The sequence below is a fragment of the Streptomyces sp. NPDC040545 genome (genome assembly GCF_055595065.1).
In genome coordinates this window covers 299,088-397,293 of sequence record NZ_JBVIWA010000001.1, presented here as the reverse complement: position 1 = coordinate 397,293, position 98,206 = coordinate 299,088, and the positions used below count along the sequence as shown (strand labels likewise).

The following is a 98,206-nucleotide window of genomic DNA, read 5'->3' as shown; positions in this document are numbered from 1 at the left end:
CTTTTTTTCCTCCCCCCTCCTTTTTGGCCCCCCCCCCCCCCCCCCCCCCCCCCCCCCCCCCCCACCCCCCTCCCCCCCCCCCCCCCCCTCCTCCCCCCCCCGGGGGTCTGGGGGCGGCGCCCCCAGCGGCCAGCCCGCAGGGGCTACCGGCGGCGCATGTCGGCCACCCGCGCCCGCTCCGCCTGGGGCTCCGGCAGCATGCCCGCGGCCCGCAACTGCGGCGTCGGCCCGCCACGCCTCTGCACCGGCAGCGGCGACTCGCGGCGCGGCCGCCGCCCCTGCATCCCGTCCACACCGCCGGAGGCCACGGCCCCGCCGGCCACGGTGATCTGCACGCCCTGGTCCGCCAGCGCCTGCAGCTCCGTACCCGCCCGGTCGTCGTGCGGTGGCGGCTCGTCCGTCACCAGCCGCGTCATCACATCGGTGGGCACGGTCTGGAACATGGTGTCGGTACCGAGCTTCGTGTGGTCGGCCAGCACCACCACCTCCGCCGCCGCCTGCACCAGCGCCCGGTCCACACTGGCGGACAGCATGTTGGACGTGGACAGCCCGCGCTCGGCGGTCAGACCGCTGCCCGACAGGAAGGCCCGGGAGACCCGCAGCCCCTGGAGGGACTGCTCGGCCCCGCTGCCCACGAGGGCGTAGTTGGACCCGCGCAGGGTGCCGCCGGTCATGACCACCTCCACCCGGTTCGCGTGGGCCAGGGCCTGGGCGACGAGCAGCGAGTTGGTGACGACGGTCAGTCCGGGCACGCGGGCGAGCCGGCGGGCCAGCTCCTGCGTCGTGGTACCCGCGCCGACGACGACGGCCTCGCCCTCTTCCACGAGGGAGGCCGCGACATCGGCAATGGCGGTCTTCTCCGCCGTCGCGAGATGGGACTTTTGCGGAAAGCCGGACTCCCGCGTGAAACCGCCCGGCAAGACCGCACCGCCGTGCCGGCGGTCGAGGAGTCCTTCTGCCTCCAGTGCCCGCACGTCCCGCCGTACGGTCACTTCGGAGGTCTGGACGACGCGGGCGAGCTCCCGGAGCGATACCGCTCCGTTGGCCCGCACCATTTCGAGGATCAATTGGCGACGTTCTGCAGCGAACACGAAACTGACAGTAACCCCAACGACCGTCTGCTTTCAGCTCTTTACGCCGGAATACCGAAGTTGTCCATAAAGCGGGGCGACTAGTGGTATACGCAGCCCGAGAGTTGCGTGAACTTCTCACCACGAAACGACGCCCCGCCCCAAACCCCTTACGGCATGCGGCGGTTAGCCGGGATCAGGCCTCCCCGGCGGCCTTTCGCGTGTGCAGCTGGCGGGCCACCTCGGCGATCGAGCCGGAGAGCGAGGGGTACACGGTGAACGCGTTTGCGATCTGCTCGACCGTCAGGTTGTTGTCGACGGCGATCGAGATGGGGTGGATCAGCTCGCTCGCACGCGGGGAGACGACCACACCGCCGACGACGATGCCGGTGCCCGGGCGGCAGAACATCTTCACGAAGCCGTCGCGGATGCCCTGCATCTTGGCGCGGGGGTTGCGCAGCAGCGGGAGCTTCACCACGCGGGCGTCGATCTTGCCGGCGTCCACGTCCGCCTGGGTGTAGCCGACGGTGGCGATCTCCGGGTCGGTGAAGACGTTCGAGGAGACCGTCTTGAGGTTCAGCGGGGCCACCGCGTCACCGAGGAAGTGGTACATCGCGATGCGGCCCTGCATCGCCGCGACCGACGCGAGCGCGAAGACGCCCGTGACGTCACCGGCGGCGTACACGCCGGGCGCGGAGGTGCGCGAGACCTTGTCGGTCCAGATGTGCCCGGAGTCCTTGAGCCGGACCCCGGACTCCTCCAGGTTCATGTTCTTGGTGTTGGGGATCGCGCCGACCGCCATCAGGCAGTGCGTACCGGTCAGCACGCGGCCGTCGGAGAGGGTGACCTCGACCCGGTCGCCCACCCGCTTGGCGGATTCGGCACGCGAGCGCCCCACGACGTTCATGCCGCGGCGCCGGAAGACGTCCTCCAGCACGGCGGCGGCATCCGGGTCCTCGCCGGGCAGCACGCGGTCGCGGGAGGACACGAGGGTCACCCGGGAGCCGAGGGCCTGGTACGCGCCGGCGAACTCGGCGCCGGTCACACCGGAGCCGACCACGATGAGCTCCTCGGGGAGCTCGTCGAGGTCGTAGACCTGGGTCCAGTTCAGGATCCGCTCGCCGTCGGGCATGGCGTCGGGGATCTCGCGCGGGGTGCCGCCGGTCGCGATCAGGACGGCGTCCGCGGTCAGGATCGTCTCGGACCCGTCGGCGGCGGTGACGATGACGTCCCGGGTGCCGTCGATGCCCTGCGGCCCGCCGAGCTTGCCGCGGCCGCGCACCACGCGGGCGCCGGCCCGGGTGACGGAGGCGGTGATGTCGTGCGACTGGGCGAGCGCGAGGCGCTTGACACGCCGGTTCACCTTGCCGAGATCCACGCCGACGACGCGCGCGGCCTGCTCGATGTGCGGGGTGTCGTCCGCGACGACGATGCCGAGCTCCTCGTACGAGGAGTCGAAGGTCGTCATCACCTCGGCGGTCGCGATCAGAGTCTTGGAAGGTACGCAGTCGGTCAGGACCGAGGCCCCGCCCAGACCGTCGCAGTCGACGACGGTCACCTCCGCGCCGAGCTGGGCCCCCACCAGGGCTGCCTCATACCCGCCGGGTCCGCCGCCGATGATCACGATCCGGGTCACGAAAAGTCCGCCTCACGTCTACCCGGCCGGCTGCCGCCCCGGCCGGTGTTCCGGGGGGTCTCCCCGGGGGATGCATTCCGTGCCCCATTGTCCCGCACGCTTCACGGTGCTTCGCGCCCGGTCCCGCCATCCGGACACGCGTGCACCGGCACCCCTCCCGTACTCTCGACCACATGTCGCTCTACGCCGCGTACGCCGGCAACCTCGACCCGCGGCTGATGACGCGCCGCGCTCCGCATTCGCCGCTGCGCGGCACGGGCTGGATCAACGACTGGCGGCTGACCTTCGGCGGCGAGCAGATGGGCTGGGAGGGCGCTCTCGCCACGATCGTCGAAGCCCCGCGCCACCAGGTCTTCGTCGCGCTGTACGACATCGCGCCGCTGGACGAGGACTCGATGGACCGCTGGGAGGGTGTCGGGCTCGACATCTACCGCCGGATGCGGGTGCGCGTGCACACGCTGGACGGCGAGGAGGCGGCCTGGGTGTACGTCCTGAACGGCTACGAGGGCGGCCTGCCCTCGGCGCGCTACCTCGGCGAGATCGCGGACGCCGCCGAATCCGCGGGCGCCCCCCACGACTACGTGATGGAAATCCGCAAGCGCCCCTGCTGACCCCCTGCGGGGCTGCTCGACCAATTCAGCCCCGCCGGCGATGGAGGCACGGGGCCCGGGGCGGAGCCCCGATCTTTCGGCCCCGCCGGCGCTCGAGGCACGGGACCCGGGGCGGAGCCCCAACCCCAGCCCCGCCGGCCCTTGAGGCGCGGGGCCCGGGGCGGAGCCCCGATCTTTCGGCTCCGCCGACACCCACGGTGCGAGGCCCCCGGCAGGGACCCGCACCGCCCCCGCCACCCCTTCGGGGACGTTTCGGCGGAAACGACAAGGCAACGATCCGAACACCGTGAGCTGTGCCATCTACGCGCGTAGGCCCGAAGGAGTTACGCTCGTCCGCGTGAACGCATCTGTTACCGACCCCTTCGCCGCCGCCGACGCCGCAGCCGCCCGCCTGCGTGAGCTGACCGGCGTGGACACCCACGATGTCGCCCTCGTGATGGGCTCCGGATGGGCCCCCGCCGCAGAGGCGCTCGGCGCCCCCGAGGCCGAGTTCCTCGTCACCGAGCTGCCCGGCTTCCCGCCCGCCGCGGTCGAGGGCCACGGCGGCAAGATCCGCTCGTACAAGATCGGCGACAAGCGCGCCCTGGTCTTCCTCGGCCGGACCCACTACTACGAGGGCCGCGGCGTCGCCGCCGTCGCCCACGGCGTGCGCACCGCCGTCGCCGCCGGCTGCAAGACCGTCGTGCTGACCAACGGCTGCGGCGGTCTGCGCGAGGGCATGAAGCCCGGCCAGCCCGTCCTGATCAGCGACCACCTCAACCTGACGGCCACCTCGCCGATCGTCGGCGCGAACTTCGTCGACCTCACCAACCTGTACTCGCCGCGCCTGCGCGCGATGTGCAAGGAGATCGACGCGAGCCTCGAAGAGGGCGTCTACGTCCAGTTCCCCGGCCCGCACTACGAGACCCCGGCCGAGATCAACATGATCCGCGTCATGGGCGCCGACCTGGTCGGCATGTCCACCGTCCTGGAGGCCATCGCCGCCCGTGAGGCCGGCGCCGAGGTGCTCGGCATCTCCCTGGTCACCAACCTGGCGGCGGGCCTGTCGGGCGAGCCGCTGAACCACGAAGAGGTCCTCCAGGCCGGCCGCGACTCGGCCGCCCGCATGGGCACGCTGCTGACGCAGGTCCTCGCCCGCATCTGATCGACGTACGAGAGCTAAGGCGGAAGCAGTGCAGGAACAGGCACAGGCACAGGACGACCTGATCATCCGGGCGCAGGCCTGGCTGGCCGAGGACCCGGACCCGGAGACGGCCGCGGAACTGGCCGCGCTCATCGAGGCCGGCGACACCGCGGAGCTCGCGGACCGCTTCTCGGGCACCCTGCAGTTCGGCACCGCCGGACTGCGCGGTGAGATCGGCGCCGGCCCGATGCGGATGAACCGCGGTGTGGTCATCCGGGCCGCGGCGGGCCTCGCGGCCTACCTGTTGGCCCAGGGCCACGACGGCGGCCTGGTGGTCGTCGGCTACGACGCCCGCTACAAGTCGGCGGACTTCGCCCGCGACACCGCGGCCGTCATGACCGGCGCCGGGCTGCGCGCGGCCCTCCTGCCCCGCCCTCTGCCGACGCCCGTCCTCGCGTACGCGATAAGGCACCTCGGCGCCGTCGCCGGCGTCGAGGTGACCGCGAGCCACAACCCGCCCCGGGACAACGGCTACAAGGTCTACCTCGGCGACGGCTCGCAGATCGTCTCCCCGGCCGACACCGAGATCGCGGCGCAGATCGCGGCGGTCGGGAAGCTGGCCGGCGTACCGCGCCCCGAGGCGGGCTGGCAGGAACTCGGCGACGAGGTCCTGGAGGCCTACCTGGCGCGCACGGACGCCGTCCTGACCCCCGGCTCCCCCCGGGGCGTGCGGACCGTCTACACGGCCATGCACGGCGTCGGCAAGGACGTCGTCATGGCGGCCTTCGCCCGGCACGGCTTCCCGGAGCCGGTGCTCGTCACCGAGCAGGCCGAGCCCGACCCGGCCTTCCCGACCGTGGCGTTCCCCAACCCGGAGGAGCCGGGCGCGATGGACCTGGCCTTCGCGAAGGCCGCCGAGGTCCAGCCCGACATCGTGATCGCCAACGACCCGGACGCGGACCGCTGCGCCGTGGCCGTGCCCACCGTGGACGGCTGGCGGATGCTGCGCGGCGACGAGGTCGGCGCGCTGCTGGCGGCCCACCTGGTCCACAAGGGGGCCCGCGGCGTCTTCGCCGAGTCCATCGTCTCCTCCAGCCTCCTGGGCCGGATCGCGGAGGCGGCGGGCGTCGGCTACGAGGAGACGCTCACCGGCTTCAAGTGGATCGCCCGCGTCGAGGGCCTGCGCTACGGCTACGAGGAGGCGCTCGGCTACTGCGTGGACCCCGAGGGCGTCCGCGACAAGGACGGCGTCACCGCCGCCCTGCTGGTGGCGGAGCTGGCCTCGGTGCTCAAGGAGCAGGGCCGCACCCTGACCGACCTGCTGGACGACCTGGCGATGGCCCACGGCCTGCACGCCACGGACCAGCTGTCGGTGCGCGTGTCGGACCTGTCGATCATCGCCGACGCGATGGCGGCGCTGCGCGCGCGGCCGCCGGTGTCGCTGGCGGGTCTGCGGGTGGTCTCGGCGGAGGACCTGTCCAAGGGCACGGAGAGCCTCCCGCCCACGGACGGCCTGCGCTACTACCTGGACGGCGAGTACAAGGCCCGGGTCATCGCCCGCCCGTCGGGTACCGAGCCCAAGCTGAAGTGCTACCTGGAGGTCGTGGTCCCGGTGGCCGAGGCCTCCGACCTGGCGGCGGCCCGCGTCCGCGGCCAGGAGGTCCTGGACGCGATCAAGAAGGACCTCTCCGCCGCTATGGGCATCTAGTGCTGTGACCGGGAAGGTTCACCGGGTCACGACGCCCGGCACGGCGCCTCGCCGCGTTGTCGGACCGCGCAAGTACGTCCAGTACGAGCCGCGGTCCTCCGCCTTGCGATCCACCGCACCGGACGACGCGACCCGGCAAACCTTCCCGGCCACAGCACTAGTCCTTCCCGCGCCGCTCGCGCGCCTCGGCCCAGGGGGCCTCCCCGGCTTCGCGCCGCTGCGCCGGACTCCGTCCGTCGGGCACGAAGCCGGGGCTTCGGCCCCCTGCCCGGCCCGGTCCCGCCCCGTCCGGCAGGACCGGGCCATCAACTCCTCCCGGCCCCTTGAGCCCCGTCCGGCTCAGGGGGCCGGTGGCATTTTGCGGGGGCCGGACGCACGCCGGCCGGAGGGCGGCGCAGCGGCGCGAAGCCGGGGAGGCGCCCCGGCGCCGAGCCGCGCGAGCGGTGCGTGGAGAAGGAGTGCGGCGCGTCAGGAAGGAGTGGGGGTCGGGCGGACCAGTTCGCCCAGCGTCGGCACCGACTCCGGCCGCGAGCGGACCGCCTCCGTGCATTCCCACGTCCGCGGCGGATCCGCGTCCGGCCCGCCCAGGGTCACCGGGCCCGGGGTCGCCTTCAGGGCCTCGCTGCCCGCCAGCGTGCAGACGATCTGCGAGAGCGCCACCGGCGGCAGGTCCTCCGGCTTGCGGCTGAGCCGCACCGTGCCCGCCGGGTCGCCCGCCCTCGGCGCTCCCGCCGACAGCCCGACCGGGACCTCGCTCGTGAAGCCCGCGTCCCGCTCCTCCGTGGTCGGCGTCCGCTCCAGCGCTTCCAGCAGCGCCTGCGCGACCAGCGCCAGGGGGTCCCGTACGGGCTTCTTCTCAGGGACCGGAATCACTCGCTCCACGCCCACCAGCTGTGATCCGCAGACCAGTTCCACCGTGGCCCGGAAACCCTGCACCCCGCTCGGCTGCTCCTGCGTGTCGCACGACACCCGGGACGGTGCCGGGCCCACGTCCACCGGTACGGTCGTCGCCCGGATCCCGCAGGCGGACGTCGCGAGCAGCAAGGCCCCGACGAACGGGGCCAGCACCGCCGGTGCCACCGGCAGAGCCCTACGCATCCTCGTCACCCGCGATCACCTTTCCCACGTCCACCGGCAGCCGCAGCGTGAACAGCGCCCCGCCGCCCGCCACGTTGGCAGCCGTGATGTCGCCGCCGTGGATGTGCGCGTTCTCCATCGCGATCGACAGGCCGAGCCCGCTGCCGTCCGACTTCGGCCGCGACGCGCTCGCCTTGTAGAACCGGTCGAAGACGTGCGGCAGGACCTCCTCGGGGATGCCCGGACCGTTGTCCTGCACCGCGATCACCAGCCACTCCCCCTCCACCGTCACCGACACCCGTACCGGCGAGCCGCCGTGCTTGAGCGCGTTGCCGATCAGGTTGGCGAGGATGACGTCGAGGCGGCGCGGGTCGAGCCGGGCCACGATGCCCCGCTCGGCGTCGAGTTCGACCGCGTCGAGCCAGGCCCGGGCGTCGATGCAGGCCGTGACCTGGTCGGCGACGTTCACGTCGTCCAGCACCAGCTTGGCCGTACCCGCGTCGAAGCGGGTGACCTCCATCAGGTTCTCCACCAGGTCGTTGAGGCGGCGCGTCTCGCTGACGACGAGCGCCACGGCCGGTGCGATCATCGGATCGAGGTCGTCGACCTCCTCCTCCAGCACCTCGGCCACCGCCGTCAGCGCGGTCAGCGGCGTCCGCAGCTCGTGCGACATGTCCGCGACGAAGCGCCGGCTCGACTCCTCCCGCGCGCTCATGTCGGCGACCTTCTTCTCCAGCGCCTCGGCCGTCTTGTTGAAGGTGTGCGACAGGTCGGCGAGTTCGTCCGTGCCCGACACCTCGAGGCGGTGGTCGAGCTCGCCCTCGCCGAGCCGCCGCGCCGCGTCCCCGAGCCGCTGCACGGGCTTGAGCACGGTACGGGCCGCGGCCTGTGCCAGCAGGGCGGAGCCGAGCAGCGCGAGACCGGTGGCGATGGTCAGCGACCAGCCGAGCGCGTTCAGGTCGTCCCGCTCCTGCGCGAGGGACTTGGACATGTAGCCGGTGAGCCCGCCGCCCACGATCCGCGTCCCGCCGACCAGGTACGGATTGCCGTGCGGCTTCGTCCGCTGCCAGTACACGTGGTACTCGGAGTCGTTCGCGGCGGTGGTCTTCTGCCGGTCGTTCACCGCGTTCTGCAGGGACTTCGGTACGTTGGCCAGCCCGAAGGAGTCGGGCCCCGCCGCGCCGAAGATCTGCCGGTTGTCCTTGCCCACCTGCACCAGCAGGACGCTGTATCCGGGGCTGCTGCCCGCCATCAGTTCGGCGGTGCGCTGCAGCTCCTCGGCGGTGGGATCGGCGGGCAGCGCGGCGGCCCGGTTCTGCATCTCCTGCCGGAAGTCGCCGAGGGCCGCGTCCTGGACGCGGGTGAGGACGGCCTCGCGGTTGAGCCAGTAGGCGATCCCGGAGGCCGAGACCGCGGCCGTCAGCGCGACCAGGCAGAACACCATGAGGAGCCGCAGCCGCAGGCTGGTCCAGCGCCGGCCCGCGAGCAACGCGCGGATCACTGCGGTGAGTCCAGGCGGTAGCCGACGCCCCGGACGGTACGGATCAGGGTGGGCGAGGACGGCACGTCCTCGACCTTGGCGCGCAGCCGCTGCACGCAGGCGTCGACGAGGCGCGAGTCACCGAGGTAGTCGTGCTCCCAGACCAGCCGCAGCAGCTGCTGGCGGGAGAGCGCCTGGCCGGGCCGGCGGCTCAGTTCGAGCAGCAGCCGCAGCTCGGTCGGCGTGAGCTGCAGGTCCTCGCCGTTCTTCGTCACGGTCATGGCGGCCCGGTCGATGACCAGGGAGCCGAAGCTCGCCGAGTCGCTCGACTCGCGCTCGCCGCGGCGCAGTACGGCCCGGATCCGGGCGTCGAGGACCCGGCCCTGGACGGGCTTGACCACATAGTCGTCGGCTCCGGACTCGAGGCCGACGACCACGTCGATGTCATCGCTGCGCGCGGTGAGCAGGATGATCGGCAGCTGGTCGGTGCGGCGGATCCGCCGGCACACCTCGAAGCCGTCGATCCCGGGCAGCATCACGTCCAGCACGATCAGATCCGGCCGCTGCTCGCGCAGCAGTTTCAGGCCGTCCTCGCCCGTCGCCGCAGTGGCCACACGGTGGCCCTGGCGAGACAGGGAGAGTTCGAGGGCCGTGCGGATGGCGTCGTCGTCCTCGATCAGCAACAGGAAAGGCACGGGCTCATTCTGTCCCATCGGTAGTCGGGAGTTCGACCGTCGCGCGACGTGATCCTGTCGCGGTCCTGTCAGAAGTCGCTGTGACACGGCTGTGACAGTCGACGGACACCCCGGTTAAGTCGGAGGGGCAATCTTCTGTCAACGCACAACGGACCGAAGCAGACACACTCCACGACGGGGGGCGCGAGATGAACACGCTGCACAGCACCACGACCAGCGCGGTTGTCACGCGGCTGCACGATGTGAACCGCCGGGCGGGTGTCCGTACGGTGGCGGTCGCCCGTCCCCGGCCGGCCCACGTCGTAGCCATTGACGCAAACCAGTACCAGGCGGTTCCCGCCGCCGAGCAGGCTCCTTCCTCCACCTCGGAGGCGGAGTTCACGGCGTACGTCCAGGAGCGGCGTGCCGCCCTGTACGCGACGGCCTTCCACCTCACCGGCGACCGGTACGAGGCCGAGGACCTGCTGCAGAGCGCGCTGTTCTCCACGTACCGCGCCTGGGACCGGATCAGCGACAAGGCGGCCGTCGGCGGCTACCTGCGCCGCACGATGACGAACCTGCACATCAGCGCGTGGCGTCGGCGGAAGCTCAACGAGTACCCGACGGAGGAGCTGCCGGAGACGGCCTCCGACACGGACGCGATGCGCGGTACGGAGCTGCGCGCGGTGCTGTGGCAGGCGCTGACCCGTATCCCGGAGCCGCAGCGCACGATGCTGGTGCTCCGTTACTACGAGGGCCGCACGGACCCGGAGATCGCGGAGATCCTCGGCATCAGCGTCGGCACGGTGAAGTCGAGCATCTGGCGCTCGCTGCGCCGCCTGCGGGAGGACGAGGCGCTCAGCTTCGGCCGTGACGAGGCGGAGTCCTTCGAGGAGCTCGTCGCGTAACGCGGCACACACAGAAGCCATCGGGCCAGGGGGCCCGTCCTACGGGGGTGGGGCGGGGGCCGCGGGGGGAAAAGGCGGGATCGAGCGGACGGGGGTCCGCCTGATCCCGCCTTTTCATATGTCCGGTGCGCCGCCCGCGGGCCGCGCGGACGGGCGGGTCACAGGCGCTTGGCGCTGCGCAGGGCGGCGGCGTAGTAGCCGTTGCCGTCGAGCCGGGAGGCGCCGCCCTTGTCACCGATGGTGGGGCCGTTGGCCTCTTCCCGGCTCGATATGAAGATCTTGTGCCCTTCGGTGTCGTTGCCGAGGTACATGCCGGTGTGGTCCAGCCGGTCGCCGGTGCGCGCGTCGAGCTTGAAGAACACCAGGTCGCCCGGCTGGAGGACGTCGATGGAAGCCGGCCGGTCCTGCGGGCCGACGCCCTTGAGGGCCAGGATGTCCACGCCGGCCTTCGAGCGGGCCATTCCGTTGGCGGTGCGCGGGAGTCCGGTGCCGCCGGTGTCGGAGGCCATCAGGGGGAAGCGGCCGCGGTAGCCGAAGACCGTGCGGATGAAGCCGGAGCAGTCCAGGGCCCGGTGCTTGGCCTTCTCCGGCTGTTCCGTGGTGCCGTTGCGGAAGGTGTACGGGATGCCGAGGTAGTCGTAGAAGTCCGACTGCTCCAGGCGGAGGTCGTTGCCCTCGGAGCCCTTCGGGTTGAGCGGTCCGAAAGCCGCGTCGCCCGCGTACTGGACGCCGGCCGCGTCCTTCTTGACGGGTGCCTGGTCCGCGTACTGGAAGGCGATGGCGAAGAGGTCGTCCTCCTCGCTCCCGTAGTACTTCTTGAACCAGTCCTGGAACCACTGCTCGCGCTCCGCCCCGCTGCGCCAGCTCTCGGGGAGCAGGCGGACCCAGTTGTCGGTGACGACGCGGGTCTTGGTGGTGGCCGGCTCGGCGAAGGTACGGCTCTTGCCGGTGAGCGAAGCGGTGCGCGCGCCGTCCGTGAAGGTGGCGAGGACGGCACCGTCCGCGCCGCGCAGGACCGAGCGCTCCGGGTTCTTCAGCCGCTCCCACTTCTGGGCGCCCTGCTGGGCGCCGGCCTGCTGCGCCTGGTCGGTGACGCGCAGCACCTCGGGGGCCTTGGCCTGCTCCTCCTTGCGCAGCTCGTAGGTGAAGTACGCGCTGCCGGCCAGCAGGAGCCCCACGACGGCGGCGTGCAGGACGGGGCGGGTGCGGCGGGCGGGCTTGGCGGTCATCGGTGTGCTCCGGGCGGTGCGGGGGTCGGGCCGGCGTCGGTCGGGCGTCGGTCAGGCGTGCGGCATGAAGCCGAGGAGGATGCCCGAGGTCAGGACGACGTACGTCATGAGGGTCGCGGAGCCGGTGGCGAGCAGGGTGGCGCCCTTGGGCTGGCGGACGAGCTGATAGGCGATCAGTCCGGGGACGATGAAGCCGAGGGTCTGGTTCGCGTACAGCAGGGGGAACTTCATCTGGAGCACGATCACCACCGTGGCCTGGAGGAGCACTCCGATGAGGACGACGGCGGCGAACAGGCGCTTGCCGTAGAGGATGACGAACTTCTGGGTGACGAGGGTGAGTGCGTACGTCAGGGCGGTGATGCCGACGACGAGCGCGGCGCGCTGCAGGTCCTCGATGAGGGTGAGCGCGAGCCAGCCGGGGGTGATCATGCCGCCGGGCGAGAGGTTCGTCGTCAGGTAGCAGAGCAGGGAGAACAGCAGGCCCAGCGCGATGCCGATCGCGGCGATCTCGGGGGTGAGGACTGCGGGGATCAACGGGGGTCTCCTGGGCTCTGCCACTGCGGGTTCGGGTCGGGCTCGTACGGGTGGGGCTCGTACGGGTCGGGCTCGTACGGGTGGGGCGGCCAGGGCTGCCCGTGCGGTCGCGGCTGCTGTGGGTGGGGGACCTGGTGCCACGGTCCGTCCGGCTGCTGCGGGTACGGGCCCTGCCCCGGGTACGAGCCCTGCCCCGGGTACGGGTTCTGCGCCTGGTAGGGGCCCTGCGCCTGGTACGGCGGTCGGCCCTGGGGGGCGGGCGGAGTGTGCTGCTGCGGCGGGTGGACGTACTGCCGCGGCACGGGAGGCGGCGCGAACCTGGCTTCCTGGGCGGCGGTGAGGTCGGCGTACGGGTCCAGGTGCGGGACGTAACGCGGCTGGGCGGGGGCGGCCTGCCGGGGTACGGCGGGCTCGCGGTCCGGGGCCACCGCGTGGGGCTCCTCCTGGTCGGGCTCGTCCTCGAAGCCGGGGAGTTCCGCCAGGTGTTCCAGGAGGATCTCGCCCTGGCCGTGGATGTTGCCGATGGCGACCAGCGAGGAGGTGTCGCCCAGGTGGCCGAGCAGCTCGTTCATGAACTCCTCGCCGTCGCGCTGGTCGCCGCCGAGGTCGACGGCGCGTCCGCGCCACTCGGCCGGGATCGCGTCGATGGCGCTCTTGGCCGGGTGCCCGATCACGAAGACCTTGTCGGGCATCAGGTCCGGGACGATCGCGCCCATCTGGCCGTTGCGCTCGACGCGGTCCGGGCGGCAGTTGATCACGACGTTGAGGGGGCGGTCGACGGCGCCGAGGTCGAGGAGCTGGTTGATGTTCATGAGCGTCGACTCGGGGTCGTTCGCGGCGAAGACGTTGGCGAAGCGCACCCGCTTGCCGCCGGGGGCCACGTACCGCTCGACGGAGAGCACGCCGGGGTCCGGCGGGGCGTCGTACATCCCCTGGAGGGCGGTCTCGCGGTCGACGCCGAGGAGCTCGGCGACGGTGAGCGCGATGGCGACGTTCTCCTTGAAGGTGAACCAGCTGAAGCCGCGCAGCTCGTCGTCGCTGACCGTGTCGGGGTCGGCGTACACGAGCGTGCAGTTCCTCGCGTCGGCCTCCTCCTGGAGCACGTGGAAGCGCTCCTTCTCGGCGGTGACACAGATTCCGCCGTGCGGCATCGACCGCGACAGGGAGCGCGCGATGTCGTCGAGGGTGGGGCCCATCTCGGCGACGTGGTCCTCACGGACGTTGCACAGCACGCCGATGGTCGACTGGATCAGCTTGGACTGGTTGATCTCCTGGAGTGCGGGCATGACCGCCATGCACTCCATGACCAGGGCGTGCGGCCGGTAGGCGGCGGCGCGCCGGACGATGCCGATCTGTTCGACGACGTTGGCGATGCCGAACTTCCGGTAGACGGGCTCCTCGGTGGCGTCCGGGTGGATGAAGCGGGCCGCGGTGCCGGTGGTCTTGGCGACCGTCACCAGACCGCCGCCGCGCAGGGCGCCCGCGCACAGCCGGGTGATGGAGCTCTTGCCGCGGATGCCGTTGACCAGCACCCGGTTCGGTATGTGCGCGAGGTTGGCGTAGTGCCGGCGCTGCTCGACGACGCCCGCGACGAGCATGACCAGGCAGCAGAAGAGCAGCACGCAGTAGAGGAAGAGCACGGTGGATCAGTTCCTTCCGGCCGGGGTGGCACGGCCGGGCGTCCGGCCGGTGCTGCCGCCGGCGGCGTCCCGCTTGCGCTGCTCCAGCAGTTGCAGGCGGATGACTTCGAGGCTGCGGGTGACGGCGCCGACCTCGTCGTGGTGGGTCGGGTAGACGACGGTGCGGCGGTCGCCGTCGGCCAGGGACTCCGCACGCCGGGCGAGGTCCCGCAGCGGCCGCACCACGATGATGTGGATCCAGCCGAGGCAGGCGACGGCGCCCGTGAGTCCGAGCAGTCCGGCCAGGACGGTGCGGTTCTGCGCGGTGTAGGCGGGGATCTCCAGGCCCTTGGCCGGCTGCCAGGTGACGACGGTCCAGTCCAGGGGCTGGGCCGCGCCTCCGCCGGTCATCGGCGCCGCGGCGGCGATGACGACGCCGCCGTCGCGCAGCAGGGCGCTCTTGGCGCGCGGGCCCTTGTCCGACTCCTCGTCGGCACCGCTCTTCTCTCCGGCGGAGCTCTTCTCGCCGGCGGAGCTCACGAGGGCGTCGAGCTTGGCTTCCGACAGCGGTGCGAAGGCCAGGTAGCCGTTGTTGCCGCCGATCACCCGGTGCTTGGCGTCGACGACGCGGACCTCGCCCAGGCCGGGCCGCTTGAGCAGGGCGTTGAGGAAGTCGATGCGCAGCTCGCCGACCACGGCGGCGCCGGCCAGGCCGGCCGCCTCGGCGTATTCGGTGATGACGGGCCGGTTGCCGCTGTCGACCAGCGTCAGGGGCTGCTTCGAGGGGCCCTGGCCGGCGGGGTGGTGGGGCTTGCCGCCGGCGCGGGCCAGGACGGTGCCGTCGGCGCTCAGGACGTAGAGGGATTCGTAGCGTCCGTGCTGGTTGCGGGTGCGCTCCAGCAGCTTGGTCAGGTCGGCGGGAGTGGTCTTGTCGCTGATGACGGAGGCGACGGAGGTGAGGTCGGCGTGTCCTTCGTTCAGGGCGCGGCGTACCCGGTCGGCCAGGGTGTCGGTGCGTTCGCGCTGGTCGTCGACGATCGTCCTGGGGACGGCGACGGAGGCCCCCGCGCGGTTGAGCGTCAGCAGGAGCGGCGCCGACCAGACGAGGAGCAGGATCCCGCACACCCCGAGGAGGGCGCGGGTCCCGATCCGGGAGCGGCGGCCCCCGCGGGGGCCGCCGGTCTCCGCCGCGGGCTCGCCGAGGAGCTGGCGGCGCAGCCGGTCGAGGGCGGCGCCGATGCGGGCGGCCTCGCCGTACTTCGGCACGGTGACGGGCCGGTTCAGGTCGCCGCGGCCGATCCGGCGGCTCTCCAGGAACAGCCGGAGCAGCGGGCGCTGCACGGTGGTCACGAGCAGGGCCACGGCCAGTGCTCCGAGCACGAGCAGGGCGGCGGACGCGGCGATCCAGAAGAAGGAGTCGACGGCGGCGGTACGTTCCTCCGCGACGCCGACGAACGAGACGACGGTGAGGCCGAGGGCGGTCGCGTCGGTGCCCACACCGGGCTGCGAACCGGTGAGCTTCGCATAGCCGGCCACGGAGCGGTGACCGTCCCGGGAGTCCCCGAGGAGGCTGCCGCTGACGCCCGCGAAGCCGCCGGAGCCGGGCTCCTTGGACTGGAGGGGGTGCCGCGCGGCCTTCTCGGCGACGGTCTTCGCGAACTTCGCGAGCTGCTTCTTCTCCTGCCCGGAACCACTGATGCCGTCACTGCCGAGGACCTGGCCGGAGGAGTCGAGGACGGCGATGGCGCGGGACTTGCCCAGGCTGATGCTTGGGACCTTCAGGCTGCTGGAGGCGACCAGGAGCTGCTGGGGGCGGTCGGGCCAGGACAGCAGGGCGAGGGTGAGCAGGCGGGTCTCGCCGTTCTCCAGCCGGACCATGCGGGGGGCGAGGCCGTTCTCCCCGTCGAGCGCGGTCAGGTCGAGGGCGGTCAGCGGGAGGTTCTCGCCGCGCTGCGCCTCCAGGCGGCCCGACTTGATCTCGATCACGGCCGTGCCGCGCCACTTCTGGTAGACGCTGCCGAGCTTGTCGAGCACGGAGTCGGGCGAGACCGGTTGGCCGGAGCTGAACAGGGAGGCGGTCCTGCCGATGTCCGTGATGCTCTCGTCCAGGGAGGCGCGCAGGGCGATGGCGCCGTCCTCCGCGAAGTACTGCTGGGAGGTGAGGACGGCGGGCGGTACGGTCTCCCTGCCGACGTGGCCGAGCTGGAACGCGGTGAGGGCGGCGAGGGCCAGCAGCAGGGCGGACAGGGCCGCGATGGGCGGACGGATGCCGCCCAGCAGCGACATGTCGGCCCGACGGCGGTTCCGGTGCCGCCGCTTCCATACCGACGCGGCCAACGCGGGCTCCTCTTCGTTCTGTCCTGGAGCCGGTGCGGCCTAGGGAGTGTGATGATCTGGGCTTACAGGGCGCGGCGGGTGCCGCGAGGGCCTCGGGGGCGTCCGGTCAGCGCGGGCCGGTCCGCCGGCGGCGCCCTGTGACGGGCGGGCCAGGATGAAGAGCGGAGGAACGGAAACCGGAGTGCATCACTCCGATATTTTCGTATGACTATGAGCGCTCCACCGACCAGGCGAATAACGATTGCGGTTCTGTGCGGCGTTTTCATCGCCCTTTGTGCCGTTTTGATGCTTCGGCCGGAGAGCTCGGGCAGCGCACCCCCGGCCCGCCCGGCCGGCCCGGCTCCCCAGCACTCCGCCGACCCCGGCCTGGAGCGGCGGATCGCCGACTTCACCGCCGGCTTCAGCGGACGCGGCGGCTACCGCACCCCCACGGACCAGGAACGACTGGCGTTCACCAAGGCGTTCGGCCACCTGCTCGACGGCGATGCGGAAGCGGCGCGGACCGGCTTCTCCGAGATCGACTTCACCCTCCGCACCGTCACGGACGGCGCCGGCGGACGCCGGTACGCCGAGGTGGCGGACGGGGTGAGTGAATCGGGCCACACCAGCCGCGGCTGGGGCCGGATCTACGTCGACCTGGACCGGCCCGCACGCTGGTCGGTCCAGGTACCCCACCCCGTCGCCGACAGCCGGACCGAACTCCTCGGGGCACGGGTGCTGCGCGGCGCACCCGGCGGGGTGCTGGTGCTCGCGGGTGCCCACCGCGATGCGGGCGAGGACGGGGCAGCGGACGTCGCACACCGCGACGACTCGGTCTTCCACGCCGTGGTGGAGGAGCTGGCGCGGCGGAACCTGCCGGGGGTCCAGCTGCACGGATTCGCCGACGAGTCGTTCCGCGGGCGCGACGCGGTGGTCTCCACGGGAGCCGGCGACAGCGCTCTCGCGGACGCGGAACAGCTGACCGCCGCGCTGCGGCGCGACGGCCTGGAGGTCTGCACGGCGTACTCCGCGCGCTGCAAGCTGGCGGGCCGGGAGAACGAGCAGGGCAGGACCGCCGCCGACCGGCAGTCCCGCTTCCTGCACGTCGAACTGAACAAGACGCTCCGCGGCGACGACCGCGGCCTCGACCGGGCCGCGGCCGCGATCACCACCCTGACGGACCGCTGGTCCCGCCGGTGAGGGTGCCCGCAGGCTAGGCCGGGGTCGCCGTGCGGTGGCGGCCCGCCGCGGCGGCCGCCAGGCGGCCGAGCGCCTCGTCGCCGGCGCAGGCGTGCGCGCCCAGGGCCACGTGGCGGGCCACGATGCCGCGTTCGGCGCGCATCAGCCGCAGGCCCCTGCGCAGCAGGAACGGCACCGACTTGCGGCCCTCCCGCAGGTCACGGGCCAGCCTGCGGCGGAAGGTCGTCGAGGGGCGCCCCCGCAGGCAGATGGCGTCCGCGAGGAGGCCGAGCTCCTGGCAGCGGGCGGCCACGTCGGCGGCGAAGATGCCCTCCGCGATGAACAGCGGGGTGCGGGCGATGTCCAGGCTCTCGGTGCCCGTGCGGGCACTCGTCGCGATGTCGTAGACGGGGACGTCGGTCCGCCCCGCCGCGCACAGTTCGGCGATCGCGGCGACCGCCGCGTCCGCGTCCCAGGACAGCGGGGAGTCCCAGTCGATGTCGGAACTGCCGTCGACGAGCGGGAGGGTGGGGTCGACGCCCTCCTTGTAGAAGTCGTCGAGGCGCAGCACGGGCAGCCCTGAGCGGGCGGCCAGGGAGGATTTTCCTGAGCCCGACGGACCGGTCAGCAGGACGACACGGGTCGGCGAAGTAGAGGGGGAGCTCACGGGACACCAGTCTGAACCATTCCCCCGGGTAGGGGATCCTCCCGGTGACCGGTTGGTGTCCAGGAACACACCTCAACTACGCTGCGTGCGCACGCGACCACGACCTCAGGCGGGATCTCCATGGCACGTCACGCAGCCCCTTCCCTTCCGAACCGGCTCCGCAGCGCCGGACTGACCGTCTCGATGGCCGGTGCGGCCCTGGCGATGGCCGCGGGCGGCGCGCAGGCCGGTGAGCTCGACGTCCCGGCCGCCCTGGCCGGGGTCACCGACCCGATCGCGAACCTCAAGGTGAACCCGCTCGCCCACACCGGCGTGGACCCCCTGGACAACGGCGTCGCCACCCAGGTCGCGGACTTCCCGTCCGTCGGGACCGGGATGGTCACCGGCATCCTGACCCAGGGACCGTCGGTCGGCGAGCTGCCGACCGCCGCCGCCTCCTCGCTGCTCGGACCGGTGCTCCCGAAGAAGTAGGCACGGCGAAGGGTACGGCGAGCAGCCACGGCGAAGGGTACGAGAAGGCCCCGGCAGCGCGGGGGACGCTGCCGGGGCCGGTCTCGTACGGGGCCTGTCCCAGGAGGACTAGTAGGACGAGCCGCCCGCGCCCAGCGACCCGGTGGGGTGCCAGACGGTCTTGGTCTCCAGGAACGCCGTCATGCGCGACGTGCCCGGGTCGGCGCTCCAGTCGTCCACAGGCTGTGGACGCAGGACGCGCTTGAGGTTGTCGGCCGCCGCGATCTCCAGCTCCTTGGCCAGCGCCGTGTCGGCCCCCGCCAGGTCGATCGCGTTGACGTCCTGGTGCGACGCCAGGTGCGGGCCCATCTCGCCAGCCTTGCCGGACAGGATGTTGACCACGCCGCCGGGCAGGTCGGAGGTGGCGAGCACCTCGCCCAGGGAGAGGGCCGGCAGCGGGGACTTCTCGCTGGCGATGACGACGGCGGTGTTGCCCGTCGCGATCACCGGCGCGATCACCGAGACCAGGCCCAGGAAGGACGACTCCTGCGGGGCGACGACGGTGACGACACCGGTCGGCTCCGGGGTGGAGAGGTTGAAGAACGGGCCCGCGACCGGGTTGGCCCCGCCCACGATCTGCCCGATCTTGTCGGTCCAGCCCGCGTACCAGACCCAGCGGTCGATGGCCGCGTCGACGACCGCGCCGGCCTTCGACTTGGACAGGCCCTCGGCCTCGCCGACCTCGCGGACGAACTGCTCGCGGCGGCCCTCCAGCATCTCGGCGATGCGGTAGAGGATCTGCCCGCGGTTGTACGCGGTCGCGCCGGACCAGCCGCCGAAGGCCTTGCGGGCCGCGACGACGGCGTCACGCGCGTCCTTGCGGGAGGACAGGGGGGCGTTGGCCAGCCACTTGCCCTTGGAGTCCGTCACTTCGTACACCCGGCCGCTCTCGGAGCGGGGGAACTTGCCCCCGACGTACAGCTTGTAGGTCTTGAAGACGTTCAGACGGGTCGACTCAGACATCGAGGTAGCCCTCCAGGCCGTGGCGGCCGCCCTCGCGGCCGAAGCCCGACTCCTTGTAGCCGCCGAAGGGCGAGGTCGGGTCGAACTTGTTGAACGTGTTGGCCCAGACGACTCCGGCGCGGAGCTGGTTCGCGACCGCGAGGATGCGCGAGCCCTTCTCCGTCCAGATGCCGGCGGACAGTCCGTACTGGCTGTTGTTGGCCTTGGCGACGGCCTCGTCGGGCGTACGGAAGGTCAGCACGGACAGCACCGGGCCGAAGATCTCGTCGCGGGCGACGGTGTGCGCCTGCGTGACGTTCGTGAAGAGCGTCGGGGCGAACCAGTAGCCGGAGGACGGCAGCTCGCACGCCGGGGACCAGCGCTCGGCTCCCTCGGCCTCGCCGGTCTCCGCGAGCGCGGTGATCCGCGCGAGCTGCTCGGCGGAGTTGATCGCGCCGATGTCGGTGTTCTTGTCGAGCGGGTCGCCCAGGCGCAGCGTGGAGAGGCGGCGCTTGAGGGAGTCCAGCAGTTCGTCGTGGATCGACTCCTGGACCAGCAGCCGGGAGCCCGCGCAGCAGACCTGTCCCTGGTTGAAGAAGATGCCGTTGACGATGCCCTCGACGGCCTGGTCGATGGGGGCGTCGTCGAAGACGATGTTGGCGCCCTTGCCGCCCAGCTCCAGGGTGACCTTCTTGTCGGTGCCGGCGACGTGGCGGGCGATCTTCTTGCCCACGGCGGTCGAGCCGGTGAAGGCGACCTTGTTGACGTCCGGGTGCTCGACGAGGGCCGCGCCCGCGTCGCCGTATCCGGTGAGGATGTTGACGACACCCTTGGGCAGGCCCGCCTGGCGGCAGATGTCCGCGAAGAACAGCGCGGAGAGGGGGGTCGTCTCGGCGGGCTTCAGCACGACGGTGTTGCCGGTGGCGAGCGCCGGGGCGATCTTCCAGGCCAGCATCAGCAGGGGGAAGTTCCACGGGATGACCTGGCCGGCCACGCCGAGCGGGCGCGGGTTCGGGCCGTAGCCCGCGTGGTCGAGCTTGTCGGCCCAGCCCGCGTAGTAGAAGAAGTGCGCGGCGACCAGGGGGAGGTCCGCGTCGCGGGTCTCCTTGATCGGCTTGCCGTTGTCCAGGGTCTCCAGGACGGCGAGCTCGCGGCTGCGCTCCTGGATGATCCGGGCGATGCGGAAGAGGTACTTGGCGCGCTCGGAGCCCGGCAGCGCGGACCAGGAGGCGAAGGCCTTACGGGCGGCCTTGACGGCGCGGTCCACGTCGGCGGCGCCCGCCTGGGCGACCTCGGCGAGGACCTCCTCGCTGCTCGGCGAGACGGTCTTGAAGACCTTGCCGTCGGCGGCGTCGGTGAACTCACCGTCGATGAAGAGCCCGTAGGAGGGGGCGATGTCGACGACCGAGCGGGACTCGGGAGCCGGTGCGTACTCGAATACAGATGCCATGGTGATCAGTCCACCGTCACGTAGTCGGGACCGGAGTAACGGCCGGTGCTCAGCTTCTGGCGCTGCATCAACAGGTCGTTGAGCAGGCTGGAGGCGCCGAAGCGGAACCAGTGGTTGCTCAGCCAGTCCTCGCCCACGGTCTCGTTGACCAGGACCAGGAACTTGATCGCGTCCTTGGTGGTGCGGATGCCGCCGGCCGGCTTCACGCCGATCTGGATTCCAGTCTGCGCGCGGAAGTCGCGTACGGCTTCGAGCATGAGCAGGGTGTTCGCCGGAGTGGCGTTGACCCCGACCTTGCCGGTCGACGTCTTGATGAAGTCGGCGCCCGCGAGCATGCCGATCCAGGAGGCGCGGCGGATGTTGTCGTAGGTCGACAGCTCACCGGTCTCGAAGATGACCTTCAGGCGCGCGGCGCTGCCGTCCTCGCGGACGCAGGCCTCCTTGATGGCCTTGATCAGCTCGTACGTCTCCAGGTAGCGGCCGGCGAGGAAGGCGCCACGGTCGATGACCATGTCGATCTCGTCGGCGCCCGCGGCGACGGCGTCACGGGTGTCCGCGAGCTTGACGGGCAGGGCGGCGCGGCCGGCCGGGAAGGCGGTCGCGACGGAGGCGATCTTGACGTCGGCGCCGTTCAGCGCGGCCTTCGCCGTGGCCACCATGTCGGGGTAGACACAGACGGCGGCCGTCATCGGGGTCGTACGGTCGGTCGGATCGGGATGGACGGCCTTGGCGGAGAGCGCCCGGACCTTGCCCGGGGTGTCCGCGCCTTCCAGCGTCGTCAGGTCGATCATCGAGATGGCCAGGTCGATGGCGTACGCCTTGGCCGTCGTCTTGATCGAACGGGTGCCGAGGGAGGCCGCGCGGGCCTCCAGGCCGACAGCGTCGACGCCGGGCAGCCCGTGCAGGAAGCGGCGCAGCGCACTGTCGGACGTCGTCACGTCAGCGAATGCGGTGAGGGTGGTGGGCATGGTCACCAGATGAGCATATCTACGCGCGTAGCGACCTGTCACCCCCGCACCCGGATCCGCTATGGAATCGACACCTCCACTCTCCGTTACGAGCCCATGACAGGAGCAAGATCTTCCGCGCGAACAAGATCCGTAACTTTGTTCTCAGCAGCCCGCCAGACACTCAACCGGCTCTCACCGAAAGAGAAAACCGCGGCATGCGACTCTCCTCCACTTTCCTGACACAACGCTTCAAGGAGTCGTTATGCGTACCGCCCTCCGTGCCTCCATCGCCACCGCCGTCCTCGCGGGTGCCCTCCTCGCCCCGGTCGCGGGCACCGCGTACGCCGCCACCCCGCAGGCCGGCCCGGCCGCGTCCGTAGCGGGCAACGACCACGAAGCGGGCACGCGGATCGACATCGCGCCCGGGTTCGCCGCCGTGGTGCGGAACACCGCCGACGGCCCGGAGGCCGAGATCCTGGCCCTCGGTTCGGGGGAACCGGACGCCTTCCCGACCCGCTCCCTCGGGCTGCTGACCCCGGGTGGGCCCTCCGTCTCGGCCAACGGGCTGGAGCTGAAGCTGGTCAAGAGCGGCAAGGGCCACGCCCTCACCGCGACCAAGGACGGCGCGACCAAGTCCTTCCCGCTGCCGGCGGGAACGACGGGCCCGGCCGACTGCGTCTCCGAGGTCAAGCAGATCGACCTCGGCGCCGGGCTCCTGGCCGACCTGACCATGTCCCCCGAGGGCCCCAAGGCCGTCATGCACGGCGCCGAACCCGGCGACACCTGGACGCAGACCCTCACCCGGACCAACCCCCAGGGCAGCCCGGACTACTTCTCCCGCATCGACAACCCGAGCGGCGCCAAGCCCGTCTTCGAGTGGAAGACCCAGGGCGGCCCGCACGTCCCCTCCCACTTCGCGACCTTCCCCGCCCTCCCCAAGGGCTGCGCCCCCGCGTACCCGGTCCACGACGACGAGTCCACGACGTGCGTCTCCGAGGTCAAGCAGATCAACCTCGGCGCCGGGCTCCTGGTCGACCTGACCATGTCCTCCGAGGGCCCCGTGGCCATCATGTACGGCGACCGACCCGGCGAGAGCTGGACGCGGACCCTCAACCGGTTCAGCCCCCAGGGCAGCCCGGACTACTTCTCCCGCATCGACAACCCGAGCGGCGCCAAGCCCGTCTTCGAGTGGAAGACCCAGGGCGGCCCGGACGTGCCGTCCCACTTCGCGGCCTTCCCCGCCCTCCCCAAGGGCTGCACCCTCGCGTACCCGGTCACCGAGGAGACCCCGGCCCCGAAGCCCGAGCCCTCCACCGCGAAGCCGGTGACCGCCACGAACGTCTCCGCCCAGACCACCGGCCAGACCACCGTCGTCCCCCGGGGATCCGTCGCCGCGGGCGCCGAGATCGCCTCCGAGGACACCGACGACAGGACCACCGTCGCGGCCGGCGCCGGCCTCCTCGCGATCTTCGCCGTGCTCGGTGCGACCGTCCTGCGCCGTCGCCGCAGCCACAGCTGACGAACGGCCGCCCCGCGCGGCCCCCGCGTCACCCGACCTCTCGGCGGGCCACCCTCGTGGTGGCCCGCCGGACCCCGTTTCAGGAGCCCCGCATGTCCCGCGCCGCCCTCCGCGCCACCGCACTGCTCGCCCCGCTCGCCCTCGCCGCCCTGACCGGCTGCGGCGGCGCCCCCGTCGCCGGCCCGGCACCGGCTCCGCACGTCACCCCGGCGTCCGCCGTTCCGGCCGATGCCCCGGCCGCCACCGCCGCACCGATGCCCGCCTCCGCGCCCGTACGCGTACGGATCCCCTCGGCCGGGGTGGACGCCTCCCCGGTGCTGGGGCTGGGGCTGGCCGCCGACGGCACCGTCGAGGTGCCCTCGGTGGCCGACGCCGACAAGATCGGCTGGTACACCAAGGGCGTCACGCCCGGCCAGACCGGTCCCGCCGTGCTGATCGGCCACTTCGACACCGCGCGCGGCCCGGCCGTGCTCAAGGACGTCTCGCGCGTGCGCACCGGCGAGGAGATCACCGTCTCCCGGGCGGACGGCACCACCGCAGTCTTCCGCGTCCGGGAGCTGGAACAGGTCGGGAAGAAGGAGTTCCCGACCGCCAAGGTGTACGGGGACACCGCCCGCCCCGAGCTGCGCGTCATCACCTGCGGCGGCGAGCTCACCGACGGCCACCGGCCCGACAACATCATCCTGTACGCCGATCTCGTGGGCTGATACACCCAGGCGGCGCAGTGGGGCAGAATCGACCGCATGAGCAGCCAGCAGCCGACCGACGAGCCGGTGTACGCAGACCGGGTCTACCGATCCTCCATGGGCGTCGTCTCGGGGGTACTGCTGCTCGCGCTGACCGCCTGGCTGTGCGGCGACGCCGTGCTGCGGGGCTCCGGCAGCACCCCGTGGATCGGACTGGCGGTGGCGCTGTGCGTCGTACCGCTGATCGTCGCGTTCACGATCCGCCCGGCCGTCTTCGCCAACGAGGACCGCATGCGCGTGCGCAACCCCTTCCGGATCATCGAGCTGCCCTGGGCGGCCGTGGACGCGGTGCGCGCCGGGTACTCGGCCGAGGTGCTGGCCGAAGGGTCGAAGTACCAGCTCTGGTCCGTGCCGGTGTCGCTGCGGGAGCGGAAGAAGGCCAACCGGCAGCAGATGCGCCGCAATGCGATCGACCGCCGCGACCCGGGCAGCACGGGTGGCCCCAGCGCCCGGTCCCGTACCTCCGCCGCCGCCTCCGAACCGATGCGGGCCGATGCCGACCGGATCGTCGACGAGCTCCAGGGACTGGCCGAGCTGAACGCCGCGCGGCCGGGCGCGCAGGGCAGTGTGCGCGTGCGCTGGTCGTACGAGATCATCGCGCCCGCCCTGGTCGGCGCGCTGTTCCTGATCGTCCTCATCGCCACGCGCTGACCGGCCAGGACACCGGGTCCGATCCGGTCGGGTGCTCCCCGCCACACCCCCTCCGGGCCGGAACCGGGGCTACCGGGTGATGCGTCCTCGCAGGTGTGCAGCGTCATGAGGCCGGCGAAAGCGCCGCCACCGCGATCCACCTCCGTCTGCGACTCCTGGCCGGGGTCCTGCTCGCCGCCCATTTCGTGGTCGTCGGCTGGCTGACTCTGCGGCCGCTGGACGTGCCCTGGGCCGCGGCGGCCAATCTGAGCCCGCTGGAGGGGATCACGGCGGATCTGGCCCTCGGGCCGCTGGAAGCCGCCCGGCAGATCGGCGAGGGGCTCGCGCTGCTGGCCCCGCTCGGGGTGCTGGTGCCGTTGATCAGCGGACGGCTCGCGCCGTCGGCCCTGTCCGCGTGGTCCTCGCTGGCCCGGACGGCAGCCGCGGGCGCGCTGGTCTCGGTGTGCATCGAGATGCTGCAGACCGCGGTTCCGGGGCAGGTGGTGGACGTGGACTCGGTGCTGCTGAACACCGTCGGTGTGGTGCTCGCGCACGTGGCCGTCGTACCGGCGCTGCGGGCCCGGCTGAGGCGCTCACACACCGTTTATCAGGGGGATACCCCGAAGATTTCCAGGGTCGGGCTCGGCCCCTGGACCGACGTCCTGTCGGCGGTCCAGCGGGAGTATTGAGCTATCGCAGAAAGCGATACCGACGAAGGAGAATCTCATGAGCGCCCTGGTCCGCCCCCGTGACGGCCGCTGGATCGGCGGAGTCTGCGCCGGACTGGCGCGGCGTTTCGGAATTTCGACGAACGCGATGCGCGCCATTTTCGTCGTCTCGTGCCTGCTGCCGGGCCCGCAGTTCCTGATCTACATAGCGCTGTGGGTGCTGCTGCCGAACGAGAAGCCCGCTTCGGCCGCCTGGTAGTCCGGCGGCCGGCGGTCGGCGGGCCGTCCGGTCAGCCGGCCCGCCGGACCTTCTGGATCTTCTCCAGCTGCTTGTCGGCCACTTCCTGCGGCACCAGCGCCTTCTGCTGGGCCGCCCCCGCCGCATTGAGGGCCGTCAGCCGCACGACGGTGTCGCCCTCGCGTACGACGACCAGGTGGACCTGCGCCGAGACGCCCTGGGCGGCGGCGGTCATGGTCCAGCTGACGCTCTCGTCGCCGCCCGTGCGGTAGTCGGCGGGGCGCACCTCGCGGTAGGCGCCGGTCTGCTTCTCGACCGTGGCCGAGAAGCCCGAACCGCAGGCGGCGACGGCAGCCTTGAGCCGGGCGATCAGTGCCTTGGCGTCGCTCTCGGAGTAGGAGCTGACGGTGGCGGAGACGGCCAGCCCGAGCTGCTTCTGGGAGCCGACGCCGCGGCTGATGGTCTCGCGCGCGGTCGGGTCCGGCTTGTCGCCCATGATGTCGGCCAGCGGCTGGCAGGCCTTCTTGTCGGCCTGCGGCTGGCCGTCCGGGGCATGGGGGTTCTTGCCCTGGGCGGAGACCTGGTAGCCGGGCAGGTCGCCCTGTGCCAGCGCGGACCGCTCAAGCCTGCTGCCACCGGTCTTCGGCGCGACCGGTCCCGACGCCACGGCGGAGGGCGCCGGGGCTGCGGGTGCGGCGGAGGCGCTGCCCGCGGAGCCCTTGGGATCGGGAGCCTCGCCCGTCGCGGGGGTGTGCGTGGTGCTGCACCCCACCGCCCCGAGCAGCAGGGTGGGGACCAGCGCGACCATCGTCGCTCGTGCCTTCATGCGCATGACCGAGAACCTCGTACCCAAGACGTCGGCGGGCAGTTGGTGGCGATCGTGGCACACGGCGCGGCGGGACACATGCCCGATCGAGGGGCATGCACCCACCGCACGCGCGTACGAATTCGCGGCTGGGGCAGCGTCAGCTACCGAGGCCGTTCAGGGCGCCGGTGAGCGGGGTCAGGGCTCCGGTGATCTGGGTGGTGGGGTCGCTCGACTGCTGGGCCTCGCCGCCCACCTGCTGCTGGCTGGTGGCACCCTGGAGCATGCCGGTGGCGGAGCCCAGCGCGTCGGTGAGGCCGATCGCCGGGACGGCGGCGGAGGCGGTACCGGCGGCGACCGCGGCAAAGGCGGCACCGAGAACGGCGGTACCGAGGGTCTTGGCAGCTGACTTCTTCATGAAAAGTTGTCCTTGCGACGGGGAATTGAGCGGCTCCGCAAACTAGTCACTTCAAACCCCCGTCCGCAAACATCCTTAAATACGAGAAAGCGCCCGGGGATTCTCCCTCCCGGGCGCTTCCGCTATGTCATGCCACGGCCTACGCCGATACAGAACCCCTGGTGGAAGCGGTCTGCTGGAACAGCCACTCCGACTTCAGCTCCGCATAACCGGGCTTGATCACTTCATTGATCATGGCCAGTCGTTCATCGAAAGGAATGAACGCGGACTTCATCGCATTGACGGTGAACCACTGCATGTCGTCGAGGGTGTAGCCGAAGGTGTCGACCAGGTGCTCGAACTCGCGGCTCATGCTGGTGCCGCTCATCAGGCGGTTGTCCGTGTTGACCGTGAGCCTGAAGTGCAGCTTGCGCAGCAGGCCGATCGGGTGCTCGGCGTACGAGGCGGCCGCGGCGGTCTGCAGGTTCGAGGTCGGGCACATCTCCAGGGGGATGCGCTTGTCCCTGACGTACGAGGCCAGGCGGCCCAGGGTCACGGAACCGTCCTCCGCGACCTCGATGTCGTCGATGATCTTCACGCCGTGGCCGAGGCGGTCGGCGCCGCACCACTGCAGGGCCTGCCAGATCGACGGCAGGCCGAAGGCCTCGCCCGCGTGGATGGTGAAGTGGTTGTTCTCGCGCTTGAGGTACTCGAAGGCGTCGAGGTGGCGGGTGGGAGGGAACCCGGCCTCGGCGCCTGCGATGTCGAAGCCGACCACGCCGTTGTCGCGGTAGCGGTTCGCCAGCTCGGCGATCTCCAGCGCGCGGGCGGCGTGGCGCATCGCGGTCAGCAGGGCGCCGACGCGGATGCGGTGGCCGTTGGCCTTCGCGCGGCGCTCGCCCTCGCGGAAGCCGTCGTTCACGGCCTCGACGACCTCTTCGAGGGAAAGGCCGGCTTCCAGGTGCTGCTCGGGCGCGTAGCGGATCTCGGCGTACACGACGCCGTCCTCGGCCAGGTCCTCGGCGCACTCGGCGGCGACCCGGAAGAGGGCGGCCTTCGTCTGCATGACCGCGCAGGTGTGCGCGAAGGTCTCCAGGTAGCGAGGCAGGGAGCCGGAGTCGGCGGCCTCGCGGAACCAGATGCCGAGCTTGTCGGCGTCGGTCTCGGGGAGGTTCTCGTAACCGACCTCACGGGCCAGCTCGATGATGGTCCCGGGACGCAGTCCACCGTCGAGGTGATCGTGCAGCAGCACCTTCGGGGAACGACGGATCTGATCCGGGGTCGGCAGGTTGGGGGTCTCGCTCGTCATCTGCGCACTCTACTCCTACGCGCGTAGAGCGGAATGTCCCCGGCGGGCGTCGATATGTAACAGAGACCGCGCGGACGGATGGCGTACACCTGAAGGTCTGAGACTGTTCCGCCATGGCACAGCATGCGCCGCCGGCGCGCGGGGCCCGCCTGGGGCGGGCGGCCGGCGCGAGAACCGGCTCGGGTTCGACGGAAAGCGCGGTCAACGGGGTGGTGCTCCTGCTCCCCGGGGCCTCCAGGTTCTCGCCGGGTCCCATGCGTCCGCTCGCGCGGGCGCTGGCCCGGGCGGGCGGGGCGGAGGGGCTGGTCACGCACATGGTCATCCACGGCGGGGACTCCGCCCGGGAGGACCAGGCGGGGTGGGCCGCGGACGAGGCGGTGCGGCGGTACGGGGACGTGCCGGTGTGCCTGGCCGGCTACGACGCGGGGGGCCTGGCCGCGCTGCGGGCGGCGGGGCACGGGGCCGTCAACTCGGTCGTGGTGATCGCCCCTTGCTTGGAGGAGGCGGCCCGGGCCGGCTCCCCTGAACCGGTGAAACAGCTGTCGGGACGGCAGGTGTTGATCGTGCACGGCACCAACGACGCGCGCAGCGACCCGGAGGCCTCCTTCCGGCTGGCGGCGCGGGCGAAGAAGGCGAATCGTTCGACCTGCCGCTTCGAGGTGCATTCGGACGGGCACGGGCTGCGCGAGCACCAGCCGGAAGTGGTGGCACTGGCCGTGGACTTCATCCTGGGCGCGGTCTCCTCGGGGCGCTACTCGCGGCCGGTGACCGACGCCCTGGCCGCACCCCCGCCACTGGGCCTGCGGATGCCGCTGGCCTCGGGCTTCGGGAGGTCGCTGAGGCGGTGATCCACGGGACCGGCGCAGCGCGCGTACCGTGGGAAGCGGACTCGGGGTGCTGCACGACTCCCGGAGGCGACCGGCCATGAGCGGATTGGTCCACAAGAACTTCGACAAGCCGGACGAGACGCGGCCCTTCGAGGCCGGCACGGGCAGGCTGGACCTCTTCAACACCGAGGGCGGGGCGGTGGGGCGCGCGGTCTTCGAGCCGGGCTGGCGCTGGTCGCTGCACATCAAGCCGCTGGCCGGCACGGACAGCTGCCGCTCCGCCCACACCGGGTACGTCGTGAGCGGCCGGATGAAGATCGTCATGGACGACGGGGAGAGCGCCGAGATCGGCCCGGGCGACTTCATCCAGATCGCCCCCGGGCACGACGCCTGGGTCGTGGGTGACGAGCCGTGCGTGGCGCTGGACTGGACCGGCTACAGCGACTACGCGAAGCCGGCCGCCGGCTGATGGTTTCGGGGTCGCGCCAGTCCGTCCGTACCCGCCGCTCCGCCCCCTCACGGTCGGATGGCACCGATGGATCTGGCGCGACCACCACGGCGGGCCGCGGGCTCAGCAGGACACGGGCCCCCGTGCTCGCCTGGGTGTCCTCTGCCGCATACCGCGCTTCCCCCTCACGCCGTGCTGCCACTGTGCCTGTTCGGCATATGCCGATGGCGGCCGTCCAGGCGTCGTCTTGCCGCCTTGCGGGAACACGAGGGGTTTATAAATGCGTACAACTCGGGACGCATACGCATATGCCTGCCGAGGAATCCGGGCCGGCCGGAGCGGCCGGGGAGCTGAGCCCCGCCGCCCGGCGCCTGTACGCGTACGCCGTCGAGCGGCACGCCTTTGACCTGTGCGAGGCCACCGGGGCCCTGGGCGTGCGCGCGGCCGCCGCGATCACCGAGCTGGCCGCCGCGCACCTGCTCCAGCGGGCCCCGGGCGACGAGCCGGACCGCTGGAGCGCGGTGGCCCCCCGGGCCGCGGCGGCCCGGGCCCTGGCCCCGCTGGCCCTGCTCGTACGGGAGACCCACGACGAGATGGACCGGCTGCGCGGGCGGCTGGAGGCGCTGGTGCCGGCGTACGAGGCGGGGACCGCGCACCGGGACCTCAGCACATCGGGCCGGCTGGAGCTGGTCACGGACCTCGGGGCGGTACGGGGGCTGATCGCGGAACTGGTCGCGGCGTGCGAACGGGAGCTGCTGACCTCGCAGCCGGGCGGGGGCCGCCCGCTGGAGACGCTGGAGGAGTCGATCGGGCGGGACGAGTCGCTGCTGACGCGCGGGGTCCGGATGCGCACGATCTACCAGCACACGGCACGCTACTCACGGCCCACGGCGGCGTACGTCGAGCGGGTGACGGCACTGGGCGCCCAGGTACGGACCCTGGGCGACGGGCTGACGCGGATGCTGATCTTCGACGACCACACGGGCCTGATGGCGGTGCCGGACCGCAGCGGGGCGGCGCTGGTGGTGCGGGAGCCGAGTGTCGTGCACTTCATGACGGCGACCTTCGAGCGCTCCTGGGTGGGCGCGGAGCCCTTCCCCACGTCGGTGAGTCCGGAGGCGGCCCGGTCGATCTCGGACGAGCTGCGGCAGACGATCGTCCGGCTGCTGTCGGAGGGGCTGGAGGACAAGGTGATCGCGCGGCGGCTGGGCATGTCGGAGCGGACGTGCCAGCGGCACATCGCCGAGATCATGCGGGCGGTGGGCGCCAAGTCCCGCTTTCAGGCCGGCTACTTGCTGTCCCCGACCCGCCCGCCGGACCCGTAAACACCCGGGGGCAACTCCCCTCCCGCCCGGGCGGGGCGGAATCGGCCCGGCCGGGCGGGAGGGGGATGGCCCGGTTAGGGCAAGGGTTCCAGTTCGGGGATCAGGCGGCCACGGCGGGAGAGGAGGAAACGCTTGAACTCCGCCACCGGCGGGGTGTCGGGGTGGCCGTCGAGCCAGGCGAGGCCGATCTCGCGGACGGCGCGCGGGGCGGTGACCGTCAGCTCGACGACGCCGGGGCGGGCCACGGCCGGGGGTGGCAGCAGGGCCACGCCGAGGCCGGCGGCGACCAGGCCGCGCAGGGTCTCGGCCTCCTCGCCCTCGAAGGCGATCTTCGGGGTGAACCCGGCCTCCGCGCACAGGTCGTCGGTGATGCGGCGCATGCCGTAGCCGGGCTCCAGGGTGACGAAGGTTTCCTCGGCGGCCTCGGCGAGGCGGATGCGCTTGCGGGTCGCGAGCCGGTGGTCGTCCGGGACCACCAGCCGCAGCCGCTGTTCGTCGAGGCGCCGGGCGACCAGGTCGGGGGCGTCCGGCAGCGGGGAGGTCAGGCACAGGTCGAGTTCGCCGGCCCGGAGCTTCTCCAGCATGGCCTCGCCGTAGTTCTGGACGAGGGAGAAGCGGATGCGCGGGTGGTCGGCGCGGAAGGCGCGGATGAGGCCGGGTACGGTCTCGGACCCGAGGGTGTGCAGGAAGCCGAACGCCACCTTGCCCGCCGCCGGATCGGCGTCCTGCTGCACGGATTCGGCGGCGCGGCCGATCTCCGTGAGGGCCTGCTCGGCCGAGGCCAGGAAGGTGCGGCCGGCCGTGGTGAGGGCGACCGTACGGCCCTTGCGGGCGAACAGCGTGACGCCCAGGTCCTGTTCGAGCCGGACCATGGCTCGTGACAGGGTGGACTGCGGGACGCCCAGCTCGTGGGCGGCGCGGGTGACGTGCTCGTGGCGGGCGACGGCGGCGAAATAGGCCAGCCGCGGCGCGAGCAAGGTTGTCACAGCCATGTCTTCTACGTAACGGTTCATCGACATCCACGCCTCTGAGCTGGGTTGATGCATCAGTGGATCGATTATCGCGATTCTGTGCATTGGACGCATGAAAATGACAGGCCTACCGTCGAAGCATGCCTCCCGTTCATACCGGGGCACCCGTCATCCCGGGTGCCTCCACCCCGTCGTCCCCCGCAGCGCAGCCCCTCTCCCCCGGCCGCCCCGGCTACCGCCGGATGAGCCTCGCGCTCTTCGCCGCCGGACTCGCGACGTTCGCCCTCCTCTACTCCACCCAGGCGCTGTTGCCCGCGATCTCCGCCGGATTCGGGGTGACGGCGGGCCAGGCCAGCTGGACGGTGTCCGCGGCCACCGGCGCGCTCGCGCTGTTCGTCCTCCCGCTGAGCGCGCTGTCCGAGCGGTTCGGCCGCACTCGGATGATGACGTACTCGATGGTGATCGCCGTCGGCGTCGGTCTGCTGGTGCCGTTCGCGCCGAACGTGGAGTGGCTGGTGGCGCTGCGCGCCGTCCAGGGCGCGGCGATCGCCGGGATCCCGGCCTCCGCGATGGCGTACCTGGCGGAGGAGGTCAAGCCGAAGGCCCTGGTGGCCGCGATCGGCCTGTTCGTGGCGGGGAACTCCATCGGCGGGATGAGCGGTCGCCTCGTCACCGGCTGGGCGGCGCAGCTGTGGGGCTGGCGGGCGGGCCTGCTGGCCGTCGCCCTGATGGCGCTGGCGTGCGCGGCGGCCTTCCTGGTGCTGCTGCCGCGGGCGCGGTTCTTCCGCCCGGCGTCGCTGAACCCGCGCGCGGTGGGCGCTACCGTCGCCGGTCATCTGCGCGATCCGCTGCTGCTGCGCCTGTACGGGATCGGCGCGCTGTTCATGACGGTCTTCGGCGCGGTCTACACCGTGATCGGCTACCGGCTGGTGGACGAGCCGTTCTCACTCGGGCAGGGCGTGGTCGGGTCGATCTTCCTGATCTACCTGGTCGGCACGGTGTCCTCGGCCGCCGCCGGCAAGCTGGTGGCCCGCACCGGGCGGCGCGGCGCGCTGTACCTGGCCGTGACGACCACGGCGCTCGGGCTGCTGCTGTCGCTGTCCGACTCGCTGGCGCTGATCGTGCCCGGGCTGGTCCTGATCACCGCGGGCTTCTTCGCGGGGCACGCGGCGGCCTCGGCCGCGGTGAGCCGGACGGCGAAGACGGGCCGGGCCCAGGCCTCGGCGCTCTACCAGTCGGCGTACTACCTCGGCTCCAGCGCCGGCGGCACCCTGGGGGCCCTGGCCTACCACGGCGCCGGATGGGCGGCCACGGTCGGCATCGCGCTGCTGGCGGTGCTCGGCGTCGTGTCGATCACCCTGTACGGGTCCCACGCGGCGCGCGCGGAGCGGCGGATGCCGGCGTCGGCCGTGGGCGCGCGCTGACGAAATCTACGCTCCCGCCTCAGGCAACCCCTGCTTGTTTTCCGGGCATTCAACACGGAGAACGATGCTGTGCGAGCAGGGGAGGACCGGATGGGTACGAGGTTCGGGGCGCGGGCGGCCGTGCTGGGCGGGGCGGTCGCGCTGGCGCTGGCGCTGCCGGTGGTGGTCACGGGAGGCGGGGCGGCGCAGGCCGCCGCCTCCTGCAACCTCACCACCGGGCCGCACCAGCGGCAGGTCGAGCAGTTCCTCGGCCGGCCTGTGGACGGGAAGCAGTCGGCGGCCGACTGCACGGCGATCCGGTCGTTCCAGGCGAACCACGGGATCACCCCGACCCAGGGCTACGCCGGGCCGCTGACCTGGCAGACGATGAGCACGATGCTGGCCCAGCGGGCGGCCGGCAGCACCCCGAACAAGGCGGGTGACTGCCCGGTGAACCGGGGGCGGATCGCCTGCGTAGACCTGACGCGGCAGCTCAGCTGGATCCAGGACGGCGCCGCGCTGAAGTACGGGCCCGTCCCGGTCCGCACCGGCAAGGACGGCACGGAGACGCGCACCGGCCTGAAGAAGATCTACTACCGGAACATCGACCACTGGTCGACGCTCTACAACGTCTCGATGCCGTACGCGCAGTTCTTCGACGGCGGCATCGCCTTCCACTCGACCACCAAGAGCATGTGGAACCCGCCCGGTTCGGGCGGCTGCGTGAACATGGGCTCCGCCGACGCCAAGGCGTACTGGAACCTGCTGGGGCAGGGCGAGGACGTCTACGTGTACGGGCGCAAGCCCGGCACCTAGGCCGCCGGGGCGGCGGGCGCGGGCGCGGAGGCGGGCGCGGCGCTCAGGCGGTCCAACCGCCGCAGAGCGGCTCGGCGTTGGACGAGGGACAGGCCCGCCACCCCGGCCCCGAGGGCCAGCCAGCCGGCCGGGCCGGCCGCCATCACCGCGCCGGTGAGCAGCAGCGGGCCCGCGGACTTCTGGGCGGACTGGGCCATGCCGGCCACCCCCAGGTACGAGGCGCGCGCCTCCCGCGGTGCGAGGGAGACCGCCAGTTCCCAGGAGCTCACCGAACGCATCAGCTCCGCCGCGGTGGCCAGCACGGCCGCGGCGAGCAGGGCCACCGAGGCGGCCCAGGCCCCGCCCGCGGGGGCGGTGGCCAGGAAGAGGCAGCAGGCGAGCGTCGTCAGGCCGTACAGGCCGACCGCGCCCGCCGCCTGGCGGGCGTCCCGGACCCGCGCCGACACCCGTAGCTGCAGGGCGACGACGAGCACGGTGTTGATGACCAGGAAGGCCGGGATCAGGGCGTGCGGGGCCGCGGTGTGGCCGACGAGCCACAGCGGCACCCCGACGCCGAGGATCGAGTCGTCCAGGTTCATCGGGATGTCCAGCAGGACGAACCGCAGGTAGCCGCGGTCCCGCCAGGGGCTGGGCCCGGCCACCGGAGCGCCTTCCTCCGCCCCGGGCCGTGCGACGACGAGCCCGTGGCCGTGCGGCTCCTGGGTGCGCCACACCAGGGCCGCGGCCACGAGGAACGACAGTGCGTCGGCCAGGATCAGCACCTGGTAGGCGCCCCGGGTGCCGACGGCGAGGCCGATGGCGGCGAGGCCCGCGCCGAGGGCGTATCCGGCGTTCGCCGAACTGCGTGCCAGCGCCTGGTAGGTGGAGCGCCGCTCGCCCGCGACCCGGGTGGCGAAGAGCATCTCCAGCGTCTTGGCCGCCCGGTCTCCCAGGTGGGTGACGGCGAACAGGAGCAGCAGCAGGCCGAAGTCGGTGGCCACCAGCAGCACGCACAGGGCCCCGAGGCGGATGAGGTGGCAGCCGATCAGCAGGGTGCGCACCTGGAAGCGGTCGGCGAGGTGGCCCGCCAGCGGCGATCCGGCGATGCCCGCCACCCCGGCCGCGCCCAGCAGCAGGCCCAGCTGCCCGGCGTCGAGGCCGACGACGAAGGTGAAGTAGAGGACGGAGGACGCGGCCCACACACCGGTACCCGCGCGGTCCAGCGCCTGGGTGAGCAGCATGATCCGCGCATCACGGCCGCCGGGCGGCCGGCGCAGTTGCGCCAGCAGACCACCGTCCCCCTGCCCTGCCGTCCGGATCCGCCTGCCGCGCCGCATCCCAGTCCCCCGTATCGACCGCGCCCACCGTCATGTATCTCGATGTCGAGATACATGAGGAAGCCTGCCGCACATTAATCTTGACGTCAAGAAACTTGATGACGACATATATGGGTGGTCCGCCGCTTCCGGCTGCCGTTGTCAGACCCCTCCGGTAGGTTCCGAAGGAGTGGAACGACCAGGGGGATGGACGGACATGAGCGACCTCGCCACCGATGTGGACCTCGACACCGCGATGGACCGGTACCGGGTCGAGCTCACCGGCTACTGCTACCGGATGCTCGGCTCGTCCTTCGACGCGGAGGACGCGGTGCAGGACACGTACGTCCGCGCCTGGCGCAGCTACGAGAAGTTCGAGGGCCGCTCCTCGCTGCGGTCGTGGCTGTACCGGATCGCCACCAACGTCTGCCTGGACCTGCTGAACGCCGGGAACAAGCGGGCCCGCCCGATGGACCTGACCGCCCCGCAGCACCAGGCCTCCGCCGTGCTCAACGAGCGCCCTGAGGTGACCTGGCTGGAGCCGGTCCCGGACGGCCGGGTGCTGCCGCAGACCGCCGACCCGGCGGAGATGGCGCTGGCGAAGGAATCCGTCCGCCTGGCCTTCGTAGCGGCGCTCCAGCACCTGCCGGCGAAGCAGCGGGCGGTGCTCATCCTGCGCGAGGTGCTGGCCTGGAAGGCCGACGAGGTGGCCCAGCTCCTGGAGACCACGACGGCCTCGGTGAACAGCGCGCTCCAGCGGGCGCGGGCCACCCTGGCCGGACAGTCGCTGCGCGACAGCGACCCCGCGGATCCGCTCGACGCGGACCAGGCGAAGCTGCTGGAGCGGTACCTCTCCGCCTTCGAGGCCTACGACATCGCGCGGCTCACCACCCTCCTCCACGAGGACGCGGTGCTCTCGATGCCGCCGTTCGACCTGTGGCTCCAGGGCCACGAGGACATCGCGGCCTGGCACCTGAACCAGGGCATCGGCTGCAAGGGCTCCCGGCTCCTCCCGACGACGGCGAACGGTCTGCCCGCCTTCGGCCAGTACCGTCCGCGCGAGGACGGGCGGCCGGGCCACATCCCGTGGGCGCTCCAAGTGCTGGAGATATCAGACGGCAAGATCGTCGGGCTCAACGCCTTCCTGGACACCGCGCGGTGGTTCCCGCTGTTCGGCCTCCCCGAGCAGCTGGACGAGGCCGACGAGGTGCAGTAGGTCCCGGAGAGCCGGCGCGGCCCCGGTCACCCGCAGCGGCCGCCCCCGGGCGGCCAGCCGCAGCCGGGCCAGCAGCTCGACGTCGGCCAGCCCGGGCGCGGTCACCGCGGCGGCGTCACAGACCACCGCGCCCGCCCCGCCGTCGTAGAGCCGGGCCAGCCGGGCGCACAGCAGCGCGGTGTCCTGCGGGGCGGCCGGTCCGGGGCCGGGCAGCACGAGTCGTCGGATCTTCACGAGAGGATGACCGCCCGGCCCGCCGGAACTCATCGGTGCCGGGCGCGCCTCAGGGGGTGGGGAAGACCGACGTGTCCAGCTTGAGGTCGAACGGCGCGGGCAGGTGGAAGGTCTCGCCGAACCTGCCGGCCTGGAGGACCCGGTAAACGCGGGATGCCTGCCTGGGCATACCCGGCAGCCTTGGCGATGCGGTCGTGCGGAGCGTTCGGCTTCGAGGTGATCTCGACGGCCAGCTCCGCAGCAGCAGCGCACCTTGGCCGCGATGAAGTTGTGCGCTCATGGTGTGCTCCTCATGCTGTTGGCACCGGTCCCGGCATGACGAACGGGATCGGTGGGCGTCCACCGATCCCGTTCAGCCTCACGAGTGAGTACAGGTCAGGCGATGCGGTCCAGGATGATCGGCGTGGCGGAGAAGGCCGTGCCCGCCGTGGCGATGTCGTACGTGCCCGCCAGGGAGGCGAGCGCGTAGTCGAACTTCTCCGGGGTGTCCGTGTGCAGGGTCATCAGCGGCTGGCCCGCCGTCACCATGTCGCCCGGCTTCGCGTGGAGCTCGACACCCGCGCCCGCCTGCACCGGGTCCTCCTTGCGCGCGCGGCCGGCGCCCAGGCGCCAGGCGGCGACGCCGACCCCGTACGCGTCCAGGCGGGTCAGGACGCCCGACTCGGGGGCGGTGACCACGTGCTGCTCGCGGGCCACCGGGAGGGCCGCGTCCGGGTCGCCGCCCTGGGCCGCGATCATCCGGCGCCAGTGGTCCATCGCGGAGCCGTCGGCCAGGGCCTTGGCCGGGTCGGCGTCCTTGATGCCCGCCGCGTCCAGCATCTCCTTGGCCAGCGCGATGGTCAGCTCCACGACGTCCGAGGGGCCGCCGCCGGCCAGGACCTCGACCGACTCGCGGACCTCGAGGGCGTTGCCGGCGGTCAGGCCGAGCGGGGTCGACATGTCGGTGATCAGCGCGACCGTCTTCACCCCGCTGTCCGTGCCGAGGCCGACCATCGTGTGGGCCAGCTCCTGCGCGTCCGCGAGGTTCTTCATGAAGGCGCCGGTGCCGACCTTGACGTCCAGGACGAGCGAGCCGGTGCCCTCGGCGATCTTCTTCGACATGATCGAGGAGGCGATCAGCGGGATGGCCTCGACCGTGCCGGTGACGTCGCGCAGCGCGTAGAGCTTCTTGTCCGCCGGGGCCAGACCGTCGCCGGCCGCGCAGATGACCGCGCCGGTGGTGTCCAGGACGTGCAGCATCTCCTCGTTGGAGAGCAGCGCGCGCCAGCCGGGGATGGACTCCAGCTTGTCGAGGGTGCCGCCGGTGTGGCCGAGGCCGCGGCCGGACAGCTGGGGCACGGCCGCGCCGCACGCGGCGACCAGTGGGGCGAGCGGGAGGGTGATCTTGTCGCCGACGCCGCCCGTGGAGTGCTTGTCGGCGGTCGGGCGGGAGAGGGAGTTGAAGTTCATGCGCTCGCCGGAGGCGATCATCGCCGCGGTCCAGCGGGCGATCTCGGTCCGGTTCATGCCGTTGAGCAGGATGGCCATCGCCAGCGCGGACATCTGCTCGTCGGCCACGACACCGCGGGTGTACGCGTCGATGACCCAGTCGATCTGCTCGGGGCTCAGCTCACCGCGGTCCCGCTTGGTCCGGATGACGGAGATGACGTCCATGAGGGCTTCCTTCTACGCGCATAGAGAGGGGGAGATGGGGGGTTCAGGAACGGACGTACGACGGCCCTCCGCCCCGGCAGGGGCGAAGGGCCGTCGGCACGGCTATCTCAGGTGGTCGGGCCCGAAGGCCTGCGGCAGCATCGCCGCCAGCGGGAGGACCCCGTCCGGCGTCTCCACCAGCAGCTCGTCGCCGCCGAATTCGTAGAGCAGCTGGCGGCAGCGGCCGCACGGGACGAGGATCTCGCCCTTGCCGTCCACGCACGTGAAGTGGGTGAGGCGGCCGCCGCCGGTGGCCTGCAGGGAGGAGACCAGCCCGCACTCGGCGCACAGGCCCAGCCCGTAGCTGGCATTCTCGACGTTGCAGCCGGTCACGACGCGGCCGTCGTCCACCAGGGCGGCGACCCCGACCGGGAAGCCCGAGTACGGGGCGTACGCCCGGGTCATCGCTTCCCGGGCGGACGTCCGCAGGGCTTCCCAGTCCACCGTCGGGCCGGAGGTCACTTGCCCTGACCCTTGCGGTACGGCATGCCGTCCGCCTTGGGCATGCGCAGGCGCTGCGCCGAGAGCGACAGCACCAGCAGCGTGACCACGTAGGGCGTGGCGCTGACGAACTCGACCGGGACGGTCTCCGTGCCGAGGTACCAGATGAACACGCCGACACCGATGACGATGGCGATCGAGGACGTGATCCAGCGCTTCTGGTACGCCTTCCAGGCAGCGATCGCGACGAGGACCGCGAACAGCAGCAGGAGCAGCGCGTGCACGGACTCACCGCCGCCGCGCAGCTGGAGCGCGTCGGCGAAGCCGAACAGGCCCGCGCCCATCGCGAGGCCGCCCGGCCGCCAGTTACCGAAGATCATCGCCGCAAGGCCGATGTAACCACGACCACCGGTCTGGCCCTCGTTGTAGATGTGCGAGGTGACCAGCGACAGGAACGCGCCGCCGAGACCGGCGAGGCCGCCGGACACGATCACGGCGATGTACTTGTACTTGTAGACGTTGACGCCCAGCGACTCCGCCGCGATCGGGTTCTCGCCGCAGGAGCGCAGCCGCAGGCCGAACGCCGTCTTCCACAGCACGAAGAACGTGCCGACGAGCAGCAGCACGGCGACGATCGTCAGCAGCGAGAGGTTGGTGACCAGGCCGCCGAGGACGCCCGCGAGGTCCGAGACCAGGAACCAGTGGTGCTTCTCGATGCTGGCCAGCCCGTCGGAGAGGCCGGGAATGGTGATCGAGGTGATGTCCTCGGCCGGCGGGGACTGCTTGGGGCTGCCGCCCTTGGCAGATGCCTCACCGGTGTTGAACCACAGCTTGGCGAAGTAGGTGGTGACACCGACCGCCAGGATGTTGATCGCGATGCCGGAGATGATGTGGTCGACGCCGAACGTGACGGTGGCGACCGCGTGCAGCAGACCGCCGAACATGCCGCCCAGGATGCCGGCGAGGACGCCGATCCAGGGGCTGGTCTGCCAGCCGGCCCAGGCACCGAAGAAGGTGCCGAGGATCATCATGCCTTCGAGGCCGATGTTGACCACGCCCGCCCGCTCGGCCCACAGACCACCGAGACCGGCGAGGCCGATCGGTACGGCGAGCGAGAGCGCGGCGCTGATCTGGCCGGCCGAGGTGAGGTCCTGCGCGCCGGTGAGGGCACGGACGGCGGACAGGGCGATGAACCCGCCCGCGACGATCAGCAGGATCCAGGGCAGGGAGAGGCGGGTGCGACCGCCCTTGCCGCCGGCCACCTTGGGGGCCGCGGGCGGCGGGGTGGAACTCGCGGTGGCGGTCACGCCGACACCTCCGTCGTGTCGTTGGAACGGGCCTGGGCGGCGAGCTTCTCGCCGACCTGGCGCTGCTGACGCTTGAGGCCGTACCGGCGGACGACCTCGTAGGCGATGACGACGCAGAGGACGATCACGCCCTGCATGACGCCGACGATCTCCCTGTCGTAGTTCTCGAACTCCAGCTGCTGCCCGCCGCGCTCCAGGAAGCTCCACAGGATCGCGGCGAGCGCGATGCCGATCGGGTGGTTGCGGCCGAGCAGGGCGATGGCGATACCGGTGAAGCCGATGCCGACGGGGAAGTCGCCGCCGAACTCGTGCGAGTCGTTGAGCAGCGTCGGCATGCCGATCAGACCGGCGATGGCGCCGGAGATCAGCATGGAGGTGACCACCATCTTCTTGACGTTGACACCGCTGGCGGCGGCAGCCGTGTCGGACTGGCCGACGGTGCGCAGGTCGAAGCCGAAACGGGTGCGGGAGAGCGTGAACCAGTACGCGACACCTGCGAGGGCCGCGATCACGACGAAGCCGTAAATCGGGGTCGGCGTGGTCGGGAACTCGAAGAAGTGCGAAGACTCCGGCAGCGGGCTCGTGGCGATCTTGGTGCCGGCCGCGTCCAGGTGACCGAGGCGGCCGGGCTGGAGGAGGTAGGCGATGATCGAGGTTGCGATGAAGTTGAGCATGATCGTGGAGACGACCTCGCTGACACCGCGGGTGGTCTTCAGGAGACCGGCGATGCCCGCCCACATGGCGCCGACGATCATCCCGATGATGATGATCAGCGGGATCTGGACGATGCCCGGCAGCGTCAGCGCGCCACCGACGGCGGCGGCGAAGAAGGCAGCGAGACGGTACTGGCCGTCGACACCGATGTTGAACAGGTTCATGCGGAAGCCGATGGCCACCGCGACGCCCGCCAGGTAGTAAGTCGTCGACTTGTTGATGATGTAGACCTGGCTGTCCGACTTGACGCCGTAGTCGAACATGATCCCGAAGGCGCTGAACGGCTCCTTGCCGGTGACCGCGAGCACCAGGGCGGTGATCAAAAACGCGGCGACGATCGCGAGCAGCGGGGCCGCGATGCCCAGGAGCAGCCGCTCCTTGTCGATCTTCTTCATCGGGCCTCGTCCTCCGGGCCGTCGGTGCCCTCAGGGCTCTCTTCGTGCTCAAGGTGTCCGGCAGCGGCACCGGTCATGGCCGAGCCGAGCTCCTCCGGGGTGATGGTGGCCGGGTCGGCGTCCGCGACCAGTCGGCCGCGGTACATCACGCGCAGGGTGTCGGAGAGGCCGATCAGCTCGTCCAGGTCTGCGGAGATCAGCAGCACCGCCAGGCCTTCGCGGCGCGCCTCGCGGATCTGGTCCCAGATCTGCGCCTGCGCGCCGACGTCCACGCCGCGGGTGGGGTGCGCGGCGATCAGCAGCTTGGGGTTGTGGCTCATCTCCCGGCCGACGATCAGCTTCTGCTGGTTGCCGCCGGAGAGCGAGGCCGCGGTGACCTCGATGCCGGGCGTGCGGACGTCGTACTCGCGCACGATCCGCTCGGTGTCCTTGCGGGCGGCCTTCAGGTCGAGGATCGGGCCCCGGGAGTTCGGCTTCTCGGTGACGTGGCCGAGGATGCGGTTCTCCCAGAGGGGGGCCTCCAGGAGCAGACCGTGCCGGTGGCGGTCCTCGGGGATGCAGCCGATGCCGTCCTCGCGACGCTTGCGGGTCGGCGCGGTGGAGATGTCCTCGCCGTCGAGGGTGACGACACCGGTGTCCGGGTGGCGCATCCCCATGACCGCGTCCACGAGCTCGGACTGGCCGTTGCCCTCCACACCGGCGATGCCGAGGACCTCGCCCTTGTGGATCGTGAAGGTGATGCCGTCGAGGACCGCACGGACGGCGCCGTCGGGGTCGACGGCGCTCAGCGACAGACCGTCGACCGTGAGCATCGGGACGTCCGTCACCGTCGACTCGCGGGTCTCCGGGGAGGGCAGCTCGGAGCCGACCATCAGCTCGGCGAGCTGCTTGGTCGTGATGTGCGCCGGGTCCGCCGTGCCGACCGTCGTGCCGCGCCGGATGACGGTGATGTCGTCGGCGACCGACAGGACCTCGCCCAACTTGTGCGAGATGAAGATGACGGTGAGGCCTTCGGCCTTCAGCTCGCGGAGGTTGTCGAAGAGTGCGTTGACCTCTTGCGGGACCAGGACCGCGGTGGGCTCGTCAAGGATCAGCGTGCGGGCGCCGCGGAACAGGACCTTGAGGATCTCCACCCGCTGCCTTTCGGCCACGCCGAGATCCTCGACAAGGACGTCCGGGCGGATGCCGAGACCGTACGCGTCCGAGATCTCCTTGATCTTGGCGCGGGCCTTGTCGCCGATGCCGTACAGCTTCTCGGAGCCGAGGACGACGTTCTCGAGGACGGTGAGGTAGTCCGCGAGCATGAAGTGCTGGTGCACCATGCCGACGCCGCGGTCGATGGCGTCGCCGGGGTCGTGGAAGACCACCTGCTCGCCGTCGACCGTGATGGTCCCCTCGTCCGGCTTCTGCATGCCGTAGAGGATCTTCATCAGAGTCGACTTGCCCGCGCCGTTCTCGCCCACGAGGGCGTGCACGGTGCCGCGGCGCACGGTGATGTCGATGTCGTGGTTGGCCACGACTCCGGGGAAACGCTTGGTGATGCCGCGGAGTTCTACGGCGTTGGGACTGGAGGCTTTGATGGCGCACTCTCCAAGGACGGGAGCGTGGGAGGACGAGGCTGGGACGGGCTCGGACGAGGCGAGGAACGGGCGGGAACGCGGGCGCTGGTGGCGAAAGCTACCGTGCGACCAGTCATGCTACGCGCGTAGCATTGGCAAAAATGTTCAACTGCCCGCATGCGTACACGGAAAGGGGCCCGGAGTGTCGGCCGAAGCCGTTCCGGGCCCCCAGTGTGACCCGTGTCAGAGGGTCGTGGCGACCTTGATCTGGCCGTCGATGATCTTCTTCTTAGCCTCGTCCAGCTGGGCCTGGATGTCCTTGAGGTGGTCACCCGTGGTCGTCAGCGAGACACCGTTCTCGGCGAGCGAGTAGGCGTGGGTGCCGGTCATCGGCTTGCCGTCCTGGACGGACTTGACGAGCTCGAAGACGCCAGTGTCGACGTTCTTGACGACCGAGGTCAGGATGGAGCCGGCGTACTTGGACAGGGCCGGGTCCTTGGCCTGGTCCGAGTCGACACCGATCGCCCACGCGCCCGGCTTGGCGGCGACGGCCTCGATGGCGCCGGCGCCGGAGCCGCCCGCGGCCGAGTAGACGACGTCGATGCCCTTGTCGAGCATGCCCTTGGCAGCGGCCTTGCCCTTGTCCGGGGCGCCGAAGCCAGACATGTCCGTACCGGTCGACAGGTACTGGATCTGGACGTTGGCACCCGGCTTGGTGTCCTTGACGCCCTGCTGGAAGCCGGCGGCGAACTTCTTGATCAGGGGGATGTCCACCCCGCCGATGAAGCCGATCTGGCCGTCCTTGGACTTCAGCGCGGCAGCGACACCGGCGAGGTAAGAGCCCTGCTCCTCGGTGAAGACGATCGAGGAGACGTTCGGCTTCTCGGAGACGGAGTCCACGAGGCCGAAGGTGGTCTTCGGGTACTTGGCCGCGGCCTTGTCGAGCGCGTCCTTGTAGGCGAAGCCGACACCGATGACGGGGTTGTAGCCGCCCTCGGCGAGGGAGGCGAGACGCTGCTCGCGGTCGGCCGGGGTCTCACCGGTCTTGGCGGTGAGCTCCTTGGTCTCGACACCGAGGTCCGACTTGGCCTTGTCCAGGCCACGCGCGGCGGAGTCGTTGAAGGAGTTGTCGCCGCGGCCGCCGACGTCGTAGGCCATGCCGACCTTGATTTTGCCGTCGCCGGAGCCGGAGCTCTCGGTGGACGACTCACCGCAGGCGGTGGCGGTGAGAGCGAGTGCCGCAGTCGCGATGGACGCGGAGACGATCTTGGATACCCGGCGCAAGAGGAGGGTCCCTTCGAGACTGACCGAAAGCGCCTCTTCCGGCGCTGGTTTCGCGGCGATCGTAACGCGCGTAGATGTCAGTTAAAGGCCCGTTCATCAGTCGTTATCGGATCGTCGCGAACCGGACAGTGACCGATCAGTAACGCTCGCATGCCCAGCCCTTGCGTCCCAAGGGTTGGACTCACCTGCACGACGGATCGTCGACGGTGTACCGAAGCGGACCGCCGCGCCGCGGCCGCCCCTCCCGCCGACAGCCGCTCGGCAACCGCGGGGCCCGAAGCATCCCTCGGCACGCGCCGGCGCACACGCGCCAGCGGCCTCGAAACCGGTCGCAACGGGAGCTCTCGGCACACCGTCAGGCCGCATCGCACGGAACTCGAAATCCCAAGAAGCAGCCATACGCAACCTTTCATTGAACCGGCGAGCCTCAATGCGCAATGAATAGATTCAGCCAATAGGCATATTTTCGCCAACCTGTCTCAATCTCGCACTCACACGCATGACGTGATGCGCGCCACACTGTGAAAAATAGATTGACCACCCCCTGCTTCCCCATGTCAGATGACCAAAGCAAGGGATCCGGATGGTCAAATCTTTACCCGAGGATCGTTTCTGCCCCGCGCAACACCTACCGGGTGGACATTTCCTCATGCCTGCACCATCGGTTTCCTGGGAGTCGACGAAACGCAGAAAGAGAAGCGGGGAAATGAAAAAGAAGTCGATCGTCCAGCTCGGTGCCGCCGCGCTGACCATCATGTCCGTGGGCGTCGGCTCGCCGGCTATCGCCGCGAGCCACACGTCGGCGGCTCCAGCCGCCGTCTCCGGCGCAAAGCCGGGGCCGCAGGACGCAAACTGCAACACGTGGAAGACGAGCCGCGCACCTTGGGGCGGCTCCGCGTACTGCAGCGGCATGGCCTGGGCGGACACGTTTCGCGTGAAGCTCACGTGCATCAACTACCGCGGTCAGACGTTCACCGTCTACGGACCCAAGAAGCACACGAACGAAACCTCGAGCGCGACCTGCTCTTCCGACCCCAACGTCGGCGTCCTGAGCGTGGCCGTCGAGGAATCCGCCTAAGACTTTCGTACGACCAAAATCGGGGAGAAAGACATGCACAAGGCTAAGATCGCCAGCCTCATTGGAATCGGAATGGCGGCCACGTCGCTCATTACCGCACCCTCCGCATCCGCAGCCACCAATGGCGCCGAAGCCATTAGCTGCGAGACATGGCAGTCCGGCAACACGGGTTACGCCAAATGCACCGGCCTGTGGCCCTTCATCGACCGCTTCCGCGTCAAGGTGACCTGTATCGACTCCCACGGCACCCAGGCCGTCATCAAGGGCAGCACCAAGCAGAACGGGGAGACGTCGTCCGCCACGTGCCCCGGGGCCCCGAATGCGGGCATTTACAAGCTCGGATACGAGCACTGGCGCATCTGATCCGCCACTGAGCCCGCGCCTTCCTGGCCGCAGTGTTCCAGCGCTGCGCACCGAGCCGCAGCGCTGGAACGCTGCGCACCGATAGGAAGGCGTGGCTCACACCCACCGGAGGGGCCGGGCGATGACCGCCCGGCCCCTCTTCGGTCAACGGTCGCCGACGGCCCTCGCGCGAAGTCCGTCGAGCAGCGCGGCAGCCGTGAAGAACTCCACGCCGACGCCGATCGCGGACTCGTCCACGTCGAAGTCGCCGCGGTGCAGATCCCGCTTGGCGGTGTCCCCGGGCGCGCGGACCCCCAGCCGGGCCATCGCGCCCGGAACGTGCTCCAGGTACCAGGAGAAGTCCTCACCGCCCAGGCTCTGCTCGGTGTCCTCGACCGACTCCGCTCCGCAGCGGATCCCCATCGCCTCGCGCAGCAGCTCGGTGATCACCGGGTCGTTGACCACCGGGGGCACCCCGCGCACGTGGTTGATCTCGAACTTGGCCCCGTGCATGGTCGCGATCTCGTCGATCGCCGCGTGGATCATGTCCGGCGCCTCGTGCCAGGCGTTCAGGTCCAGGCAGCGCACGGTTCCCGAGAGCTCGGCATGCATCGGGATGACGTTGCAGGCGTGCCCGGCCTCGATCCGGCCCCAGGTGACGGACATGCCCGAGCGGGCGTCCATCCGGCGGGCCAGCAGGGCCGGGGCGTCGACGGCCACCCGCGCGGCGGCCGTCACCAGGTCGGTGGTCAGGTGCGGCCGCGCGGTGTGCCCGCCGGGGCCGGAGAGGGTGACCTCCAGCCGGTCGCAGGCGGAGGTGATGGGGCCGGCCCGCAGCCCGATGCGCCCGGCGTCCACCCGGGGGTCGCAGTGCACGGCGACGATCCGGCCGACGCCGTCCAGGACCCCGGAGTCGATGGCTTCGGTGGCCCCGCCCGGGAGCACCTCCTCGGCGGGCTGGAACAGCAGCCGCACGGGGCGGGGCAGCAGCCCCTGCCGGTCGAGCTCGGCGAGGACCAGGCCGGCGCCGAGGACCACCGTGGTGTGCACGTCGTGGCCGCAGGCGTGGGCGCGGTCCGCGAAGGTCGAGCGGTACGGGACGTGCGTCTTGGCATCCGGGATGGGCAGGGCGTCGATGTCCGCGCGCAGGGCCAGCATCGGCCGGCCCCCGTCCCAGGTGCCCACGTCACAGATCAGGCCCGTGCCGGACTTCAGCACCCGTGGTCGCAGGCCGGCTTTCTCCAACCGGGCCTTGATCGCCGCGGTGGTCCGGAATTCCTGGTGTCCGAGCTCCGGGTGCATGTGCAAGTCCCGGCGGAAGGCGATCAGTTCGGTACGCAGGTGGTCCGGAAGCTTGCCGGGCAGCTCGGGCCGGTCGGACGCGGCGGGCTGGGCGGTCTGGGACTCGCGGGACATCAACTGGTTCACCCGTTGAAGGGTAGGCCCACGGACGGGTCAACTGGCCGGGGATCACGAAAAGTTCATGCCGTTAGGGGAAAGAAACCCGGCCTCTGGACGCATGACCGGATGCGCCCGGGGGTAAACTCGCGCGCTCATCCGGCCGTGGGAGCCGCCTGGGCAGGCAGTCTGCGCACATCACGGGCGGTGTCGGTGACCCCCGCGAGGAAGCTGCGGGCGCGCGGCGAGGCGGACCCGGTGAGCCAGGCGGGGTCCACATCGCATACGGCGACCGTGACGCCGGTACCGGTCAGGGCGTACGGCAGGGTGTGGACGACGGTGGACGGAAAGCTGACGATCGTCCGGCCGACCGGACCGCGCCGGGCGATCAGCTCCAGTGGCAGGTCCGGGCGCACGATCTCCAGCCCCGTCGCCCGGCTCAGGGCCCGAAGCTTCTCCGGGGACTCGCGGCGGTGGGCGAAGTAGCGGGTGGCTCCGTGCTCCAGGGTCAGGGCGCGCACCGCGTCGAGATAGCGGTCCGGGTCCACCACCCCGGTCTCCACGAGCGAGGTGCCGACCAGGTCGGTGCCCTTGGTCAGCCGGGGCGGGCCGAACCGGGCCCGGGTCCAGGCGAAGTCGTTGACCCGCAGCGTCATCCCGCCGTGGGCGGTGACGGGCATCGAGCTGAACACCTCGACGCGGTGGCCGCGGTGCGCGGCCGGGGTGAAGCGGCGGCGCGCGGTCGTCGAGACGGGTGCGTACGCCAGCTCGCGGACCCGGCCGGGCAGCCCGCCGCCGCCGATCCGGTGCCACCGTACGAGGCGTTCGCCGCGGGCGGTCTGCGCCATGAACTCCATGGTGGCGGTGCCGTCGTCGACCACCACGAGCTCCTCGGCGCGCACGAGGGTGAGCAGCAGCTGCACGTAGCGCGAGAAGGGGTCGCCGACGACGACCGTCCGCGCGGCGCGCACGTCGTGCGCCAGCGCGGCGAGCGCTTTCAGCGGCGCGAACCGGCTGCCGCGCGCCTCCTGCCACCGGACCTCGTGCCCCTCGTCCCGCGCCAGCGCGGCCACCCGGCGCAGCTGGCCGCGGGACATCGGGTCGGTGGGCGGCAGGACGACGATCCGCAGGGATGACGCGGCGGCCGCCGGCCGGGGGGCGGGGCCGGGCAGGTCCCCGCCGCCGGCGCGGCGCCCCCGCTGGCGCGGGACGCCGTCCAGCTGCGGCTGCACTCCGGGGCGCGCGTACGCCCACTCCAGCACGTTCAGGAGCTGGACCGGACTCTCGACGAACGCCAGGGTTGAGGCGGAGGGGCTGGAGGGGGTCACCACGTGCTCCTTGTCGGGGGACGGAACGCGTACGCGCCGGGCGGGAGGTCAGACGGCTGCCAGCTCGCCCCGGACGCGGCGGAGCTTCTTCATGGGGCCGAGCTCGGACTCGTAGACGCGCTTGACGCCGTCGCCGAGGGCGGTCTCGATGGTGCGGATGTCGCGGACCAGACGGGTGAGGCCGCCGGGCTCGACGGAGGCGGCCTGGTCGGAGCCCCACATCGCGCGGTCGAGGGTGATGTGGCGCTCGACGAAGGTGGCGCCGAGGGCGACGGCGGCGAGGGTGGTCTGCAGGCCCGTCTCGTGGCCGGAGTAGCCGATCGGGACGTTCGGGTACTCCTCCCGGAGGGTGTTGATCACCCGCAGGTTGAGCTCCTCGGCCTTGGCCGGGTACGTCGAAGTCGCGTGGCACAGAAGGATGTTGGCGCTGCCGAGCACCTCCACCGCGTGGCGGATCTGCTGCGGGGTGGACATGCCGGTGGACAGGACGACGGTGCGGCCGGTGGCGCGCAGGGCGCGCAGCAGCTCGTCGTCGGTGAGGGAGGCGGAGGCCACCTTGTGGGCGGGGACGTCGAACTTCTCCAGGAAGGCGACGGCCTCGGTGTCCCACGGGGAGGCGAACCAGTCGATGCCGCGCTTGGCGCAGTGGTCGTCGATGGCGCGGTACTCGTCCTCGCCGAACTCGACCTTGTGGCGGTAGTCGATGTAGGTCATCCGGCCCCAGGGGGTGTCGCGTTCGATGTCCCACTGGTCGCGCGGGGTGCAGATCTCCGGGGTGCGCTTCTGGAACTTCACGGCGTCGCAGCCGGCTTCGGCGGCGGCGTCGATGAGGGCGAAGGCGTTGCCGAGGTCGCCGTTGTGGTTGATGCCGATCTCGCCGACGACGTAGACGGGGCGGCCGGGGCCCGCGGTGCGGGCACCGAAGGTGCGCAGGCGGGAGTCGGGGGTGGTCGTCATGGCAGGAGGCGTCCTTCGGTGCGGGGGTGTACGGGGTGTACGGGGTGTGGGCTGCGGGTCGGGGTGCGCGTCGCGGTCCGGGGCGGGCGGTGCGGGGTGTGCTCCGGGGCGCGGGTCGAGCAGGGGTGCGAGCAGTCGGGCGCGGGCCAGGTCGTGCGGGTCGTCGATCTCCAGGACCCGCGCGGGGTCGGTGGCGACGGGGAGGGTCCGGCCGAAGAACCGGTGCCGGGCGGTGCGGAAACCCCCGGCGTCCATGGCGTAGGCGGCGCCCGTCTCCAGCAGGTCCTGCGGCCGGTCCTGGCGCCGGGGGCGGTACGCCGCGTCGTGGTTGACGCCGGCCGCGGAGCCCTCGGCCCCCTCCCGCCAGAGGAATCCGTGGAACGGGGCCACGGTCAGGGCCGAGTCGGCCGCCCCGGAGGCGACGGCCACGGCGACCGACTCGACGTCGGAGGTGGCGAGGAAGGGGCTGGTGCACTGGACGAGGAGGACCACGTCCACGGCGAGGGAGTGCAGTTCCTCGAAGGCGGCGAGCGCGTGCAGGACGGCGGCCTCGCTGCTCGCGGTGTCGCCGGAGATCGCGGTGGGGCGGGCGATGACGTCGGCCCCGGCGGCGCGAGCGGCGGCCGCGATCGCCTCGGAGTCGGTGGAGACCACCACGTCGGTGACGGTCGGCGCGGCCCGGCAGGCCAGGACGGCGCGGGCGACGAGCGGGGTGCCGGCGACCTCGGCGAGGTTCTTGCCCGGGACTCCCTTGGAGCCGCCGCGGGCGGGGATGACGGCGAGGACCCTCACAGCTCCCCCAGCCTTCGGATCACCGGGGCCACGCGCTGCACGCCGTGCCGGTAGGCCCCGCGGGCGGCCTCGCGCAGGTGGCCGCGGAGCCTGCGGCGCAGCCGGGACTCCCCCGCGGCCGGGCGCACCGCGCCGGGCAGCGGGGTGCCGTCGGGCGCGAGGTGGTGGCGGGCGAGGATCCCGGGGAGGTAGCCGGGGGCGGTGGTGCGCGTGTAGTACGGGGCGGGCGAGGGCAGCCGGGCAGCGGCGAGCAGTCCGGCGACCTTGGCCCGGGCGACGGCGTAGGCGTCCGTTCCCGGCGCGGGGTCCGCGCCCGGCGCGGGCACGGCGCCCGGCGCGGGCAGGACGCCCTGCGCCGCCAGCCAGACCGGATCCCCGGCCGGGAGGAGGCCGGAGTCGATCTGGTCCCAGGAGGCCAGGCAGCCGGAGCCGAGGAAGTGGTGGTTGCCGAGGGCCTCGCGGATGCCGAGGTCGGTGAGGATCGCCGTCGGGATGGACCGGTGCAGGGATTCCAGGGCGGCGGTGGAGGAGACGGTGACGAGCAGGTCGGTGCCGTCCAGGACCTCGCCCATGTTCCCGTACACCAGACGGCAGTTGGCGGGCAGTCCGCCCGGGATCTTCTCCGCGAGCCGCTGGTACGGCTGCTCCTCCAGGTGCGTGGTGTGCTCCCCGGGCTTGCTGCGCAGCTTGATCAGCACTTCCCGGTCGGGGTGCAGCCGGGCGTGTCCGGCGGCCCGTTCCAGCAGGTAGGCGCGGTCGGCGCGGCTGTCGGGCACGGAGGGCTGGACGGCGAAGACCACCGTGTGGGCCCGGCTGCCGGCCGGCTCGTACGGCGCCCCGCCCAGGAAGGGCAGCGCGGTCTCGGTGACGGAGGCGGCGTCCGCGCCGACGCCCTCGTACACGGCGCGGAAGCGCTGCGCGTCGTGACGGGAGTTGGCGAGGACGAGGTCGGCGCCGTGGCGCAGCAGCAGCCCGTCGGCGAGCTTCTCGTACACGACGCCCACGTAGCCGGTGACGAGCACGGGGCGCAGGGCCGGGGCGGGCCACAGGGCGCGGGCCCCGTGCAGGACGGCCTGGACGGCCCCGCCGACGAGCGCGAGGACGACGACGTCGTAGCGCTCGCGTTCGATCTCGGCGAGGAACTCGGCGCAGGTCACCTCGGACAGCCGGTCGGCCCGCACCCCCACCTCGCCGAGCTGGCGCGCGGTGGGCGTGGCCCGGCCGCGCAGCAGGAATCCGGTGAGCTGGTGGTCGGGCACGAGACGGCGGGCGGTGAGTGCGCCCCATTTCCATCGCGTATCGGAATCGGCGAGTACGGCGACGCGTTTGCGTTCTGGCACGCGGCAGAAGCTATTCCGCAATTCCGGTGATCGGCCCAACGACCGCACAACAGCGGGTTAACAACGCGTCGAATGAATGCGAAAGCGTACGGGTTAACTCGCCCGCCCCGCGCCGTTCACATGGAATCCGCATCCGGGCCACAGTGAATGACGGGCGGCGCCCTAATGTCTCGCAGGTGCCCAAGCTCTCTGTTGTCGTGCCGTTCTACAACGTGCAGACATACGCACCGGACGCCCTGAAGAGTCTCGAACTCAACGCCCGGGAGGATTTCGAGTTCCTGCTCGTCGACGACTGCTCGACGGACGGGACGCCCGGCCTGCTGGAACGGGCGGCGCGCGAGCTGCCGGGCGCGGTGCACCTCAGACACGAGCGCAACGGGGGCCTGGCCACCGCGCGCAACACCGGTCTGGACGCGGCCCGCGGCGAGTACCTGACCTTCCTGGACGGGGACGACTGGCTGGCGCCGGGCCACCTGGCCCGGACCCTGGCCGTCATAGAGGCTCTGAGCTGCGATTTCGTCCGTACCGACCATGTGCGGTGCACGGGCCGGACGCGGAGCGTGCAGCGCGTCCCCTTCGGCCCGCAGTCGGTGGTCGCCGCGCCGCGCAGCGCGATCCTGCCCGCCGACCGGGCCACCTCGGTGGACTATCCGTACGCCTGGGCCGGGATGTACCACCGGCGGCTGCTGGACCGCGGGGTGCTGCACTTCACCGACGGGCTGCGGACTGCGGAGGACCGGCCGTGGATCTGGCGGCTGCACCGGGAGGCGGAGTCGTTCGCCGCGGTCGGGCTGCCCGGCGTCTTCTACCGGCGGGGTATTTCCACCTCGTTGACGCAGGTGGGGGACGAACGGCAGCTCGATTTCATCCGTGCATTCGATCAAGTGCTCGCGGAGGTCATCGCCGACCGGGAATGCGATCGGCTGCTCCCGAAAGCCGTCCGAACCTATTGTGCAATTATCGCCCACCATTTCGGGTCCATCGAAAGGTTCGAGCCGGACGTGGCCAAGAAACTCCGCCTCATGAGCGCGGCCGCGCTCGGCCGCATGCCGCAGGACGTACTGGACCAGGTCCTGGACTCGATGGACGCCGAACGCTCCACCGTGCTGCGCCGCCTGCGCACCGGCCGCCGCGCCGCCCCCTCGGGAGCGAGTGCCTGATGCCCACCCAGATCTTCCTGGCCTCCACCCTCTACGGCGCGGCCACGCTCGCGGCGGGCATCGACGCGGGCTCCTTCCCGCCCGCCGGCCGCCGCATCCTGCTGACCAGCAACCACGCCGTCACGGCCGAGGTCACCCCGGGGCTCACGGACATGCCGGGCTTCGCCGCCCTGCGCCCCCGCTTCGACGAGGTCCTGGACTGGAACCGCGTCATCGAGCCGCAGCACCCGAGCACATGGGCCCCGCGCGCGGAGGACGTCCCGATCTGGGAGCGGCAGCTGCGCACGCTGTGGAACCTGGGCGAGGACCGGGTCGAGCTGATCGTGGAGTCCCTCCAGGTCCCGCCGGCCCAGAGCCTGTGCCGGCTCTTCCCGGGCGCGGCCGTCGACGTCTACGCCGACGGGCTCATGAGCTACGGGCCCACCCGCTTCCGCCTCGACCCGCAGCTCGGGATGCGGGTACGGCGGGTGCTCCACCTGGACCTGGTGCCCGGGCTGGAGCCGCTGCTGCTGTCGGAGTTCGGGGTGCGGGTGGAACTGGTGCCGACGGAGCCGTTCCTGAAGGTCCTCGCCGAGCTCGCCGACGCCACCCCGGACGCGGCGGCCGGGCCCGCCGGGCCCCCGGCCCTCCTGCTGGGCCAGTACCTCTCCGCACTCGACCTGATGACCCTGGCCGAGGAGGAGGAGCTGCACGTGTCGATGGTCCGGGGCGCCTGCGCCCTGGGCCACCGGGAGCTGGTCTTCAAACCGCACCCCGGCGCCCCGGCCGCGTACTGGCGCCGGGCCGAGGAGGAGGCCGAGCGGCTGGGCGCCCGGCTGACCGTGATCGCCGCCCCGGTCCTGGCCGAGACCCTCTACCAGCGGCTGCGCCCCGCGCTGGTCGTCGGCTGCTTCTCCACCGGGCTGCTGACCGCCGCCACGCTGTACGGGCTCCCGGTGGCCCGGACCGGCACCGACGCGGTGCTGGCCGCCCTGACCCCGTACCCGAACAGCAACCGTGTCCCGCTGGCCCTGGTGGACGCCCTGCTTCCGGACCTCGCCGACGCCGAGGCGGTCCGCGCCTGGACGCCCCCGACCCCCGAGCAGGTCCGGGCGGAACCGGCCGCGCTGCTCGCCGCCGTCGGGTTCACCATGCAGCCGCAGATCCTGGCCGCGCGGCGCCCGGCGGCCGAGGCCTACCTGGCCAAGCGGCTCACCCCGCACACCTGGCGGTACTTCACGCGCCGCCGGCTGACCGCCCTGGGACTGCCGGGCGGCATCCCGGCGCAGCTGTCGTTCCTGCCGCGAAGCCGGGCGGTGCGCCGGGCGGTGCGGCGGATGGGATGGCTGCGCCGGGTGCTCAGCTGACGGCGAGCTTGGCCGCGAAGCCGAGGAAGAGCACGCCCGCCGCCGAGGTGGCCCCGGCCGACAGTCGCTTGCGGCGCCGGAAGGCAGCCGACAGGCGGGTCCCGCCGAAGATCAGCATCGTCAGGTACAGGAAGCTGCCCGTCTGCAGCAGGCCGCCCAGGAGCAGGAAGGACAGCGCCGGGTAGGCGTAGGACGGGTCCACGAACTGCACGAAGAAGGACATCAGGAAGAGGATGGCCTTCGGGTTGAGGAGGCTGATCAGCAGCGCCCGCCGGTAGGGCCGCTCGTTCTCGGCCGGGTCGGCGGGGACGGCGGCCTCCGCCTCGGCCCGCTCCGCGCGCGTGCGCCACAGCGCCCAGGCGCCCCGCATCATCCCCACGGCCAGCCACGCCAGGTAGCCGGCTCCGAGGAACTTCACCACGGTGAACACCAGCGGGCTCGCCCGCAGCAGCGCCCCGGCGCCCACGGCGGTCGCCAGCATGAGCACGGCGTCGCCGGTGAACACCCCGGCGGCGGCCTTGTACCCGGTGCGCACCCCGCGGCGGGCGGCCACGGAGAGCACGTAGAGGGAGTTCGGCCCCGGCAGCAGAATGATCAGCACCAGGCCGGCGAGATAAGTCGGAAGATCTGTCACACCCAGCATGCGCAGGAGTGTCCCACAAGGTTGCACCTGTCGCGCCAGTCGGTTTCACCAGGTGGAACCGGTCGGCTCGTACGTCCCCCACACCTCCCGCAGCGCCCCGCACACCTCCCCCACCGTGGCCCGGAGGCGCAGCGCCGCCTTCATCGGGTAGAGCACGTTCGCCGTCCCCGCCGCCGTCGTCTTCAGGTCCGCGAGCGCCGCCGTGACCGCCGCCCCGTCGCGCTCCGCCCGCAGCCGGGCCAGTGCCGCGCACTGCCGTGCCTCGATCGCCGGGTCCACGCGCAGCGGCTCGTACGGTTCCTCGCGCTCCAGCGTGAAGCGGTTGACCCCGACCACCACCCGCTCCCCGTTCTCGGTCTCCTGCGCGATGCGGTAGGCGTTCCGCTCGATCTCGGCCTTCTGGAACCCGGCCTCGATCGCGGCCACCGCCCCGCCCTGGTCCTCGATCCGGCGCATGAGCGCGAGCGCCGCCGCCTCCAGTTCGTCCGTCATCCGCTCCACCGCGTACGACCCGGCGAAGGGGTCCACGGTGTGCGGCACGTCCGTCTCGTACGCGAGGACCTGCTGGGTGCGCAGCGCGAGGCGGGCGGACTTCTCGGTCGGGAGCGCGATCGCCTCGTCGAAGGAGTTGGTGTGCAGCGACTGCGTGCCGCCGAGGACGGCGGCCAGGGCCTGCACGGCCACCCGTACGAGATTGAGTTCCGGCTGCTGCGCGGTGAGCTGGACCCCGGCGGTCTGGGTGTGGAAGCGCAGCATCAGCGACTTCGGGTCCCGGGCCCCGAACTCCTCGCGCATGACGCGGGCCCAGATCCGCCGGGCCGCGCGGAACTTCGCGACCTCCTCCAGCAGGGTGGTGCGGGCGACGAAGAAGAAGGAGAGCCGGGGCGCGAATTCGTCGACCACCATGCCCGCCGCCAGGGCCGTACGGACGTAGGCGATGCCGTCGGCGAGGGTGAAGGCCACTTCCTGCGCGGGCGAGGCGCCGGCTTCGGCCATGTGGTAGCCGGAGATGGAGATGGTGTTCCACCGGGGGATCTCGGCCCGGCAGTAGCGGAAGGTGTCGGCCGTCAGCCGCAGCGAGGGGCCGGGCGGGAAGATGTACGTCCCGCGCGCGATGTACTCCTTCAGCACGTCGTTCTGGACCGTCCCCGTCAGTTGCGTGCCCGGGATGCCCTGTTCCTCCGCAACCAGCTGGTAGAGCAGCAGGAGGAGCGCGGCGGGCGCGTTGATCGTCATCGAGGTGGAGACCCGGTCGAGGGGGATCCCGTCGAACAGCGTCCGCATGTCGTCGAGCGAGTCGACGGCGACGCCCACCTTGCCGACCTCGCCCTGGGCGAGGGGGGCGTCGGAGTCGTGGCCCATCTGGGTCGGCAGGTCGAAGGCGACGGACAGCCCGGTGCCGCCGCCCTCGATGAGCTGCCGGTAGCGGGCGTTGGACTCGGCGGCGGTGCCGAAGCCGGCGTACTGCCGCATCGTCCACGGCCGACCGGTGTACATGTTCGGATAAATCCCCCTCGTGTAGGGGAAGTCACCCGGCTGCCCGAGTTCGGCCTCCGGGTCCCACCCCGTCAGGTCGCCGGGCCCGTAGACGGGTTCGATGGGGATTCCGCTCTCGGTGTGTGCCATGTGACGTTGTCCTCCATGGAGCAAGCGGACCCGGGACCGGCAGAACCTCCCCGAGCTGCCGCTGGGGTGCCCCCAGCCGCGCATCGCCCCGTAAGGCTGCGGACGGCTGCCGGTCACAATGGCGCAACATCCCGGAGCCGAGTGCAACTGTCCACGCACGCGGAGCATCACCTAGATACACGACATAGAGACCGGGGGGACTGCAATGCAGCGCCAGAGAGTCATAATCCGCACGATCGGGGTGGCAACCGCCGTCGCGCTCGCCGCGACCGCCTGCGGACCGCAGAAGACGGAGCCTGCCGCCTCCGCCTCCTCGGTTTCGTCCTCGCCCACGGCGGGCGCCTCCCCCGAAGCCTCACCCTCCACCGACAACAAGCCCGGCGAGGCCTCGGCGTCGCCGTCCGCCTCCGCCTCCGCTTCCGCGTCTGCCTCCCCCTCGGCCTCCCCTTCGCCCTCGGTGAAGCAGATCATGGCCAACGGCGACGAGAACGAGCAGGTGCGCGAGCTCCAGGCCCGGCTGCGCCAGCTCAAGCTGATGTCGGTCGCGCCGACCGGCTTCTACGGCTCCAAGACGACCGCCGCGGTCAAGACCTTCCAGTCGAAGCACGGCCTGAACGCGACCGGCTCGGTCGACGAGGCCACCTGGAAGAAGATCGAGGGCGCCAGCAAGAAGCCCACCGCCGACGAGCTGCGTCCCTCGACCGTCAACGAGGTCGACGCCCCGGACCCGCGCTGCATGCAGGGCCGCGTCATGTGCATCAGCAAGGAGAGCCGCACCCTCGCCTGGATGATCGACGGCAAGATCGTCTCGACGATGGACGTGCGCTTCGGCTCCGAGAACACCCCGACCCGTGAGGGCGTGTTCAACGTGGGCTGGAAGGCCAAGGAGTGGACGTCGACGATCTACCACACGCCGATGCCGTACGCGATGTTCTTCAGCGGCGGCCAGGCGGTGCACTACTCGGCCGACTTCGCGGCCCGCGGCTACAACGGGGCCTCGCACGGCTGCGTGAACGTCCGGGACAAGGGCAAGCTGTCGGCGCTGTTCGACCAGGTGCAGGTCGGCGACAAGGTCGTCGTCTACTGGTGATGCCGCCGGGGCCGGGGCGGGACCGGTGTCCGGTCCCGCGAAGCCCCATGCCCGGGGCCAGGGGGTGTCTTGTCGGTCGGGCCCGGCCTGATCGGCACGACGCCCGCCAGAGGTCCGAAGTAATGGGCGCGGGCAGGGCCGGGGGAACGTGCCCCGCCCGCGCCGGTTGCGCAGAGCCCAGGGGTACGGGGGGAACCCCGGCTCATGCGCGGCCGATGACCAGTCGGCTCGATATGTACTGCGCCGCCAGTTCGAAAAGTGTTACAGGCAGGTCAGCGCATGTGTCAGCGGCTGGTGCGCACGCCGGCCGAACCCCGCGGAGCGGCCGGCGTCAGGGTCGGCGCCCTGAGCGTCCCGCCCAGCTGGCTGTCGCGCTTGCCGCCGCCGGAGCCCCCGTCCTCGAGCACCGACTTGCAGTAGTCCGGGATCCGGGTGAGGCCGTTGGCCAGGCGCGAGAGCCGCTCACGGCGGGCCTCGTCGAGCCGGCCCGCCTTGAACTCCGTGCAGAGGTCGGCGACCTTGAGAAGGGTCTCGCCGTCGCGGTCGCGGTCCTTGCCGCCCGTGCCGCCGCCGAAGGTGTCCCGGTCGCCGTCCTTGCCGCCGATGCCGCCCGTGGCTCCCGTGCCGCCCTGGAGGTCCTTGCCCGAACCGGCCGTCGCCGACGAGCCCGAGGAGGTGCCGGCGCCCGCGCCGGTCCCGGGTGTCGCGGCACGTCCGTCCGTACCCGGCGGCTGCGCCGTACCCGTGGTGGCCGTCGTGTTCGAGCCACTCGGCAGCGGGGTGGGCGTCGGCTTCGGACTGGCGCTCGGAGCTCCGCTGCCTATGCCCGGGGCCGGGTTCTCGCCGGCGCTCACGGACATCGCCGGACCGGGTCCCGCGCTGTCGTGCCGGGACCGCTCCAGCAGCCCGGCGCCCGCCGCGGCGGCCAGTCCGCCGACGGCGACACTGGCCAGGGCCGCCGCCAGACCGAAGCTGACGGCGCGGCGGCGCCGGGGGGCGGGCGCGGGAACGACGCGGCCGAGGTCGATCAGGGGTTCGGCGGACGCGGCCGCCACCTCAGGCGCCGCGGAAGGGCGCGCGCCACCGCGCGCCGTACGGAAGGCAGCCACCGCCGCCGCTTCGCCGGGCAGTTCCGTGCCCGCGCGCAGCGACCCGTTCACGCCACCCAGGGCGTCCAGGGCGGCACGCAGCCGGGCGGCCCCGTCGCGGGCACGCTGATCGGCGGCCGGTCCCACAGGTTCCACCGGTTCGCCGCGCAGCAGTTTTTCCGCAGCGGCTTCGTCCAGCCACCCGTTGCGCTCGTCGGCCATCACATGTCCTTCTGCGTCCGCCAACGTGAATCCGTCACACCGGTTTGTTCTGCGAAGCCCCCGCTCCGGCCACGCTGCGCGGGTACGGCGTCGAGATCCCTCCCGCCCCCGCCGCCCCATGCCTGGCCACGGGCATTATGGCCGACCGCCGGGCCCGGATCGGAGCCGGTGTCCGGGTCCGGCTCGAAGCCGCCCTCGGGGCCGAGCAGCTCGGCCAGCTTCTTCAGGCCCCGGTGGGCCGCGGTCCGTACGGCGCCGGGCCGCTTGCCCAGGGTCTCGGCCGCGCTCTTGGCGTCCAGCCCGACCACGACGCGCAGGACGACGGCCTCGGCCTGGTCCTGCGGAAGCTGCGCGATGAGCGCCATGGTCCGCCCGGTGGAGAGGGACTCCATGGCCGCGCCCGCGGTGTCGCACTCGGCGGCCCAGCTCGTCAGCTCGGTGTCGTCGCCGCCGATCGCGGGGCGCCGGCCGCGCATGCGGATGTGGTCGAGGGCGCGGTTGCGGGCGATACGGGCCGCCCAGCCGCGGAAGCGGTCGGCGTCGCCGGTGAAGGAGTCGAGGTCGCGGGCGATCTGCAGCCAGGCCTCCGAGGTCACGTCCTCGGCGTCGCCGTCCCCGACGAGCGTGCGTACGTACCCCAGCAGCCGTGGGTGCACGGCGCGGTACACAGCACGGAACGCGTTCTCGTCGCCGTCCTGTGCCGCGAGCACCGCGGCGGTCAGCTCCGCGTCGTCCCCCAGCAAAGTCCCCAACCCGTTCACTGTCCTGTACGTGTGGCGCAAATCAGCACGTTACGGCTTTCAAGCACCTCTCGTCCACGAGTGATACAACGCGCAACCAATCCTGTGCGGAGCGAGGTGTGACACAAAACGCACCCGAGGCGCTGACATGGGTACGGGCTTGTCGCACGAGCCCGTGACGGATGGCGGCCGGGGCCTCTCCTGTGGGGGGTGGCGGCCTCGGTCGCCCTCCCCTTCCCGGGGCCCTCACCATGCCTGCCCGTGGCGCTCACGTCATCCTTTCGGCTCACTTCCGGGTGAAATCCCCGAATCGGTACGACACACCCTGCCCTGCGTCGATAGCGTGGCGGTACACCCCCGCCGCGCCCCGAGGAGCCCCCTGCTGTCCAGCCACCTTCCGGCACAGGCCCCAGGGCGCACCTCCCGGACCGGATCCGGGGGAGGTCCCGACCCTTCTCACGGTTTCGGGCTGGCCCGTTTCAACGCCCTGTCCCCCGAAGCCGCCCGGGCCGTCCTGCTGCACTGCTGCGGAAGCCGGCGCTGGTCGCACCGGGTGGCGGCGCACCGCCCCTACCCGGACGCCGGGGCCCTGATCGCCGCCGCCGACGAGGCCTCGTACGACCTCTCGCAAGGCGATCTGACCGAGGCGCTGGCCGCGGAGTGCTCGGCGGAGCTGGACCACGGGGCTCCGTACGCCGCACTGCTGGCCCTCGACGCGGCCCACGCGGAATACGAACGGAAGTTCGGCCACGCCTTCGTGATCTGCCTCGACGGGCACCCGCCGGAGGAGCAGGCCGACCAGCTGCTGGGCGCGATCCGCCGGAGGATGGGCCACGAGGTCGACGAGGAGCGCTCGATCTCCGCGGACGAGCTCCGCCGTGTCGCACAGTCCCGGCTGCGGGATCTGACACGCTGGCTGACCTCGCCGGATGGGCTGACTGCCACGGAAATCGGGCTATTCGCCCCTGTGGGATAGCCCGTACGTGCCTGTTTGATCACACCGATGGCCCCCGCGCAAGGGAACCGACAAAGCGTCGCTACGATGTCCGGGGCCGGAGGACCGTACCCGGCCGGGCCCGACCGACAAAGAAGCCGGCTGGCCCCCGCCCCGCTTCCGGAGGGTTTTCCGTGCCGGCTGGAACGTTGTACCGCGGCCGGGAAGGAATGTGGTCCTGGGTGGCTCATCGAGTCACCGGCGTCCTCATTTTCTTCTTCCTGTTCGTACACGTCCTCGACACCGCTCTCGTTCGCGTCTCCCCCGAGGCGTACGACGATGTCGTGGCTACCTACAAGACTCCGATCGTCGCGCTGCTGGAGTACGGCCTCGTCGCCGCCATCCTCTTCCACGCGCTCAACGGTCTCCGTGTCATCGCCGTGGACTTCTGGTCCAAGGGCCCGCGCTACCAGAAGCAGATGCTCTGGACCGTCGTGGTCACCTGGATCGTGCTGATGGGCGGGGCTCTGTACCCCGTCCTGGGCCACGCCTACCTTGAACTGTTCGGGAAGTGACACGCATGTCTTCTGACACTTCTTTCGAAAAGGGCGTCGGTGACGCGGAGGGCGTGTCCCTCTACGACGTCGACAACCCGGCGCCGTACATCGAGGCCCCGCGCAAGCGGACCGGCAAGACCCCGCGCTCGACCCGCGGCAACTTCGAGATGGTCGCGTGGCTCTTCATGCGCCTCTCGGGCATCGTGCTCGTCGTCCTGGTCATCGGCCACCTCCTGATCCAGCTGGTGCTCGACGGCGGCGTGTCCAAGATCGGCTTCGCCTTCGTGGCCGGCCGCTGGGCGTCCCCGTTCTGGCAGGTCTGGGACCTGCTGATGCTGTGGCTGGCCATGCTGCACGGCGCCAACGGTCTGCGTACCGTCATCAACGACTACGCGGAGCGTGCCAACACGCGGCTGTGGCTGAAGGGCCTGCTCTACACCGCCACGGTGTTCACCATCCTTCTGGGCACGCTGGTGATCTTCACCTTCGACCCGAACATCCGCTAGGCAACGGGGCTGAGGCGAAACCAATGAAGATCCACAAGTACGACACCGTCATCGTCGGCGCGGGCGGCGCGGGTATGCGCGCCGCCATCGAGTCGACGAAGCGCAGCCGCACCGCCGTGCTGACGAAGCTCTACCCGACCCGCTCCCACACGGGCGCCGCGCAGGGCGGCATGGCCGCCGCGCTGGCCAACGTGGAAGAGGACAACTGGGAGTGGCACACCTTCGACACGGTCAAGGGAGGTGACTACCTGGTCGACCAGGACGCCGCCGAGATCCTGGCGAAGGAGGCCATCGACGCGGTCCTCGACCTGGAGAAGATGGGCCTGCCGTTCAACCGCACCCCGGACGGCACCATCGACCAGCGCCGCTTCGGCGGCCACTCCCGCAACCACGGCGAGGCCCCGGTCCGCCGGTCCTGCTACGCCGCGGACCGCACCGGTCACATGATCCTCCAGACGCTGTACCAGAACTGCGTCAAGGAGGGCGTGGAGTTCTTCAACGAGTTCTACGTCCTGGACCAGCTCCTGGTCGAGGAGGACGGCGTCAAGAAGTCGGCCGGTGTGGTCGCGTACGAGCTCGCCACCGGCGAGATCCACGTGTTCCAGGCCAAGGCCGTCATCTACGCCTCCGGCGGCACCGGCAAGTTCTTCAAGGTGACCTCCAACGCGCACACCCTCACGGGTGACGGCCAGGCGGCCTGCTACCGCCGCGGCCTGCCGCTGGAGGACATGGAGTTCTTCCAGTTCCACCCGACGGGCATCTGGCGCATGGGCATCCTGCTGACGGAGGGCGCCCGCGGTGAGGGCGGCATCCTCCGCAACAAGGACGGCGAGCGCTTCATGGAGAAGTACGCGCCGGTCATGAAGGACCTCGCGTCCCGTGACGTCGTCTCGCGTTCCATCTACACCGAGATCCGTGAGGGCCGCGGCTGCGGTCCCGCCGGTGACCACGTGTACCTGGACCTGACGCACCTGCCGCCGGAGCAGCTCGACGCGAAGCTCCCGGACATCACCGAGTTCGCGCGCACCTACCTGGGCATCGAGCCGTACACGGACCCGATCCCGATCCAGCCCACCGCGCACTACGCCATGGGCGGCATCCCGACCAACGTCGAGGGTGAGGTCCTGGCGGACAACACCACCGTCGTCCCGGGCCTGTACGCGGCCGGGGAGGTCGCGTGCGTGTCGGTGCACGGCGCGAACCGCCTGGGCACCAACTCGCTGCTGGACATCAACGTCTTCGGCAAGCGCTCCGGCATCGCCGCCGCCAAGTACTCCCAGGAGAACGACTACGTCGAGCTCCCGGAGAACCCGGCGCAGCAGGTCGCCGACCTCGTCGAGCACCTGCGCAACTCCACGGGCAACGAGCGGGTCGCCGACCTGCGTCTGGAGCTCCAGGAGACGATGGACGCGTGCGTGATGGTGTTCCGTACGGAACAGACCATCAAGACCGCGGTCGAGAAGATCGCGGAGCTGCGCGAGCGCTACAAGAACGTGTCCGTCCAGGACAAGGGCAAGCGCTTCAACACGGACCTGCTGGAGGCCATCGAGCTGGGCAACCTGCTCGACCTGGCCGAGGTCATGGCCGTGTCCGCGCTGGCGCGCAAGGAGTCCCGCGGCGGTCACTACCGCGAGGACTACCCGAACCGCGACGACGTCAACTTCATGCGCCACACCATGGCGTACCGCGAGGTCGGCGACGACGGCAAGGACTCCGTCCGGCTGGACTACAAGCCCGTCGTCGTCACCCGCTACCAGCCGATGGAGCGTAAGTACTGATGGCCACCCCCACCCTGGACAAGATGGAGGCGGCAGCCGCCGCCTCGCCGTTCATCACGGTCACCTTCCGGATCCGCCGTTTCAACCCGGAGATCTCCGAGGAGTCGACCTGGCAGGACTTCCAGGTCGAGATCGACCCGAAGGAGCGCGTGCTCGACGGTCTCCACAAGATCAAGTGGGACCTCGACGGCACGCTGACCTTCCGCCGCTCGTGCGCGCACGGCATCTGCGGCTCCGACGCGATGCGGATCAACGGCAAGAACAGGCTCGCCTGCAAGACGCTGATCAAGGACATCAACCCGGAGAAGCCGATCACCGTCGAGGCCATAAAGGGCCTCACGGTGATGAAGGACCTTGTCGTCGACATGGAGCCCTTCTTCCAGGCGTACCGCGACGTGATGCCGTTCCTGGTCACCAAGGGCAACGAGCCGACGCGCGAGCGTCTGCAGTCCGCCGAGGACCGCGAGCGCTTCGACGACACCACCAAGTGCATCCTGTGCGCCGCGTGCACGTCCTCGTGCCCGGTGTTCTGGAACGACGGCCAGTACTTCGGCCCGGCGGCGATCGTCAACGCGCACCGCTTCATCTTCGACTCGCGTGACGAGGCCGGCGAGCAGCGGCTGGAGATCCTGAACGACAAGGACGGCGTGTGGCGCTGCCGCACGACCTTCAACTGCACCGACGCGTGCCCGCGTGGCATCGAGGTCACGAAGGCGATCCAGGAAGTCAAGCGTGCGCTGATCACGCGCCGCTTCTGATTTCTTGACGGACTCCGTCCGTCGGTCTCGGCGAAGGCCCCGTCCCCGGTTCTTCCGGGGGCGGGGCCTTCGCCGTTCCCTCAGGGCATCAGCGGCGGGACGGCCGGGCACCCGGCCGTCCCCACGGCTGCCGGCGGTCGTCCCGTCGACGGAGGTCACCATTCCCATACGGCCGCCAGCAGGGGTGAGCACCGGCAACGGGCCGTCGGAGACCCCAGCGGCGGTCAGGGGCCCCTCAGGGGCCGGTAGGGGGCTTCACCCATGGTCCGGGGATCTTGACCGCAGCAGACTCACAGACATGACGAAGACCGCGTACTCCGCTCCCGCCGCCGCCCGTCCGACCCGCTGGACCGCCCTGGTCCTCGCGGGCGCGGCCCTCGTGTCCGTCACCGCCGGCGCCGTCCTGCCGGTCTCGGCCGCCGAGCCGCAGGGCGCACCGGTGACCGCCGGCGCCCGCGCGCACCACCCGGTCGACACCGCCGCCCTGACCGCGCTGATGAAGCCCGGCGCCATGGCGAGCGGCACCATGGTCCGGGTGGGCGGGACGGGTCCCGGATGGACCGCGGCCACCGGCCCGCTCTCGCAGGACCCGGCCGCGAACTTCCGTATCGGCAGCATCACCAAGCTGTTCACCTCCACCCTGGTCCTCCAGCTCGTCGGCGAGGGCCGCTTCACCCTGGACACCCCCGTCCAGGAGCTCCTCCCGGGGACCCTTCCGGCGCACTGGAAGCCGATCACCGTCGGCCAGCTGCTGAGCCACACCAGCGGCATCCAGGAGCCCTGCGTCGGCTTCGTGGACGGCGAGGCGCCGTCCCCGGAGCAGGTCGTCGCCCACTGGACCGACCCGAAGTGCGCCGCGCCCCAGTACCCCGTGCGCACGCAGCAGTACAACGGCGCCAACTACTTCCTCCTCGGCATGGTCGTCGAGAAGGTCACCGGTCGCTCCTACGCCGACGAGATCCAGCGCCGCATCGCCCGGCCGCTGGGGCTGCGCCACACGTACTCCCCGAAGCCCGGTGACCGCACCGTCCCCGGCCCGGTGCTCGCCGACGGCGGCGAGATCGAGCCGTGGGCCTGGGCCGAGGGCGGCATGCTCTCCAACGCCCCCGACCTGGAACGCTTCATGACCAGCCTGCTGCGCGGCCGGCTGCTGAAGCCCGCCCAGCAGCGGCAGTTGTTCGTCATGCCGGCGCTGTCCGAGGGTGCGGTGGACCGCTTCAGCACGGGCGGGCTGATGCGCGCCGAGATCGGCGGCACCGTCGTCTGGGGCAAGACCGGCTCCATGGGCCGCTCCACGAGCGGGGTGTTCGCCACCGGGGGCGGGCGCCGCACGGTCGTCTACTCCCTCCTTCCGGCAAGCAGGGACCGCGAGTTGGTGCGCGAGCACATCGCGGCTCTGGTCGGCGCGGCACTCTGACCTGGGTTGCGGGACCGGGGGTACAGGGCGCGAGTCCCTGTGGAAGGATCGACTGCATGAGCGAGCAGCAGCCGAATCCGTACACGAGCGACCCCGCAGGCCAGGGCGGTCAGCCCGGCACGCCCGCCACCCCCGGCCAGGGCGACTACAAGTGGGGTCCCGGCGAGGCCAGTTACGGCTACCCGCAGCCCTACCCGGCGCCGCCGGCCTACCAGCCGACCATCGGCGGCGCCGGTATCCCCGCCCCCGCGTACAGCGCCGCCGCCCCGGTCGGCGGAGCCGGCCTGTCCCTCGGTGACATCACCATCGCCGGGGACCAGATCATCACCCCGTCGGGCAACATGCCGCTCAGGGGCGCGATGTGGAACGCGACGGACTTCTCGCGCACCGAGGAGAAGATCCCGCCGCACGCGATCGTGCTCGCGATCATCTTCTTCCTCTTCTGCCTGCTGGGCCTGCTCTTCCTGCTGATGAAGCAGAAGACCACCACCGGCTACATCCAGGTCACGGTCACCAGCGGCGGCCGCCACCACTCCACGATGATCCCGGCGGTGGACGCGTACACCTACCAGTGGGTGATGTCCCAGCTCAACTACGCGCGGTCGCTGAGCATCTGAGGCGCGCGCTCCGCCGGGCGGGGCCTCGGCCGGCCCGGCGTGCAGCCGCCGGCCGCCGGATCCAGTGACCTGGCGGCCTCCTTGAAGAGGTACTCGGCAGGAGAGGCGGCACCGGCCCGTCTCCGGGCAGAGGTCGGCCGGTGCGGGCGTCCGGCCCGGACCGGGCCGCCGGCCGGAGCCCGGCGGTCCGCCAGATCCAGGTCCTCGACGTTCAGCGAGAGAACCGCCCTGCTCTGCTCGCCGTGGGAGCCACCGGCCTGCGCCGGGCCCTGCGGGGCGCGCCCGGAGGCACCTGGGCGCCGCGCCTGGTGCGCGTCGCCGGCCTCGGCGTGATCGCCGCGGGGGTGTTCGTCATGGCCCCGGCCGACGGCTTCCCCGCGGGCACCCTCCAGGGACAGCCGCCCCCCTCACCTGGCACGGCTACGCCCACTTCGGCCGTACCGGTGACCGCCGGTACGCCCTGACCCCCCGGCGGCGGCACCGCCCCCCCCTGCTCGGCAACGGCTGGGCCACGGGCGGCGGCACGGCCGGCACGCTCGCCCTGGCCGTCGGCGTCATCGCCGCGATGCTCTCGGTCCCCCTGATCGCGAACCGCTTCCGGAGCACCCGCCGAACATAGCTTGAACTTGTTCAAAAAGAGGCCTACAGTCATCCCTGTCAGCAGTTTGAACACGTTCAAAGGGGCTGGGGACCATGGACCTCACCGTAGTCACGTACGTCATCTACCTGCTCATCAGCATCGCCCTCACCATCTGGGTGGCCCGCACGCTCAGCCGCAACGGCCGCGTCTTCATCGGTGACGTCCTGCACGGGAACGAGAAGCTCGCGGACGCCGTCAACCAGCTCCTCGTGGTCGGCTTCTACCTCGTGAACATCGGCTTCGTGACCCTCTACCTCCGGTCGAGCGAGGAGATCCAGACCCCCCGCGCCCTCTTCGAGGCGCTCTCGGTCAAGCTCGGCGTCGTCCTGCTGGTCCTCGGCGTCATGCACCTCGGCAACGTGTGGGTGCTGAACAAGATGCGCCGCCGCGGGATCATGGAGCGCCAGCAGACTCCGCCCGTCCCCCCGCAGGCGTGGACCGCCCCGGTCGGGGCCTGAGCCGTGACGACCGCCGCCGCGCCTGTGCGGAAGCTGACCGTCCTCTACGACGCCGACTGCCCGCTCTGCGTGCACATCCGGCACTGGCTGCTCGCGCAGCGGTGGCTCGTCCCGCTCGCCCTGGTCCCCGCCGCGTCCTTCGAGGCGCAGCGGCGGTTCCCCCGGCTCGATCACGCCTCGACGCTGCGGGAGATCACCGTCATCGGGGACTCGGGGCAGGTGTGGACCGGCACCGATGCCTTCATCGTGTGCCTGTGGGCGCTGGCCGAGCACCGGCCGAAGGCGAACTGGCTGGCCACCCCGGCCGGCCGGCCCTTCGCCCGGGCAGCCATGTACACGGCCTCCGCCTGGCGGCAGGCCGTGCGTACCGAGGGTCACCCCGAGGGTGCCGGGGGACCGGCCTGTGACGACCAGTGCCCCGTCCCCCGATAGGCTCATACACCGTGACTGATCAGAAGGCTCCCAAGAGCGAGCAGACCCGCACGCTCATCCTCGAAACCGCGCTCCGCCTCTTCCAGGAGCGCGGCTTCGACAAGACGACGATGCGGGGTATCGCGAAGGAGGCCGGCGTCTCGGTCGGCAACGCCTACTACTACTTCGAGTCGAAGGAACACCTGGTCCAGGGGTTCTACGACCGGATCGGCGCCGCCCACCAGGCGGCGGTCCGGCCCATCCTGGACAACGAGACCGATCTGCAGAAGCGGTACGCGGGCGTGTTGACGGCATGGCTGGACATCGCGGCTCCGTACCACGAGTTCGCCTCGCAGTTCTTCAAGAACGCGGCGGATCCAGAGAGTCCGCTCAGCCCGTTCTCGCCGGAGTCCGAGCAGGCGCGGCAGGCCGCGATCAGCATCCACCGCGAGGTGCTGGCCGGAGCGAAGACCAAGGTGCCGGCCGAGCTGGCCGACGTATTGCCCGAGCTGATGTGGCTCGCGCAGATGGGCCTGGTCCTGTACTGGGTCTTCGACCGCTCGCCGAACAGCGAGAAGACGCGGCGGCTCGCCGAGCGCGGCGCGCAGCTGACGACGCGGGGCATCGTGCTGGCCCGCTTCCGGGTGCTGCGGCCGCTGGTGCGGGAAGTGCACGAGCTGTTCGCGGACTTCCTGCCGGGCATGGCCCAGACGGCCACGGCCGGGGCCCGGCGCAGGGCCTCGGACCCGGACCCGCGGACGGACCCCGCGTAGCCGCCGGGAACGCGACGGCTACAGCCAGTCGAGTTCCCACAGGCGCCAGACACCGGTGCCGTCGGACAGGTACTGGGCTCCGGTGACGTCCTCGCGGGACATCACGTAGTCCTTCTTCTGCCAGATCGGCACCAACGGGGCCTGCTGGGCGACCAGCTTCTGGAGGTCGCGGAACTCGCCGGCCGCCTCGCTCCGCTCCGCGTGGGACTGGGTACGGGCGATCAGCTCGTCGACGTGCTTGTCCGAGAAGCCGTTGTTCATGGACGAGTCGGTGCCGACGAGCGGGGCGAGGAAGTTGTCCGCGTCCGGGAAGTCCGCGATCCAGCCGATGGTGTAGGCGTCGAACTCGCCCGCCGCGTACCCCTTCTGGAAGTCGCTCCACTTCTCGACCGGCTTGATCGTCACCTGGAAGAGGCCGGTGGACTCCAGCTCCCGCTTGACCTCCTCGGCCTCGGGCAGGTTCGCGCCGCGTACGTTCACGCCGAGGTTGAGGTGGACGGCGGAGGTGATCCCGGCGTCCTTGAAGAGCTTCTTGGCGGTGGCCACGTTCGGGGCCGGGTAGGCGTCGAAGAACGGCGTGCTGTGGCCGGCGATGCCCGCCGGGACCAGGGAGTACAGCGGGGTGACGGTCCCCTTGTGGACCTCGGCGGCCACCTTGGCCCGGTCGAGGACGGCGGCGACGGCCTGGCGGACGGCGAGCGGGGCCGCGGTGGAGCCGGGGCGGACGTTGAAGACGACGGAGCGGATCTCGCTGCCGCCGGAGGCCTGGTAGCGGGTGTCCTTCATGCCCGGGTTGAGGCCGGCGAGCACGGCGGGCGGCATGTCCCGGTGGGCGACGTCGATCTGGTGGCCCTTCCAGGCCTGGTCGAGCTGCTCGGAATCCTTGAAATATTTGACGGTGACCGGCGTGTGGGCCGGCTTCCCCTGGCCCTTGTACGAGCTGTTGGGCTTGAGCTCGACGCTCGTACCGGCCTTGTACCCGCTCAGCGTGTACGGCCCGGAGCCGTCCGCCTTGCCGTCCTCGCGCAGGGCCTTCGCCGGGTACGTGTCCTTGTCGACGATCGAGGCGGCGCCCGTCGCGATCTTGAATGGGAAGGTGGAATCGCCGGCGGAGAGGCTGAAGGTGACCGTGCGCCCCTCTGCCTTGACCGACTCCAGGGTGTTGAAGAGGGGAGCCGGACCCTGGTCGGAGTTGATCGCCTTGATGCGGTCGAAGGAGTGCTTGACGTCCTCGGCGGTGATGGTGCGGCCGCTCGCGAACTGCACGTCGGGGCGGAGCTCGCACTGGTAGGTGGTGAGCTTCTGGCCCACGAAACCGCAGGAGGCGGCGGCGTCCGGCACGGGGGCGTCGGAGCCGGGCTTGATGGTCAGCAGCGACTGGTAGATGTTGCTGAACAGGGCCCAGGAACCTGCGTCGTACGCCCCGGCCGGGTCGAGGGAGGAGACGACGTCACTCGTGCCGACCCGGACGGCACCGCGGCCGCTTCCGTCCCCGGGCAGCAACTGCCAGGCACCTACGCCGGCCACGCCGAGGACCAGCCCGGCCGCGATCACCTTCGAGCGGACAGACCGCATCCCCTGAACCCCACCCCATGACCCGATGACAGCGACGCGCTGTCCGATTAACGGTCATCCCATCACGGAATATCAGCCACCGGAAGGCGAGTTGACGAGGGCGCTTCGAGGTTCGAGGCCGATCAGGCCTGAAATGAGGCGAGTTCGACGACCGTGATGTCGGACGGCGCTCCCACCCGGACCGGCGGCCCCCATGCTCCGGCCCCGCGGGACACGTAGAGCTGGGTGTCGCCGTAGCGCTCCAGACCGGCGACGGTGGGGTTGGCGAGCTCCGCGAGGTAGTTGCCGGGCCAGAGCTGGCCGCCGTGGGTGTGGCCGGAGAGCTGGAGGTCGACGCCGTGGCGAACGGCGTCGTGGATGACGACGGGCTGGTGGGCGAGAAGTACGGCGGCCCGCGCGCGGTCCCGGTCACCGAGGGCCGCGCTGAAGTCGGGGCCCTTGCCCTCCCGCTCCCCCTGGATGTCGTTGACCCCGGCGAGGTCGAAGTACGGCAGCTCGCGGCGGGCGTTCTCCAGCGGGTTCAGCCCCAGCTCGCGGACGTGGTCGATCCACTGCTGGGCGCCCGAGAAGTACTCGTGGTTCCCGGTGACGAAGTACGAGCCGTGGCGGGCGGCGAGCCGGCGCAGGGGCTCCGCGGCGGACCCGAGGTCGGGGACGCTGCCGTCGACGAGGTCGCCGACGATGGCGATGAGGTCGGGCTGGGTGCGGTTGACGGTGTCGACGATGCGCTGGGTGTGGGCGCGGCCGAGCACCGGGCCGAGGTGGACGTCACTGACGACGGCGATCCGGAAACCGTGTGCCGCGCGCGGCAGCTTCGCCAGGGGGACCCGCACCCGCTTCACGCCCGGCCCGCGCAGGACCCCGTAGGTCCCGGCCCCGACCGTGCCGAGGGCCACGGCGGCGGCCGCCCCGCCGACCGTGCGGGCGACGAACCGGCGGCGGCTCAGCCCGTCGCCCACGGCGGGCCGCTCCACGGTGGCCGGGGCGGCCGCGGGTGCCGCCGCGGCGGGCACCTCCACGGGCTCGGGCAGGTCCGCCACCGATCCGGCGGAAGCGCGGTGGGCCAGACGGCGGAGCGACAGCGCGCGGATCGGCTCCGCGACCAGCATCGTCAGGGTCAGGTACAGGAGTACCGCGAGCCAGAGGTACCCGGGCCAGGCCACCGTCTGCTGGAGCCAGAAGGGGGCGCCCGCGCGGCCTGTGGTGAGCGCGGCCACGGAGAGGAGGGGCAGGGCGATGGCCAAGGCCGTGCCGATGCGCCGGGTCCGGCCGCCGGGGACGGTGGTGTCGCGGACCAGGCGGATCCAGAGCCAGCGGTGGACCAGGACCAGCAGGGCGCAGACCGCCAGGGCGACGAGGGCGAAGACCAGGATCGTCATGACGGGGTACCCCCCTCCGGACGGTCCGTACGGTCCGTACCGTCCGCACGCTCCGTGCGTGATTCACGCCGCAGGGCGAGGACGCTGCGCAACCCGATCAGACCGACGGCCGTCCCCAGGAGAAAGGACGTCACCGCGAGCGTCAGGTGCACCCAGAAGTAGGAAGTGGGATCGCCGGCCGCATCGAAAGCAAGACCACTGCCGTTCTTCCACAGGTTCCGGACGAAAGACACCCAGATGAACCAGCTCCACACTCCGAAGGCGAGCAGGAACCAGGAGGCGGCACGGCTGAGTCTCATGCCCTCAGTATCGGATTCGTCCCCAGGACGGACGCGCCGGGGTGGGCTGTCCCGGGGTTGGTTGCCTCGAATGGGCCGGTCCGCTGCGCCCTCCAGCTCATCGGGATGTACTTTCACCTGCGTGTCTGCCAAGACGACCGCATGGACGGTCCTTTCCGCCGCGTTGCTGGTCCCCACCGTGCTGGTGGCTCCCGCACACGCCGCGCCGGCCCCGCCGGCCGACGCGAAGGGCGGGCCGGCCCACGCCCCGGCCCCCGCACCGCCCGTCTCGATGTCCACGGTCGGCGGATCCCTGCTCGGCCAGCCGGGGACCCAGGTGAACCTGCTGCCGGGCGCGCCCGCGCTGCCGGCGAACCTGACCGGGCGGTCGTGGATCGTGGCGGACGCCGAGTCCGGCGAGGTGCTGGCCGCGCACAACGCGCACTGGCAGCTGCCCCCGGCCTCGACCATGAAGATGCTCTTCGCGGACACCGTGCTGCCGAAGCTGCCCAAGGACCAGATCCACCAGGTCACCGACAAGGACATGGAGGGCGTGGGCCCGGGCAGCAGCATGGTCGGGGTCAAGGAGCACCTCGAATACTCGGTCCATGACCTGTGGCTCGGCGTGTTCCTCAAGTCCGGCAACGACGCCGTGCACGTGCTCTCGGCCATGAACGGCGGCATCGACAAGACCGTCAAGGACATGCAGGCGCACGCCGAGGAGCTCCAGGCACTGGACACCCATGTGGTGTCCCCGGACGGGTACGACGCCCCGGGGCAGGTGTCGAGCGCGTACGACCTCACGCTGTTCGCGCGCTCCGGACTGCAGAAGCAGGACTTCAGGGAGTACTGCGGCACGGTGACCGCGAAGTTCCCCGGGCTGCAGGAGCCCGGGAAGCCGCGCGAGTACTTCGAGATCTCGAACACCAACCGGCTGCTGACGGGCGCGGCCGGGATCACCCCCTACAAGGGGATGGCGGGGGTGAAGAACGGCAACACCTCGATGGCCGGGGCCACCTTCACCGGCGCCGCCCAGCAGGGTTCCCGGAAGCTGCTGGTCACGGTGATGAACCCGGAGGGGGGCGGGGCGAACCAGGTGTACGAGCAGACCGCCGCGCTCCTCGACTGGGGTTTCGCGGCGGCCGGGAAGGTCAAGCCGGTGGGCGAGCTGGTGCCGCCGAAGAGCGCGGACACCACCTCGCACGGTTCCCCGGCCCAGTCGCACGAGAACGCCCCGTCGGCGGCCGGCAAGAGCTCGGGCGGCGGTGCGGGGACCGCGCTGGCCGTCGCGGGCGGCGTGCTGGCCGTCCTGGCGGGCGGCGCCTTGGCGATCAATCGCCGCTGGCCCCGGGGCCGCCGGAGCCGGGGCGAGGAGCTGATCTGAGACCGCCGGAGCGGTGCTAGCCCGGCCGGCGGGCCGGCGCCACCTATCAACTCACAGGTTCACCGCAGGACTTCGGCAGGGTTTGCTCGCTCCCGTCGGCATGACGCCGACGGGAAGGGGGTTCTCCCATGCGCAGGAGATGGTCGGCCGCCGCCGTGGCGGCCTGCGGCGCGGTGCTCGCCGTGGCGGCCTGGACCGCTCTCCCGGCGGACGGCGCCGGGCAGCGGACCCCGGCGCGCGCCCTGGAGACCGCCGAGCTGGACCTGCTCCACACTGCGGGCGAGCTGCTCGTACAGGACTGCATGCGGGCGCAGGGGTTCTCGTACTGGCCGGTCCCTCGCGTGCCGCACCCGGACTGGCGGGACTTCCCGTACGGCGTCGACGACGTGGACTGGGCCCGCCGCCACGGGTTCGGGCGCCGGATCGAGCAGCAGCTGGACGAGGAGGCGGCGTCGGGCCCGCGCGGCCGGTACCAGAGCGGGCTCTCCGCCGAGCGGCTGGAGGCTCTGGGGGTGGCCCTCATGGGGCCCGACTCGAAGGGGCTGGCGGTCGAGAACCCGGGCGGCGGCACGCTGAGCCACAGCGACCGGGGCTGCGTCACCGCGTCGTGGAGAGAGCTCTACGGGGACGTGCGCCTCTGGTACGCCTCCAGCGAGACCGTGAAGCAGCTCGGCGCGGTGCGCACCGGCCGGGTCGGCCAGGACCCCGCCTTCCGTACGGCGCTGGCCGGGTGGAGCGAGTGCGTCGGCCGGCGCGGATTCCCGGCCGTGCACCCGGTCCGGCAGCGCGACGAACAACTGGCACGGACCGGGCCGGACGCCGAGGCGCAGGACGTACCGATGGCCACCGCCCAGGCCGAGTGCGCCCGCTCGACGGGCCTCGCCGATACCGCACAGGACCTGCACCGGCGCCTTTCGGACGTGATCCGCGCCGAGAACGGGGCCGCCTTCGACGCCATGCGGCGCATGCAGGTGGCGGCCCTGCCCACAGCTCGCGATGTGGTCGCCCGGCACGCCGGGAGCTGACATCGCGTACCGCCGACCGGCGGTGAACCATGTACGGCACTCATTGGGAGGGACCCCAGATGAACAAGCTCAGGACGCTCCTCGCGGGACTCGCGATCGCCGGTGCGGCGGTCGTGGCCGTTCCGACCGCGGCGCAGGCCGACGGCGGCTGCGGATACACGAACTTCTGTGCCTACTCGGACGATTACAACTACCTCTACCAGAACGCCGGCAACTCCAACGACTGGCCGTACCAGGTCAAGAACAAGGTCGACTGGGTCCGCAACAGCGGCAGCGCCGGCGGCCGCGACCACGTCAACATCTACTACAACGAGAACAACACCGGCGCCTACGCCTGCATCGGCTACGGCACCGAATGGAACCTGCGGGGCAACGCGCAGTCGTTCAACTGGACCCGCAACGGCGACGCCAGCGGTCAGTGGAAGGCGGTCCACGACAACGCCGCCTCGCACCGGTGGGTGTACGGCTGCGGCAACGGCACCTGGTAGGACGTCCCGCCGGCAGTACTCCGGTGGCGCACCGGGCCCCACACCGGTGCGCCACCGGCGCCCTACGCGTTCTGTGTCGCCGCGGCGGCCGGTGGGTCTTCGGCGCCGTCGCCGTCCGCGTCGTCGCGCGTGGCCGTCCAGGACGAGACGAACAGCAGCAGCTTCGCCGTGAAGTTGATCCAGAGCAGCAGGGCGATCGGAACGCCGAAGGCCCCGTACATGCTCTTCGCGGCAACCTCCCGCATATAGCCGCTGAGCAGCAGTTTCAGCAGTTCGAAGCCTGCCGCGCCGATGAGGGCCGCCTGGATCAGGCGGCCGCGCGGCGGTTCGACGCCCGGGAGCAGGGTCAGGACGTAGAGCAGCAGCAGGAAGGCGGCCACGACGCCGACGAGGAAGGCGAAGGAGCGCAGCAGCGCGCCGCCCGCGCCCTCGCGCGGGATGCCCAGCCAGTCGGCGGACTTCCCGACCGCGCTGGATCCGAGGATGGAGGCGGCGGCGGAGGCCAGGCCCACGCCGCCGAGGCCGAGGAGGACGAGCGTGTCCTTGCCCTTGCGGGCGAACGGGTTCCCGTCGTCCTCGTCGTCCTTCTCCCAGACCGCGCGCAGGCAGTCCCGCATGGAGCCGACCCAGCCGATGCCGGTCAGCAGCAGGAGGGCGCCCGCGACGAGACCGACCGTGCCGGCGTTGTCGACGAGTCCCTCGATGTTGAGCTGGTCGGAGATGCCCGGGACCTGTTCGGAGAGGTTCTTCTCCAGCCGGTCCAGCTGCTCCGGGCTGAGCAGCGCCGCGCCGATCGCGGCGGCCACGGTGATCAGCGGGAAGAGCGCGAGGAAGCTGATGAAGGTGATGGCGGCGGCGAGGCGGGTCCAGTGCACGCGGTCCAGGCGTTGGTACGAACGCCACGCGTGCGTCCGCATCAGACGGGACGCGAGCGGCCCGATCACCGGGAGTTTCATCAGCCAGTCCATGGGGTCACCGTAATTCAGCCGCCGGAAATAGCCGTGATTGTCGCTTCTGGCGGCTACGGTCGTCGATTGTGACTTTTCCCGAAACGCGCCCTGCGGGTCGCCCGTTCCGCACCCTGGTCCTGCGAAAGCTGAGATTCCGTGCCCGGCGCATCGCCCGGCTCCCCCTGGCCCTGTGCCTGCCCCTGGCCCCGCGCCCGGCCCGTCAGGACGGCGCTCCGGTCGGCCCGGCGGCCCCGGCCGTGCCCGCCGCCTCGGCGGCCTGGTCGGCGGGTGAGCCCGCCTGCGCCGGGACGCAGTTCGGCCCGCTCCCGAACGGGTACTCGCGCAGCTTGCGCCAGACCCCGTCCGAGCCCTGCTCGTAGAGCGCGAAGCCCTCGCAGATCCACTCGGCGGCGTAGTCGGCGAGGGTCGTGAACGCCAGGTCCATCGCCTCCTCGGAGATCCCGTGGGCGACCGTGACGTGCGGGTGGTACGGGAACGCCAGCTCACGGTCGAGCGGGCCCTGGGGGTCGCGGACCTCGCTCTGGAGGCGGGTGCAGCCCGCCGCCCCTTCGGCGATCTTGACGAAGACGACCGGCGAGAGGGGGCGGAAGGTTCCCGTGCCGGCCAGCCGCATCCGGAAGGCCCGGAAGGCGGCCGCGACGTCGACCAGGTGGGCCCTGATCGCGGGGAGCCGGTCCGCCTCCACCTCGGTGGGCGGGACGAGGGTGACGTGCGTGGGGATGCCGTGCGCGGCAGCGTCCCCGAAGCCCGCGCGCAGCTCCTGGAGCTGGCTGCCGTACGGCTCCGGGACCGCGATCGAAACGCCGAGCGTTACGGTCCCCACGTATCTCTCCTCCGCTTGTCGCTGTGGACTGCTGCCGCCCCAGTGTGGCGGCAGCACCCCCATTCGTGCCAGGGCTCTCTGTCCGTAGTTGCGTTCGTCAGTGCTTGGCGGGCAGCAGGCCGAGGCGGTCGTAGGCCTGCGCGAGGGTCTCGGCGGCGACCGCGCGGGCCTTCTCCGCGCCCTTGGCCAGGAGGGAATCCAGCGTCTCCGGGTCGTCCAGGTACTCCTGGGTCCGCTTCTTGAACGGTGTGACGAAATCGACCATCACGCCGGCCAGGTCCGTCTTCAGCGCGCCGTAGCCCTTGCCCTCGTACCTGGCCTCCAGCTCGGTGATCGTCTCGCCCGTGAGGGTGGAGTAGATCGTGAGCAGGTTGCTGACGCCGGGCTTCTTCTCGGAGTCGAAGCGGATCTCGGCCTCGGTGTCGGTGACCGCGCTCTTGATCTTCTTCTCGGTGACCTTGGGCTCGTCGAGGAGGTTGATCAGGCCCTTGGGGGACGACGCGGACTTCGACATCTTGATCGCCGGGTCCTGGAGGTCGTAGATCTTCGCGACCTCCTTGACGATGTGCGCGGCGGGGAGGGTGAAGGTCCGGCCGTAGCGCTGGTTGAAGCGTTCCGCGAGGTCGCGGGTCAGCTCGATGTGCTGGCGCTGGTCCTCGCCGACGGGGACGGCGTTCGCCTGGTACAGCAGGATGTCGGCGACCTGCAGGATCGGGTAGGTGAACAGGCCGACGCTGGCGCTGTTGACGCCGCCCTTGGCGGACTTGTCCTTGAACTGGGTCATCCGGCTGGCCTCGCCGAAGCCGGTGATGCAGTTCATGACCCAGCCGAGCTGCGCGTGCTCGGGCACGTGGCTCTGGACGAAGAGCGTGCAGCGCTCGGGGTCCAGGCCGGCGGCCAGCAGCTGGGCGGCGGAGAGGCGGGTGTTCGCACGCAGATCCTTCGGATCCTGCGGCATGGTGATCGCGTGCAGGTCGACCACCATGTAGAAGGCGTCGTGCGTCTCCTGCAGGGCGACGTACTGGCGGATGGCTCCGAGGTAGTTCCCGAGGTGGAACGAACCGGAGGTGGGCTGGATACCGGAGAGCGCGCGAGGACGATCAGAAGCCATGGCTTCATTCTCTCAGGTGCGGGGGCGGCCCCGTGCCCGCCACTGGCCGGATCGTTCCGGGTCGCCGCGACCCCGTCCCTACGGCGCCGGAGTACCGGGCGGTAGCGGCCCGTCCGGATCCAGCCCCGGCCGAGCGACCGCTTTCCGCCCCGTGCCGACACCGCTGCGCGGTGCTGCGCGGGCGGCCGAGGGACGCCCTCAAACGCCGGGCGGGCTGGAAAATCCAGCCTCGCCGGCGTTTGAGGCGCGGGGTCCGGGGCGGAGCCCCAGCAGCCGGGCCGCAGGTCAGGACAGCGGGAGCCCAGGGGCCGGGAAGGCCGCCATCAGGTCCGTGACCTCCGCGCGGATCGCGGCCAGGGCCGGCTCGTCCCCCTTCGCGGCGGCGTCGACCGCGCGCGAGATCCAGTCGGCCACCAGCGGCATGTGCTCGGTGGACAGGCCCCGCGAGGTCAGCGACGGCGTGCCGATGCGGATGCCCGAGGGATCGAACGGCTTGCGCGGGTCGAACGGCACCGTGTTGTAGTTCACGACGATGCCCGCCCGGTCCAGGGCCTTGGCCGCGATCTTGCCCGGTACGTCCTTGCCCGTCAGGTCGATCAGGATCAGGTGGTTGTCCGTACCGCCCGAGACCAGGTCGAAGCCCCGCTCCAGCAGCGCCGCGGCCAGCGCCCTGGCATTGGCGACGACCGCGTGGGCGTACGAGACGAAGGACGGCTGCGCGGCCTCGTGCAGCGCCACCGCGATACCGGCCGTCGTCTGGTTGTGCGGGCCGCCCTGCAGGCCCGGGAAGACCGCCTTGTCGATGGCCTTCGCGTGCTCCTCCCGGCACATCAGCATCGCGCCCCGCGGACCGCGCAGGGTCTTGTGCGTGGTGGTGGAGACGACGTCGACGTGGTCCGCCGGGGACGGGTGCGCGCCGCCCGCGATCAGGCCCGCGATGTGGGCGACGTCGGCGACCAGGATCGAGCCCGCCTCCCGCGCGATCTCCGCGAAGGCGGCGAAGTCGATGGTCCTCGGCAGGGCGGTACCGCCGCAGAAGATCAGCTTGGGCCGCTCGGCGAGAGCCAGCTCGCGCACCGCGTCGTAGTCGATGAGCCCGGTGTCGGCGCGGACGCCGTACTGCACGCCCCGGAACCAGGAGCCGGTCGCCGAGACGCCCCAGCCGTGCGTCAGGTGCCCGCCCATCGGCAGGGCCATGCCCATCACCGTGTCGCCCGGCTTCGCGAAGGCCAGGTACACGGCCAGGTTGGCGGGCGAGCCGGAGTACGGCTGCACATTGGCGTGGTCCACGCCGAACAGGCCCTTGGCCCGCTCGATCGCCAGCGCCTCGACGCGGTCGATGTTCTGCTGGCCCTCGTAGTAGCGGCGGCCGGGGTAGCCCTCGCTGTACTTGTTCTGCAGCACGGTGCCGGAGGCTTCGAGGACGGCCGCGGACACGTAGTTCTCACTGGGGATCAGGCGCAGGGTCTGCGCCTGCAGTACTTCCTCCGCCGCGACGAAGGACGCCAGCTCGGGATCGGTGGCGAAAAGGGCGGGATGGCGGCTCGCGGACATGGCGGGCTCCTCCGGGGTCGATGTGATCGGTACCCCGCGAGGCCCAGGCGAGCGGCCCTGTATGCGGTCGAGCGCGCACGACTCCCCCGGAGTTGGTTCTCCGTACGCCAGTCGCCGTGCGTACCGGACACCTTAGCGGGCGCGCCGGGAGAGAGGTTTCTGCGTCCGGGATACGAGCGACGATAAGAAGGTGACGCCACCCTCGTCACCGCTTCACCCGGCGCTCCACCCCGCCGGACGGACGATCGGAGACCCCGTGTCGACAACTGCTGATGCCATCCGCTCCGCAGACGCGCACAGCGCGCACAACTACCATCCGCTGCCCCTGGTCGTCGCGTCCGCGGAAGGCGCGTGGATGACCGATGTCGAGGGCCGCAGATACCTCGACATGCTCGCCGGGTACTCGGCCCTCAACTTCGGGCACGGCAACCGCCGTCTGATCGACGCCGCCCGCGCCCAGCTGGAACGGGTCACGCTCACCTCGCGCGCCTTCCACCACGACCGCTTCGCCGACTTCTGTACCGAGCTCGCCGCGCTGTGCGGCAAGGAGATGGTGCTCCCCATGAACACGGGGGCGGAGGCCGTGGAGACGGCCGTGAAGACCGCCCGCAAGTGGGGCTACGAGGTCAAGGGCGTCCCGGACGGGCACGCCAAGATCGTGGTCGCCGCCGACAACTTCCACGGGCGCACCACGACCATCGTGTCCTTCTCCACGGACCACGACGCCCGCGATCACTTCGGCCCGTACACGCCGGGCTTCGAGATCGTTCCGTACGGGGACCTCACCGCGCTGGCCCATGCCGTCACCGAGAACACGGTGGCCGTGCTGCTGGAGCCCATCCAGGGCGAGGCGGGGGTGCTGGTGCCGCCCGCCGGATACCTGCGCGGCGTACGGGAGCTGACCCGCGAGCGGAACGTCCTGTTCATGGCGGACGAGATCCAGTCGGGGCTGGGACGGACCGGCCGGACCTTCGCGTGCGAGCACGAGGGGGTCGTCCCGGACGTCTACATCCTCGGCAAGGCGCTCGGCGGCGGCGTGGTGCCGGTGTCGGCCGTGGTCGCCGACCGGGACGTGCTCGGCGTGTTCCGGCCCGGCCAGCACGGGTCCACCTTCGGCGGGAACCCGCTCGCGTGCGCGGTCGCGCTGGAGGTCATCGCGATGCTGCGGACCGGCGAGTTCCAGGGCCGCGCCACCGAACTGGGCGAGCACCTGCACCGGGAGCTGAACCTGCTGGTCGGCGGGGGCGCGGTGACCGCCGTACGCGGGCGCGGGCTGTGGGCGGGCGTCGACATCGACCCGTCGCGGGGCACCGGCCGGGAGATCTCCGAGAAGCTGATGGAGCTCGGGGTGCTGGTGAAGGACACCCACGGGTCGACGATCCGGATCGCCCCGCCGCTGGTGATCAGCAAGGAGGACCTGGACTGGGGACTGGGCCAGCTCCGGTCGGTGCTCGGCGTGTAGGGCTTCCCCGGTTCGGTCAGAGGATGACGTGGGGCAGGAAGCGGGCGTACTCGTCCGTGACCGGCCCCGCCGATTCGCGGATGCCGAGCCCCGCCGCCTCGTCCTCGACGACCCATGCGCCGAGCACCACCCGGTTGCCGTCGAAGTCGGGCAGCGGGGCGAGGCCCTGGAAGCAGTACCGCTCCCCCTCCTCCGGTACGAAGGGCTCGCCGCCGTCGCCCGCCTCGTGCAGGGTGACCCCCGCGCCCTCACGGCCGAGGAGGGGCTTGGCCACGTAGCCGGCGGACCCGGGCTCGGCGAGCTCGCGCGGGCCGTCGAGGTAGGCGGGCAGCAGGTTGGGGTGCTCCGGGAAGAGCTCCCACAGGATCGCGAGCAGCGCCTTGTTGGACAGCAGCATCTTCCACAGCGGCTCGATCCAGCAGGTGGAGCCGGAGCCGCCGCCGTGGTCGTACGTGCCGAGGACCTGCGGGCCGAACTCGTCCGTGGCCAGCCACTCCCACGGGTAGAGCTTGAAGCAGGAGCGGATGAAGCGGAGCTTCTCGTCCACGAACCGGCCGGACAGGCTGTCCCAGCCGATCTGCTCGACGGAGAGCGCGTGCGTGTCCAGGCCGGCCTGCTCGGCGGTCTCCTGGAGGTAGGCGACCGTCATCAGGTCCTCGCCGAGCTCGTCGGTCTCGGAGTGCGCGAAGTGCAGCGGGCCGGGAGGGAGCAGCTCGGCCTGGCGCCGCCAGGCGTCGACGAGGCGCTCGTGGAGGGAGTTCCACTGGTCGGCGCCGGGGAAGCGCTCCTCCATCCAGAACCACTGGGGGCTGGCCGCCTCCACGAGGGAGGTGGGGGTGTCCGCGTTGTACTCCAGCATCTTGGCGGGGCTGCCGCTGCCGTCGTAGCGCAGGTCGAAACGGCCGTAGAGGGAGGGCTGTTCGGCGCGGCGGCGCCAGGACTCGGCGATCAGCGCGGCCAGCTTCGGGTCGGTGATGCCGAGGTCGGCGAAGCGGTCGTGCTCGACGATGTGCGCGGCCGCGGCCAGGCACATGGCGTGCAGCTCCTCGACGACGTTCTCCAGGGCCTCGACCTCGGGGAGCGAGAAGGAGTAGTACGCGCTCTCGTCCCAGTAGGGGCGCAGGGAGTCGTCGGGGTAGCGGGTCAGGGGATAGATCAGACCCTGCTCCTCGACGGTCTTCTGCCAGTCGGGACGTGGCTCGATGCTGTGCCGCTGCATGGTCTCGGTCAGCCGCCGCTGGAGCCGGAGCTGGAGTGCCCGCCGATGCCGCCGCGGGTGACGGCGGACTTGTCGAAGCTGCCGCCGGCGACCTTGCCGGAGCTGACGTAGCCGCCGTAGTAGTAGGCGCCGGTGCCGCCGGTCTTGCACTCCTTGTTGTTCAGCTGGTTGAGCGTCGAGCGGGAGGCACAGCGCTTGTCCGGTTCGTCGCTGCTGCCGCAGGCCACGAGCGTGGCCGCGAGCAGGCCCATGCCTCCGAGGGCGACGGCGCCGGAGCGCATGCGGCGCTGATTGGTGCTGCTGCTGTCCATGTCTGCTGCTCCCCCTGGGGCCTCGCGTGCTGCCGACAGAGTAGAGCGGGGCCACCGGCCGATGGAATCCGGCCGCCGTGAGATCCGTGACCTAGAGTCAGTTCGTGTTGATTGGGATGATTTGCGCGCTCGGTGCGGCGGTCTGCTTCGGTACGGCCTCGGTGCTGCAGGCGGTCGCGGCGCGGGCGGCGGAGCCCGGAACCGGGTCCGGAGTGGACACGGCACTGTTCCTGCGGGCCGTTCGGCAGTGGCGCTACCTGGCGGGTCTGGGCCTCGACGGAGCCGGCTTCGTGCTCCAGATCATCGCCCTGCGGCACGTCCCGATCTACGCGGTGGGGGCGGCACTGGCGGCCAGCCTGGCGGTGACGGCGGTGGTCGCGGCGCGCCTGCTGCGGGTGCGGCTGTCCCGGACCGAGTGGGGCGCGGTGGCGGTGGTGTGCGCGGGGCTGCTGATGCTCGGGCTCTCCGCCGGGGAGGAGGGCACGGGGACCGGGTCGACGGCGCTGGAAGTGGGCATGCTGGTGGTGGCCGGGCTGGTGCTGCTGGTCGGCGTGGTCGCGGGCCGGCTCCCGGACGGGCCGCGGGCGCTCGTCCTCGGCGTCGCGGCGGGGACGGGCTTCGGGGTGGTGGAGGTCTCGGTCCGGCTCATCGACTCCCCGTGGGACCTGCACAACCCGGCCCTGTATGCCCTCCTGCTGGGCGGCGGCGCGGCCTTCCTGCTCCTCACCTCGGCCCTGGCGCGGGGCTCGGTGACGGTGGCGACGGCGGGCATGGTCCTCGGCGAGACGATCGGCCCGGCGGTGGTGGGCGTGGCCTGGCTCGGCGACAGCACCCGCGAGGGCCTGGCCTGGCTGGCGGTGACGGGCTTCGCGGTGGCGGTCGCCGGCTCCCTGGCCCTGGCCCGCTTCGGCGAACCGTCGGCCCCGGCGGAGCGATGACCGGTGCCCGCCGTGTCGGGGCTCCGCCCCGAACCCCGCGCCTCAAACTCCCCCAGCTACCGCTGGGAGGTGCCCCCTGGCGAGGCTGGAAAATCCAGCCTCGCTGGGCAATCTTCCAGCCTCGCCGGCGTTTGAGGCGCGGAGGTTCGGGGGCAGCGCCCCCGCAACGGCGCCGCAGGTCACGGCAGCGCCGCGGCCAAGGCGGCCAGCGTCGGCCCCCACGCGCTGTCCGACGGCGTCCCGTAACCCACCACCACCGCATCCCGCGGCGCCGGATCCGCATCCGGATGCCGGAACCGCCCCAGCCCGTGCAGGGCCAGGTCCTGCCAGGCCGCGGACTGCAGGACCGACCGCTCCAGCCCCTCCGGGAGGTCCAGCACCGCGTGCAGCCCCGCCGCGATCCCCGACACGCCCACCCGGTCCCCCACCGCCGCCACCAGCTCGTCCCGCCGCCGCCGGTACCGCAGCCGCATCCCGCGCACGTGCCGGTCGTACGCCCCGGAAGTGAGGAACTCCGCCAGCGTCAGCTGGTCCAGCGCGCCGCACGCCCACTCCGTGGGCCGCCCGGCGGCCAGCACCTCCTCCAGCAGCCCCGGCGGGACCACCATCCAGCCCATCCGCAGCCCCGGGGCCAGTGACTTGCTGGCCGTCCCGAGGTACACCACCCGGTCCGGGTCCAGGCCCTGCAGCGCACCGACCGGCTGGCGGTCGTAGCGGAACTCCCCGTCGTAGTCGTCCTCCAGGATCAGCCCGCCCGTGGTCCGGGCCCAGTCGACCGCGGCGGCCCGCCGGGCCGGGGTCAGGGCCACGCCCGTCGGGAACTGGTGCGCCGGGGTCAGCAGCACCGCTCCCGCCGCCGCGGTCAGCTCCCCCGTCCGGGCCCCCTCCCGGTCCACGCCCAGGGGGCGCGTGCGCAGCCCGGCCCGCACCAGCAGGTCCCGGTGGAAGTCCAGGCCGTAGCCCTCCACCGCCACCTCCCGCACCCGCCGCGCCCGCAGTACGCCCGCCAGCAGCTCCAGCCCGTGCAGGAAGCCCGCGCACAGCACGATCCGTTCGGGGTCCGCGTACACCCCGCGCGCCCGCGCCAGGTATCCGGCCAGCGCCCTCCGCAGCTCGATCCGGCCGCGCGGGTCGGCCGCGTACCCGAAGGCCTCGTTCGGCGCGTCGGTCAGCGCCCGCCGGGCCGCCGACAGCCAGGCCGCGCGCGGGAAGCCGCCCAGGTCCGGGGAGCCGGGGATCAGGCTGTACGCGGGCCCCTTGCGCGCGGGGCGCCGTACGGGGGCGGCGGCCGCGGGCCGGCGCGGGCGGGCCCGTTCGGCGACGCGGGTGCCGGATCCCTGGCGGGCCGTCAGCCAGCCCTCGGCGATGAGCTCGGCGTACGCCTCGGCGACCGTGTTCCGGGCGATGCCCAGGTCGGCGGCGAGGGTGCGGGACGACGGCAGCCGGGTGCCGGCCGCCAGCCGCCCACTGCGCGCGGCCTCGCGCAGGGCCTCGGTGAGCCCGGCCCGCAGGCCGCGTCCGGCGGTGAGGTCCAGGTGCAGGTCGGCGCCGGAAGTGGCCCACGTTTCCGTCATGGATATGGACCATATCGGTGGGCCGCCTGGCTCCTAGGGTGGATCACATGACGACCACACACGAACACGCCCCCGAGCACACCCCGCGCATGCAGATGGCGAAGCTCGCCCCCGAGGTCTACAAGGCCGTCCTCGCCCTGGAGATCGCCTCCAAGAAGGGCCTGGACCCCTCCCTGGTCGAGCTCGTCAAGATCCGGGCCTCCCAGATCAACCACTGCGCCTTCTGCCTCGACATGCACACCAAGGACGCGATCGCCGCCGGTGAGAGCGTCGAGCGCATCATCCAGCTGGGTGCCTGGGAGGAGTCACGGCACTTCTACACCGAGAAGGAGCTCGCCGCGCTCGAGCTCACCGAGGCCGTCACCGTCCTGACGGACGGCTTCGTGCCCGACGAGGTCTACGAGAAGGCCGCCAAGCAGTTCGAGGAGCGCGAGCTCGCCCAGCTGATCGCCGTCATCGCGACGATCAACGTCTGGAACCGCATCGGCGTCACCACCCGCCTGGTGCCGGGCCACTACACCCCGGGCATGTACAAGTAGGAGTGGTCATTCCGTCCTGAACGACTCCACGGCCGCCGTCAGGTTCGCGCGTACCGCCGCGCCGTCGGCGGCCGGACCGGCCGCCAGCAGCGCCCACCGCCTGCCGTCCGGGGCGACGGTGATCCGCTCGATCGCGCGGCGGCGTCCGTGGGACTCCTGGTTGTCGTACTCGTACACCAGCTCGCAGGACCCGCCGGCGGCCGGACCGATGGAGACCTCCTGGTAGCCGGGACGGCTTCCGAGGGCCTGCGAGGAGGTCCGCAGCAGCTCGCACGCTCCGACGCCGTCCGACTCGGTGACACGGAAGAACTGCATCAGCGCACTACGATCCCCGGGCGGCCGGTAGAAGGAGCCGCTGCCGTCCTCGTCGCGGCTGCGCTCCCAGCCCGTGGGGACGGCGACCGAGAAGCCGCCGTCGTCGCGGACCACCGTGTACGGCGGCGGGACCGAGGGCGACGCGGAGGACGGCGAGGGAAAGGCTGCGGACGGGGCCGCGCCCGGACCCGTACCGGACGGCGGGGCCGGGGTACCCGAAGCCGACGGGGCCGCGGCGGGTGCCTTCGGCTCCCCGCCGCCCAGGACGAACCATCCCGCCACGGCGCAGCCGCCCACCACCACGGCCCCGAGGGCCACCAGCAGCGGGACCTTCCACGACCGCTCCCGGCCCGGACCGCCCAGGCCGCCCTGGCCGCCCCCTTGCGGGCGGGGCGGGTACGAGGGCGGGGCCGGGGGCGGGTAGGAGGGCGGGGGCGGGGGCGGCTGATCCGCCCACTCCCAGCGCTGCGACTGCGGGTTCCAGTGGGCACCGCCGCCCGTGGCCACCGGTCAGCTCCCCAGCGAGGCGAGCAGCCCGCCGAGGGCGGCCGCCGCGTTCACCGAGTCCACCACCGGGGCCCAGCGCCGGAGCGCGGCCCGCAGCCGGGCGGGCAGGCCGGGCCGGATCTCCCCGGCCTCCTCCAGTTCCCCGGCGGCCTCGTCCAGTTCGGCGTCGAGCGCCGACCGGTCGGCGCTGCGGGGCAGGTGGACAAGGGCGATGCGCAGCTCCCGTACGGCCTCCAGCAGTTCGGCCGCGCCCGGGGCGCCCGCCCCCGTACCGCCTTGGTGGACGGTGGTGTTGGTGATGTCGGTACCGCCGATGCTGAAGGTGCTTCCTTCGATGCGGTTGATCCGCACCTCCCCGCTTCCTCCGTCGTGCGTCACTGCCGCTCTCCCCTGCTCGTGTGGTGGCTCGTCCGATTGTGGTGTCCGCTGCCGCCCACGCTGAACGCGCTGTGGCTCACCGACTGGATGTACACGCCGCCCTCCGCCACGGTGACCGCGCGCTGCGCGAACTCCTCCGTGTGCCAGCCCGCTTCGTGCAGGGCCAGGGTCACGCCGCCGACGATCCGGTCCTGGATGGTCTTCAGGTACCGGTCCAGGTCCATCAGCTGGAACAGCGAGGCGTCCTCCTGCGCCGCAAGCTCGCGTACGGACACGGCCGGACCGGCCGGGAGCGCGCCGCCGTGGCCCCCCGTGGCGATCTGCCACGGGCCGCGGCTGCCGCCCGACAGGGTGGTGAGCGCCTTGGGGAGCGAGCGCGGGGCGTGCCTCAGCGCCCAGACCGCCTTGGCGAAGGGGCTGTTCCGCAGGTGGCGCCGGGCCACGTCGTCGGCCTCCTGGAACTGGGGCCGTACGGGCAGCAGCACGTGCGGCGCCACCTCCAGCATCAGCATCCCGCCCTGGGTGTGGACGCGTACGAAGACGGTGATGACGAGGTTCTCGTCCCAGCCGCCGACCCGTACCCGCAGGAAGTGGCGGCGGCGCTCCCCGCCCTCCTCCACGGCTCCGGCCCGGTGGACGTCGAACGCCCGGTCCGAGAGGTCCGGCTCGTGCGCCGCGGGCAGTCCGGAGGCCGGGAGGAACACGCACTCGTCGACGACCAGTTCCCGCAGCCGGTCCAGTACGGCCTGCTCGGCCTCCGGTGAGCCGTGCGGCGACGGGACGCGCAGGGCCTCCAGCCGCGGCCGGATCCGGGCCACGATCCGCTCGTTGTCCAGCGGTTCGGGCTCCACCCCGTCCGTGCGGGGGCGCAGCTCGACCGACAGGTGCCAGGGGCGGTAGGCCGCGCCGGCGCCGCAGAACGGATCGTCGACGTTGTAGATGACCAGGCGGCTGTGCTGGGTCCGCAGGATCCGGTCGCGGGTCCGGGCGAACCGGCTGCCGGAGGCGGGGTCGGCGTTCGGGTCGGCGTACCGGGTCCGGCTGAGCGAGGTGCTGATGACACGGGCGAAGTGGCCCCGCTGGAGGCCGACGACCAGGGTGAGCAGGGCGAAGACGATCAGGGCGGCCCAGGCGTAGCGGCTCGCGATTCCGCCGCCGTGCAGGGGCATCGCCAAGAGGGTGCCGAACGGATCCACCTCGAACAAGCGCAGCATGAGCTGGAAGATCAGGACCGAATCGTCGGCCCCTCCCACGCCCGTATGACCTTCGATCGCACCGACCAGCACGCCCAGGCCGACGCCGAGGAGTAGCACGGAGCCGCAGCCGCGCAGGAGGAGTTCGAGGAAGCGACTGCCACGTCCTGTCTTCTTCCGGCGGCGCGTGATCCGCCCGGCGCCGCTCAGGAAGGCGGCCGGGATGAGCAGATAGAGCATGAGCGGCTGGGCCAGCAGCAGGCCGAGGCCCCACACCGCCAGGACGGCGAAGGCCCAGGCCGCTTCGGCGCGGCGGGCCTGGAGCGCGTGGGCGAGGACGCGGGCGGCGTCGAAGCCGTAGGAGGGCGCCACGAAGCGCTCCTCGTGGACATAGAGCTCCTGGATCACCCGGTCGCGGTACGCGGCGTCGAGATAGTTCCCGGCGCACAGCAGCCGGCCGGCCTCGCTGAGCGAAGGGTGCACAGGCGTTCTGTCGTCCACGGTGCTTGTCACCGAATCCCCCTTTCGGTGTGCGGAGGGAAACGATAAGGCGATCATCAGGAACGCGACAGGCGCGATCACGCCAAAAGGCCCCGGCGCAGTGCGCCGGGGCCTTTCGGAAGAGCGGATCGGGTCCGGAGACCGGATCAGATCAGGCCGAGCTCACGAACCGCGTCGCGCTCCTCCGCCAGCTCCTGGACGGAAGCGTCGATGCGGGTGCGGGAGAACTCGTTGATGTCCAGGCCCTGGACGATCTCGTACTTGCCGTCCTTGCAGGTGACGGGGAAGGAGGAGATCAGACCGGCCGGGACGCCGTAGGAGCCGTCCGACGGGATACCCATCGAGGTCCAGTCGCCCTCGGCGGTGCCGTTGACCCACGTGTGCACGTGGTCGATGGCGGCGTTGGCGGCCGAGGCGGCCGAGGACGCGCCACGGGCCTCGATGATCGCGGCGCCGCGCTTGGCGACGGTCGGGATGAAGGTGTCGGCCAGCCACAGCTCGTCGCCCACGACCTCGGCGGCGTTCTTGCCGGCGATCTCCGCGTGGAAGATGTCCGGGTACTGGGTCGCCGAGTGGTTGCCCCAGATGGTCAGGCGCTTGATGTCGGAGACGGTGCTGCCGGTCTTGGCGGCCAGCTGCGAGATCGCGCGGTTGTGGTCCAGGCGGGTCATCGCGGTGAAGCGCTCGGCCGGTACGTCCGGGGCGGCGGCCTGCGCGATGAGCGCGTTGGTGTTGGCCGGGTTGCCCACGACCAGGACCTTGATGTCGTCCGCGGCGTGCGCGTTGATCGCCTGGCCCTGCGGCTTGAAGATGCCGCCGTTGGCGGCGAGCAGGTCGCCGCGCTCCATGCCCTTGGTACGCGGGCGGGCGCCCACGAGCAGCGCGACGTTCGCACCGTCGAAGCCCTGGTTCGGGTCGTCGAAGATGTCGATGCCGGCGAGCAGCGGGAAGGCGCAGTCGTCGAGCTCCATGGCGGTGCCCTCAGCGGCCTTCATGCCCTGGGGGATCTCCAGAAGACGGAGCTTGACCGGCACGTCCGCGCCGAGCAGGTGACCGGACGCGATGCGGAAGAGCAGCGCGTAGCCGATCTGGCCGGCGGCGCCGGTGACGGTGACATTCACGGGAGTGCGGGTCATGGCCTTCTCCGTTAGACAGCTGGCGGTGGGGCGTCCCTGCCCCATGTGCTGGAGGACGCCGCTCCCCAGTAAATCTTGACGTGAAGAGACATCCGCGGTCAGGCTATCCGACCCGGGACCGGGCTAATCCCCGGGTCCGTGTGGTGCACGGCACACGGACCCCGATGTTCGAAGGTCCGACCGGTCCTCGGACCGTTATTCGACCAGGAAGATCTGGCCCGTCCGGTGCCCTTCGACCGACTTGACGTAGGCGTTCGCCGTGCGGGCCACGGGCACGGCGTCGAAGCCCCCCGCAGCGTGCAGGCCGACCCCGAGGAGGCCGTGCCGTGGCTGCGGCAGCGCCGCCTGGACCTGGCGGTGACCTACGTCTACCCGCTGCTCGGAGCCCCGCCCACGGCCGGGACCACCGCGGTGCCGCTCTTCGACGATCCGCTGTGCCTGGCCCTGCCGCAGGCCCTGCTCCCCGCCTACGGGCGGGACGGGCTCGGCGCGCTGCGGGGGAGCGCCTGGGTCTCGGCCCCCGCCCCGAGCAGCTGCCGCGAGATGCTGTTGCACGCCTGCCGCAACGCCGGATTCACCCCGCGCATCGCGCACGAGTGCGCGGATCTGCGGTCCGGGCTCTGGCTCGTCGCCACCGGGCAGGCCGTGTCGATCCTGCCGAAGCTGCTGTGCGACGTCCCGCCGCCCGGCGTCGCCGTACGGGAGCTGCCGGGCCCGGGGCGGACGCTGGACGTCCTGGTCCGGGCGGGCACGGAGACCCAGCCGGCCGTCGCGGCCACCCTGGCCGCACTCACGTCGCTCACGTCGCTCATGCCATGGGGACCGGCCGCGCCACCCGCACCGCCCGCGCCGCTCACCGCACGGTGAAGCGGACCGCATCCTCCATGAACGGGATCACCAGCCACGGCTTGGGCGCCGCCATCACCAGCGCGAGCAGCGTGATCGCCACGCCCAGCAGCCCGTACGTGATCATGTCCGTGAAGCGGGAGCGCACCGCGAGCATCCCCACCGAGGGCAGCACGCGCCGCATCACCGAGGCCGCGATCAGGGCCACGCCGATGGCCAGGCAGCCGACCCGCGGGTGCCCGAAGGCCGTGGCCAGCAGCCCGACCGCGGTCGCGGTGAGCACGCTGAGCATCGGCCACTGACGGGCCGGCGTGGACACGGCCCCGGGTACGGCACGGCCGCTGCCCTCGGGGCGCGCGGTGTCCCGGGTGATGGAGGGGAACCGGCGGGACCTGGCCACCGGCTCGGCCCCGGCCGCGGCGGGACCGGCCTGCGCACCGGGCACGACGGGCTTCGCGGGCACGACCGGAGCGACGGGGGTGCCGTTCGCCCGGGCCGCCCCGCCGCCCGCCGCGTTCTCCGCGTCCGGTTCAGCCTGCACTGGTGGTCCGTTCCGCCGCCTCGACGACATTGACGAGCAGCTGCGCGCGGGTCATCGGGCCGACCCCGCCCGGGTTCGGCGAGATCCACGCGGCCACCTCGGCCACGCCGGGGTGCACATCACCGACGATCTTCCCCTCCCCGTCGCGGCTGACGCCCACGTCGAGCACGGCCGCGCCCGGCTTCACGTCCTCCGGCTTGACCAGGTGCGGGACACCGGCCGCCGCGACGATGATGTCCGCCTGGCGCAGCTGCGCGGAGAGGTCGCGCGTACCGGTGTGGCAGAGCGTCACGGTGGCGTTCTCGGACTTGCGGGTCAGCAGCAGGCCGATGGAGCGCCCGACGGTGATCCCGCGGCCGAGGACGACGACGTGCGCGCCGTTGATGCCGACGCCGTGGTGGCGCAGCAGTTCGACGATCCCGTACGGGGTGCAGGGCAGCGGTCCCGGCTCGTTCAGCACCAGCCGGCCGAGCGACATGGGGTGCAGGCCGTCGGCGTCCTTCAGCGGATCCATCAGCTCCAGGACCCGGTTGGTGTCGATGCCCTTGGGGAGCGGGAGTTGGACGATGTAGCCGGTGCACTCCGGGTTGGCGTTGAGCTCCCGGACGACCGCCTCGATGTCTTCCTGGGAGGCCGTCGCGGGCAGTTCGCGCTGGATGGAGGCGATGCCGACCTCGGCACAGTCCTTGTGCTTGCCGTTCACGTACCAGCGGCTGCCCGGATCGTCACCGACCAGGAGGGTGCCGAGGCCGGGGGTGACACCCCGGGCCTTCAGGGCCGCCACGCGGGCGGTCAGTTCGGACTTGATCGCGGCGGCGGTGGCCTTGCCATCGAGAATCTGGGCGGTCATGCCCCCATCCTCCCGGATGAGGTGGCCCCGGTTCCACTCAAGGCACTCACGGGGGCTCAGGGTTCATTGCACTTGCACAACAAGTCACCGGCCGTTCCACAACCAACTGGACAAGCCCGGGCCCGTCGGACCACGATGAAATGACTGATGTGCCGCGGGCAGTGCCGGGGGGCGGGACCGCACCGTGCAGGATTCCTCCGCGCTCATGCCGTGCGTCCCCGCACTTCCACGGAGGAACACCCCAACATGAGCTTCGGCGAACCGCACAATCCGTACGGACAGCAGCCGCCCCAGGCCCCGCAGGGGCAGCCCGGCTACGGCTACCCCCAGCAGGCACCCCAGGGCATCCCGCCGCAGGGCGGCTACGGCTACCCGCAGCAGGCCCCGCTGGGCTACCCGGGCGGGCCCGGCGGCTACCCCGGCGGTCCGGGCGGATACCCCGGGGCCCACATGGAGATGCCGGGCGGTGCCAAGGCCGCCCGCGTCATCCTCTTCATCCTGGGCAGCCTGCAGGCGCTGCTCGGCCTGCTGGTGATCATCGGCGGCGCCGTCTTCGCCTCGGCCCTCTCGGGCTCCTCCAGCTCCTCGGCGGAAGAGGCGGGCGCCGCCGTCGGCGTCGGCTTCGTCATCGGCGGCCTCTTCCTGATCGGCCTGGCCCTGTGGGCGTTCCTGACGGCGGCCAAGATGGGCAAGGGCCGCAACGGGGTGCGCGTCTCCGGCATCGTCTACGGCTCGATCCAGACCTTCTTCGCCGTCATCAGCGTGCTGTTCAACCTGGTGGCAGCGGGTGCCAGCGAGCACTCGGGCGGCCCCACCGCCATCGCCGTGCTGCCCGCCCTGGTCTCCCTCGCCCTCGGCCTCACGATCGTCATCGGCCTCGCGAAGGCCGGCGACTACTTCAAGCGCCCGAGCTACTGACCCCGCCCGTCCGCAGAACCGGCGAAGGCCGCGCCCCGCAGTGCGGGACGCGGCCTTCGCCGTAGATCGGGGCCGTGGGTCAGGGCCGTGGGTCAGGGCCGTGGGTCAGGGCCGTGGGTCAGGGCCGTGGGCCGGACTCAGTGGAAGAAGTGCCGGGTCCCGGTGAAGTACATGGTCACACCGGCCTTCTGCGCGGCCTCGACGACCTGCTCGTCGCGGACCGAACCGCCCGGCTGGACCACGGCCTTGATGCCCGCGGCCGTCAGGATCTCCAGCCCGTCCGGGAACGGGAAGAAGGCGTCGGACGCGGCGTACGAGCCCTGCGCGCGCTCGGCGCCCGCCCGCTCGACGGCGAGCTTCGCCGAGTCGACACGGTTGACCTGGCCCATGCCGACGCCGACCGAGGCGCCGTCCTTGGCGAGCAGGATCGCGTTGGACTTGACGGCCCGGCAGGCCTTCCACGCGAAGGCCAGCTCGGCGAGCTCCGCCGGGGACAGGGCCTCGCCGGTGGCCAGGGTCCAGTTCGCCGGGTCGTCGCCCTCGGCCTGGAAGAGGTCGCTCTGCTGGAGCAGCGCACCGCCGGAGATGGGCTTGAGGTCACCCGGCTGGTGCGGGGTGCCGTCCACCTTCAGGACGCGGATGTTCTTCTTCTTGGCCAGGATCTCGACCGCGCCGGCCTCGTAGGCGGGGGCGGCGATGACCTCGGTGAAGATCTCCGCGACCTGCTCGGCGAGCTCGACGGTCACCGGGCGGTTGACGGCGATGACGCCGCCGAAGGCGGACAGCGGGTCGCAGGCGTGCGCCTTGCGGTGGGCCGCGGCGACATTCGTGCCGACCGCGATCCCGCACGGGTTGGCGTGCTTGATGATCGCGACGCAGGGCTCGTCGTGGTCGTAGGCGGCACGGCGCGCGGCCTCGGTGTCCACGTAGTTGTTGAAGGACATCTCCTTGCCGTGCAGCTGCTCGGCATTGGCGAGTCCGCCCGGCTGCCCGTCCGTGTAGAGGGCGGCGGCCTGGTGCGGGTTCTCGCCGTAGCGCAGGGTCGACTTGCGCTCCCAGGCGCCGGCCAGGAACTCGGGCAGGACCGCCTCCGGCTCCGGCGCGTACGCGTTCGTGAACCAGGAGGCCACGGCCACGTCGTAGGCGGCGGTGTGCTGGAAGGCCTCCGCCGCGAGCCGCTTGCGGGCGGTGAGGTCGAAGCCGCCGCCCTGGGCCGCCGCGATGACGTCGGCGTAGCGGGCCGGGCTGGTGACGACGGCGACCGAGGGGTGGTTCTTGGCGGCGGCGCGGACCATCGACGGGCCGCCGATGTCGATCTGCTCCACGCACTCGTCGGGGGTGGCGCCCGACTGGACGGTCGCCAGGAAGGGGTAGAGGTTGACGATCACCAGGTCGAAGGGCTCGACGCCCAGCTCGGCGAGCTGGTTGCGGTGGTCCTCCAGGCGCAGGTCGGCGAGGATGCCGGCGTGCACGCGCGGGTGCAGGGTCTTGACCCGGCCGTCCAGGCACTCGGGGAAGCCGGTCAGCTCCTCCACCTTGGTGACGGGCACCCCGGCGGCGGCGATCTTCGACGCGGTGGAGCCGGTGGAGACGAGCGCGACGCCCGCCTCGTGCAGCCCGCGGGCCAGCTCTTCCAGTCCCGTCTTGTCGTAGACACTGACGAGCGCACGCCTGATCGGCCGCTGGGTCGTGGTCGGGTCGTTGCTCTCTACGGCGGTCACTGGATTGTTACCTTTCGTCCCTCAATGCGGTAGCCGTGCCGGGCCAGACGCCCCACGACATCGACGAGCAGCTGGCGCTCGACTTCCTTGATGCGCTCATGGAGAGCGGCTTCGTCGTCCTCGTCCCGGACCTCGACCACACCCTGGGCGATGATCGGACCGGTGTCCACGCCGCTGTCCACGAAGTGGACCGTGCAGCCGGTGACCTTCGCGCCGTAGGCGAGGGCGTCCCGTACGCCGTGCGCACCGGGGAAGGCGGGGAGGAGGGCGGGGTGGGTGTTGATGAACCGGCCGCCGAAGCGGTCTATGAACACCTTGCCCACGATCTTCATGAATCCGGCGGACACGACGAGGTCCGGCGCGTACGCGTCGGTCGCCTCGGTGAGGGCGACATCCCACTCCGCGCGGCTGCCGTAGCCCTTGACCGGGCAGACGAAGGTGGGGATCCCCGCCTTCTCCGCCCGCTCCAGGCCGGCGATGTTCTCGCGGTCGGCCCCCACGGCGACGACTTCGGCGCCGAAGCCCTCGGATCCGCCGGGGTGGGCGTCGATGGCGTCGAGCAGGGCCTGGAGGTTGGTGCCGGAACCGGAGACCAGCACGACCAGGCGGGAGGCGGCCATGGGAGGCCCTTTCTCGCGGGATTGCGGTGTTCGTCTTGTGTGGTCATACGAAACTTCGGGGTACCGATATATGGGGAACCATACGAAGCCACCGACCGCCTGCAACGATACCGGTACACCGGACAGCCCCCGAGGGACGGGGGGACGGCCGGGCGGTAGCGTCTGGCGTACAAGCCGCAAACTGGCCTCACCTCGCCACGACGTCCCCGTGACGTCCATGACACAGGGGAAGAAACACACCCGATGCCGGACCGCCGTCAACCCGACCCCCCCACCGACGACAACCCCTTCGCGGCTCCGCCGGAAGGCCGGCCCGACCAGCCGTGGCAGCCGCGCAGCGGTGGTGACGGGAACGGCGACGGCCCGAAGGACTCGGACGGCCAACGGGGACCGGCGCGCTGGGACCCGACGGACCCGATCCAGCGGCGCGCCCGCTACGCGCTGCTGGCCGGCATGTGGGGCTTCTTCTTCGGGATCTTCGGGATCCCGTCGGTGGGACTGCTGCTCGGGGCACTCGCCCTCTACTGGGGAATCAGCGCGCTGCGCGGCAAGCCCGCACCGGCGACCGCCGAGGGCGCGCCGGCGGCGCCGGCCGGCCTGGACGCCCTGGGCCCCGCGGCCCGCCCCCAGCGCACCGCGGCGGTGAGCGGCCTGGTCACGGCTTCACTGGCGATCCTGCTGGCGTTCAGCTCGTACGCCCTGCAGCTCGCCTACAAGGACTTCTACGTCTGCCGCGACGACGCCCTCACCAAGTCGGCGGAACTCCAGTGCAACACCCTCCTCCCGGACAACGTCGTCGGCGACGTCCTGAAGGTCCGCCAGTAACACTCCGACCAGGGGCCATTCCAGCCCCGCCGCACCACTTCAACCTCGCCGCACTACTTCAGCCCCGCCGGCGTTTGAGGCGCGGAGTCCGGGGCGGAGCCCCGGCAACGGCGGCGCACCCGAACGGCCTACTCCGGTGGCGGCTTCCGCCGGGCCAGCACCCGCGCCCCAACCACCGGCGGAGCCAACGGCACTGACACCGCCTCGGTCGGCAGCACCGGCTCGGCCGACTCGGCCGGTTTCGCCACCAGCAGGCCCGGATCCAGATCCAGCCCGGACACCACGGTCACGGCCCGCCGCCCCGGCCCCCGCCCCCCAGGCACAGCCTCAGGAACCGCCGGAACCGCCGGAGGCACCGGCGTCGCCATGTCCGGAATCAGCGCCCCCGCAGCCTTCCGCATCGCCGCCCACCGGATCTCCCGCACCCCGCTGTCGTGCCATGTGTCGTCCCCCGCCACCGCGTCATCGGCATCGGCATCCAGGGCGGACGGCCCGATGGCCGGGCGGGTCCGCCACGCGTGCACCGCCACCGCCAGCGGCACGGCCAGTACCGCCGTCCAGGCGAAGGCCGCCACCCCGGTGGTCCACCACACCGGGCCGAATTCCGACAGCCTCCGCGAGCCCAGCGGCCCCGCCGAGGCCGCCGCGAGCCCGGTCATCGCCAGGCCGCACACCACCGCGCCGAGGGCCGCCGTGAGCGCGGTCTCCCCGTACGAGACCTCGCGTGCCCGGCGTACCGCGAACCAGCCCACGGCGAGCCCCGCGACCACCGAAACCCCGGCGACCGCCCAGGTCAGCGGAGTCCCCGGGCCCTCGGCCGGGAGCGCCGCCAGCAGCGGGAAGCGGGGCAGTCCCGGCGCGCCCGGGAAGCCGAGCGGGGTGGCCGTGACGTCGGCGCCCAGGGCGAAGCCGGGCCCGAGCGCGTAGGCAGCTCCCCAGACCATGGCGTTGGGGATCAGGGTGAGGGCGAGCAGCAGGACGGCGAAGCGGCCCGACCACACCCCGGTCAGCGACAGGAACGAGGCCTGGACCTCGGCGCCGTGCCACGCGAGCGAGGCGCCGACGACGAGCGCGCCGCCGCCCAGGAGCACCAGGGCACCGCCCGCGCCCGCCCGGAGCGCCAGCGCGTAACGGGGGCGCACGACAGCCTTCCGTACGCCCCCGGGCAGCCAGGACGGCAACGGCCCGAGCGGACGCCCCCGGGCCCCCCACACCCCGGCTGCGGCGGCGAGTACGGCCACCAGCGGGATGTGCCAGGCCGCGCTGATGGGGTCGGCCGACATGGGACCGCCGGCGGCGTACGCCGTGACGAGGGCGCCGACGGCGAGGTATCCGCAGAGCACGGCCGAGAACACGGCTCCGGCCGGCAGCACCTCGTCGTCCTCCTCGGCGGCGCTCCCCAGCCGGGCGGCCCGCCGCATCAGCAGCACGGGCAGCACGACGAGGAGCAGGGGCGTCATTCCCACGGGGGCGGGGACGCCGGACAGGGTGTCGTAGCGCACCAGCTCGGTCCCGTGGGCGAGCAGCCACAGCCCGGCGGCCAGGTGCAGGGCCCCGCCGGGGCCGCTGTCGGGGTAGGGGGAGCTGATCCACAGCACGATGACGAGCACGGCGAGGAAGCCGAGCCCGAGTCCGGCCGCCACGGCGCCGCCCACGACGCATGCGGCGGCGGCCGGTGAACGGCGCCGCACGCCGGCTCGCGGGGCCGCTGACAACGGGGTCCCGCGTTCGGTCACTTGGGTCACCCCGCCATGGTGCCAACGACACGCGCTATGGACGGGTAACAGGCGAATGCCCGTGGTGTCGCTCAATATACGTTTATGTACTTTTTCGCCCAGAGCGGCCGGTTCGCGGGGAGTGTGGCATGACACGAAGCGTCGAGACGACCTCCTCAGAGGACTCGGAGCTGAGCCTGCCCGCCCCCAAGGAGCGCCGCAGACTGCGCGAGGCGGCGGAACTGACGCACGATGAGGTCGCCGCGGCCGCGGGGGTCACCGCGGCGACCATCCGCTCCTGGGAATCGGGCCGCACGGCCCCCCGCGGGCGCAAGCGCGAGCTGTACACGCAGCTCCTGGCGCGCCTGGCGGCCCCGCCGCAGGACGCCGGTCCCGACGGGGCGCCCGGGGAGACGAAGACGGCCCGGGCGGCGGAGGAACCCGCCGCGGACCCACCCGCCGCAGGCCCACCCGTCCCGGACGGACCGACCACGGCCGGAACGGCCTCGGACGGGCCGGCCTCGGACGGGCCGGCCTCGGACGGGCCGGCCTCGGACGGACCGGCCTCGGACGGACCGGCCTCGGACGCGCAGGCGGCGGACGGGCGGACCGAGCCCGACGAGATCCCCGCCGAAGACCCCGCCGAGGACCCCGCAAGGGTCCCGGTACCGGGACCGGCCGAGGCCTTCGACGCCCTCTACGCCCACGCCGCCCGCGACCTCGCCCGGCAGGCCTACCTGCTCACCGGCCGCCGGGCGCTCGCCCTGGAGGCCGTGGAGAAGGCCTTCGTCCAGGCCTGGGACCGATGGCCCGAGGTGGCGACCGACCCGGACCCGGTGGGCTGGGTGCGCGCGATCGTGTACGAGTACGCGCTCTCCCCCTGGCACCGGTTCCGGCGCGCCCACCGCCATCCCGACAAGCCGCCCGCCGAGCCCGCCGACCGGATCCTGCTCGACGCCCTGCTCTCGCTGCCCCCCGCGAACCGCCGTACCGTCCTGCTCTACGACGGCGTCGGTCTCGATCTCCCCGACACCGCGGCCGAGACCGAGGCCACCACGCCCACCGCGGGCCACCGGCTCGTGCACGCGCACGCCGACCTCGCCGACCGGATCCCCGAACTGGCCGACGCACCGCTCGAGAAGCAGTCCGCGCTGCTGCGCGACCTGTTCACCGCGCTGCGGCCGGCCGTCGACCTCGAGCCGCGGACGGCGGCCGCCGTCCGCGGCGGCGGCGAGCGGCGCACCCGGCTGTGGACCCGCGCGACCCTCAGCCTGACGGCGATGATCGCCGTCTCGACGGCCTACACGCTCATGACCGCGCCCACCCACTACGAACCCCCGCTGGCACCCGGCGAGAGCGTCTCCGGCGTGCCCCCGCTCGCCGGCCCCCAGCAGCTCACCGAACGGAGCAGGAAGCTCCACGACAAGCTGCTCGCCGACCCGGAGGCCGGACCGGCGCGGATCGCACCGAAGGTCGAATGACGACGGGCATGCGAACGGGCGTGGGGGGGGGGGGGGGGGAGGGGGGGGTGGGGGGGGGGGGGGGGGGGGGGGGGGGGTGGGGGTGGGGGGGGGGGGGGGGGCGGGTA

At 71.8% G+C, this 98,206-nt stretch carries 95 protein-coding genes, 1 pseudogene and 1 riboswitch; of the genes and pseudogenes, 43 read left to right on the top strand and 53 right to left on the bottom strand.

The annotated features are described in order from the left end of the window. Nucleotides 1-143: 143 nt before the first annotated feature. Complete coding sequence (locus ACZ573_RS01950) at nucleotides 144-1,091, bottom strand: DeoR/GlpR family DNA-binding transcription regulator (RefSeq protein WP_471297741.1); 948 nt, start codon at nucleotides 1,089-1,091, stop codon at nucleotides 144-146. A 175-nt stretch (nucleotides 1,092-1,266) separates the two neighbouring features. Beyond that, complete coding sequence (locus ACZ573_RS01945) at nucleotides 1,267-2,706, bottom strand: NAD(P)H-quinone dehydrogenase (protein ID WP_052873218.1); 1,440 nt, start codon at nucleotides 2,704-2,706, stop codon at nucleotides 1,267-1,269. Between the two features lie 173 nt (nucleotides 2,707-2,879). Here ACZ573_RS01945 and ACZ573_RS01940 point away from each other — a divergent pair, with 173 nt between their 5' ends. From ACZ573_RS01940 to ACZ573_RS01930, 3 genes are all read left to right on the top strand, one after another. Next, nucleotides 2,880-3,317: a gamma-glutamylcyclotransferase family protein gene (locus tag ACZ573_RS01940; protein WP_030012228.1), complete on the top strand. Its 438-nt coding sequence runs from the start codon at nucleotides 2,880-2,882 to the stop codon at nucleotides 3,315-3,317. Nucleotides 3,318-3,654: 337 nt separating this feature from the next. Further along, the gene (locus tag ACZ573_RS01935) at nucleotides 3,655-4,461 is read left to right on the top strand and encodes a purine-nucleoside phosphorylase (RefSeq protein WP_471297739.1); all 807 of its coding nucleotides are present in this window, start codon (nucleotides 3,655-3,657) and stop codon (nucleotides 4,459-4,461) included. A 28-nt stretch (nucleotides 4,462-4,489) separates the two neighbouring features. After that, complete coding sequence (locus ACZ573_RS01930) at nucleotides 4,490-6,148, top strand: phospho-sugar mutase (RefSeq protein WP_471297737.1); 1,659 nt, start codon at nucleotides 4,490-4,492, stop codon at nucleotides 6,146-6,148. A 468-nt stretch (nucleotides 6,149-6,616) separates the two neighbouring features. On the opposite strand, the gene ACZ573_RS01925 is transcribed toward ACZ573_RS01930, so the two are convergent. Genes ACZ573_RS01925 through afsQ1 form a run of 3 tightly spaced genes read right to left on the bottom strand, consistent with a single transcriptional unit; the run spans nucleotide 6,617 to nucleotide 9,400 of the window. Continuing rightward, nucleotides 6,617-7,246, bottom strand: a complete 630-nt coding sequence (locus tag ACZ573_RS01925; RefSeq protein WP_471297735.1) for a hypothetical protein — start codon at nucleotides 7,244-7,246, stop codon at nucleotides 6,617-6,619. Further along, nucleotides 7,239-8,669, bottom strand: a complete 1,431-nt coding sequence (locus ACZ573_RS01920) for a sensor histidine kinase (protein ID WP_471299007.1) — start codon at nucleotides 8,667-8,669, stop codon at nucleotides 7,239-7,241. The genes ACZ573_RS01925 and ACZ573_RS01920 overlap by 8 nt, the downstream gene beginning before the upstream one ends. Before the next feature lie 53 nt (nucleotides 8,670-8,722). Then, nucleotides 8,723-9,400 carry a two-component system response regulator AfsQ1 gene (gene afsQ1, locus ACZ573_RS01915; protein WP_063754818.1) on the bottom strand — a complete coding sequence of 226 codons (678 nt, stop codon included), beginning with the start codon at nucleotides 9,398-9,400 and terminating at the stop codon, nucleotides 8,723-8,725. A 188-nt stretch (nucleotides 9,401-9,588) separates the two neighbouring features. Between afsQ1 and ACZ573_RS01910 the strand changes: the two genes are divergently transcribed. Beyond that, complete coding sequence (locus ACZ573_RS01910) at nucleotides 9,589-10,287, top strand: SigE family RNA polymerase sigma factor (RefSeq protein ID WP_327383605.1); 699 nt, start codon at nucleotides 9,589-9,591, stop codon at nucleotides 10,285-10,287. 158 nt (nucleotides 10,288-10,445) lie between these two features. Here ACZ573_RS01910 and ACZ573_RS01905 read toward each other — a convergent pair whose 3' ends face one another. Genes ACZ573_RS01905 through ACZ573_RS01890 form a run of 4 tightly spaced genes read right to left on the bottom strand, consistent with a single transcriptional unit; the run spans nucleotide 10,446 to nucleotide 15,955 of the window. Beyond that, on the bottom strand, nucleotides 10,446-11,516 hold the full coding sequence (locus ACZ573_RS01905) for a C40 family peptidase (protein WP_471297733.1): 1,071 nt from the start codon (nucleotides 11,514-11,516) through the stop codon (nucleotides 10,446-10,448). Nucleotides 11,517-11,567: 51 nt separating this feature from the next. Continuing rightward, entirely contained in the window at nucleotides 11,568-12,050 is a 483-nt protein-coding gene (locus ACZ573_RS01900; RefSeq protein ID WP_030009641.1) for a poly-gamma-glutamate biosynthesis protein PgsC/CapC, read from the bottom strand. After that, the gene (gene pgsB, locus ACZ573_RS01895) at nucleotides 12,047-13,690 is read right to left on the bottom strand and encodes a poly-gamma-glutamate synthase PgsB (protein ID WP_471297731.1); all 1,644 of its coding nucleotides are present in this window, start codon (nucleotides 13,688-13,690) and stop codon (nucleotides 12,047-12,049) included. The genes ACZ573_RS01900 and pgsB overlap by 4 nt, the downstream gene beginning before the upstream one ends. Nucleotides 13,691-13,696: 6 nt before the next feature. Continuing rightward, nucleotides 13,697-15,955, bottom strand: a complete 2,259-nt coding sequence (locus ACZ573_RS01890) for a HAMP domain-containing protein (protein WP_471299004.1) — start codon at nucleotides 15,953-15,955, stop codon at nucleotides 13,697-13,699. 336 nt (nucleotides 15,956-16,291) lie between these two features. Between ACZ573_RS01890 and ACZ573_RS01885 the strand changes: the two genes are divergently transcribed. Next, nucleotides 16,292-17,185, top strand: coding sequence for a hypothetical protein (locus ACZ573_RS01885; RefSeq protein WP_471297729.1), 894 nt, complete (start codon nucleotides 16,292-16,294; stop codon nucleotides 17,183-17,185). Between the two features lie 13 nt (nucleotides 17,186-17,198). On the opposite strand, the gene ACZ573_RS01880 is transcribed toward ACZ573_RS01885, so the two are convergent. Then, nucleotides 17,199-17,900 carry a uridine kinase family protein gene (locus ACZ573_RS01880; RefSeq protein WP_390799231.1) on the bottom strand — a complete coding sequence of 234 codons (702 nt, stop codon included), beginning with the start codon at nucleotides 17,898-17,900 and terminating at the stop codon, nucleotides 17,199-17,201. A gap of 51 nt (nucleotides 17,901-17,951) precedes the next feature. On the opposite strand from ACZ573_RS01880, the gene ACZ573_RS01875 reads away from it, so the two are divergent. After that, nucleotides 17,952-18,302 carry a hypothetical protein gene (locus tag ACZ573_RS01875; RefSeq protein WP_301367034.1) on the top strand — a complete coding sequence of 117 codons (351 nt, stop codon included), beginning with the start codon at nucleotides 17,952-17,954 and terminating at the stop codon, nucleotides 18,300-18,302. Nucleotides 18,303-18,410: 108 nt separating this feature from the next. Here ACZ573_RS01875 and ACZ573_RS01870 read toward each other — a convergent pair whose 3' ends face one another. From ACZ573_RS01870 to deoC, 3 genes are read right to left on the bottom strand one after another with little or no spacing between them, the layout of a single operon-like run. Continuing rightward, nucleotides 18,411-19,304 carry an aldehyde dehydrogenase family protein gene (locus ACZ573_RS01870; RefSeq protein ID WP_471297727.1) on the bottom strand — a complete coding sequence of 298 codons (894 nt, stop codon included), beginning with the start codon at nucleotides 19,302-19,304 and terminating at the stop codon, nucleotides 18,411-18,413. Then, a complete protein-coding gene (locus ACZ573_RS01865; protein ID WP_033219643.1) occupies nucleotides 19,297-20,733 on the bottom strand; it encodes an aldehyde dehydrogenase family protein in 1,437 nt (478 codons plus the stop codon). Before ACZ573_RS01865 ends, ACZ573_RS01870 begins: the two co-directional genes overlap by 8 nt. 5 nt (nucleotides 20,734-20,738) lie before the next feature. Continuing rightward, nucleotides 20,739-21,701, bottom strand: coding sequence for a deoxyribose-phosphate aldolase (gene deoC, locus ACZ573_RS01860; protein ID WP_327266906.1), 963 nt, complete (start codon nucleotides 21,699-21,701; stop codon nucleotides 20,739-20,741). Nucleotides 21,702-21,945: 244 nt separating this feature from the next. Here deoC and ACZ573_RS01855 point away from each other — a divergent pair, with 244 nt between their 5' ends. The 5 genes from ACZ573_RS01855 (at nucleotide 21,946) to ACZ573_RS01835 (ending at nucleotide 25,505) form a co-directional block, all read left to right on the top strand. Next, entirely contained in the window at nucleotides 21,946-23,202 is a 1,257-nt protein-coding gene (locus ACZ573_RS01855) for a hypothetical protein (RefSeq protein ID WP_471297725.1), read from the top strand. Nucleotides 23,203-23,294: 92 nt separating this feature from the next. Further along, nucleotides 23,295-23,909 (top strand): class F sortase, encoded by a 615-nt coding sequence (locus tag ACZ573_RS01850; RefSeq protein ID WP_471297723.1) that lies wholly within the window; start codon nucleotides 23,295-23,297, stop codon nucleotides 23,907-23,909. Between the two features lie 36 nt (nucleotides 23,910-23,945). Next, nucleotides 23,946-24,599: a PH domain-containing protein gene (locus ACZ573_RS01845; RefSeq protein WP_471297721.1), complete on the top strand. Its 654-nt coding sequence runs from the start codon at nucleotides 23,946-23,948 to the stop codon at nucleotides 24,597-24,599. Nucleotides 24,600-24,694: 95 nt separating this feature from the next. Next, a complete protein-coding gene (locus ACZ573_RS01840) occupies nucleotides 24,695-25,267 on the top strand; it encodes a VanZ family protein (RefSeq protein ID WP_373042630.1) in 573 nt (190 codons plus the stop codon). Nucleotides 25,268-25,304: 37 nt separating this feature from the next. After that, nucleotides 25,305-25,505 (top strand): PspC domain-containing protein, encoded by a 201-nt coding sequence (locus ACZ573_RS01835; protein ID WP_033219629.1) that lies wholly within the window; start codon nucleotides 25,305-25,307, stop codon nucleotides 25,503-25,505. A gap of 31 nt (nucleotides 25,506-25,536) precedes the next feature. Here the strand turns inward: ACZ573_RS01835 and ACZ573_RS01830 are convergent, their stop codons facing one another. The 3 genes from ACZ573_RS01830 to ACZ573_RS01820 form a co-directional block, all read right to left on the bottom strand. Further along, complete coding sequence (locus ACZ573_RS01830; protein WP_471297718.1) at nucleotides 25,537-26,316, bottom strand: hypothetical protein; 780 nt, start codon at nucleotides 26,314-26,316, stop codon at nucleotides 25,537-25,539. Nucleotides 26,317-26,449: 133 nt separating this feature from the next. After that, nucleotides 26,450-26,707, bottom strand: a complete 258-nt coding sequence (locus ACZ573_RS01825; RefSeq protein ID WP_471297716.1) for a hypothetical protein — start codon at nucleotides 26,705-26,707, stop codon at nucleotides 26,450-26,452. Nucleotides 26,708-26,846: 139 nt separating this feature from the next. Then, entirely contained in the window at nucleotides 26,847-27,995 is a 1,149-nt protein-coding gene (locus tag ACZ573_RS01820) for an adenosine deaminase (RefSeq protein WP_373042636.1), read from the bottom strand. A gap of 113 nt (nucleotides 27,996-28,108) precedes the next feature. Between ACZ573_RS01820 and ACZ573_RS01815 the strand changes: the two genes are divergently transcribed. The 3 genes from ACZ573_RS01815 (at nucleotide 28,109) to ACZ573_RS01805 (ending at nucleotide 30,595) form a co-directional block, all read left to right on the top strand. Then, the gene (locus ACZ573_RS01815) at nucleotides 28,109-28,843 is read left to right on the top strand and encodes an alpha/beta hydrolase (protein ID WP_471297714.1); all 735 of its coding nucleotides are present in this window, start codon (nucleotides 28,109-28,111) and stop codon (nucleotides 28,841-28,843) included. Nucleotides 28,844-28,919: 76 nt separating this feature from the next. Beyond that, complete coding sequence (locus ACZ573_RS01810; RefSeq protein ID WP_471297712.1) at nucleotides 28,920-29,291, top strand: cupin domain-containing protein; 372 nt, start codon at nucleotides 28,920-28,922, stop codon at nucleotides 29,289-29,291. A 287-nt stretch (nucleotides 29,292-29,578) separates the two neighbouring features. After that, the gene (locus tag ACZ573_RS01805) at nucleotides 29,579-30,595 is read left to right on the top strand and encodes a helix-turn-helix transcriptional regulator (RefSeq protein WP_471297710.1); all 1,017 of its coding nucleotides are present in this window, start codon (nucleotides 29,579-29,581) and stop codon (nucleotides 30,593-30,595) included. A 74-nt stretch (nucleotides 30,596-30,669) separates the two neighbouring features. Here ACZ573_RS01805 and ACZ573_RS01800 read toward each other — a convergent pair whose 3' ends face one another. Next, nucleotides 30,670-31,644, bottom strand: coding sequence for a LysR family transcriptional regulator (locus ACZ573_RS01800; protein ID WP_471299002.1), 975 nt, complete (start codon nucleotides 31,642-31,644; stop codon nucleotides 30,670-30,672). Nucleotides 31,645-31,706: 62 nt separating this feature from the next. Here ACZ573_RS01800 and ACZ573_RS01795 point away from each other — a divergent pair, with 62 nt between their 5' ends. Both ACZ573_RS01795 and ACZ573_RS01790 read left to right on the top strand, forming a co-directional pair. Continuing rightward, a complete protein-coding gene (locus tag ACZ573_RS01795) occupies nucleotides 31,707-32,990 on the top strand; it encodes an MFS transporter (RefSeq protein ID WP_471297708.1) in 1,284 nt (427 codons plus the stop codon). 90 nt (nucleotides 32,991-33,080) lie between these two features. Then, nucleotides 33,081-33,785, top strand: coding sequence for a L,D-transpeptidase family protein (locus ACZ573_RS01790; protein ID WP_471297706.1), 705 nt, complete (start codon nucleotides 33,081-33,083; stop codon nucleotides 33,783-33,785). On the opposite strand, the gene ACZ573_RS01785 is transcribed toward ACZ573_RS01790, so the two are convergent. After that, nucleotides 33,782-35,005: an MFS transporter gene (locus tag ACZ573_RS01785; RefSeq protein ID WP_471297704.1), complete on the bottom strand. Its 1,224-nt coding sequence runs from the start codon at nucleotides 35,003-35,005 to the stop codon at nucleotides 33,782-33,784. The two genes, ACZ573_RS01790 and ACZ573_RS01785, sit on opposite strands and share 4 nt — an antisense overlap. Nucleotides 35,006-35,297: 292 nt before the next feature. On the opposite strand from ACZ573_RS01785, the gene ACZ573_RS01780 reads away from it, so the two are divergent. Further along, complete coding sequence (locus ACZ573_RS01780; protein ID WP_471297702.1) at nucleotides 35,298-36,296, top strand: sigma-70 family RNA polymerase sigma factor; 999 nt, start codon at nucleotides 35,298-35,300, stop codon at nucleotides 36,294-36,296. Here ACZ573_RS01780 and ACZ573_RS01775 read toward each other — a convergent pair. The 7 genes from ACZ573_RS01775 to ACZ573_RS01745 form a co-directional block, all read right to left on the bottom strand. Further along, nucleotides 36,192-36,530: an STAS domain-containing protein gene (locus ACZ573_RS01775; protein WP_471297700.1), complete on the bottom strand. Its 339-nt coding sequence runs from the start codon at nucleotides 36,528-36,530 to the stop codon at nucleotides 36,192-36,194. The genes ACZ573_RS01780 and ACZ573_RS01775 overlap by 105 nt on opposite strands. A gap of 375 nt (nucleotides 36,531-36,905) precedes the next feature. Beyond that, nucleotides 36,906-38,183, bottom strand: coding sequence for a thymidine phosphorylase (locus ACZ573_RS01770; RefSeq protein ID WP_471297698.1), 1,278 nt, complete (start codon nucleotides 38,181-38,183; stop codon nucleotides 36,906-36,908). A gap of 102 nt (nucleotides 38,184-38,285) precedes the next feature. Next, complete coding sequence (locus ACZ573_RS01765) at nucleotides 38,286-38,684, bottom strand: cytidine deaminase (RefSeq protein WP_202200049.1); 399 nt, start codon at nucleotides 38,682-38,684, stop codon at nucleotides 38,286-38,288. Further along, nucleotides 38,681-39,970 (bottom strand): ABC transporter permease, encoded by a 1,290-nt coding sequence (locus tag ACZ573_RS01760; RefSeq protein WP_471297696.1) that lies wholly within the window; start codon nucleotides 39,968-39,970, stop codon nucleotides 38,681-38,683. The genes ACZ573_RS01765 and ACZ573_RS01760 overlap by 4 nt, the downstream gene beginning before the upstream one ends. Continuing rightward, nucleotides 39,967-41,079 (bottom strand): ABC transporter permease, encoded by a 1,113-nt coding sequence (locus tag ACZ573_RS01755; RefSeq protein ID WP_471297694.1) that lies wholly within the window; start codon nucleotides 41,077-41,079, stop codon nucleotides 39,967-39,969. Before ACZ573_RS01755 ends, ACZ573_RS01760 begins: the two co-directional genes overlap by 4 nt. Then, nucleotides 41,076-42,659 carry an ABC transporter ATP-binding protein gene (locus ACZ573_RS01750; RefSeq protein ID WP_471298999.1) on the bottom strand — a complete coding sequence of 528 codons (1,584 nt, stop codon included), beginning with the start codon at nucleotides 42,657-42,659 and terminating at the stop codon, nucleotides 41,076-41,078. Before ACZ573_RS01750 ends, ACZ573_RS01755 begins: the two co-directional genes overlap by 4 nt. 222 nt (nucleotides 42,660-42,881) lie before the next feature. Then, nucleotides 42,882-43,922, bottom strand: a complete 1,041-nt coding sequence (locus ACZ573_RS01745) for a BMP family lipoprotein (RefSeq protein WP_471297692.1) — start codon at nucleotides 43,920-43,922, stop codon at nucleotides 42,882-42,884. Between the two features lie 706 nt (nucleotides 43,923-44,628). On the opposite strand from ACZ573_RS01745, the gene ACZ573_RS01740 reads away from it, so the two are divergent. Both ACZ573_RS01740 and ACZ573_RS01735 read left to right on the top strand, forming a co-directional pair. Next, complete coding sequence (locus ACZ573_RS01740) at nucleotides 44,629-45,000, top strand: hypothetical protein (protein WP_266380928.1); 372 nt, start codon at nucleotides 44,629-44,631, stop codon at nucleotides 44,998-45,000. A gap of 33 nt (nucleotides 45,001-45,033) precedes the next feature. After that, complete coding sequence (locus tag ACZ573_RS01735; protein ID WP_266380931.1) at nucleotides 45,034-45,363, top strand: hypothetical protein; 330 nt, start codon at nucleotides 45,034-45,036, stop codon at nucleotides 45,361-45,363. A gap of 144 nt (nucleotides 45,364-45,507) precedes the next feature. On the opposite strand, the gene ACZ573_RS01730 is transcribed toward ACZ573_RS01735, so the two are convergent. From ACZ573_RS01730 to ACZ573_RS01710, 5 genes and pseudogenes are all read right to left on the bottom strand, one after another. After that, on the bottom strand, nucleotides 45,508-46,758 hold the full coding sequence (locus ACZ573_RS01730) for an amidohydrolase (protein ID WP_471298996.1): 1,251 nt from the start codon (nucleotides 46,756-46,758) through the stop codon (nucleotides 45,508-45,510). A 137-nt stretch (nucleotides 46,759-46,895) separates the two neighbouring features. Beyond that, a complete protein-coding gene (locus tag ACZ573_RS01725; RefSeq protein WP_471297690.1) occupies nucleotides 46,896-48,068 on the bottom strand; it encodes a hypothetical protein in 1,173 nt (390 codons plus the stop codon). Between the two features lie 48 nt (nucleotides 48,069-48,116). Next, nucleotides 48,117-49,025 (bottom strand): N-acetylneuraminate synthase family protein, encoded by a 909-nt coding sequence (locus ACZ573_RS01720; protein ID WP_471298994.1) that lies wholly within the window; start codon nucleotides 49,023-49,025, stop codon nucleotides 48,117-48,119. A gap of 426 nt (nucleotides 49,026-49,451) precedes the next feature. Next, a pseudogene (locus ACZ573_RS01715) lies at nucleotides 49,452-49,817 on the bottom strand (acylneuraminate cytidylyltransferase family protein); the annotation flags it as partial. Beyond that, nucleotides 49,814-51,157, bottom strand: coding sequence for a DUF6716 putative glycosyltransferase (locus ACZ573_RS01710; RefSeq protein ID WP_471297688.1), 1,344 nt, complete (start codon nucleotides 51,155-51,157; stop codon nucleotides 49,814-49,816). The gene ACZ573_RS01710 and the pseudogene ACZ573_RS01715, both read right to left, overlap by 4 nt. 176 nt (nucleotides 51,158-51,333) lie before the next feature. Between ACZ573_RS01710 and ACZ573_RS01705 the strand changes: the two genes are divergently transcribed. Beyond that, the gene (locus ACZ573_RS01705) at nucleotides 51,334-52,317 is read left to right on the top strand and encodes a glycosyltransferase family 2 protein (protein WP_471297686.1); all 984 of its coding nucleotides are present in this window, start codon (nucleotides 51,334-51,336) and stop codon (nucleotides 52,315-52,317) included. Then, nucleotides 52,317-53,663, top strand: coding sequence for a polysialyltransferase family glycosyltransferase (locus ACZ573_RS01700; protein WP_471297684.1), 1,347 nt, complete (start codon nucleotides 52,317-52,319; stop codon nucleotides 53,661-53,663). Before ACZ573_RS01705 ends, ACZ573_RS01700 begins: the two co-directional genes overlap by 1 nt. On the opposite strand, the gene leuE is transcribed toward ACZ573_RS01700, so the two are convergent. Then, the gene (gene leuE / locus ACZ573_RS01695; protein WP_471297682.1) at nucleotides 53,656-54,306 is read right to left on the bottom strand and encodes a leucine efflux protein LeuE; all 651 of its coding nucleotides are present in this window, start codon (nucleotides 54,304-54,306) and stop codon (nucleotides 53,656-53,658) included. The genes ACZ573_RS01700 and leuE overlap by 8 nt on opposite strands. A gap of 45 nt (nucleotides 54,307-54,351) precedes the next feature. Next, nucleotides 54,352-55,932: an acyl-CoA mutase large subunit family protein gene (locus ACZ573_RS01690; protein ID WP_471297680.1), complete on the bottom strand. Its 1,581-nt coding sequence runs from the start codon at nucleotides 55,930-55,932 to the stop codon at nucleotides 54,352-54,354. A gap of 205 nt (nucleotides 55,933-56,137) precedes the next feature. Here ACZ573_RS01690 and ACZ573_RS01685 point away from each other — a divergent pair, with 205 nt between their 5' ends. Then, complete coding sequence (locus ACZ573_RS01685) at nucleotides 56,138-57,022, top strand: L,D-transpeptidase family protein (RefSeq protein ID WP_471297678.1); 885 nt, start codon at nucleotides 56,138-56,140, stop codon at nucleotides 57,020-57,022. A 284-nt stretch (nucleotides 57,023-57,306) separates the two neighbouring features. Here ACZ573_RS01685 and ACZ573_RS01680 read toward each other — a convergent pair whose 3' ends face one another. After that, a complete protein-coding gene (locus ACZ573_RS01680) occupies nucleotides 57,307-58,332 on the bottom strand; it encodes a hypothetical protein (protein WP_471297676.1) in 1,026 nt (341 codons plus the stop codon). Then, nucleotides 58,332-59,075, bottom strand: coding sequence for an RNA polymerase sigma factor (locus ACZ573_RS01675; protein WP_382540151.1), 744 nt, complete (start codon nucleotides 59,073-59,075; stop codon nucleotides 58,332-58,334). The genes ACZ573_RS01680 and ACZ573_RS01675 overlap by 1 nt, the downstream gene beginning before the upstream one ends. A gap of 340 nt (nucleotides 59,076-59,415) precedes the next feature. On the opposite strand from ACZ573_RS01675, the gene ACZ573_RS01670 reads away from it, so the two are divergent. The 11 genes from ACZ573_RS01670 (at nucleotide 59,416) to ACZ573_RS01620 (ending at nucleotide 67,921) form a co-directional block, all read left to right on the top strand. Beyond that, a complete protein-coding gene (locus tag ACZ573_RS01670; protein WP_471297674.1) occupies nucleotides 59,416-60,048 on the top strand; it encodes a 2-oxo-4-hydroxy-4-carboxy-5-ureidoimidazoline decarboxylase in 633 nt (210 codons plus the stop codon). 152 nt (nucleotides 60,049-60,200) lie between these two features. Beyond that, nucleotides 60,201-60,581, top strand: a complete 381-nt coding sequence (gene sdhC / locus ACZ573_RS01665) for a succinate dehydrogenase, cytochrome b556 subunit (RefSeq protein ID WP_301367063.1) — start codon at nucleotides 60,201-60,203, stop codon at nucleotides 60,579-60,581. Between the two features lie 5 nt (nucleotides 60,582-60,586). Next, nucleotides 60,587-61,069 carry a succinate dehydrogenase hydrophobic membrane anchor subunit gene (locus tag ACZ573_RS01660; protein ID WP_471297671.1) on the top strand — a complete coding sequence of 161 codons (483 nt, stop codon included), beginning with the start codon at nucleotides 60,587-60,589 and terminating at the stop codon, nucleotides 61,067-61,069. A 23-nt stretch (nucleotides 61,070-61,092) separates the two neighbouring features. Beyond that, entirely contained in the window at nucleotides 61,093-62,847 is a 1,755-nt protein-coding gene (gene sdhA / locus ACZ573_RS01655) for a succinate dehydrogenase flavoprotein subunit (protein WP_030387542.1), read from the top strand. Beyond that, a complete protein-coding gene (locus ACZ573_RS01650) occupies nucleotides 62,847-63,605 on the top strand; it encodes a succinate dehydrogenase iron-sulfur subunit (RefSeq protein ID WP_189733159.1) in 759 nt (252 codons plus the stop codon). The genes sdhA and ACZ573_RS01650 overlap by 1 nt, the downstream gene beginning before the upstream one ends. Before the next feature lie 298 nt (nucleotides 63,606-63,903). Beyond that, nucleotides 63,904-65,022 carry a serine hydrolase domain-containing protein gene (locus ACZ573_RS01645; RefSeq protein WP_471297669.1) on the top strand — a complete coding sequence of 373 codons (1,119 nt, stop codon included), beginning with the start codon at nucleotides 63,904-63,906 and terminating at the stop codon, nucleotides 65,020-65,022. A gap of 56 nt (nucleotides 65,023-65,078) precedes the next feature. Continuing rightward, on the top strand, nucleotides 65,079-65,639 hold the full coding sequence (locus ACZ573_RS01640; protein WP_471297667.1) for a hypothetical protein: 561 nt from the start codon (nucleotides 65,079-65,081) through the stop codon (nucleotides 65,637-65,639). 140 nt (nucleotides 65,640-65,779) lie between these two features. Further along, nucleotides 65,780-66,103: a DUF998 domain-containing protein gene (locus tag ACZ573_RS01635; protein WP_471297666.1), complete on the top strand. Its 324-nt coding sequence runs from the start codon at nucleotides 65,780-65,782 to the stop codon at nucleotides 66,101-66,103. Nucleotides 66,104-66,332: 229 nt separating this feature from the next. Next, nucleotides 66,333-66,737, top strand: a complete 405-nt coding sequence (locus ACZ573_RS01630) for a hypothetical protein (protein ID WP_301367068.1) — start codon at nucleotides 66,333-66,335, stop codon at nucleotides 66,735-66,737. Between the two features lie 3 nt (nucleotides 66,738-66,740). Then, a complete protein-coding gene (locus ACZ573_RS01625; RefSeq protein WP_471297664.1) occupies nucleotides 66,741-67,169 on the top strand; it encodes a thiol-disulfide oxidoreductase DCC family protein in 429 nt (142 codons plus the stop codon). A gap of 11 nt (nucleotides 67,170-67,180) precedes the next feature. Next, nucleotides 67,181-67,921, top strand: coding sequence for a TetR/AcrR family transcriptional regulator (locus tag ACZ573_RS01620; RefSeq protein ID WP_471297662.1), 741 nt, complete (start codon nucleotides 67,181-67,183; stop codon nucleotides 67,919-67,921). Nucleotides 67,922-67,939: 18 nt separating this feature from the next. Here the strand turns inward: ACZ573_RS01620 and ACZ573_RS01615 are convergent, their stop codons facing one another. The 3 genes from ACZ573_RS01615 to ACZ573_RS01605 all read right to left on the bottom strand — a co-directional run bounded on the left by ACZ573_RS01615 (nucleotide 67,940) and on the right by ACZ573_RS01605 (nucleotide 71,174). Further along, entirely contained in the window at nucleotides 67,940-69,496 is a 1,557-nt protein-coding gene (locus ACZ573_RS01615; protein WP_471297660.1) for an ABC transporter substrate-binding protein, read from the bottom strand. A gap of 122 nt (nucleotides 69,497-69,618) precedes the next feature. Further along, nucleotides 69,619-70,875, bottom strand: a complete 1,257-nt coding sequence (locus ACZ573_RS01610; protein WP_471297658.1) for a metallophosphoesterase — start codon at nucleotides 70,873-70,875, stop codon at nucleotides 69,619-69,621. Further along, complete coding sequence (locus ACZ573_RS01605) at nucleotides 70,872-71,174, bottom strand: SCO4848 family membrane protein (RefSeq protein WP_471297656.1); 303 nt, start codon at nucleotides 71,172-71,174, stop codon at nucleotides 70,872-70,874. Before ACZ573_RS01605 ends, ACZ573_RS01610 begins: the two co-directional genes overlap by 4 nt. 121 nt (nucleotides 71,175-71,295) lie before the next feature. Here ACZ573_RS01605 and ACZ573_RS01600 point away from each other — a divergent pair, with 121 nt between their 5' ends. The 3 genes from ACZ573_RS01600 (at nucleotide 71,296) to ACZ573_RS01590 (ending at nucleotide 74,050) form a co-directional block, all read left to right on the top strand. After that, the gene (locus ACZ573_RS01600) at nucleotides 71,296-72,537 is read left to right on the top strand and encodes a D-alanyl-D-alanine carboxypeptidase family protein (RefSeq protein WP_471297654.1); all 1,242 of its coding nucleotides are present in this window, start codon (nucleotides 71,296-71,298) and stop codon (nucleotides 72,535-72,537) included. A gap of 128 nt (nucleotides 72,538-72,665) precedes the next feature. Next, a complete protein-coding gene (locus ACZ573_RS01595) occupies nucleotides 72,666-73,562 on the top strand; it encodes a hypothetical protein (RefSeq protein WP_471297651.1) in 897 nt (298 codons plus the stop codon). A gap of 59 nt (nucleotides 73,563-73,621) precedes the next feature. After that, on the top strand, nucleotides 73,622-74,050 hold the full coding sequence (locus tag ACZ573_RS01590; RefSeq protein ID WP_030012512.1) for a hypothetical protein: 429 nt from the start codon (nucleotides 73,622-73,624) through the stop codon (nucleotides 74,048-74,050). A gap of 62 nt (nucleotides 74,051-74,112) precedes the next feature. On the opposite strand, the gene ACZ573_RS01585 is transcribed toward ACZ573_RS01590, so the two are convergent. The 4 genes from ACZ573_RS01585 to ACZ573_RS01570 form a co-directional block, all read right to left on the bottom strand. Beyond that, nucleotides 74,113-75,018: a YihY/virulence factor BrkB family protein gene (locus ACZ573_RS01585; protein WP_471297649.1), complete on the bottom strand. Its 906-nt coding sequence runs from the start codon at nucleotides 75,016-75,018 to the stop codon at nucleotides 74,113-74,115. 202 nt (nucleotides 75,019-75,220) lie between these two features. Then, entirely contained in the window at nucleotides 75,221-75,844 is a 624-nt protein-coding gene (locus ACZ573_RS01580) for a 2'-5' RNA ligase family protein (protein WP_471297648.1), read from the bottom strand. A 97-nt stretch (nucleotides 75,845-75,941) separates the two neighbouring features. Next, nucleotides 75,942-76,955 (bottom strand): tryptophan--tRNA ligase, encoded by a 1,014-nt coding sequence (gene trpS, locus ACZ573_RS01575; protein WP_301367079.1) that lies wholly within the window; start codon nucleotides 76,953-76,955, stop codon nucleotides 75,942-75,944. Between the two features lie 285 nt (nucleotides 76,956-77,240). Further along, nucleotides 77,241-78,509, bottom strand: a complete 1,269-nt coding sequence (locus ACZ573_RS01570; RefSeq protein ID WP_471297646.1) for a serine hydroxymethyltransferase — start codon at nucleotides 78,507-78,509, stop codon at nucleotides 77,241-77,243. Between the two features lie 34 nt (nucleotides 78,510-78,543). Beyond that, nucleotides 78,544-78,634, bottom strand: a riboswitch (ZMP/ZTP riboswitch). 131 nt (nucleotides 78,635-78,765) lie between these two features. Between ACZ573_RS01570 and rocD the strand changes: the two genes are divergently transcribed. Beyond that, nucleotides 78,766-79,971, top strand: coding sequence for an ornithine--oxo-acid transaminase (rocD, locus tag ACZ573_RS01565; protein ID WP_471297644.1), 1,206 nt, complete (start codon nucleotides 78,766-78,768; stop codon nucleotides 79,969-79,971). Nucleotides 79,972-79,987: 16 nt separating this feature from the next. On the opposite strand, the gene ACZ573_RS01560 is transcribed toward rocD, so the two are convergent. Further along, a complete protein-coding gene (locus ACZ573_RS01560) occupies nucleotides 79,988-81,190 on the bottom strand; it encodes a glutathionylspermidine synthase family protein (protein ID WP_471297642.1) in 1,203 nt (400 codons plus the stop codon). An 8-nt stretch (nucleotides 81,191-81,198) separates the two neighbouring features. Then, a complete protein-coding gene (locus ACZ573_RS01555) occupies nucleotides 81,199-81,501 on the bottom strand; it encodes a hypothetical protein (RefSeq protein WP_301367082.1) in 303 nt (100 codons plus the stop codon). A gap of 116 nt (nucleotides 81,502-81,617) precedes the next feature. Here ACZ573_RS01555 and ACZ573_RS01550 point away from each other — a divergent pair, with 116 nt between their 5' ends. Further along, on the top strand, nucleotides 81,618-82,439 hold the full coding sequence (locus ACZ573_RS01550; protein ID WP_471298990.1) for a DMT family protein: 822 nt from the start codon (nucleotides 81,618-81,620) through the stop codon (nucleotides 82,437-82,439). A gap of 179 nt (nucleotides 82,440-82,618) precedes the next feature. Here the strand turns inward: ACZ573_RS01550 and pdxR are convergent, their stop codons facing one another. Then, nucleotides 82,619-84,013, bottom strand: coding sequence for a MocR-like pyridoxine biosynthesis transcription factor PdxR (pdxR, locus tag ACZ573_RS01545; RefSeq protein WP_471297640.1), 1,395 nt, complete (start codon nucleotides 84,011-84,013; stop codon nucleotides 82,619-82,621). Between the two features lie 47 nt (nucleotides 84,014-84,060). On the opposite strand from pdxR, the gene ACZ573_RS01540 reads away from it, so the two are divergent. Then, nucleotides 84,061-84,552, top strand: coding sequence for a carboxymuconolactone decarboxylase family protein (locus ACZ573_RS01540; RefSeq protein WP_471297638.1), 492 nt, complete (start codon nucleotides 84,061-84,063; stop codon nucleotides 84,550-84,552). Nucleotides 84,553-84,558: 6 nt separating this feature from the next. Here ACZ573_RS01540 and ACZ573_RS01535 read toward each other — a convergent pair whose 3' ends face one another. From ACZ573_RS01535 to ACZ573_RS01520, 4 genes are all read right to left on the bottom strand, one after another. Then, nucleotides 84,559-85,374, bottom strand: coding sequence for a hypothetical protein (locus ACZ573_RS01535; RefSeq protein WP_471297636.1), 816 nt, complete (start codon nucleotides 85,372-85,374; stop codon nucleotides 84,559-84,561). Nucleotides 85,375-85,377: 3 nt separating this feature from the next. Then, nucleotides 85,378-85,752 (bottom strand): hypothetical protein, encoded by a 375-nt coding sequence (locus ACZ573_RS01530; protein WP_471297634.1) that lies wholly within the window; start codon nucleotides 85,750-85,752, stop codon nucleotides 85,378-85,380. Then, nucleotides 85,749-87,458 (bottom strand): hypothetical protein, encoded by a 1,710-nt coding sequence (locus tag ACZ573_RS01525; protein WP_471297632.1) that lies wholly within the window; start codon nucleotides 87,456-87,458, stop codon nucleotides 85,749-85,751. The genes ACZ573_RS01530 and ACZ573_RS01525 overlap by 4 nt, the downstream gene beginning before the upstream one ends. Nucleotides 87,459-87,592: 134 nt before the next feature. Continuing rightward, nucleotides 87,593-88,582, bottom strand: a complete 990-nt coding sequence (locus ACZ573_RS01520; RefSeq protein WP_314248294.1) for a malate dehydrogenase — start codon at nucleotides 88,580-88,582, stop codon at nucleotides 87,593-87,595. Between the two features lie 297 nt (nucleotides 88,583-88,879). Here ACZ573_RS01520 and ACZ573_RS01515 point away from each other — a divergent pair, with 297 nt between their 5' ends. Continuing rightward, nucleotides 88,880-89,449 carry a LysR substrate-binding domain-containing protein gene (locus ACZ573_RS01515; RefSeq protein WP_471297628.1) on the top strand — a complete coding sequence of 190 codons (570 nt, stop codon included), beginning with the start codon at nucleotides 88,880-88,882 and terminating at the stop codon, nucleotides 89,447-89,449. Here ACZ573_RS01515 and ACZ573_RS01510 read toward each other — a convergent pair. Together ACZ573_RS01510 and ACZ573_RS01505 are read right to left on the bottom strand one after the other, a co-directional pair. Next, nucleotides 89,436-89,969 (bottom strand): DUF3017 domain-containing protein, encoded by a 534-nt coding sequence (locus ACZ573_RS01510; RefSeq protein WP_471297626.1) that lies wholly within the window; start codon nucleotides 89,967-89,969, stop codon nucleotides 89,436-89,438. The two genes, ACZ573_RS01515 and ACZ573_RS01510, sit on opposite strands and share 14 nt — an antisense overlap. Beyond that, nucleotides 89,959-90,819, bottom strand: coding sequence for a bifunctional methylenetetrahydrofolate dehydrogenase/methenyltetrahydrofolate cyclohydrolase (locus ACZ573_RS01505; RefSeq protein ID WP_471297624.1), 861 nt, complete (start codon nucleotides 90,817-90,819; stop codon nucleotides 89,959-89,961). Before ACZ573_RS01505 ends, ACZ573_RS01510 begins: the two co-directional genes overlap by 11 nt. 246 nt (nucleotides 90,820-91,065) lie before the next feature. Between ACZ573_RS01505 and ACZ573_RS01500 the strand changes: the two genes are divergently transcribed. Continuing rightward, the gene (locus ACZ573_RS01500) at nucleotides 91,066-91,737 is read left to right on the top strand and encodes a hypothetical protein (RefSeq protein WP_471297622.1); all 672 of its coding nucleotides are present in this window, start codon (nucleotides 91,066-91,068) and stop codon (nucleotides 91,735-91,737) included. A 137-nt stretch (nucleotides 91,738-91,874) separates the two neighbouring features. Here the strand turns inward: ACZ573_RS01500 and purH are convergent, their stop codons facing one another. Together purH and purN are read right to left on the bottom strand one after the other, a co-directional pair. Continuing rightward, a complete protein-coding gene (gene purH / locus ACZ573_RS01495; protein WP_471297620.1) occupies nucleotides 91,875-93,458 on the bottom strand; it encodes a bifunctional phosphoribosylaminoimidazolecarboxamide formyltransferase/IMP cyclohydrolase in 1,584 nt (527 codons plus the stop codon). Then, nucleotides 93,455-94,078 (bottom strand): phosphoribosylglycinamide formyltransferase, encoded by a 624-nt coding sequence (gene purN, locus ACZ573_RS01490; RefSeq protein WP_189733222.1) that lies wholly within the window; start codon nucleotides 94,076-94,078, stop codon nucleotides 93,455-93,457. The genes purH and purN overlap by 4 nt, the downstream gene beginning before the upstream one ends. Before the next feature lie 243 nt (nucleotides 94,079-94,321). On the opposite strand from purN, the gene ACZ573_RS01485 reads away from it, so the two are divergent. Further along, nucleotides 94,322-94,903: a hypothetical protein gene (locus tag ACZ573_RS01485; RefSeq protein ID WP_471297618.1), complete on the top strand. Its 582-nt coding sequence runs from the start codon at nucleotides 94,322-94,324 to the stop codon at nucleotides 94,901-94,903. A gap of 128 nt (nucleotides 94,904-95,031) precedes the next feature. On the opposite strand, the gene ACZ573_RS01480 is transcribed toward ACZ573_RS01485, so the two are convergent. Continuing rightward, entirely contained in the window at nucleotides 95,032-96,648 is a 1,617-nt protein-coding gene (locus ACZ573_RS01480; RefSeq protein WP_471297616.1) for a cell division protein PerM, read from the bottom strand. A 119-nt stretch (nucleotides 96,649-96,767) separates the two neighbouring features. Here ACZ573_RS01480 and ACZ573_RS01475 point away from each other — a divergent pair, with 119 nt between their 5' ends. Then, the gene (locus tag ACZ573_RS01475; protein ID WP_471297614.1) at nucleotides 96,768-98,099 is read left to right on the top strand and encodes a helix-turn-helix domain-containing protein; all 1,332 of its coding nucleotides are present in this window, start codon (nucleotides 96,768-96,770) and stop codon (nucleotides 98,097-98,099) included. The last annotated feature ends 107 nt before the right edge of the window (nucleotides 98,100-98,206 follow it).

Bases quoted from the DNA above. Each gene is read 5' to 3' on its own strand.
- ACZ573_RS01585 (WP_471297649.1), bottom strand. From the start codon at position 75,018: ATGGACTGGCTGATGAAACTCCCGGTGATCGGGCCGCTCGCGTCCCGT.
- purN (WP_189733222.1), bottom strand. From the start codon at position 94,078: ATGGCCGCCTCCCGCCTGGTCGTGCTGGTCTCCGGTTCCGGCACCAAC.
- ACZ573_RS01855 (WP_471297725.1), top strand. From the start codon at position 21,946: ATGCGTACCGCCCTCCGTGCCTCCATCGCCACCGCCGTCCTCGCGGGT.
- ACZ573_RS01920 (WP_471299007.1), bottom strand. From the start codon at position 8,669: ATGGTGTTCTGCCTGGTCGCGCTGACGGCCGCGGTCTCGGCCTCCGGG.
- sdhA (WP_030387542.1), top strand. From the start codon at position 61,093: ATGAAGATCCACAAGTACGACACCGTCATCGTCGGCGCGGGCGGCGCG.
- ACZ573_RS01770 (WP_471297698.1), bottom strand. From the start codon at position 38,183: ATGGACGTCATCTCCGTCATCCGGACCAAGCGGGACCGCGGTGAGCTG.
- ACZ573_RS01550 (WP_471298990.1), top strand. From the start codon at position 81,618: ATGATTTGCGCGCTCGGTGCGGCGGTCTGCTTCGGTACGGCCTCGGTG.
- ACZ573_RS01850 (WP_471297723.1), top strand. From the start codon at position 23,295: ATGTCCCGCGCCGCCCTCCGCGCCACCGCACTGCTCGCCCCGCTCGCC.
- ACZ573_RS01865 (WP_033219643.1), bottom strand. From the start codon at position 20,733: ATGGCATCTGTATTCGAGTACGCACCGGCTCCCGAGTCCCGCTCGGTC.
- ACZ573_RS01690 (WP_471297680.1), bottom strand. From the start codon at position 55,932: ATGGCACACACCGAGAGCGGAATCCCCATCGAACCCGTCTACGGGCCC.
- ACZ573_RS01755 (WP_471297694.1), bottom strand. From the start codon at position 41,079: ATGAAGAAGATCGACAAGGAGCGGCTGCTCCTGGGCATCGCGGCCCCG.
- ACZ573_RS01640 (WP_471297667.1), top strand. From the start codon at position 65,079: ATGAGCGAGCAGCAGCCGAATCCGTACACGAGCGACCCCGCAGGCCAG.
- ACZ573_RS01910 (WP_327383605.1), top strand. From the start codon at position 9,589: ATGAACACGCTGCACAGCACCACGACCAGCGCGGTTGTCACGCGGCTG.
- trpS (WP_301367079.1), bottom strand. From the start codon at position 76,955: ATGGCTTCTGATCGTCCTCGCGCGCTCTCCGGTATCCAGCCCACCTCC.
- ACZ573_RS01940 (WP_030012228.1), top strand. From the start codon at position 2,880: ATGTCGCTCTACGCCGCGTACGCCGGCAACCTCGACCCGCGGCTGATG.
- ACZ573_RS01890 (WP_471299004.1), bottom strand. From the start codon at position 15,955: ATGTCGCTGCTGGGCGGCATCCGTCCGCCCATCGCGGCCCTGTCCGCC.
- ACZ573_RS01680 (WP_471297676.1), bottom strand. From the start codon at position 58,332: ATGGCCGACGAGCGCAACGGGTGGCTGGACGAAGCCGCTGCGGAAAAA.
- ACZ573_RS01785 (WP_471297704.1), bottom strand. From the start codon at position 35,005: ATGCTGCTCACCCAGGCGCTGGACCGCGCGGGTACCGGTGTGTGGGCC.
- ACZ573_RS01790 (WP_471297706.1), top strand. From the start codon at position 33,081: ATGGGTACGAGGTTCGGGGCGCGGGCGGCCGTGCTGGGCGGGGCGGTC.
- ACZ573_RS01615 (WP_471297660.1), bottom strand. From the start codon at position 69,496: ATGCGGTCTGTCCGCTCGAAGGTGATCGCGGCCGGGCTGGTCCTCGGC.
- ACZ573_RS01905 (WP_471297733.1), bottom strand. From the start codon at position 11,516: ATGACCGCCAAGCCCGCCCGCCGCACCCGCCCCGTCCTGCACGCCGCC.
- ACZ573_RS01730 (WP_471298996.1), bottom strand. From the start codon at position 46,758: ATGTCCCGCGAGTCCCAGACCGCCCAGCCCGCCGCGTCCGACCGGCCC.
- ACZ573_RS01810 (WP_471297712.1), top strand. From the start codon at position 28,920: ATGAGCGGATTGGTCCACAAGAACTTCGACAAGCCGGACGAGACGCGG.
- ACZ573_RS01605 (WP_471297656.1), bottom strand. From the start codon at position 71,174: ATGAGACTCAGCCGTGCCGCCTCCTGGTTCCTGCTCGCCTTCGGAGTG.
- ACZ573_RS01595 (WP_471297651.1), top strand. From the start codon at position 72,666: ATGCGCAGGAGATGGTCGGCCGCCGCCGTGGCGGCCTGCGGCGCGGTG.
- ACZ573_RS01475 (WP_471297614.1), top strand. From the start codon at position 96,768: ATGACACGAAGCGTCGAGACGACCTCCTCAGAGGACTCGGAGCTGAGC.
- ACZ573_RS01700 (WP_471297684.1), top strand. From the start codon at position 52,317: ATGCCCACCCAGATCTTCCTGGCCTCCACCCTCTACGGCGCGGCCACG.
- ACZ573_RS01505 (WP_471297624.1), bottom strand. From the start codon at position 90,819: ATGACCGCCCAGATTCTCGATGGCAAGGCCACCGCCGCCGCGATCAAG.
- ACZ573_RS01820 (WP_373042636.1), bottom strand. From the start codon at position 27,995: ATGACGAGCGAGACCCCCAACCTGCCGACCCCGGATCAGATCCGTCGT.
- ACZ573_RS01540 (WP_471297638.1), top strand. From the start codon at position 84,061: ATGACGACCACACACGAACACGCCCCCGAGCACACCCCGCGCATGCAG.
- ACZ573_RS01720 (WP_471298994.1), bottom strand. From the start codon at position 49,025: ATGACGACCACCCCCGACTCCCGCCTGCGCACCTTCGGTGCCCGCACC.
- ACZ573_RS01795 (WP_471297708.1), top strand. From the start codon at position 31,707: ATGCCTCCCGTTCATACCGGGGCACCCGTCATCCCGGGTGCCTCCACC.
- ACZ573_RS01830 (WP_471297718.1), bottom strand. From the start codon at position 26,316: ATGCGCATGAAGGCACGAGCGACGATGGTCGCGCTGGTCCCCACCCTG.
- ACZ573_RS01650 (WP_189733159.1), top strand. From the start codon at position 62,847: ATGGCCACCCCCACCCTGGACAAGATGGAGGCGGCAGCCGCCGCCTCG.
- ACZ573_RS01885 (WP_471297729.1), top strand. From the start codon at position 16,292: ATGCTTCGGCCGGAGAGCTCGGGCAGCGCACCCCCGGCCCGCCCGGCC.
- leuE (WP_471297682.1), bottom strand. From the start codon at position 54,306: ATGCTGGGTGTGACAGATCTTCCGACTTATCTCGCCGGCCTGGTGCTG.
- deoC (WP_327266906.1), bottom strand. From the start codon at position 21,701: ATGCCCACCACCCTCACCGCATTCGCTGACGTGACGACGTCCGACAGT.
- ACZ573_RS01590 (WP_030012512.1), top strand. From the start codon at position 73,622: ATGAACAAGCTCAGGACGCTCCTCGCGGGACTCGCGATCGCCGGTGCG.
- ACZ573_RS01740 (WP_266380928.1), top strand. From the start codon at position 44,629: ATGAAAAAGAAGTCGATCGTCCAGCTCGGTGCCGCCGCGCTGACCATC.
- ACZ573_RS01645 (WP_471297669.1), top strand. From the start codon at position 63,904: ATGACGAAGACCGCGTACTCCGCTCCCGCCGCCGCCCGTCCGACCCGC.
- ACZ573_RS01660 (WP_471297671.1), top strand. From the start codon at position 60,587: ATGTCTTCTGACACTTCTTTCGAAAAGGGCGTCGGTGACGCGGAGGGC.
- ACZ573_RS01870 (WP_471297727.1), bottom strand. From the start codon at position 19,304: ATGTCTGAGTCGACCCGTCTGAACGTCTTCAAGACCTACAAGCTGTAC.
- ACZ573_RS01520 (WP_314248294.1), bottom strand. From the start codon at position 88,582: ATGACCCGCACTCCCGTGAATGTCACCGTCACCGGCGCCGCCGGCCAG.
- ACZ573_RS01685 (WP_471297678.1), top strand. From the start codon at position 56,138: ATGCAGCGCCAGAGAGTCATAATCCGCACGATCGGGGTGGCAACCGCC.
- ACZ573_RS01485 (WP_471297618.1), top strand. From the start codon at position 94,322: ATGCCGGACCGCCGTCAACCCGACCCCCCCACCGACGACAACCCCTTC.
- ACZ573_RS01630 (WP_301367068.1), top strand. From the start codon at position 66,333: ATGGACCTCACCGTAGTCACGTACGTCATCTACCTGCTCATCAGCATC.
- ACZ573_RS01570 (WP_471297646.1), bottom strand. From the start codon at position 78,509: ATGTCCGCGAGCCGCCATCCCGCCCTTTTCGCCACCGATCCCGAGCTG.
- pdxR (WP_471297640.1), bottom strand. From the start codon at position 84,013: ATGACGGAAACGTGGGCCACTTCCGGCGCCGACCTGCACCTGGACCTC.
- ACZ573_RS01500 (WP_471297622.1), top strand. From the start codon at position 91,066: ATGAGCTTCGGCGAACCGCACAATCCGTACGGACAGCAGCCGCCCCAG.
- ACZ573_RS01555 (WP_301367082.1), bottom strand. From the start codon at position 81,501: ATGGACAGCAGCAGCACCAATCAGCGCCGCATGCGCTCCGGCGCCGTC.
- ACZ573_RS01560 (WP_471297642.1), bottom strand. From the start codon at position 81,190: ATGCAGCGGCACAGCATCGAGCCACGTCCCGACTGGCAGAAGACCGTC.
- ACZ573_RS01875 (WP_301367034.1), top strand. From the start codon at position 17,952: ATGGCACGTCACGCAGCCCCTTCCCTTCCGAACCGGCTCCGCAGCGCC.
- ACZ573_RS01835 (WP_033219629.1), top strand. From the start codon at position 25,305: ATGAGCGCCCTGGTCCGCCCCCGTGACGGCCGCTGGATCGGCGGAGTC.
- ACZ573_RS01925 (WP_471297735.1), bottom strand. From the start codon at position 7,246: ATGCGTAGGGCTCTGCCGGTGGCACCGGCGGTGCTGGCCCCGTTCGTC.
- ACZ573_RS01815 (WP_471297714.1), top strand. From the start codon at position 28,109: ATGGCACAGCATGCGCCGCCGGCGCGCGGGGCCCGCCTGGGGCGGGCG.
- ACZ573_RS01610 (WP_471297658.1), bottom strand. From the start codon at position 70,875: ATGACGATCCTGGTCTTCGCCCTCGTCGCCCTGGCGGTCTGCGCCCTG.
- ACZ573_RS01780 (WP_471297702.1), top strand. From the start codon at position 35,298: ATGAGCGACCTCGCCACCGATGTGGACCTCGACACCGCGATGGACCGG.
- ACZ573_RS01735 (WP_266380931.1), top strand. From the start codon at position 45,034: ATGCACAAGGCTAAGATCGCCAGCCTCATTGGAATCGGAATGGCGGCC.
- ACZ573_RS01825 (WP_471297716.1), bottom strand. From the start codon at position 26,707: ATGAAGAAGTCAGCTGCCAAGACCCTCGGTACCGCCGTTCTCGGTGCC.
- ACZ573_RS01805 (WP_471297710.1), top strand. From the start codon at position 29,579: ATGCCTGCCGAGGAATCCGGGCCGGCCGGAGCGGCCGGGGAGCTGAGC.
- ACZ573_RS01845 (WP_471297721.1), top strand. From the start codon at position 23,946: ATGAGCAGCCAGCAGCCGACCGACGAGCCGGTGTACGCAGACCGGGTC.